Below are 115,343 nucleotides of genomic sequence, written 5' to 3' on the forward strand. Positions count from 1 at the left end.
GCGTTCCAGTCGGCCGACCAGGCGGCGATCTTGGCGGAGAGACCCTTGTTGATCGCGTCGATCGTCAGGTCCCAGGCCTTCTTCACACCGGGGTTGGTCTCGACGACCACGTTCGCGCCGTCGTAGATGCCGACCGGCTGCTGGCCGAGGACGGAGCGGTACATGACCGTCGGGCCGTCCATCCACGAGGAGCCCTTGATGTTGGCGGCCTTGAACTTCACACCCGTGGCGATGTAGTCCTCCCACGTCGGCCACAGCTTCGTCACCGCGTCACGGTCGGTGGGCAGACCCGCCTTCTCGAAGATGTCGCGGCGGTAGCACATCGCCATACCGCCCACGTCGGTGCCCAGGCCGATGACCTCACCCGAAGCGGCCGAACCCTGCTGCCACTTCCACGCCGGCCACTGCGCCTTGATCTCCGCCGCGCCGTAGTCGTTCCAGTTGTAGAACTTGCCCGGGTTCGCGGTGAACTGACCCGCCCAACCCTCCTCGATCGCCTCGATGTCAGCCGCACCCGTGTTGGTGGCGAGGTGAGCGGCGAGGTTCTTGTGGTGATCCTCGGCCTTGGTGATCCGCTCCGTGATCTCCACGTTCGGGTTGAGCTGCTGGTACTCCTTGTACAGGTCCTTGTAACCGAACTCGCCGAACGTGGCGATCGTCAGCTTGACCTTGCCACCCGGCTTGGCCGGGTCGTCGCTACCGCCGCAAGCGGCGGTGGTCAGCGCGAGCGCGGCCGCGAGCAGCGGCGCCGCCACGACGGTGAACCGCCGGCGGGAAAACGCGGAACGCATGGACTGTCCTCCAGGGCAGGGGTACGGACGTTTTACTACAGATGTGCTGGTCACGTTTTGTTGATCTTCCGGAGAGCGCTCCCTGTGAGAGCGCTCTACCGGTGTGGTCTATGACACTCGTCGCCACGTTCCCGTATGTCAAGTCGCCGTTGCTGTCTCGTTACAAATGGCACACCCGACCAACAGCGGACTGGTGCGCTGGCTGGAGCGGTCGAACCGGATTTTCTGGAAGCGCTCCAACCGTTCCGCCGCTGCTAAGTGACCTTGAAGAACCGTTCTTGAGATGGGCCCGGTGACCCTGCGTACCGACCGAAGTCGATCACCAAAAGCCATCTTCGCAGCATGCGCGCGTTAACGCCGGATTTCGTCCCGGTTACCGACGGTCGCGTAGAGCGATCAATTTATACCCACCATTGACAGATTCGCCGCCGAGGACGATCCTTCCTCAGAGAGCGCTCCCTCAGTTCATTTGTCCGACTTGGTGTCCTTTCCGCACTGAGTCGGAGCATGCAGCGACATGTCGCCTAGATGTGGCGCTGCCGCGCCGGCGGCAGCGCCACCCGGCGACAGCCGGAGCCACCGCTCCCCAGCACCGGCTCCGGTCGACGCCGCATGTCGAACTGGCCGCCGCCGTGGCCATCAGCCCGTGGCCACGGCGGCAACACCGGATCCCGCGGGGGCGTGGTCCCCGCGGTTCTCGAGCCATCCGTCAGGAGATGTCATGACATCCGTCCCGACCGCGGCCCCGCCGCGATCGATCGCCGTCAGGCGCCGTTGGGCCCTGGCCCTAGGCATCGTCGGGGCCGTCCTCGCCTCGTACGTCGCGGTGCAGGCGACCTCGGCAAACGCTGCCGACCCGCTCATCTCGCAGGGCAAGACCGCCACCGCCTCGTCGACCGAGAACATCGCGTTCCCGGCCTCCAACGTCGTCGACGGCGACAACGTCACCCGCTGGTCCAGCGCCTTCTCGGACCCGCAGTGGGTCCAGATCGACCTGGGCGCCACCGCCACCATCAGCCAGGTCATCCTGCGCTGGGAGCCCGCGTACGCGACCGCGTACCAGATCCAGGTGTCGAGCTCGGCGACCGGGCCGTGGACCAACATCTACAGCACCACCACCAGCACCGGCGGCGTGCAGACGCTGACCGTGTCCGGCTCCGGCCGCTACGTCCGGATGAACGGCACGGCCCGCGCCACCGCCTACGGCTACTCCCTCTACGAGTTCCAGGTCTACGGCATCATCGGCGGCGGCTCCGGCTGCGGCACGTCCAACGCCGCCCTGGGCAAGCCGTCCTCGGCCTCGTCGGCGGAGGCCGCGTTCGCCGCGGCCAACGCGTTCGACGGCAACACCGGCACCCGCTGGTCCAGCGCCTTCGCCGACCCGCAGTGGATCCAGGTCGACCTGGGCGCCGTCACCACGATCTGCAAGGTCACCCTGAACTGGGAACCCGCGTACGCGACCGCGTACCAGATCCAGGTGTCGAACTCGGCGACCGGGCCGTGGACCAACATCTACAGCACCACCACCAGCACCGGCGGCGTGCAGAACCTCACCGTCAGCGGCTCGGGCCGCTACGTGCGGATGAACGGCACCGCGCGGGCGACCCAGTGGGGCTACTCGCTGTGGGAGTTCCAGGTGTTCACCACCACCGCCCCGCCGAGCAGCCCGCCGCCGACCTCGCCGTCGCCGTCGCCGTCGCCGTCGCCGTCCCCGTCGACCTCGCCCAGCCCGAACCCGGGCGGTGACGTGCTGCTGTCGTACAACAAGCCGGGCTTCGCCTCGACCTCCCAGGACGACGGCGCCTGCTTCCAGTGCACCCCCGCCCGCGCGTTCGACCTCGACCCGGCCTCGCGCTGGGCCACCAGCGCCACCACCGGCTGGGTCGACCCGGGCTGGATCTACGTCGACCTGAGCGCCACCGCCCAGATCCACAAGGTCGTGCTGCAGTGGGACCCGGCCTTCGCGGTCGCCTACCAGCTACAGACCTCCAACGACGCGACCAACTGGACGACGATCTACAGCACCACCACCAACACCGGGTTCAAGCAGACGCTGACCGTCAACGGCACCGGCCGCTACGTGCGGATGTACGGCACGCAGCGCTCCAACGGCTACGGCTACTCGCTCTACGAGTTCCAGGTGTACGGCACCGGCGGCGCGCCCAACACGCCCCCGGCCCAGCCGCCGAACCCGACGTTCCCGGCCACGCACCTGATCTTCGCCGACGAGTTCAACGGCGCCGCGGGCACCAAGCCCGACGCGTCCAAGTGGACCATCGACACCGGCACCGGCCAGAACGCCGAGCAGCAGTACTACACGAACAACAACAACGCGAACATGAACGGCGCCGGCTCGCTGGTGATCGAGGCGCGCCGTGAGGCCGTCGGCGGCATGCAGTACACCAGCCACCGCATGAACACCGGCGGCAAGTTCACGTTCCAGTACGGCCGGGTCGAGGCCCGGGTGAAGGTGCCCAAGGGCAACGGCTTCTGGCCCGCGTTCTGGATGATGGGCGCCGACTTCCTCACCGGGCGGCCGTGGCCGTACAACGGCGAGATCGACATCATGGAGATCCTGGGCAAGGACACCACCCGCAGCTACACCACCCTGCACGCGCCCGCGTACAACGGTGGTGGCGGCTACGGCTTCGAGAAGATCTGGGGCATCGACCTGTCCGCGGACTACCACGTGTACGCCGCGCAGTGGGACAGCAACGGCATCCGGTTCTTCGTCGACAGCACCGAGGTGTTCTACGCCAGCAAGGCGACGGTGGAGTCGACCCGCGGTCCGTGGGTGTACGACCACCCGTTCTACCTGATCGTCAACCTCGCCGTGGGCGGGGACTGGCCGGGCAACCCCGACGCGAGCACCCCGTTCCCGTCGCAGATGCTCATCGACTACGTCCGCGTCTACAACTAGCACCCGAGCTCGGACGGGGTGCGTCGTTGAGCGGACGGCGCACCCCGATCCGCCCGAGTTCGGCCGGCAGGTGGGCCCTGCTGCCCCGCAGGACCCACCTGCCCTCTGCGAGAGCTCGTCCCCAACCTCGCAGGGGGCGTACCCGAAACCGCCTGTCATTCGGTTTCCGGCCGCCGGCACGGCCCGTCCCCGAGGCAGCTGCCTCAACCACGGCCGTGCTCGAAACCTACCGCGCGGGCGCTCGCCCTCGCGGCCACCGGTCGGCTGATCACGCACCACCAAGACGGCACCGTCCGGGGCGGCACCCCTCTCCCGCCCCGGACGGTGCACCAACGCTATGCCGACCCGCGACGGACCAGCCGAGGATGGAAGATCACCGAACGCGCCCGCGACTCAGGCTGGCTGATCCGCGCCAGCAGCAGCCGGGCCATCTCCGCTGCCATCTCCTCCAGCGGCTGGTGCACCGTGGTCAGTTGCGGACGACACTGCAGCGCCGCGACGCTGTTGTCGAAGCCGACCACCGCCACGTCCTCCGGCACGCGTCGCCCCAGGTCGCGCAGCGCCTGCAGCGCCCCCTCGGCCATCAGGTCGTTGGCCACGAACAGGCCGTCGATGTCCGGGTGCGCGGCCAACAGCTCGCGGGTGGCGTTCTCGCCGCTGGCGCGGGTGAAGTCACCGACCGCCGAGGGAACGTACGGGTATCCGTGCACGGCCAGGGCGGCCCGGAAGCCGTTGAGCCGGTCCTGCGCCGAGGGCATGTCCAGCGGGCCGGAGACCGTGCCCAGCCGGTGTCGGCCGATGCCGAGCAGGTGCTCGGCGGCGAGCTTCGCTCCGACCTGCTGCTCCACGTCCACGTAACTCATCGGCAGCGGCTGGCCCGGCCGGGCCGACAGCACCGCCGGGATGTTGAGGTCGCACAGTTGTCGCGGCAGCGGGTCGGCGTTGTGGCTGGAGATCAGCAGCACCCCGTCGACGTGCCCCTGCCGCAGGTAGCGCACCACGTGGGCCTGCGCGGTCCACTCCGCGGGCATGATCACCAGGTGGATGCCCTCCGGGCGCAGCACCTCCAGCGCCCCGGCGGTGATCCGGCCGAGAAACGGGTCGGTGAAGATCCGGTTCAGGAACGGGTCGGCGGTGTCACGGTCGTCCGCTTCGGACACGACGAGGGCGACCGAGTCGGTGCGTCGGGTCACCAGCGAGCGCGCGGCGAGGTTGGGCACGTAGCCGGTCGCCTCTATGGCCTGCTGCACGACCTGGCGCAGCTCGGGATCCACGGTGGCCACGCCGTTGATGACGCGGGAGACCGTGGAGCGGGAGACACCCGCCCGTTCGGCGACCTGCTCCAACGTTGGGGAACGCTGGTCGGCCCGTTTGCTTGTCATGCCGTCATTTATACCAGTCTTTTCGGTGAGCGCTCTCCCATGGTCGTTTCGAAAATCCAAGCAGCTCAACAATGTTGTGGCCGGAAACAAACACCCGTCAACCAAACCAGTTAACCTTGATCCAATACGGATCACCCCCGGCGGTTGGGGTGGTATTGCCCATCGATGGGCGATAGGTCGGGAAACGCAGCTATGGCAGGGGTTTCTCGAGATCGCGGGCACGGCCCGGCACAGCCCGGTAGGCAATGCGCCACCGGGCGGCAGCACCCCAGCTCAGCGCAGCATCAGACGGCGAGGAACAGCCCGTCCAGACTGGCCAGGACATGGCGTCGGGGCGCGGCCGGGATCGGTTGCAGGCACGGGACGCCGACCGTCGTACATCCGGCGGCCTCGGCAGCCGCCAGACCAGCCAGCGAATCCTCCACCGCCACGCACCGCGCCGGGTCGACCCCGAGCAGCCGCGCCGCCGTGAGGTACGGCAACGGGTCCGGCTTGTGCCGGGCCACGTCGTCGGCGGTGACCGTCACCGCGAAGTGCCCGCGTCCCAACACCTCCAGCACCCGCTCCGTGTCCGCCCGGCCCGACGAGGTAACCAGCGCCGTCGGCACGCCCGCGGCCGACAGCAGCTCCAGCAGCCGCCGCGCACCCGGCCGCAGCTCGATGCCCGCCTGCTCGATCCGCCGGGCCACCGTCGCCTCCAGCAGCAGCGCGAGCTCCTCGGGCGGATACCGGTAGGCCACCGCCCCGCCGAGCACCGCCACGATCGTCGCCACCGACCCACCGACGATCCGGTGGTCCGCCACCGCCGCGCCGCCCAGCTCCGCCACCAGCTCGTGGATCGCCAGCACCCACTGCCGCTCGGTGTCGACCAGCGTGCCGTCCATGTCCAGCAGCACCGCGTCGTATGCGCCGAGGTCGAACAGGACGTCCGGGGTGGTCATCGCGCCGCTGCCAGGGCGAACGTGCCGAGCACCGCGCAGTGGTCGGAGGTCCACTCGTTGCCCGCGTGGTCCGGCATCGGCGCGGGCTCGCCGACCAGCACGGTACGCACGTCCAGCGGGCGCAGCGGGCCCGCCGCGTGGATGAAGTCGATCCGGTCCTGTGGCTCCGGCGTGCCGACCTGCCCCTCGTGCCACAGGTTGATCGGCGACCAAGTGTGGCCGGGCTCGGCCACCGGATCGGGATGCACCATCCGGTACGCGTCGTACAGGCCCGCGTCGGTGACCGCGACGCTCACCGGCCACGGCAGCTGCGGCCAGTCCAGATGCGACGGGGTGTTGAAGTCGCCCAGCAGCAGCACCGGCAACCCCGGTTCGGCCAGCGCGGGCGCCAGCTCGGCCAGGATCTGCCGGATCTGCTCCGGTCGCCCCGACTCCGCCTCACGCGCCAGCACCTGCTCGGCCGACATCCCCGCCAGCACGTCGTACGGGCCGTACGGGGTGTAGTTGAGGTGCGCGCTCCAGACCACGACATCGGTCTCGGGCAGCCGCAGTCGGGCGCCCACGCCCCACATCTCGTCGTCGCCGTAGCGCTCCACGATCGGGTGCGGCGAGATGATGCCGCAGCTGCCGCCCTGGTGGTGTTGCCAGCCCAGCTCCTCGGCCAACTCCCGGGCGGCCGAACCGATGGTCTCCTGCAGGCCGACCACGTCGGGCGCCAGCTCGCGCAGGAACCGCAGCTGCTTGGGCCGGGCGTCGTCGACGCAGTTGCCCGCCAGCCACAGATTCCACGTCAGCACTCGCACAGGGTCCTCCACCAGGGGCTCGAATGATCCAGTGCATCATTCAGTAACCGATTACCGAAATCAAGCCACCTACCGCCACCCCCGCCCGGCGTCGGGAGGGTGCAGTTTCGGGGAAATCGCAGGAATCTTGACCCGAATTCGCGCAGTTTCCCCGCACCTGTGCGCTCGGAAAGCGGGCGAGCGCGGTGGCGCGGGCGCCAGCGTGAGGGGCTGGGCCGCGCGGCGTGGCAGGGCGCGTTTGGAAGGGCCCCTTCTTCTACGGAAAGCGATAAGAAGGGGCCCTTCCTTTCGTCGGGTGGGGCGGTGGGGGTGGGGGTCAGGGTTTGGCGAGGCGGGCGAGGAGGCGGGTGATGATGTCCCAGGACTGGTCGTCGTCGGCGTTGCCCGAGTGCGGCCGCCGGAACCGGGCCACGTCCGCCGCCAGGTCGGACACATCCCGGCGGATCCGGTAGAGCTCCAGCATCGCCGGGTCCGGCAATAGGCCCGACCAGCACGGACGCAACCTGATTTCGGCGCGGAAGGTGGCACGGACACTCGGTGGTCGCATCAATACACTGTGGACAGCTCGGATTCATTGGAGGACACGGATGCGCGCAATCACTGCCGTCGTCGCGCTCGTCGCGGTGGTCGCGCTGCCGAGTCCGGCGGCCGCCGCCACGTCGGACGTCACCTGCCACTACACCGTCAACTCGTATCCGTACGGGTTCGTCGCGTCGATCGACATCGTCAACGGCGGGCCGCGCGTCGACGGCTGGGCACTGCGCTGGACCGTGCCCGAGGGCACCGAGTTGGGCAACGTCTGGTCGGCTCGGATGACCCAGCCGACACCGCTGGAGATGACCGCGACCAACCTGGTGTGGAACGGCAGCATCGCCTCCGGCACCCGGGTCTCGTTCGGCTGGACCGCCCGCGCCACGACGGCCACCGTCCCGACCGACATCACCCTCAACGGCACGCCCTGCTGACACCGGCGTTACGCTGCCTCGATGTCCCCATCTCGACCACTGCTCTTCCTTGACGTCGACGGGCCGCTGCTCCCATTCGGAACGCCTCCCGCCGGTGTCCCCGGTGTCGTGGCCCACGGCGGGAACCCGCTGCTGGGCAGGCTCGATCCGGACCACGGCAACCGGCTGCGGGAGCTGCCGTGCGACCTGGTCTGGGCCACCACCTGGGGCGCGGACGCCAACGAGGAGATCGCCCCACGGCTGGGCCTGCCCGCACTGCCCGTCGTCGCGTGGCCGGACTGGGACGAGACCGATCATCGGCTGCACTGGAAGACACGCACGCTGGTCGGCTGGGCCGACGGGCGGCCGTTCGGATGGGTCGACGACGAGATCGGCAACGCCGACCGGCGCTGGGTGGCCACCCACCATCCCGGACCCGCGCTCCTGCGCCGGGTCGACCCGGCGCGCGGCCTGACCGGCGCCGACTTCGCCGCGATCAGGACCTGGCTGGAGAAGACACGTGATGGCGTACCCGGACGGCACGGTGCGCCAGCAGTTCAACCTCTGCCTGCGGGCCCGGCTGCTCGGCGGCGTGATCACGACGTCGGACGAGTCGCCGCAGGTCGCCTGGCTCAGCCGTGCCGAACTGGCGGGACTGCCGGTACACCCCTCGATCAGGCTGCGGCTGGAGCACGGCTACGCCGACCGGGCCGAGCCTTACGTCGGCTGAGCCAGCCGGTCGCGTACCCGGTCGGCTTGGGGCAAGCCCAGGTCGGTGTAGACGGCCAGGGCGCGGGTCCAGTGGTCGTGGGCCGCGGACCGGTCGCCGGACGCGTCCAGGGCCGCGGCCATGCCGTCAAGGGCGCGGGCGTGCTCGCAGCGGTCGCCGGTGCGGGCCGTGACCGCGAGCGCGGCCCGGTGCCGCTCCAACGCGTCGGCGGGGCGGGCCAGGTCGAGCAGCGTCTCGCCGAGCGCGTTCAGGGTCTCGGTCTCCAGGCCGCGATCACCGGTGCGGCGGGCCAGGTCGAGGGCCTGTTCGAGCTGCTGGTGGGCACGGGCCGGGCGGCCGAGCACGCGGTACGCCGCGCCAAGGGTCGCCCGCGCGCTGCCCATACCCGCCGGGTCACCCGCGTCGCGGCAGTGCACCAGCGCCCGCCGCAGCGGCGCCAGGGCCTCCTTGACCCGCCCGAGCTGCAGCAGCGTCGCCCCGAGGTTGCCCAGTGCGTACCCTTCCAGCCGCGCGTCCCCGACCTGTGCGAACAGTCCTGCCGCGCGGCGGTGGTGGGCCAGCGCGCGGACCGGTCGGCCCAGGCGCCGGTACAGCGAGCCCCGGTTGAGCAGCTGCGACGCCTCGCCGTGCCGGTCACCGGTCGTCCGGTACACGGCCAGGGCCTGCCGCAGGCAGTCCAGGGCGGGACCGTAGGCGCCTAGCCGTTCGTGGACCATGGCCAGCCGCGCCAGCGCCCGCCCCTGACCGGAGGCGTCCGCGATGGCCTGGAAGCCGTCGGCAGCAGCCTGGAAGTGGGTACGGGCGTCGGCATAGGAGCCCAGCCACCACTGCACGTTGGCGAGGTTGATCAGCGCGGCCGGGTGCTCCGTGGTCCGTACCGCCGCGGTGTGCACGGCCAGGGCGTCCTGATGATGTCCGCCCACCTCGAAGTATCGCCACAGCAGCGTGGACAGGGCGGCCGCGACGTCGCCGCGCTCGGCTCGGGCGGCGTGCAGCGCCAGCGAGACCAGGTCCGGGCGTTGCCGGTCGAGCCACCGCTGCGCCTGACGTGGCTCGGCCGGCGGCGCGACCCACGTCGACGCGTCCGGCGTCGCCACGCTCTGCCCGCTGTCATGCGGGAACAGCACGTCGCGGGCGGCAGCGGCAGCCGCGACGGTGTGCGCGTAGAGCCGGTCGACGGCCTCGCCCCGTGCCTTGGGGTCGAGCGCGGCGGCCAGGTCGGCCGCGTAGGCGCGCAGCAGGTCGTGCATCCGGTAGCGGCCCGGTCCGACCGCCTCGACCAGGTGCGCGCGGGCCAGGCGGCGCAGCGGGCCGCCTGCGGCGTCGACGTCGACCGCAGCGAGCGCGGCCAGGGTGTACCGGTCGAACTGCGCTCCCGGGTACAGCCCGAGCAGCGTGAACGCCTGTGTCACCGGTTCGGGCAGCTGCCGTAGCGACCACGAGAACACCGCGCGGACCTCGGTACGCGGGTCGCCGGTGGCGTCGAGCAGATCGGGGACGCCCGCCCCGGCGGGCAGCTCAGCGACCAGACCGGCAAGGCTGCGTCCAGGTTGGGCGACGGCTACCTCGGCGGCCACCCGCAGCGCCAGCGGCAGGCGGCCGCAGCGGCGAGCCAGTTCGGCGACCGCGCCCGGCTCGGCGGCGGCCCGCGCGCCCAGCAGCGTGCCGAGCAGTGCGGCGGCCTCCGCGCGGGAGAGGACGTCCAGGTCCACGCGGCGGGCGCCGTCGCGGGCGACCAGACCGGCCAACCCGTCGCGGCTGGTCACCACGACCACCGCCGGTGGGCTGCCGGGCAGCAGCGGACGAACCTGCTCGGCCTCGTACGCGTTGTCGAGCAGCACCAGCATCCGGCGTCCGGCCAACAGGGTGCGGTAGAGGGCGGCTCGACCCGGCAGGTCGGCCGGGATGCCTGTCGTGTCGACACCGAGACCGCGCAGCAGGGTGGCCAGGGCGTCGGCCGGGGAGACCGGCCGGTCCGGGTCGTACCCACGCAGGTCCAGGTAGAGCTGGCCGTCGGGGAAGCGATCCCTGGTGCCGTGTGCCCAGTGGACGGCCAGGGCGGTCTTGCCGATCCCGGCCGTGCCGCAGATCGCCGAGACGGTGACCTGGTGGGTGTCGAGGGCTGCGAGCTGCGCTGTTCGGCCGGTGAACCCGGGCACGTCGGCGGGCAGCTGCCGGGGCACGGACGGGTGATTGTCGACTACCGGCGCGGAAGTCGGTGGGCGGGCGGACTGACGACGTTGTTCCTCGACCCGGTCCCGGGCCGTGGCCAGTGCTCCCTGCTCGGCGGGGGTGGCGCCGAGCAGACGCACCAGGTCGTCGAAGCGGTCGGTCGGCGGCAGCACCCGGCCGGACAGGTACTCGCCGATGATGCCGCGTGACCAGCCGGTGGCGGCGGCCAGCTCGCGATAGGACAGCGGCGGACCGCCGCGCAGGCGGGCGTGGCGGCGGCGCAGCTCGCGCAGCACTCGGGCCAACTCCGCCAGAGTCCGCACCCGGTCAGGGGTGGTCGCGTGCCCGTGTCCGGCGGGGTCCAGCGGACCGGTCGAACGCCCCACCCGCACATCGATGGCCATGATGCGCCCCAGCATGCGGGTCAGCGGTGTTCGTTGTCCATGTCAATCCCGCCGGCCAGCACCAGCAGCCGGCAACAGCGGCGCGACGAGGGACGCGGCGGCGGGGTATGGCGACGATCGCTCGGGCGATGTCGCCGACCGGGCCTGCGCGGGCAAAGCCGCGCCCGTACACTGGGCCGCCCAGCGATCTTCCCCTCAGCAGGAGGTACTCGAGAGATGATCTCCGCGATCGTCGCTGCCGCCGTTGCCCTCGTGTTCACCATGGTCTGCACGCCGGTCGCTGCTCGCGGTCTATCCCGGCTGCGGGCCGGTCAGCCGATCCGTGACATCAATCCGGCCGCGCATCAGGCCAAACGGGGCACTCCGACCATGGGCGGCTTGGTCTTCATCGTCGGCACCGTGCTGGCGTACATGGCGGGCCACCTCGTGATGAACGTGCTGCCGGAGGCACAGATCGTCCCGCCCGCTCCTACGATCACCGGTTTCGTGCTGCTCGGGTTGATGGTGTTCTGCGGCGGCATCGGTTTTCTCGATGACTTCCTGAAGGTCACGAAGAAGAACACGGCGGGTCTGAGCGGGCGCTGGAAGCTGGCGATGCAACTGGTGGTCGGCACGGGATTCGGCCTGGTGGCACTGGGCTTTCCGAGTACGGCCGGTCGGTCGGTGACCAGCCCGCGGCTGTCGTTCGTCCGCGAGATCAGCTGGCTGAACGTCGGCCAGGTCGGTGCGGTGGTCGTCATCATCGCGGTGGTCTTGGCGGCCACGAACGCCGTCAACCTGACTGACGGGCTGGACGGCCTGGCTACCGGAACGTCGATCGTCGTGCTTACCGCGTACGGGCTGATCTCGTTCTGGCAGTACCGGCATTGGTGTGCCGATCCAGCGGCGCAGTCGGCGCTCTGCTACGAGGCCGCGGACCCGTTGGAGACGGCGCTGGTCGCCGGTGGGGCCGTCGGTGCCCTGGTCGGCTTTCTGTGGTGGAACACGTCACCGGCGCGGATCATCATGGGCGACACCGGTTCCATGGCGCTGGGCGGGCTCATCGCCGGGCAGGCGGTGGCCACGCGGACCGTCCTACTGCTACCCGTCCTGGCCGCACTCTTCGTGACCATCACGATGTCGCGGATCATTCAGTACACGTCCTTCAAGACAACCGGCAAGCGAGTGTTCCGGATGTCGCCGCTGCACCACCATTTCGAGCTGGTGGGTTGGCATGAGGTCACCATCGTGACCCGCTTCTGGATCATCGCGGGTGCCGGCGCGGCCATCGGGCTGGGCCTGTTCTACGGCGAGTTCCTCAGTCGCCTGCCCTGACCGGAACACAGCCGGCCGCTCCCTCAGGTCGACTCGTCCCTGGCGTAGGCGACGGCATCGCTTCCGCCAGGGACGGCCGTCACATCAGAATCATCCACGCCGTTCGATCTGTGCTCGACTGCGGACGAACGCCGACTTCGCCTCGCTCGGCGCATAGGCCCACAGGATGACCACGCCGATGCTGCCGCTGTCGGCCCATACGCACATCGACGCGCTGGTGAGGACTCCGTGGTTGCCGCACTTCGCGACACCACCGAAGCTGCCGGTCGAGACGAACGAAGGGTTCTCCAACTCGCCCTCGGTGACGTTGTCCCACAACCACTGCGCCTCCTGCGCCGGTGACCCGAGCTTCGGCGAGGTGGCGGCGAAGAAGGTGAGCTTCCGCGCGGACGGGTCCTCGAAATTGCCGTAGCCCGCGGACACCCACTTCGCCTGGGGGTACCGCTGCCGCATGCCGGGGAGGTCCTCGGGTCGCTTCGGGGACTTGGGCAGACCACCCAAAGTCGACGGCACCCTAAGGATGATCTTAGGAGCTGCCCTGGTGGGCGATGGCTTCACAGACGGTGACGGCTTCGCGGACGGCGCCGCCGGGGCCGTCGCCGACGGCGACTCGGACACAGACGCCGACGCCAGCGGCGTGCCCCACGCCGTCGGCGTGGTGTCCGAGGAGGTCTCGTCGCCGGCTGACAGCGCATAGGCCGCGCCGATACTCCCGACAGCGAGCACGCCGACCATGGCCAGGAGTGGCCACAGCAGTCGCCGCGACTTCACGGTGGGAGTCATCGGCTCGTCGCCGGGTGCAGCCGGATACTCGTTCATGCCTTCTCTTTTCACCGCAGTTCCGGGATACGCGACCAACCGCCCTGTCGCTGCCAGGAGCCGCAGTCTCAGACGGGAGGCCGCGTAGAGGCTATGGGAGATGGCGGCTCTACGTCGACTAGGCTAATTCGGATATAGCGGCGATATCATGATCAGAAAGCCGGCGAACCTGAAGGCATCGATACTGTTAGCGCCCGGTCTCCGCGACGTACTCGGCGAAGATTCCGTTCAGGATGCACCTCACGTTCTCGGCCTGTTCGTCAGTCTCGCCCAGGGTGTCGGCGCAGATGGCGAGCGTCTTCCAGAGCGCCCAACCGCGCCCGCGCGCCCACGTCGGCCCGTCCACGGACAGCCGCTGCCGAAACACCTGCCGCCCCTCGGTGGTCAGCAGCGTCCACGCGATCGCCAGGTCACAGGCCGGATCGCCGACGCCGCACGTGCCGAAGTCGATGACGGCGGCCAGTTTCCCGCCGGCAAGGAGCAGATTGCCCTGGGCGACGTCGCCGTGGAACCAGGTCCGCACGCCGTCCCAGGGGGCGTTCAGCGCGTTCTCCCAGATCTCACGGGCCAGGTCGACGTCGACGTGGCCGTCCAGCTTCGCGAGCGCCCTCTGGGCCAGCCCGTCGTAGGTGCGCAGCGTGCCGCCTCGGAACCAGTTGTGCGTGCCGGGAAGTGGGCCGTCGGTGGGGTCGACGTGCCGCAGTGCGGACAGGAACTCGGCCAGGTCGCTGGCGAACCGGACCGGGTCGGCGATGCGGGCCGCGCTCGCGGGTTCGCCGTCGAGCCAGGCATGGATCGACCACGGGTACGGATAGCCCTCGCCGGGTTCGCCCTTCGCCAACGGGACGGGGATCGGCAGCGGGAGTCGGGAGGCGAACTCCGGCAGCCACCGGTGCTCCTTGTCGACCGCCAGGGCGTACTCGGCCGCGCTGGGCAGCCGTACGGACATCTCCGAGCCCAGGTGGAAGGTCAGGTTGTCCCAGCCTCCGGCGGCCACCGGCCGAACCGGCAGATCGGCCCACTGCGGGAACTGGTCGGCGACCAGCCGACGCACGAGCTGCGCCTCGACGGCGATGCGTTGCGGCGCGGGACCGAGCTGTGGTGTGTCGCTCAACGGAACGTCCTTGTCCGGGTCTTCGATAGGTGGGACCACAGTGCTTCCGAGGGGCTCTTCGCGGGTCACCTGCCGACCGGAAGGACGTCGCAGATGGCGGTCACTTCGCCAGCCTGACAAATCAGTGGCTACCCGAGCCAGCGATTATCGGATGGAGACGCGATCATCTCGATGCGCCCGGCTCGCGACCTACCGCCGTCGCGGGCCAATCGCAGCGCAACGTCTGGATGCCTGCGCCGCTGCCGCTGGTCAACTCACCCTCCTGTCGGAGATGGCTTCGTGCTGTGCGGCGACGACAGCCAGCTCCACCCGCGAGCTGATCTGCAGTTTGGCCAGGATGCTGGAGACGTGCGACTGCACCGTACGCCGGGACAGGAACATCTGCGCCGCGATCTCCGGATTGGACATGCCCTCGGCGACCATCAGCGCCACCCTGTGTTCGGTCTCGGTCAGTGCCGCCCAGCCGTGCTTGGGCCGCCCCCGCCGCCCCTTCACCCCCCGCCGCACCCCGGCTTCCCGCAGCCGCGCCCCGGCCCGCCCCGCGTCCCACTCGGCATCCAGTTGCTCGTAGATCGCCAGCGCCCGGTCGACCTGCTCCCGGGCCGGTCCCGCCTGCCCGGCCCGCGCGAGCAGCACCCCCGCGTTCTCGTACGCGTACCCCTCCCACAGCCGCCACCCGGCCTCGCCGTACGACACCGCCGCCGCCAGCATCAACTCGACATCACCCTCGGCGACCGCCCGGCACAGCTGCAACGTCGCTCGCAGGCTCGGGCAGGGCTCGTCCCCGGCCACCTCCCGCACCTCCTCGACCAGCCGCGCCAGCCGCTCCTGCTCCCCGCAGGCCGCGGCCATCCGGGCCAGGTCGGGGCAGACCCGGTACACCACCCGCTTCGGAAAGATCCCGCCCGTCTGCTCCCACACCGGCAGCAGCAGCCGCAGCGCCTCGGCGGCCCCGACCGTCGCCTCCCGGGTCAGCGCGTACGCCCACCGCGCGAAGCTCTGGTCGCCGCCCGCGTAGGGCGAATCGGCCTGCTCGGACAGGGTTCCGGCCATCTCGGCCCACCTACCCCGGTGCACGTTGATGACTCCGGCCAGCCCGCGCAGCCGTTCCGCCTCGCGTAGCGGGTCGGCGGTCTCCAGTCCGGTCTGGATCTCCATCAGGGCGTCGTCCCAGCGCCCGTCGAAGAAGCGCACGGCGGCGCGCAGCCGGTGGGTGAAGGCCAGGTAGGCGCCGCCGGTGCGCCGGTTGCGCTCGGCGGCCAGGGCCAGCGCTTCGTCTGCCTCGACGAGCCGGTCCAGGCCGATCAGGCAGTACGCCACGGTCGCGTCCGGCTCCACCTGCAGATCCGGCAGCACCCCATGGCCGAGGCGGCGCTGCGCCTGCCGGGCCAGGGCCAGCCCGCCGGGTACGTCCCCGCGCATGGTGGTGACGGCGGCCATGGCGAGCTCACCCAGCCCCAGCGCGTGCTCGTCGCCGGTGGCGGCGCCGACCGCCAAAGCCAGTTGTGCCTGCTCGGCCGCGTCGTCGAGGCGCACCTGGAACATCATGGTCACTGCGGCGATCCCGTGCAGGTGGCCACGTTTGACCTCGCCCACGTCGGGATCGGCCACGGCGGTGTCGACCACGGCGAGCGCGTCGTCGAGGCGCCCCTGCCGGTAGCAGGCCTGCACGAGCAGCCAGTACAGCGCGGCGCGGGCGGTGGCGGGTGCGGTGGTGAGTGCCTGACGCGCGTTCGCCTCGGCGGTTTCCAGCTCCCCGTGCCAGAGCAGGGCCCGGACCAGGTGCAGGCGCAGCTCCTCGGTGCGGGCGGGTTCGGTGACGGTCAGGGCGCGGCGCAGCAACAGCACGGCGAGGCCGGGCGCGCGGGCGATGAGGGTACGGGCGTGTTCGGCCAGCCAGTCCCGCATCGCCGGTTCGACCCTCCCGCCCTGGGCGAGCTGTTCGGCGACCCGGGTCACCGAGGCGCTGCGCCGCGCCAGCACCCGCGCCCCGCGTACGTGCAGCGCGGCCCGTACCGTGGCCGGGACCTGGGCGGCGAGCACCTCGCAGATCAGCGAGTGCCGGAACCGGGGTCGCCGCCCGGCGGTGACCAGCCCGCCGCGTGCGGCGATGCCCATCGCCGCGGCGACGTCCTCAGGCGGACTGTCCAGCACCTCGGCGAGTTCGGCCTCGCTGACCGAGCCGCCGAGCACGGCCGCGGTGCGCAGGGCGTCGCGAATGGACCCGGGCAGGGCGTCCAGGCGGCGTCCGATCACACCGACCAGCGAGCCTGGCAGGTCGCCGGAGTCGCGATCGCCGACTTCGGCGACGCCGTCCACGACGTGGATGGCCTGGTCGTCGCGCAGGGCGGTGACCAGTTCGCGGATGTAGAGCGGGTTACCCGCGGCTCCGTCGAGTAGACCGCGCAGCCGTGGGCCCGGCGGGGCGCCGAGCAGGCCGGTGACCTGGTCGGCGACGGCCTCGGCGGGCAGCGACGCCAGACGCAGTTGGGGTGCGCCCCGGTCGAGCAGGCAGTACCAGAACCCGGCGACCTCGCCGCTGCGGTCGACCGAGCGCTTGGCCAGCACCAGCAGCAACGGCATGGTCGCCACGCCCTCGGCGAGCCGGTCGAGCACGCGCAGGCTGGCGGTGTCCGCCCACTGCAGATCGTCGACGATCAGCGCGAGTGGCCCGGCGGCGGTCCAGTTGTCGGCCAGGGCGAGCACGGCTTCACCGATGGCGTACTCGTGGTTGGCGGCGGCGACGCCGTGGACGAAGACGTCCTCGCCGCGCAGCAGGCCGGACAGCGGGGCCAGGTCGGGGTCGGTGCTGGCGGGTCCGATGCCGAGGCAGGCGGCGAGGGTGGAGAACGGGATCTCCTGTTCGAGTTCCTCGGCGGCGCCTCGGTGCACCCGCAGCCCTAGCTCGCGGCAACGGGCGACGGCCGCGTCGAGCAGGGTGGTCTTGCCGATTCCGCTCTCGCCGACGACGAGGACCGCGCCGCCCTGCCCGGCCGTGGCGGCGCGGGCGGCCGCGTCGAGTTGGGCCAGCTCCGTGCGCCGACCGACGAAAACGGGCGAATCGACCGTCACGCTCCCAGCGTAGACCGGCCGGGCTGCGCGCCGGAGCCATCGCCGATTGCTACGGGGTGACCACTCTGGCACGCTGCTGCCAACCGCGGCACGCGGCCGCGCCGAGGGAGCGACATGACGCAGGCACCGACACCGCAGGCACCGGCGAAGATGAGCCTCGACGCGCGGATCGCCCGAGCGGTCGGGCTGACCGGTCACCTGCTGCTGTGCGGCTGGTACGCCGTCAGCGGCCTGGTCACGCCCGTTTGGGGGGTCGTCGTCCTGATGATCGTCTGGACGGCGCTGCTCGTCGTCTGCGTGCGGTGGATGCGTCCCCATCCCTGGCGGGTGCCGGCCGTGCCGGTGGTCGCCATCGCGTTCTGGTTCGCCTTCGTCAGCGCAGGGGAGGCGTGGCTGGGTTGGACCGCCTGACCGGGCTGCGACGGCATGGCGACAGTCTGCGGCCGTACCCCCGGATGGTTTGCCAGTCTGGTGGGGAACCAGCGGAAAGGGGTGCGCGGTGATCGAGTCGCAGGTGCGCATTCTCGGCCCGATCGAGGCGTCCGGCAGTGACGGCCCGGCCGCGCTGATCGGGGCCCGGCAGCGGGCGCTGCTGGCGGTGCTCGCGATGAACGCGGGCACCGTCGTGCACCAGCCTCGGCTCATCGACGCGCTGTGGGGCTGGGACCCGCCGCGTACGGCGGTCAAGACGCTGCACAGTCACATCGCCCGGGTGCGCCAGGCGCTGGACGCGTGCGGGCTCAACGGCACCCTGCGCACCCAGCACACCGGCTACCGGCTGGACATCCCGGCGCAGGCGGTCGACGCGCACCTGTTCGAGTCCGCCGTCGCCTCGGCCCGCGCCCACCTCGACGCCGACGACCCGGGCCGGGCCGCCGCCGAACTGCGGGACGCGCTACTGCTGTGGCGCGGTGACGCGCTGGCCGACGGCGAGCCGACCGGCTGGGCCGCCGCCGAGGCCGCCCGCCTCAACGAGGTGCGGCTGTGCGCGATCGAGCAGCTGTGGGACGCCGAGCTGCGGCTGGGCCACCATGGGCGGGCCGTCGGAGAGTTGGAGCGGCTGCTCGTCGACCATCCGCACCGCGAACGGGTGGTCGAGCTGTACATGCTGGCGCTGCACCGGTGCAGTCGGCCCGCCGACGCACTGGAGGCATACCGGCGGCTGCGCGAACACCTGGCCGACGAACTCGGCGCCGACCCCGGCCCGGCGCTGCAGCGCCTGAACACGGCGATCCTGCGCGAGGACCCGACGCTGGCTGCCCCGACCGAGGTCGCCGCACCGCGGGTGCCGACGGTCCCCGCCGGGCCCCGCCCGGCGCAGCTGCCCGCCCCGGTCGGCCACTTCACCGGCCGCGACGCACAGCTGTCCGCCCTGGACGCGCTGCTGTCCGGCGAGCGGCGGATCGGCCACGTCGCCGGTCCCGCCGGTATGGGCAAGTCCGCGCTGGCCGTGCAGTGGGCGCACCGGGCCGCGCCGCACTTCCCCGACGGGCAGGTCTTCCTCGACCTCGGCGGCCACGACCCCGACCACGCCCTCGACCCGTCCGAAGCGCTCGCGCATGTGCTGACCAGCCTCGGCGTCGCCGGGAACCGGCTGCCCGCCGCCCCGGCGGCGCGGGCGGCGCTCTACCGCAGCCTGGTGCACGAGCGGCGGGTGCTGATCGTGCTGGACAACGCCGCCGAGGCCGAGCAGGTGCTGCCGCTGGTCCCGGCCGGAGGCGCGAGCCTGCTGCTGGTGACCAGCCGCCACCAGCCGACGGCGCTGGCCACGCGCCACGACGTGCGCGCGGTGGATCTCGGTGCGCTCGACCGGCATGAGGCGGTGGCGCTGCTGACGCGAGTGTTGGGGGACGAGCGGGTGCGGGCCGAACCGGAGGCCGCCGCCGAACTGGCCGAGCTGTGTGACCGGATGCCGCTGGCGCTGCGCATCGCCGCCGCGAAGCTCGCCGCCCGGCCCGGCCGGGCGCTGGCCGACCTGAATACCGAACTGACCGGCGAGGACCGGCTCGACGAGCTGGCCGTGCCCGGTGACGCGCGCAGCGTGCGGGCCGTGTTCGCCGGTGCCTACCGGGCCCTGTCCCCCGCCGCGGCCCGCCTGTTCCGACTGCTCGGACAGCATCCGGGGCCGATGTTCGGGGCCGGGGTGGCGCAGGCGGCGCTGGGCGAGCGCCCCGGACCGGCCCGGCGGGCGCTGGCTGAGCTGCTCGCCGCGCACCTGGTCACCGAGGAGGCGCCGGGTCGGCACCGGTTGCACGACCTGCTGCGGCTGTACGCCCGGGAACGGGCCGAGACCGAGGACGCCGCCGACGAGCGGATGGCCGCGGCAGGCCGGATCGTGGACTGGTACCTGGGGGTGGCCGACGCCGCCAACCACATCGTCGACCCCGGCCGTGACCGGGTGCGGCCGCGGGTGGAGCGGCCGGTGGACTTCGCCGACCACCACGCGGCGCTGGCATTCCTCGACGGGGAACGGCCCAACCTGCTCCCGCTCGTGTCGTACGCCGCCCGCCACGGCCACGCCACCGCCGCGTGGCAGCTCACCTACCTGCTGACCGGCTTCTACGACTCGCGCGGGCACTGGGGTGACCGGGTGCTGCTGTGCCGCCAGGCGGTGCAGGCGGCTCAGGTTGACGGGGACCCGGCTGCCGAGGGGCTGATGCGCAGCGCGTACGGCGTGGCGCTGATCATGACGCACCGGCACGACGAGGCGATCGACGCGCTACAGGGGGCGCTGGCGCTGATGCGCCGCTGCGGCGACCGCCGGGGCGAGGGGCACGTGCACAACAACATCGCGGTGGCGTGCGCCGGACTGCGCCGCTTCGACGAGGCTGTCGAGGCCTACCAGCAGGCGCTCGCCCTGCACACCGGTATCGACAACCGGCTGGGGATCGCGCTGTCGCTCAACAACATCGGCGACGCGTACGTCCGGATGGGCCGCCCGGAACTGTCCGACCCCTACCTGACCCGTGCCCTGACCCTGAGCCGCGAGCTGCCCAACGCCCGCCTGGAGGCGGCCACGCTGAGCAGCCTGGGCCAGTCCCGGCTGGCCCGAGGGGAACTCGGCGACGCCCTGTCCTACCTGCACCAGGCCCTGGCCGTACGCCGACTGAGCGGCGACCGCCGCTACGAGGCCGACACGCGCACCACCATCGGCACCGCGCACCTGCGCGGCGGCGACCACGACGCGGCGCTGGCCGAGTTCGAGCAAGCGCTGGCGCTCAGCCAGGAACTGGCCGACCAGCACCTGGAATCGGTGGCGCTGGCCAACATCGGGCGGGTGCACCTGCACCGGCCCGACCCGGTGGCCGCGCGCGGGTTCCTGCATCTGGCGCTGGCGCTGCGCAACCGGGCGCCCGACCCGTACGAGACCGCCAACATCCTGCGCGACCTGGCCGAGCTGGCCGAGCGCGCCGGTGACCGGGACACGGCGGCCGAGCACCGGCAGCACGCGATCGACCTGTACCGCAAGGCCAACGCGCTGGCCGAGGCCGACGCGCTGGCAGGCCTGCACTGAAAAGGCGGCGAGCCCGGTCGACCCGGACCCGCCGCCACCCCACACCCCCGGTCAGCGCGGTTCGCCGTCCAGGATCGTCACCGTCACCGGGAACGGCTCCCCGACACCGGTCGACAGCCACACCCGCAACGCCTCCTCCGGCTCGACCTTGCCGTCGGCGACCAACTCGATCACGATGCGGCCCTCCGTGTCGCCCTCGGCGAACTTCAGCAGGCCATCCTTGACCGGTCGGTAGTCGTCGGGAGCCACAGCACGCAGATCCTCGGTCCAGAACCGGACCTCGGCACCGCCCTTGGGGAGCTTCCCCGTGATCACCAGCGCGATCGGGCACATCTCGGTCTCCCAGCAGATCGCGTCCTTGGTCGCCATGCGACAGTCCTCGCCGCAGACCGGCCCGCCCACGGCCGCCTGCGCCGGCGCCGGAACCAGCAGGATCGTCGTCACCACGGTCAGGGCCGCGGCACCCAGCCAACGCGCGATACGTCTCATGTGTCCTTCTCCAGAGGTCGGGCACGGTGTGGCCGGGAGGACGACCACGGACAGCACGCTAGGGCGGTGCGGTTGTGGAAAGGTTGTGCGCCTGGCCGACGGCCACGGGACCGTCGACCAGGCACGGACGTTCATCGATCAGTAGAGCAGCGTCCAGCCGAGCAGGCGGCCACTGTCGCCCTTGACCGTGTCCTCGACCACGAGCGTCCACTCGCCGGGCTCCAGCACCTGCCCGAGCCGCACCGGGTACGTCTCGTCCACGTCGACGCCCCGGTCGTCGCGGTTGGCGCTCTTGAGCCGGTAGGACCGGCCACTGGGCGACACCAGGTCGATCTGCAGATCACCGCGGCGCGCGTGGCTGATGTGCACGCCCACCTCGACGACCTCCTGGATGCCCTTCTCCTGGACCTTGGTGACCCACTTCAGCGGGCCCGGGTCCGGGATCGGGTTGCGCGGCCACTCGATCCAGACCAGGTGGAAGATCTTCAGGCAGCTACCCCAGGTCAGTGGCGTGCCGACCTTCACCGCGGCCCAGGCGCGGGCCACCGCGAAGTACGCCGAGCTGCATTTGCCGTACAGCTCCGCGGCCGAGTCGATGGTGTCCTGCCGGGCCTGCGCGAACGTCTCACCGGAGGTGAAGTAGTTGTTCAGCGCGTTGTACCAGATCTTGGCGGCCTTGTCCCGGCCGATGCCGACCACCGACGAGCCGTCACAGGTCGGGCTGGTGCCGTAGGCGGTCTGCCCGCTGCCCTCGGCCAGCAGGAAGTACATGTGGTTGGCCACACCCGAGGAGTAGTGCGGGTCGAGGTTGCCCACGCCGTTGTAGAAGCAGTTCTTCGAGATGCCGTCCTGCGCCGGATCGTACATGTAGCGCAGCGGGTCACCGTTGCCGAAGATGTCGATCTTCTCGCCGAGCAGGTAATCGGGGGTGTCCTGCGGGTTGTTGGCGTAGAACTCGGTCATCGTGCCGAAGATGTCGCTGGTGGACTCGTTGAGGCCACCGGACTCGCCGGAGTAGACCAGGCCGCCGGGCGGCACCGCGCCCTGGGTCACGCCGTGCGACATCTCGTGCCCGGCCACGTCCAGCGACACCAGCGGGTGGACGCCGCCGTCGCCGTCGCCGTACTCCATCACCTTGGCGGTGCTGTTCCAGCGGGCGTTGACCCAGGCCACGCCCCGGTGCACCCGCGAGGTGATGCCGACGCCGTTGTCGAAGACGCCGTTACGGCCCAGCACGTTCTTGTAGTAGTCGAACGCGTTCGCCGCGCCGTACGCCACGTCCACCGCGGCGCTCTGGTCGGTGGCCGGGTCGCCGTCGCCCCAGACGTTGTCGGCGTCGGTGAACGTGGTGCAGGTGCCCGACAGGGCGTGGTTGAGGTTGCAGGTGGTCGCGTTGCCGCGGGTCGGGTCGACCAGCTGGTACTGGCCGCCCGACGCGGTCGTCTGCAGGGTCACCGTGCCGGAGTAGACGCTGTTGCCCGTACCGGCGACCTCCTGCTCCAGGCGCGCCGACCGCACCACGCTGCCGTCGACAGCCGACACGACCGCCTCGGCCGTGCCCTCCTCCAGCGTCACCGGCACGTCCCACGCCAGTACGCCGGTGCCGCCGACCGCGTCGATCGCCAGCTTCGGGGTGCCGACCTCCTTGGCTCGCAGCGCCTCCCCCGCCGCCTTGGCGGCCTCGTCGGCGCCGACCTTCGGCGCCACATCCACGCTGACCGGCTTGGCCAGGGTGAGCGAAGCCCCGTCGAGGCCGCCGTCGGCGGCCAGGTGCACCACGAAGTCACCGCCCAGCACGGGCAGCCCACGAAACTCGCGGGTGAACCGCACGTGCGCGGCCCCGCCCCGGGTCACGTTGGCCCGCCACACCGTGAACGTGTCGCCCTCGGACACCTGGAACAGGTCCGGGTGCGACCGGATCGCCTCGTTGGCCCGCGCGATCGCCGTCTCCTCCGGCGTCGCCGCCGCCTGCGCCGACCCCGCCTGCAGCGCCACCACACTGCCGCCGACCAGCGCGACCGCGAGCGCGGCACTCATCCGCCACCGTCTCATGACGATTCTCCCTTCCGTGTACGCCATGAGCCCAGTGCACGGCCCGCCGGCTGCCGTGAGGCTGCCGAAAGGTTGTGCCACGGTTGTACCGCAGGTAAGGAAGGGCCCCTTCTTATCGCATTACGTAGAGGAAGGGCCCCTTCTTAACGCCGACCCGGCGGTGTCTGGTGGGATGGAGCGGTCATCGACTGAGGGGGCAGGACTGATGGGTATCAGGGCCACGGGGACGTTCAAGGTGAGCTTCGAGCAACTCGACAGTGGCGACCCGGCCATCGGCCGGATGCGGGTCAGCAAGGAGATCAGCGGAGACCTGCAGGCCACCGGCACCGCACAGATGCTGTCGGTCGGCTCGACCGTGCCCGACTCCGCCGGGTACGTCGCCATCGACCAGATCAGCGGCACCCTGCACGGCCGCCAGGGCACGTTCACGCTCCAGCACAACGGTCTGATGACACGCGGCGACGGCACGCTCAGCGTGGTCGTCGTGCCGGACTCCGGCACCGGCGAACTGACCGGCCTGCGCGGCGAGTTCACGATCGACATCGTCGACGGCGAGCACCGGTATGTCTTCGACTACGACCTCGACCCGGCCTGAGCCCGCGACACCCGCGAAGACAAGCACCGCTGGGAGGCGCCAGTCTTGGCACGACCGGCGGCTTGCGAACGACGCCTACTATGCGCCGATGACCCTCGGCGGCATCGAGTCCGATTCGGGCGATTCCTGGCACGAGCGTGACCACCCTGTGCTCGACGTCCTCACCTGGCTCATGGCAGGCCTGGCGGGGATCGCCTGGCTGGTGTTCTCTGCCCTGCTCGTCAGCTATCTGACGACGGACTGGTCCGCGCAGCGCGAGGGCACGCTGCAGATGGCCAATGGAGTGCTGCTGGGCTTGGCTTTCATGGCGTCCCTCCTGCTCAGCGGGCTGGCTTCATTCGCCGCGTTCCTTCGGTATCGGCGGATCGCCTGGCTGGTTCTGGGGCTGCTCCTGCTGACAGCGGTCTGTGCGCTCGGGCGCGCAGGCTCGTGACGCGAACAGGCTGTTCCGCACCGATCCACACGCCCACGTGGCGCGCGCCTATCTCTGATCCCGGACCGCTACGCTGCGGTCCAGCAGCCCGGCCAGGTCCGACGTGACGAAGTCAGGCCAGTCCGCCGTCCGCTGTGACCGGGCGGTGGAGTCCGCGCGGCCGTGGTGGTCGACCCAGATCGTCCGCATGCCCATGGCGTGGGGCACCTCCAGGTTGTGCCGGAGGTCGTCGACCATCACCGCCCGCGCCGGGTCGATCCCGTGCCGGTCGACGAACCGCCGGTACGCGTCCGGGTGCGGTTTCGGCACCAGCTCGGCCGCGAACAGGTCGAACACCGCCTCGAACCGCGACGCGGCACCGATCCGGTCCAGCACGACGCGCGTGTGCCCGGCCACGCTGTTGGTGTGCACGAACGCCCGGCCCGGCAGCGCGGCCAGCGCCGCCGTGAGCCGGGGAGCCGGACGCAGTGCGGCGTAGTCGATGTCGTACTCCCGCGCCATGAAGTCGGCCGGGTCCACGCCGTGCGCAGCCATGAGACCTCGCAGCGTCGTGCCGTGGTCGCGGCACAACTCGGCTTGCCTGGCGCGGGCACCCTGCTCGTCGAGCCCGAAGAACTCGGCGAGGTACTGCCGGATCCGCGCGCCCATCTGATCGGTCAGCCCCACCGAGGGCGGGTACAGCGTGTTGTCGAGGTCGAAGATCCAGGTGTCGACGTGACCCAGACCACGAAGATCAGCTTCTGACATGACGCGACCCTAGCGGCCCCTCCCGACAACCGCGGGACCATACGCTTCACCGAACCGGCGCACGTGCTCACGACGACCGTTCACCGGCACGTACCGGCCAGCTCAGCGGCGCTTGCGGTACACGACGTGGCGAAACACTTCGCCGTCTGGCGTCTCGCGGTGGTCGAAGTCCAGGTCCGCGGCGTGGGTCATGCCGATGCGCCGCATGACCGCCTGCGAGCGCACGTTGCCCGCCAGGGTGATCGCCAGGATCTCGTCGAGCCCCACGGTCTGGAACCCGAACTCCAACACGACCCGAGCGGCCTCGGAGGCGTACCCGTGGCCCCAGGCGGAGCGGGCCAGCCGCCACCCGATCTCGACGCCCTCGAACGGCACCTCCGGCTCGACCGGGTCGATGCCCGCCAGTCCGATCAGCTCGCCGCTGTCGCGCTGTTCCACGGCCCAGAACCCGAACCCGTTGCGCCGGTACGCCTCCTGGTAGTGCGCGATCGACGCCGCCGACCGAGCCTCGTCCCACACCGGTCCGAGATGTTCACGCACCTCGGGGTCGGCGTTGATGGCAGCCCAAGCGGGCAGGTCCGTTTCGCGCCAGTCGCGCAGGATGAGTCGTTCCGTGGCAATCTCGATCACCCGAGGAGACTACTCACCGCACCCTGGGCAGGTAAAACGGATTGTCGCCGGTCAGGCCCCGAAGACGTGCTCGAACGCGGCGTGCACCGGGGTGTACGGCAGGTTGTCGTAGATGGCGAAGATGACGTGATCGAAGCGGTCGACGGCCCGCAGCGCGTCGGCGAAGGCGCCGGCGACCACCGTCGGGTCGTTGCGGAACACCCCACATCCCCACGCCCCCAGCACCAGCGTGCGGTGGCCGTGCGCGGCGGCGACCGACAGCACCCGTTCGGCGCGGCGGCGCAGCACCGCGGGCACGTCGGCGGCGTGCTCGGGCTGGTTGCGCACGATCGCGCCGAGGTTGGGCGCGGCCGCGGTCAGAAACGACGTCCGGTACGCCGCGTCGAGCAGCCCACCCTTGTCGTCACGGAACACGGGCACGCCGGGCGAGTAGACGACTCGGTCGCTGTAGCGCAGGTCGCGCTGTGCTCGGTGGTACGCGTAGAAGTCGGGCGCGGCCAGCAGGGCCGGGTAGAGGGCCGACGCGCGGGCGAGGCTCTCTTCCTGCGCCTTGGCCCCGCCGAGGAACCCACCGCCGGGGTTCTTGGCCGAGGCGAAGACCAGGGTCGCCGCCTGCGGCCCGGCTCGCCTGGCCGCGACCAGGGTCGACTCGCGGGTCACCTCGATCTGCGCGGCACCTCGCGGACCAACCGGCTCGACGGCCTGCTCGGGCACGTAGTGGCGGGTCCCGGCGACGGCCGCCCGCACCTCGGCGCCGATCTCCACGGTCGCCCCGGCGGGGTTGGTGTAGCTGCCGTCTTCCGCGATCTGCACGGTGCGCCGCCCGATCTCGGCCAGCCGGGCGCTCACGGATTGATCCTGTCGAACATGAGCGCAGGTTAGACAGCGCGACCCGGAGCCCTCAACCGGTTTGCCGATCGGTCACGCGGCAGCTGACGGCGGCCGAGGGCCGGTCACCCGGAACGGCGCAGGTCGGCGGCGAGCCGCAGCGCCGCGGCAGCGCAGTGGGCCACCTCGTCCGGGGCGCGGGCCAGGAGCCAGTCCAGCATCCCGAACACGGTCGCGGCGGTGCAGACCGCCAGCACACCCGGCCCGGCGACGGCTTCGGCGGCGTGGCGCAGCCGGGCCAGGGCCTCCGGGTCGGCGCCGTCGACCCAGCCTTGGCGCAGCAGCCCGGCCAGGTCGATGGCGCGGGTGCCGCTGCCCAGCGCCTCCACGTCGACCACGCCGGTGATCACGCCGTCGGCGACGAGCACGTTCTGGGTCCCGAGGTCGCCGTGGACGAGATCACCGGTGGGCAACGGCAGGTCACGGTAGGGCTCGCACAGCTCCAGATAGGTCCGCACCACGCGGGCACCGTCGGGTCCGCTGTCGCGTACGCGATCTCGAAAGCCGTCGTGGCCGTCGAACACCTCCGCCCGCACGTACCACGACCAGTCACGGCCCGGGTCGGGATCGAGCCCGGCATGGCTGTCCACCAGCGCGAGGAGCAATCGGACCTCGGCCGGGCCGAGTCGCCGCACCGGCTCCCCCGCGACGAACTCCTGCACCTGGTAGGGCCATCCCGCGCGGGTGGTGCCCACGGCCAGCCAGGCCGGGGTCGGCCAGCCCCGCTGCCGCATCCGGGCGATCACCGGCGCGGCCCGCAGCACCTGCGGCGCCCACGCCGTCCTGGTGCTCCACTTGAGCACGGCTTGCCCACCCGAGTCATCGCGCACCAGGTGAGCGCCGGACTGCGCGCCGCCGTCGAGCCGCCGCACCAGTGTCCAGCCGGTGCCGTGGGCGGCGTTCACCTCGGCCAGCACCGCCGCCGTCGACCCTGCGTCCACACTCGTCACCCCGATCCCACGGTCGCCGTCATCGCTTCCCCGCAGCATCCGCCCGCGCGGCCTCGGTAGGCCACCGGCTTGGCAGCGTTGCCGCTCCCCAATGGAACGTCACGCGCGCGGCTCACGCGTGTGGGGTTGTACGTACAACCCCACACGCGTGAGCCGCGCGACAGTAATCCTCCGCAACGGCGCGGCGCGCGCCAGACCGCCAAGCGGCGAGGGTACGAAAAGGACGGAAGCGCACTGGCGACCCGCCCGGAAGCGGACCCCGACGTTCTGCACTACACCCAGCACCCCGCCTGGAGGGCAGATCCAATCCGATTTTTGACAACGCCATGGTTGTTTTTTGCGTTCTGTTCGTAAGTATAGGACAGAGACGAGAGGGCGGACATGTCCCGACGGATACTGCTCGGCGCGGCACTGCTGCTGGCACTCAGCGGCTGCACAACCGGTTCTCCCAGCGCGGCACCGTCGCCGACCAGCACTTTGCCCGTGCCGGGCGCGGCCTGCCCGGCGTACTCGGCGGCCGGGAAGGTCATCCGGTTCGGCCACGGGCTCGGCGGCGTCGTGGTCGGCACCGGAACCACCGGGGTGGTGTTGGCGCACGAGGCCGACGCCGACCTGTGCTACTGGGCCGCGGTGGCCTTCGAGCTGAGAGACAAGGGCTACCGGGTGCTGGCGTTCGACTTCAACGGCAACGGCTCCTCGGAGCTGACCGCACGGCCGTACGAGGAAGACGTCGCCGAGGCGGTGCAGCTGCTGCGCGGCGAGGGCGCGGCCACGGTGGCACTGGTCGGCGCATCGATGGGTGGCACCTCGGTGCTGGTCGCGGCCACCCGGCTCACTCCGAAGCCAGTGGCCGTGGTGAGCCTGTCCGCACCGTTCGCGTTCGGGCCGGTCGGGCAGAGCGTGCTGAACGTCGCCGACAAGCTGACCATGCCGGTGCTGTATCTGTGCGGCACCGGCGACGCCCGCTTCGCCGAGGCGGCTCAACAGATGAGCGACGCCACCACGGCCAGCACGGACCGGAAGCTGGCACTGGTCGCCGACAACGCCCACGGCGCCCGCCTGATCAATCCGAACACCAACGCGCTGGCCCGCAAAGCGTTCTTCGAGTTCCTGGCGGCGCACGCGCCCGCCTGACCGAGCCGCCGACCGCGCCCACCGCTCAGGGCCGCGGTCGGTGCACAGTTCGGCCTGCTCGCCGCCCGCCCTCACCGCACGGGCGGCGAGCAGGCCGAACGCCCTGATCAGAGCCCGGCAGGTGCCAGCGACCCGGCCGGGCTGGGCGGCAGCTTGCACAGCAGCTCCCACAGGCGCGGCAGCAGTGGCACGACACCCTCGACGGTGTCATCCGTGGTGGCCAGCATGGCCAGGTGGCGGCAGGCGTGCGCGGCGACCGCGTCGAGATCGACGGTGTGCGGACTGGGTGTCAGCGGGTGCCCACCGCCAGACATCGCATCGACCCGCACCGGACGCGCGTCCACCGCGGGATCACGGTCGGGCAGCGCGGCGTACGTCAGCACCACCGACGCCTGGTCGACGCGCCAGGAGGTGGAGTGCAGCAGCGCACCCGGCACGCACAGGGTCAGCCCGGCCAGGCGCCGGGCCAGGTCGTCGGGGTGAACGCCGTCGACCAGCGGCTCACGTAGGTCGCGGTAGCACAGACGGCCGTTCCGCTCGGACAGCAGGACGACTTCGACGACGACGGTGGGCGACACGAACCGAAGTCTTCACTTGTTGCCAGTGCTTTGCAATAAGCCTCGCCGCCGAACAAAGACGGTGCCCAGGCCGTGAGGGCCTGGACACCGCCGATCAGGTGCGTTCCTGCGTCAGTGGCAGGTGCCGGTGCCGCTGTCGCTGTAGGTCTTGCCCGCCTGCGGCACGAACTGCCAGTCGTAGCCGTTGGCGTGCAGGGTGAACTTCAGCACCCCGAAGGTGTCGCTGTTACGGGCCTGGCTGTTGGCCTGGATGGTGCCGAACCCGTAGAAGTCCGCACCGCCCATGCCCGCCACGAACGAGCGCAGGCCGCGCGCATTGTCGAGGGTGCCCGCCGGGTTCATCGGCGCGAACCGCTCGTACTGGTGGTTGTGGCCGAAGACCACGACGTCGGCGTTGTAGTCGTACAGCGCCTGGTAGAGCGGGCGGGTCGCCGTCTCCGGGGCGTGGTTGGCGCCCGAGGTGAACAGCGGGTGGTGCCAGTACGCCAGGGTGCACGGCTTCGTGCTGGCGGCCAGGTCGCTGCGCAGCCAGGTCTCCTGCGCCGAGCCCGCCGACATGCTGACGTTGGAGTTCAGCGACACGACGTGCCAGTTGCCCAGGTCGTAGGAGTAGTAGCCCACGCCCGAGGTGCCCGCCTGCGTGCCGAAGTAGCCGAAGTAGCCGCTCGCGCCGGAGGTGACGTAGTCGTGGTTGCCCGGCGCCGGGCGGGTACGCGCCTTGTGACGGCCCCAGGTGGGGGCGTAGTACGAGTTGAACTCCGTCGTCGTGCCGCTGTCGTACACGTTGTCGCCGGTGGTGAACACGGTGCCGGAGATGCCGTCGAGCAGCGCTGCGGTGGCGGTGTCGCCCGAGCCGTCACTGGCGATGTCACCGGCACCGACCAGCACCGGGTCACCCGAGGGCGCCGAGGTGGACGGGCTCGGCGACGGCGTGGTGCCGGTGGTGACCACGAGCTGCGGCGAGTCGGCGCCGCTCTCGCGCGAGTCGTAGTACGCCCCGTCGGTGTTGGCCGAGCTGGACCCGAAGCTGAACGTGCCGTTGCCGGTGACCACCGAGGTCACATTGATCTCGTACCACGTGTTTGCGCTCACCGAACCGAGCGTGACGATGGTCACCCCGTCGATGGCGGGCTGGTTGTTCCAGGTCGTTCCGGTCTCCGACCAGGTGGTGTTCGACATGGCCTTGAACACCCCGCCCGCGGCGCTGCCCGCGTCACTGGACGAGGTGGTCTTGATGCGCAGCTTGACGCTGGTGATGGGGCTGCTGATGCCGCTCACCGTGAAGCGCAGGAAGCTGCGACGCACCGGCGAGTTGTCGTTGACGAACTGGGTGGCGGTGCCGTAGTTCGTCGTGGCGGTGTCCTGCTGGACGTAGGTGTCAGCCACGGGGCTGAAGGTGGTGGTAGCGGCGGCGGCCATGTCGGCCGACGCCGTCAGCACAGCCGTCACCGCGGCGACGGTGAGCACGAGCGCCGTGCCCGCCGTACCCGCGACGCGGATGTGTCCCTTACGCATGTCGATCCCTTCGTGGAGGGGCGTGTCACTGGAACGGGTGCCAGCGCGTGGAATGTAGGGACTGAGCGGTAAGACTGGGGCACCATTAAGTGAACATCGTGTATGCCTTGAATGGCCAGGGACGCACGGTCGGCGCACCGTCCACGGTGGACACCGGTTGTTCACCGGATGCACGTCCGCCCGGTGCCTGCTGCCGACCGTGCGTTGCCGTGACCGGCCGAGGATGGTCCCAACACAGCACACGAGGAGAAGCCGCCGGTGTACCTGTCCACCGTCAAGTCCGGGACCGCCACCGGCGCCCCGCCGACCGACAAGCGCCCGGGACTGCGCGGCCGGTTCGCCGCCGTCAGCGCCAACGTCTTCGCCCTCGGCGCGGTCAGCCTGGTCACCGACATCTCGTCCGAGATGGTGACCGCCGTGCTCCCGCTGTACCTCGTGCTCGGCCTACAGCTCAGCCCGCTGGCGTACGGTGCGATCGACGGCGTCTACACCGGTGCCACCGCCCTGCTGCGCCTGGCCGGGGGCTACCTGGCCGACCGGATGCACCGGCGCAAGCTGGTGGCGGGGATCGGCTACGGCATGTCGGCGGTGGCCAAACTGGGGCTGCTCGCCGCCGGACGCGCCACGGGCGCGATCGGGCTGGTCATCGCCGCCGACCGGGCGGGCAAGGGGCTGCGCACCGCACCCCGGGACGCGCTGATCACCCTGTCCACTCCCCCGCACGCGCTGGGCCGGGCCTTCGGCGTGCACCGGACCATGGACAGCATCGGCGCGTTCCTCGGCCCGCTGGTGGCGCTGGGCGTGCTCGCCGCCGCCGCGCAGTCGTACGACGCGGTCTTCGTCACCAGCTTCTGTGTCGCCGCGATCGGGGTGCTGCTGCTGGCCCTGTTCGTACGCGACCACCGGGGCACCCTGCCCGCCAAACCCGGCGCGTCCCCGGTGCGGCTGCGCGACGCCGCGACGCTGCTGGCCGAGGCGCCCGTACGCCGTCTGGTGCTGGCCGCGTGCCTGCTGGGCCTGGCCACCATCGGCGACGGCTTCCTCTACCTGATGCTGCAGCGCCGCGAGGAGGTGAGCACGGTGTGGTTCCCGCTGCTGGCGGCGGGCACCAGCCTCGGCTACCTGCTGGTGGCCACCCCGATGGGCATCCTCGCCGACCGGGTCGGGCGGTTGCCGGTGCTGCTCGGCGGCTATACCGCGCTCGCGGTCACGTACCTGCTGGTGTTCGGGCCGTTCGGTGGCTGGCCGCTGCTCGTGCTGACCCTCGGCCTGTACGGTGTCTTCTACGCCGCGACCGACGGGGTGCTGATGGCGCTGGCCGGACCGGTGCTGCCCGAACGGCTGCGCACCACCGGCATCGCCCTGATCCAGACCGGCCAGGCCCTGTCCTACCTGGTGTCCTCGGTCCTGTTCGGGCTGGCCTGGACGCTGTGGGGGCCGCAGGCCGCCAGCCGGGTCGCCGCGGCCGCCGTGCTGGTCGCCATCGCGGTGACGGTCGCGCTGCTGCGCACCCGCGCCACCACCCGCCCCGCCGTCCCGACCCAGCCCACGGAGTAGACCCGATGAGCACCACCACGACCGACGTGACGACCGCCGACGTTCCCGCGAGCACGCCACCGGGGCGTGGCCGGATCCTGGTCGCGGTCGCCGCGAGCGTGGCGCTGCTGCTGGCCGCCGGGGCGTACATCGTGCTCGCCGGACGGCGTGGCGAGCCCGCCCCGGTCGCCGCGGTGCCGGTGACTCTCGACCCCGGGGCGCGGCTGCTGTTCGTCAGCGACCGGCACCTGGCCGTCTCGGACCGCACCGATCCGGACGGGCCCCGTTCGCCGGCGGCGCTGGAGTGCGTACGGACCTATGCCGCGGCGGGCACCGGCGTGTGCATCCACCCGGTGAACGCGTGGACCTACCAGCTCATGGTGCTCGACGCGAAGCTCGGCACCACCAAGGAGTTCACGGTGCCGGGCCTGCCCAACCGGGCCCGGGTGTCGGCCAGCGGCCGGATGGTGGCGTGGACGACGTTCGTGGGCGGGGACTCCTACAACAGCGGCGGGTTCTCCACCCGTACCGGGATCTACGACACGCGCGGCGGCACGTTGGTGAACTCGCTGGAGGAGTTCGCGGTCACGGTCGAGGGCAAGCGGCACACCGCCGCCGACGTCAACTTCTGGGGCGTCACCTTCACCGCCGACGACAACCGGTTCTACGCCACCATGTCCAGCGGCGGCCGCCGGTACCTGATCGAGGGCGACTTCGCGGCGCGTACGGTGCGGACGCTGGCGCGCAACGTGGAGTGCCCGTCGCTGTCGCCGGACGGCACGCGTATCGCGTTCAAGCAGGCCATCGACGACGATCCGACCAAGGGCTGGCGGTTGTCCCGGCTGGACCTGGCCACCATGCGGGTGACCAACCTGGCCGAGACCCGCAGCGTCGACGACCAGGCCGCCTGGCTGGACGACCGGACGGTGGCGTACACGCTGCGCGCCGCCGACGGCACCCCGTCGATCTGGACGGTGCCCGCCGACGCGTCGGGCGAGCCGTCGCTGCTGGTCGCCAACGCGGAGTCACCCGCCGCGCTGTGACGCCCCGGCCACCTCGCCGCTCAGTGCCACCAGCCGCGACGGCGCCGCTCGGCCATCGCCTCGGCCGGTCCGATCAGGTCCGCGAGGTGCAGTTCCACGTGCCGCAGGTGCTCGGCGACCCAGCGGCGGCGCAGTCGCTGCTGGGGCGTGCCGGGCCGCTCGCCGGTGATCTCGGCCTCGGCCAGGGCGGGTGGCACCCGCGGCGTGGGCGGGCGGCCGTCGGGGCGGCCGAGCTGTGCGGCGATCTGGTCGTAGAAGTCGGCCAGGGCGTGCGCGTGGTCGACGAGGGTGTCGCCGTGCGCGTCGAGCGAGGCGGCACGCGGGACCAGGCCGGACAGCGAGTCGGCGGTCAGCCGTAGCCGCACCCCGGCCATGATCAGCTGCCACAGGTCGCGTCGGGCCATCCGCTTGGAGCCCGGCTCGGCCAGGTAGCCGCGCAGCGCGTCCTCCAACCGCACCATGGACGCCCCGGGCCGCCACGCCGGTGGGGGCGCGTCGGCGGGGCGGCCCAGCGCGCGGCCCACCATCTCGGTCAGGCGCTGCCCACCGTGGCGGTACACGTCGGCGAGGTTGTCGCGCACCACGTCGCCGGCGCCGCGCGGCCACACCAGCACGCCCGCGACCAGGCTGACCAGGCAGCCGAGCGCCACGTCCTGCAGGCGTACCAGGCCCAGGGTCCAGCCGGTGGGGGCGAGGATGTTGTAGAGCACCAGGATGACCACGGTGAACCCGGCCTGGCCGACGACATCGGGCAGGATGCCCGGGGCGTACGCCACGACCAGGATCGACAGCGGCAGCGCCACCCACAGCGCGGGCGTGGACGTGCCCACCACCAGCAGCAGCGCGGCACCGACGGCCACCCCGGCCGCCGTGCCGACGATCGCCTTGACCGCCTGCGTGCCCGTCGAGGCGGCACTGGTACGCAGCACCGACAGCGCCCCCAGCAACACCCAGAACCCACTGCGCACGTCGCTGACCTGCACCAGGATCACCGCCGCGGCCAGCGCCGCCGCCCCGCGCAGCGCGTTGACGAACCACACCGAGCGCAGGCTCGCGTTGCGCAGCACGACTCCGGCGATACCCGCCGGGGTCGTCAGCCGCCACGACGGTGGCACGTCGGCCTGCGGCAGCACCGCCCAGTCACGGCGGCTCTCGCCGACGGTGAGGGGGTCCGCGCCGTGCCGGGCGATCAGCGCGTCGACCGCCGCCGCCCGCACCGCGACCGCCGTGGTCAGCGCGTAGAAGGGCACCACCACCGAGGTGGGCGTGCCGGTTCCACTGTCGTCACACGCCTGGTCGAGCCGGGCCAGGCAGGCCACCCGGTCGCGCTCCAGCCGGTCCAGGTCGGGCTCGCCGGAGCCGCCGCGCAGCAGCACGGCCATCTGCCGCAGCACCCGTGCGCAGCTGTCGAACAGGGCTCGGTCGGTGGCATCGGCGCGGCTCAGGTCACCGGAGCGGGCCAGCCCGTCGGTGACCAGCCCCTTGGCCCACTCCAGCTGGCCGACCACGCCCGCCATCGCCTGGTCGGCGATGACCAGGCCGTTCGGCCGGTACGGCGTGGACACGAACAGCGCGATGAGCCGGTGCAGCGCGTCGACCGCCCGCTCGGACAGCGCCGCGGGGACCGGTCCGCGCAGTCCCGCGTCGAGCTGGTCGGCCAGCACCTCAGACAGCTCGGCCGCGCAGTCGCGCAGCGGCACCCCGGCGGTGCGGGGTGAGGTCAGCACGACGGCGATCCCGCCGACCAGCGACGCCGCGACCCAGCCGCACAGGCGTGGGCCGAGCACCGACGGCGGCGCGGCGGCCGAGGCGGCCAGCATGAACGGCAGCATCGCCGCCGCCGCGCCGGAGGCGTCGTTGGGTCCGATCACCGCCGCGAAGTACGACGTGAACGCCACCACCAGCGTCGCGAGCGCGGCCAGCAGCACGGACGGGCTCGCCAGGGTGCCCACCACGACCAGCACTGCCCCGGCGGCCGTCAGCATCAGGTGGGCGACCGCGCGGTCGCGCCGCGTCCCGCCGAACTGGGCCAGCACCAGGCTGGCGAACCCGCCGAACGCCGCGTAGGTCGCCATCGGGACCGAGCGCAGCGCCAGTAGCGGCACCGCGAACACGACCGGCACCAGCACGGCGGCGCGCACCGCGCGCACGGCCGCGGGAGCAGACCAGACTGAGGACACCCCGAATAGTATGCCCGCTTCATCCGGTTACGCGGATCGCCGCACGCGCACACCGGCGCTGCACCGCCACCAAGATCCGTGATCATGGACGCTGGATGCCGCCCTGGCGACACTCAGCGTCCACCATCACGGATCAAGCCGCCGTTCAGGGGGTCAGGAGGGGCTTGACCTGCTCGGCGGTGAAGCGCATGAAGCCCTCGGGGTCGGGGTCGTCCGGGGTCGGCTGGAGGATCACCGCGTCCGCCCCGGCCCGCGCCCACTGCCCGGCGGCCGCCGCGACCTCGGCCGCGTCGCCCACGGCCGAACGTCCGGCCATGGTGTCGTAGCGCCACTCGAACCGCTCGGTCTCCATCCGCGCCGCCGCGTCCGGGCCGGTCGCGCTGTGCAGGTACACCGTGATCGGGTGCGGGTCGGTGCGCCCGGCCTCGGCCCGGCCCGCGTCGATCTGCGCTCGGGCGGCCCGCAACGTCTCGGTGGTGGTGCCGCCGGTCAGGATGGTGCCGTCGGCGGCCGCGCCGGACAGCCGCAGCGTGCGTGGACCGGTCGCTCCGGCCAGCACCGCGACCGGCTCGGTCGGCGCCCACCGCAGCTTGACCTTGTCGAGCTGGACGTACCGCCCGTGGCAGGTCACCTCTTCACCGCGCAGCAGCGCCCGCAGCGCGTCCAACTGCTCACGCAGCAGCGTCAGCGGCGACTCGACCCGGGCACCGACCTGGCCCATCCAGTCCTGCACGCCGTGACCGACGCCCACCCGCACCCGGCCCGGGAACAGCCGGTGCAGGGTCGCCAGCTCCATCGCGGTGATGGCGACGTTGCGCAGCGGCACCGGCAACAGCCCCACCCCGACGACCAGCCGCTCGCTGTAGGCCAGCGCCGCCGCCGCGGTGGCGATGCCGCTCTCGAAGAAGCAGTCCTCCCACAGCCACAGCTCATCCAGCCCGGCCTCGTCGGCGGCCCGCACGATCGGACGCAGCCGCTCGGGCGGCAACATCGGCACGAACACGGCACCCAGGGCGGTCACAGTAGTCCTCCTCGCGTCTGCGGGCGCCCGGCTGTGGGCGCCACCCGACCATGATGTCGGACCGGCGTGATCGCCGCTCGCTCAGGCAGATGTGCCGGTCTCCGCCTGCGGGACGGTCTCCACCTGGGGCGCGGGGGCCTGGGCGGGCACGTCACGGGCCTGCTCGATGAGCGGGATGCCGCGCTCGCCGGTCTTCACCTCGTACGGCACCGCGAAGCGGCGTTCGCCCTGGGCCACCTGCACGTCGGCCGCCGGGTCGGTGTTGCGGACCCGCAGGTGGGCGCTGATCCTGCCCTCGCCGCCGCCGAGGTGCACCAACCGTCCGGCCGCGACGGTCGCCACCAGCGCGGTCACCTCCAGCTCGGCCGTCGCCACCACGGTCACCGTGGTCAGGGTCCGGCCGTTCACGACGACGTCGAGCTCGGTCTCGTACTCCCAGGGCAGCGCGTAGGTCTTGACGACGACCTGCTCGGTGCTGCCCGGTGCGGCATGGGTGCGGCGGGCGGCGTCCAGCAGCGCCGACCGGGTGCGCCACGCCCCGACCAGGACGTCGCTGACCTCGACGTCGAGCAGCTGCGAGACCCGGGTCAGGAACGCGCGGGCCACGGTCAGCGCCGGGGCCTCACCGTGGGCGGGCAGCGCGCCGACGCCCACCAGCTTCTCGGCTGCCTGCTCGACCTTGTCGGCCGCCGCACCGGCCTTGCCGCCGACGACGTCGCCGAACAGCAGTTCCCGTACTGTCGTCATACGCTCTCCCGGAAGCCGTCCAGCCGGTAGCCGCTGCGGCCGGACCGCACCACGACCTCGACGCTGATACCGGCCGCCGGGTCGGCCCGGTGGCCGCGCAGCACCCGCCACAGGGCCAGCGCCGCCAGCAACAGCAGCAGCAGCGCACCCAGTCCGAGCAGCAGTGGCTTGGTCAGCCCGGTCCGGTGTGGCAGCGTGACGATGGGCCCCTCGGTGGCCGGGACCGGTTCCGCCGCGGCGCGCAGGCACACGGCGCTCAGCCGCACCGTGATCGGGGCGTCGGTGCGGGCATCGCCCCGCACGACCACAGTCCAGCCGCGTCGCGTGAGCGGATCCAGCGGGGTGGCCACCAGCACCGCCGTATCGCCGGGCAGGTCGCCTTCGAGCAGCTGGTAGCCGCCCCCGGTCAAGGTCCGATCGGCCGGGCACAGGGCGCTCGCGGTGCCGGAGCGAGGCACGACGCAGGTCGGCGCGAAGATGTCGCCACCGCCGGTGCACACCGGTTCGGCCTTGTCCAGACCCAGGTCGACGGGCACCGTTTCGGCGGCCGCCTTCGGACCACCCAGGCACACCGCGTACGCGGTGACCGTGGCACGCGCCTTCACGTCCGGGTCGCCGGGCGTCAGCCGCACGTCCAGGGTCCAAACCGAGTCGCCGGACGGGAAGCTGCCGTGCACCGCCGCCCCGCCCAGCTGTGGCGTCCACTCCGGCCGGAAGCCGCCCCCGGTGCGTACGGTGCCGTCGGGGCACGCCACCGCCAACGCGAACACCTGGTCGGCGCGGGTGTCGGTGGCGGCGGCCACCGCGCTGCGCCCGGTGCCGCCGGACAGGCAGGCGGCGGTCACCTGTAGCCGGAGCACCTCCTTGGCGCGGTTCTGCACCGCGACCGTCCAGCCGCGCGGGCGCCCTCCCGCCCGCACCGGCTGGCCCTGCTCGTCGGCGGGGTAACTGCCCAGCACCTCGACGAACGGGCTGAACCCGACCCAGCCGCCGCCGACCAGTTCCTCGCCCTCGGCGCAGGCGGCGGTGAACAGGCGGGGTGCGCGGGTGGGGCCGAACTCGGTGTTGAGAGTGTGCAGCACCGTCGTGCCGAGCCGGTCGGCCGCGGCCGACGCGGCGGTGGCGCCGCCGAGCGCGCACAGCAGCGCCGCGAGCAGGGCGGCGGCGGCTCGGGGAAGGCCGTGGGTACGCATCGCGCTCAGGGTCGCACGCGCAGCCCGGTGGCGCTGTCCCCCGCCCGACACCTGACGTGCCACGGCCGCCCCGGCACGCGGAGGTCGCGCACCGGGGCGGCCGACTCGGGTCAGGACGCGTAGATCTCGTACTCCGACAGCTGTGCGGCGGGCCAGCCGGTGTTGCCGTAGAAGTAGGCGCGCACATACCGGCGGGCACCGGCCGCGAACGTCATGGTCACCTGGTTGCCGGAGGCCGGGTTGAACACGAACCCGGCCTGCGCCACCAGCGTCGTCCAGGTCGTCCCGTCGTTGCTGGCCTGGATCGCGATCGTCTGCGTACGCTGCCCCCACGACGCGGGCGGCGGCACCTTCAGCACGATCCGGCTGATCGACGTGGCCGCCTGCAGGTCCACCTGGATCCACTGCGGGAACGCGTTGTTGACGCTCTCCCAGTAGGTGTTGGCGTCACCGTCGGTGGCGTTCTGCGGCACGTAGTTCTGCGTGTAGCTGCTGGCCGTGGTCGGCTTGCCCTTGGCCAGGTTGCCGCCGGGCGCCGGGCTGGTGGTGGCACTGACCGTGTTGGACTGCCCGGACACGTTGCCCGCGGCGTCCTGCGCGGCCACGGTGTAGCTGTAGGTCGTCGAGGGGCTCAGGCCGGTGACCGTGAACGACGTCGCCGCGGTCGAGGCGACCACGGCTCCGTTCTGGCGGATCTGGTATCCGGTGACGCCCACGTTGTCGGTGGCCGCGTTCCAGGCCAGCGAGACGCTGTTGGCGGTCTGGCCGGTGACGCGCAGGTTGGCCGGGGTGCTGGGCGCCTGGGTGTCGCCCTGCGGGGCGGTGCCGTACACCTCCAGCGTGGACACCTGCGCGGCCGACCAGCCGGTGTTGGCGGTGATGTTGACCCGCACGTACCGGGTGGTGGTCGTCGGGACGGTGATGGTCACCGTGTTGGCCTGGTTGGGGTCGAACGAGTACTGCGCCGAGTTGACCAGCGTGCTGAACGAGCCGCCGTCGCTGCTGCCCTGCACGGACAGGGTCTGGAAGCGCTGGCCCCAGCCGGTGGGCAACTTGAGCACGACCCGGCTGACGGTCGCGGCCGCGCCCAGGTCTACCTGGAGCCACTGCGGGAAGGTGCCGTTGGCGCTCTCCCAGTACGTGCCCTGGTTGCCGTCGACGGCGTTGCCGGTGCCGAAACCACCGTTGCTGCTGCTGGCCGAGGTGGCCTTGCCCCGGGCCAGGTCGGTGTCGACGGGCGGCTGCCCGCCCACGACCGGCTGGGTGGGCCGGGTCGCGGTCAGCGCGAGCTGGCCCTTGAGCATCTTGCCGCCGTCGGCGGTGATGCGCAGGTAGTAGTCCGACGAGCAGACGGTGCCGTCCTCGTCGAGGGTGACGAAGCTGGTCCCGGCCGGGATCATCGAGGCGTTCTCGGCCGTCTTGGCGATCTGGTTGCCCTCGTTGTACTCGTCGAACATCGAGATGTAGATGCCCTGGCAGCCCAGGCGGATCATGTTGTAGAAGTGCCGCCAGTAGAAGTCGCCGTGCGCGCGGGCGTGCGAGGACAGGTCACCGGGCATGACGCAGGGCTGGTAGTCGATGCCGCGGTTGTTGCACTCGGCCTGGTCGGCGAGGTTGACGTTGTTGTAGAACCAGTCCAGGCCCGCGACGTCGCCGGTGCGGCCGACCATCCACGGCGAGATCATGTGGAACGCCGTGTACACGTCGAAGAAGCCCGCGCGGGAGTCGTTGATGCCCTGGCGCCAGTAGGTGGGCACGCCGCCGATGACGTAGCAGCCCTGGGCCTTGAACCAGTTGATGACCTCCAGGCAGGGTGCCGGGGCGAACGGGCGGCCGGGGTCGTTGAAGCCGAAGCCCCAGATGCAGACGACCGGCTTGCCGTTCTGGCGGGCGTACGCGGTGGAGGAGGTGTACGCCGACATCTTGTTGGTCCAGTCGGTCTTGATCTCCGACTGCATGTTGGTCCAGTTGGTGACGTCGTACATGATGTAGAACTTGCGCCCGGTGGCCTCGGCGGCGGTGCGCACCTTGGCCGTCATCGCGTCGCGGATCGGGCCCTCGCCGCCGGTCGGGTTGAACCGCTGCAGCGCGGCGGTGTCACAGCCGTACTGCTGCATCCACTGGAAGTGGATGTTGACGGTCGACTGGTCGAAGTGGGAGAACAGCTTCGCGGGCTGGCCGCTGTTCAGGTTGTTGAAGGCGGTCTGGTACGACGTCGGGTAGTCGCGCATGTCCGGCCAGGACACGATCGAGTTGTTGCTCGGCGACGGCGGCTGGCCCCAGTTGTTGGCCCAGTGCCACCAGCCGTTGAGCGGCGAGCCGTCGCCGATCGCGGCGAACCAGCCCTGATACCCGACGGTGATCTTGCCGACGACGTCGCCGACCGGGCTCGCCGCGGCGGCCGGGGCGGCGGTGGCCGCGAGCAGCTCCCCCGTCGCGGCGGCCGCCAGCGCGGAGCCCGCCGCGGTGGAGGCCATGAGCCTCCGGCGTGAGATTGCCATGCAAGTTCCCTTCCATCACATGCCGGTGTGACGGAGGGCGGGTGCGGCGCGGCGCGGGCATCCAGGCACGACCGTGCCACCGGGACGGAGGCGCACGGGCGGACCCTCGGATGCCCAGGGGTCACCCTCCGTCGCCGGACGGGTGTCCGGCACCGAACGGGCGGCGAGCGGGACCGCGGTCCCCGGGCGGGGATTGGCTAGACCCTATGTCCACGACGGAGGCACGGCAAGATATCGACAGAAACATTTCCTAAATCAACTTGTAACCCCGTCAGATCGTGCAACGGTGATGCAAGTTTGCGGTCAACCGTTGTCGGCACCCCCGATGACGCGCAGCCACAGGCACACCACCTCGGTGTCGTCGTCCACGGTGTACCCCTCGCGCTCCCAGTAGCGGCGGTGCGCCTGCGCCCAGTGCTCGATGCTGGTGAAGCCCTCGCCCTCGGCCTGCGCGAACTCCCAGCTGACCTCGGCGAAGGGCACCAGCTCGATCCGGGTTATCTCGATGATCGCCAGCACCTGGCCGCCGTCGCCGAGCAGCGCCTCCCGCTCGCCGACGTGCTCCAACTGCTCCTGCTGGGCGCGGTACTCGGCCAGCAGGCCCGCGGTGGCGGTCTTCGTGCCCGCCAGCACCAGCGAACTCAGCCGCTCGCGCAGCTGCCCCGGCGTGCCCAGTTCCATCCCGCGCAGTTCGCCAACCCTGGGAAACATGCCTCCTAGCCTAGGGGCGGGCAGGCGTCGCGGCGCGACTAAGCGCGGGCAACAGCTCCTTGTGCGCAACGTCGAGGAAGTCGGCCTGGGTGTCGCCGCCGATCTGGACCACCGCCACGTCGGTGAAGCCCGCGTCGACGAACTTCTGCACCGCGGCGACGTGCCGGTCCAGGTCGGGTCCGCAGGGGATCTGGTCGGCCACCTGCGCCGGGCTGGTCGAGCGGGAGGCGGCGTGGAACGAGCGCGGGTGCGGCAGCTCGGCCATGACGCCCCAGCCCAGGCTGAACCAGCGGAACTGCTCGTGGGCGACACGCGCGCACTCCTGCTCGTCCGGGCCGTAGCACAGCGCCACCTGCCCGTAGCAGGGGCCGCGGCCGCCCGCCTCGCGGTACATCTCGATCAGCTTCGGGTCCGGTGCCACCGCGACCAGGGCGTCGGCGTGCCGCGCGGCCAACTCGCACGAGGAGCGGCCCGACACCGCGATCCCGATCGGCACCGGCTGCTCGGGCAGGTCCCACAGCCTGGCCTCGGGCACCTCGAAGTACTCGCCGCTGTGGTGGACGGTCTTGCCCGCCAGCAGCGGCCGGATGATCCCAAGTGCCTCGTCGAGCATGTGGTGACGCTGCGTCGTGTGCGGCCAGCCGCCCACGACGTGCTCGTTCAGGTTCTCCCCCGCGCCGAGGCCGAGGGTGAACCGGCCGCCGGACATCACCCCGACCGTCGCCGCCTTCTGGGCCACCACCGCCGGGTGGTAGCGCAGGATCGGGCAGGTCACGAAGGACATCAGCCCGATCCGCTCGGTCGCGTACGCGGCCGCGCCCAGCACCGCCCACGCGTACGGGGCGTGCCCCTGTTCGGGCAGCCAGGGATAGTAGTGGTCGGAGCAGACGGCGAAGTCGAAACCGGCCGCTTCGGCCCGTACCGCGTCGTCGACGAGGTCGCGCGGGCCGCGCTGCTCGCACATGAGCGTGTATCCGATGTTGGCCATGGCCTGCTCAGTACCCGGATGGCCGCCAGGGCACACCTGGCCGCCCGCCGCGGGCCATCATGAGTCATGACCTTGGCACCCCCGGATGTGTCCCCCGACGACCTCGACCACTGGTGCCGCCGGTGGCTGTCGGCGGGCGTCGCGGAGCCCCTGTTCACCGCCGGGCACCTGTCCCGCGTGTACGGCCTGCGCCTGACCGACGGCCGGGAGGTGGTGGTGAAGGTCCGGACCGACCAGCCCCGCCTGGCCGGGTGCGCCGACGTGCAGGCGGCGCTGTGGGCCGCCAGGCTGCCCTGCCCCCGGCCGCTGGTCGGCCCGGTCCCGCTCGGGGCGTACGCGGCCGGCGCGGAGACGCACCTGCCCGGTGGCGACCTGCTGGGGCCCGTGGACGGCGCGGCCGAACGCTACGCGGAACTGCTGGCCCGGTTCGTCGCGCTGGCCCCGACGCCGGAAGCGGTCCGGCCGCTGGCACCGAACCCGCCGTGGACCGCGTGGGGTCGCGAGCCCAGCGGTGGGCTGTGGCCACGCCCCGACGACCGCGCCGCCGACCTCAACGCCCACCCCGGTCCGGCCTGGCTGGACGAGGTCGGCGACCGGGTCGTCCGGCGGCTGCGCGAGGCGACCGGCCCCGAGGTGGTCGGACACAGCGACTGGGAGGCGCAGAACCTGCGCTGGCACGGCGACCGGCCGGTGGTGCACGACTGGGACAGCGCGGCCTGCGCACCCGAGGCGGTGCTGGTCGGGATGGCCGCGTCGGTGTGGCCGTGCGGCGCGGTGCCCCGGGCGGCGACCGTGGCCGAATCGTGGGCGTTCCTGACGGCGTACCAGCAGGCGGCCGGGCGGCGGTTCAGCGCGGCGGAGGTCGAGGTGAGCTGGGCCGCGGGGCTGTGGGTGTACGCGTTCAACACGAAGAAGGCCAGCCTCGACGGCCACCCCTGGCTGGATCCCGAGGAGGCCGCCGAACGGCTGGCGCTGGCCGGAGCCTGACCCGTCAGTGCGGGATCAGGCGGCGCGGCCGCGTACGGTCCAGGCCCTCGCGAAACTCCTCGATGGCCAGGGCGACCTCGGTGCGGGAGCGGGTGCGCTCCAGCGCCGGGCCGTAGTGCAGGTGTCGGGCCAGTCCGTCCAGGTCGAACCCGAAGTACATCGCCATCAGCGGATTCACGAACAGCTCCGTGCCCTCGGTACGGCCGGTGGCGTGCGCGTCGCCGAACTCGCCGCGCAGCGCCGCGGCCACCTGCGTGTTGACGATGCTGGCCGTGCGGGGGGCCTCCCGAACCGAGTGCGCGACCGCGTCCAGATACGCCTCGGCCTCCATGCTGCCCGGCGGGATCGTGAACGCGCCCAGGTAGGCGCCCGCCCGGTGCAGCGCGGCGATGTTCTCCAGCACGTGAGCGTGGCAGACGCCGTGGTGGGAGTCGATGCCGAAGCCCAGGCTGACCACGAGTTTGACCGGCACGTCGAGCCCCGACACCGCGATCAGGCTGGTCATGTCCTCCTCGGGTGTGCCCAGCCCGGCCTCGTCGCCGCGCATGAGGATGTCGGTGCCGCCGTCGGCGAGCACGACCGCGTCGACATCGAGCTTCTCGATCAGGGCCCGGTAGGCGGCCCGCAGCGGGCGTACGCCGGTGCGGTCGAACGCGTAGACGACCGGGTCTTGGCCCTGGGCGGCCAGCCAGCGGGACAGGGTCCGCTCCGGGAAGTAGCGGTCGTTGCCGGGGCTGTCCGGGCGGACCTCGGCCAGACCGGTGCGCAGCCACGCGGTGGGCGGGAGGGCGCCCAGCTCGCTGACGGAGTAGCTGGCCAGAGTGACCCGTACGCCGGCGTCGCGCAGGGCCAGGGCCAGCGGAAGTCCGGCATACACGTCGAAGCCGCCGCCTGCACCGGCGATCAGGACATGCTTCGCCGCGCGCAGGCGGCGGGACACCGAAGGCTCGAAGATCGCGGTCACAGGACGCGACGTTAGCGGCGTCGCCGATGGCGTACCACCGAGTTTGCGCAGCCGAGGGCTTCGGCCGGCACCGGCTCATGCAGCAGGGACAGCGCGTACACATTCGACTTGGTAGCGTGCGCGACTGAGACGATCACGGGGAGATTCTCATGTCAGGCGGACTACGACGGTTCTCGACCGCGGCAGCGATTCTGTCGATTCTTGCAGCCCTGTCCGCGGTCACGCCCGCGTATGCCAGGGCTCCGGGGGTGAAAACCGTGGGCAGCCTCACCGCGAAGGCCGTCCAGGACATGATCGGCAATGCCGTCCCTGGCGACACGATCCTGTTCCCGCCCGGCGTCTACGAACTTGATGAGTCCTTCTCACTGGCTTCCGGCGTCAAATACGTCGCGGATCCGGCGGGCGTCGCGACGCTGCGGCACAGCGGCTCGACGACGCTGGCCCTCACCGGCGGCGGCCTGACCGGGATCACCATCCGGGGCCTTCAATTCGACAACGTCCGCCTCGATTTGAGCGGCTCCAGCGACATCACCTTGATGGACTGCCAGTTCGCCAACGGGAAGCCCGATCCGGCGATTCCGGGCCTGTGGGAGACGCCGTATGTGCACCTGCAGCGGACGACCGCCGTGACCATCGACGGCTGCGCCTTCCTGCGGGACAGCACCTCGGGCGGGCGAGGCGTCGACGCGTTCGGCACGACCGAGACGATCATCAAGGACTCCTACTTCGGCACGACTCGCGACCTCGAGCCGGACGTCCGCAACGGCTACTTCAAGACCGCCGTCAACATCAACGGATGGTTGGTCGGCAATCCCGCGGAGTTCCACGACGGCAACGGCGGGCTGGGCAGCCACTCGATTCTCCTCGACGGCAATACCTGGCGCCGCCGTCCCGGCATCGCCCCCTGCCCCAAGCCGGACCACCCCGAGGTCGACCTGTGCGAGGACCACGGCGTCTACGCCTGGGGAGTCCAGGACCTGACCATCCGCGACAACTTCGGCGACGGTTGGACCGACACCTCCAACGGCGGCGCGCTCAAGGTACGCAACAGCTCCGACGTCTTCGTGCTGGACAACCACTTCAAGATGTCGGGTATCCGGACCTACACCCACTTCTGCGGGTCGAAGGTGACCATCACCTGCTACGACCAGCAGGTCCAGAGCCTCAGCCATGTGCGCATCGAGGGCAACCGGGTCGACGTTCCCAGCGCCACCGCCAACAGCGACAGCGGCATCCTCTACCGGCGCGCCGACGACAGCAACGGCGTCACCTCGGGCACGGTGTGCGAGGGGACCAGCGGCGAGAACGGCATCTACATCATCAACAACACCTTCCCCACCGCCGGGGTGGTGGACGTTCAATGCGCCTACGGCCCCCAGCTCTGCGTCTCGGGAAACAAGGGCGGCGGCGGAAACAACCCCCGGACCGGCGCCACCGTCACCGGTCAGATCCCGAACTCGAACTGCGCCGTGCCTGGCAGCTGGGATCAGCCGTTGACGGGTGTGCATCGCGGGTACCTCAACGGCGACGCGGAGCCCGACTTCGCGTACCACCTCCGTACGAGCAGCGGCTTCACCTGGCGAGTGCACCTGAGTGACGGCACGGGCGGCTTCCGGTACGCCGACTGGCACGAGGACGCCAACGTCGCGCCGGACACCGAGCGCTACGGCGTGCTGGTCGCCGACTTCACCGGCGACCGCCTGGACGATCTCGCCTACCACGGCATGTGCGGCTCGCCCTCGGCGCGGTGCTGGCGCGTGCTCGCGAGCACCGGCACGGGCTTCGCCGCGGCACGCAACTACTACACCGACCCGGTGGTCCCGAGCGACGACGCCCTCAACTACGGCATGCGCTCCGCGGACTTCACCAAGGACGGTCGAGCGGACATCGTCATGCGGGCAGACTGCGGCTCGACCACCAACTCCTGCTGGACGGTGCTCGTCAGCCGCCCCGACAGCACGTTACTGGCCGAGAACTGGGGCGACGGGCTCTGGTCGGACCCGTTGACGACGGCCGCCTACGGCTTACTCATCGGGGACTACGACGGGGACGAGCGCGCGGACCTGGCCTATCTGGGGCTGTGTGGCGGAGGGACAAGTTGCCTGCGGGTTCATCGTTCCACCGGGACCGGCTCGTTCAGCGTCGAGGACTGGACCTTCGTCACTCCGGTCTACCTCGACGACAAACCGGTCAACTGGAGTGCCCATTTCGGCATGCGAGTCGGATACAAGCCGAACGACCCCAAGGCATACATCGCCTACTGGGGACGGTGCGGCGAGCCGAGTGCGGCTCAGTGGCGATACCACTTCGGCACTGACACGCGTGTCTTCACCGTGACCTGCTACCTTCCCGGAGACCCGGCCCGCCCGGTCGGGAAGCTCCCGACGCGGAGTCCGGGCAGCCCGGGGTGATGGGCCCAGAGTCGTACTTTGGGCCGATCTGACTGAGCGGACCCGTTCGTACCATGGGGCCGTGCGCCATCTGATTCGCTCGCTCTGGCATGACCCACGTCCCGAGCTGCCCGCACCGCGTCCGCGACGCGACGCGGCGCTGCTCGGGGTGCTGTTGGCAGCCATCGCGCTGGAGGCCGCACTGCGGGCGACCCTGCCCCAGCGGCTGCCCGCGCTGCTGCTCACGGTCGGGCTGCTGCCGGTGCTGCTGTGGCGGCGCAGCCATCCGCTGCTGATGATCGCCGTCGCGTTCACGGTGACCACGGTCGCGCCGCTGCTCGGTGACGGGACCAAGGCCGAGCTGGTCACCACGGTCTACCTGCTGCTGCTGCCGTACTGCCTGTTCCGGTGGGGGTCGGGCCGCGACGGGGTGCTCGGCACGGCGGTCATCGTGGCGAGCGTCACGATCTCGTACGCGCTCGGTGAGATGAGCCTCGGTGACACGATCGGCTGCGCGGCCGTGCTGCTGGCCGCCTTCGCACTGGGCACGGCGCTGCGCTTCCGCGCCCGAGCCCGGCAGCGGGAGCTGGAACAGGTGGGTCTGCGCCAGCGCGAGCAGCTCGCCCGGGACCTGCACGACACCGTGGCCCACCACGTCTCGGCCATGGCGATCCGGGCACAGGCGGGCCTGGCGATGGCCGACACCCGGCCGCAGGCGGCCGTCGAGGCGCTGCACGTGATCGAGGCCGAGGCGACGAAAGCACTGGCCGAGCTGCGTTCGATGGTGCGGGTGCTGCGCCACGACGACCCGGCCGGATTCAGCCCACAGCCGCAGATCCGCGACCTGGCGCGACTGGCCGGACGGAACGGTTCCGGGCCGGTGGTCGACGTGCGGCTCAGCGGCGAACTGACCGGTCTGCCGTCGGCGGTGGACACCGCGGTCTACCGGCTGGCCCAGGAGTCGCTGACCAACGCGCTGCGCCACGCCCGCCACGCCACCCAGGTCACGGTGCGCGTGGCCGCCGACGACAGCGCGGTGCACCTGTCGGTCAGCGACGACGGCCGCCCGCAGGGCCAGCCGGGCGCCGGATACGGCCTGGTGGGGATGTACGAGCGGGCCCGCCTGCTCGGCGGCGTCTGCGCGGCCGGTCCCGGCCCGGATCAGGGCTGGCTCGTGACCGCGCGGCTGCCCCGGAACGCTCCGGCATGACCGACCTCATCCGCGTACTGGTCGCCGACGACCAGGAGATCGTCCGCACCGGGCTGGCGATGATCCTCGGTACGCAGCCCGGCATCGAGGTGGTCGCCGAGGCCGCCGACGGGGCGCAGGCGGTGGAGCTGGCGCTGCGGCTGCGCCCCGACGTGTGCCTGTTGGACATCCGCATGCCCGGCATGGACGGCATCGAGGCCACGCGCCGCATCGTCACGCTGCCGCTGCGGCCCCCGCCCGCCGTCGTGGTGATCACCACGTTCGACCTGGACGAGTACGTCTACGCCGCGCTGCGCGCCGGGGCGCGCGGCTTCCTGCTCAAGGACGCCGGAACGGCGCTGCTGGCCCAGGCCGTCCGGGCGGCCGCGGTCGGCGACGCGCTGATCGCCCCGAACGTCACCACCCGGCTGCTGCGGGCGTTCGCGCAGTCCGCACCGGACGCACCCGTGCGGCAGCCGATCGAACCGCTCACCGACCGGGAGGAGCAGGTCCTGGCGGCGGTGGCCCGGGGCCGGACCAATCAGGAGATCGGCGCGGACCTGTACATCAGCCTGAGCACGGTCAAGACGCACATCGCCAGCCTGATGGCCAAGCTGGGGGTCCGTAACCGGGTGGAGATCGCGATCTGGGCGTACGACACCGGCCGGATCGGACGGCAGCCGCCACCGTAGCCGAAAGTACGCCCGATTCCCTCGTCCCGGCGCACCCCGGTCCGAGCCCGCAGGCCGATGAGCCGCCGGTCCCGGACCGCGACGATCGACCGCATGACGAATTCCCCTCACCACAGGCGACAGGGGCTGGTCCCGGCCGGGCTGGTGCTGCTCACCGTGGTCCCGACGGCGGGCGGCGCGGTCCGGATCGCCGAGCTGTTCGGCGGCGCCGAGGTGACCCAGGAGAACGCGCGGTTCTTCGCCGCGCCCGCCCCCGTGCTGGTGCACATCTTCAGCGCGACCCTGTTCTGTCTGCTCGGCGCCTTCCAGTTCGCGCCCGCGCTGCGGCGGCGCCGCAACGGCTGGCACCGGGCCGCCGGACGGGTCGCGGCGCCGCTGGGCCTGGTCGCCGCCCTGTCGGGCCTGTGGATGTCCGCCCTGTACCCGGACGCGCCCGGTGACGGCCTGCCAGTGCGCCTGCTCCGACTCGGATTCGGCAGCCTGATGGCCGGGTCGATCGTGTTGGGCTTCCTCGCGGCCCGCAACCGCGACTTCCGCACGCACCGGGTATGGATGATGCGCGGTTACGCGATCGGGCAGGGCGCGGGCACACAGGCCTTCACTCACCTGCCGTGGCTGCTGCTGGTGGGCATGCCGACCGGGAACGTGCGCGCCGGGTTGATGGCCGCGGGCTGGGTGATCAACCTGGCCGTGGTCGAGTGGTTCATCCGCCGTCGGCGCGGGGGCGTACGCACCGGCGATGCGGTCCGCCCCGCGGCGCCCGTCACGACTCCAGGAACGATGTCACCGCGCTGACGAAGGCGGCCGGGTCGTCGCGCCACGGCGCGTGCCCGGCCCCGGGCTGCGTCACCAGCCGGGCGCTGGGGAACATCGCGGCGAACTCGGCGCACAGCCGCGCCGACGGCCAGAGATCCACGCCCCCGGCCACCACCAGCACCGGCGCCCCGAAGGCGACGACACCCGCGAGGACCGTCGCGGGGTCGAGGGCGCCGTCGGCGTAGAACTGGCGGGCGGCGTCGCGGTTGCGCAGCGCCTCACCGGCCTCGTCGTAGGCGCGGGCGGCTTCGTCCCAGCGGCCGTGGCTGAACGGGGCGAGCGCGGCCCAGTCGTCGTCGGCGGCGGTGCCCGCGTTGACGCGCTCGAGTGCCGCGTACGCCTCGTCGAACCAGGGCTCGTCGCGCCGCTGCCGCGCGATGCGCAGGCTCTCGGCCGGGTCGGGCTGGGCACCGATCGGGCGCAGACTGGGCGTGACCAGCACCAGGTGCCGGATCCGGCCGGGGTGGGCCAACGCGTACGCCAGGGCGAGGCTGCCTCCGGCCGAGTGCCCGAGCAGGTCGAACCGCGCCAGCCCGAGCTCCTCGCGCAGCGCCTCGACGTCGCCCACCTGCCGGTCGAACCGGTACGTGGCCGGGTAGTCCGGCACCGCCGAGCCGCCGGTGCCGCGCAGGTCCAGCCGCACCAGCCGGCGGTGCGCGTCGAGCCCACCCAGGTCTCCCAGGTACGCCGACGCCTGCATGGGACCGCCGGGCACGCAGACCAGGGGCTCGCCATCGCCGGAGACGTGGTAGGCCAGGCGGAGGTCGTCGAAGCTCGCGAAGGTGTCCACGCACCGATGATCGCCAACGGTGTCGACGACGGCAACCCCGTCGAGATGCCAGGAAGGTGACGGTTCAGCGGTCCAGCAGGGCGATCAGGCCGGTGGGCAGCCCCGCTCGCCAGCAGGCCAGGTCGTGGCCGCCGTGGTATTCGGCGTAGTCGAGCCGGTAGCCCCGGGCGCGCAGCACGTCGCGCAGGTGGCGGTTGGCGACGAGGATGCGGGGCTGCTCGATCAGGCCGACCTCCTGGTAGAACCGGGTCGGCACCGGATCGGCGGTGCCGAATGCCGTGATCAGCGGACGGTCGGTGAAGTCGGTGGTGTCGTCGTCACCGGCTCGCGGCCACCAGAACGAGCCCGACTGGGCCAGCACCGCGCCGAAGCGCCGCGGGGCATGCAGTCCGGCGTACGCGGCCAGCAGCCCGCCGAAGCTCTGCCCGGCCACCACGGTCCGGGCCGGGTCGGCGGTGACCCGCCACTGCCCGTGCACCCACGGCATCAACTCTTCGAGCAGAAACCGCAGGTAGCGCGGATGATCGGTGAGCTCGGCGGTCCGGCTGTCGGGGTCCAGCGCGTCGATCATGATCGCGACCACGGGCGGGACGGCCCGCTCGGCGATCAGGTTGTCCAGCATCGTCGGCAGTCCGCAGTGCGCCCAGTCGTCGCCGTCGAACAGCAGCACCACCGGAAGGTCGTCCAGCTCGGCGTACCCAGGCGGGGTGTACGTCCAGATCCGCCGGGCGGTGCCGAGCACCGTGCTGGTGTGCCGCTGCTCGGCGACTGTGCCGGTCGGCACACCGGCGCGCGGGGCCAGCCACGGCTCGGGTGGGGCGTCGGGCAGCGCGAGCACCGAGCGGAGCGTGTGGTCGTACGGCAACGGGCCGAGGATGTCCGGATGGGACTCATCGGGCAGCGCTGCCGCGTTGAGGTCCCCCCACTCCTGGTCGGTCAGGCGCCGTCCGCCCAGCGGCACCGGCGACGGGCAGAACGCGTACGCGCCCCGGAAGTCGGCGCGCAGGCGCAGCGTCAGCCGCCATACGCCGTCGTCGTGGCGGGTCAGCAGCAGCGGGCTGAGATCGCCCCGGGTGTGGGCCTGGTAGGAGAGGGTGTTCAGGCGCAGCAGCACGTCCGCCGCGCCGTCACCGGACCAGCTGAACGTGACCTGCCGAAACGCGGGATCGGGGTCGGCCTCGACGAGCATGTACGCCTCCCGGGGGTCGACGACGGGTCCCACAGGGTATCGAGCTACGTCACCCTTTGTCCGTCCCGGCCGCCGCCACGATCGCGCTGATGGTCGGGGTGTCGAAGAAGACGTGCAACGGCAGGTCGACGCCGAGCCGCTGGCGCAGCCGGGCGGCGATCTTCGTGACGGTCAGCGAGTGTCCGCCGAGGTCGAACAGGTCGTCGTCGGGGCCGAACTCGCCGTGGCCGAGGACCTCGCGCCAGATCTCGTACACCTGCAGGGACAGGCCGGTGAAGGCGCGCGGGCTGGCCTGCGGGGTGAGCACGGTGCCGGTCAGACCGACCAACGCGGACCGGTCGAGCTTGCCGTTGGCGTTGCGGGGCAGCTCGTCGACGCGTACGAACGACGACGGCACCAGGTGCGCGGGCAGCTGCTCGGCCAGCAGCTCGCGCAGCCGCACCGGCGCCGGATCGCCCACCAGGTACGCCACCAGCGCGTCGCCGTCGACAGCCACCGCCGCGTCGCTCACCGACGGCAGCGTACGCAGGTGCGCCTCGACCTCGCCGGGTTCGATCCGGAAGCCGCGCACCTTCACCTGCTCGTCCACTCGCCGGTGGAACTCCAGGCTGCCGTCGGGCAGGTGCCGGACCCGGTCACCGGTGCGGTAGAGCCGCCCCCACGGGGTGTCCACGAACCTCGCCGCGGTCAGCTCGGGCCGGTCGAGGTAGCCGCGAGCCACCCCGGCGCCGCCCAGGCACAGTTCGCCGATCACGCCTTCGGGCACCGGGCGCAGCCCGCCGTCCAGGACGTACGCGGTGGTGTTGGCCAGGGGGCGGCCGATGGTGACCGGCGCCCCGTCGACGATCTCGGCGGCGGTGGACCAGACCGTGGTCTCGGTGGGGCCGTACAGGTTGACCAGCCGCAGCGACCGTTTGCGCACCTCGGCGGCGACCGGATCGGGCAGCGCCTCCGCGCCGGAGAACGCTGTCACGTGCGGCTCGTCGTAGCCAGCGTCGACCAGCCGCCGCCACGTCGACGGGGTGAGGTGGGCGTGGGTGATCCGGTGCGCGCGCAGCAGCGCCAGCAGCCGCTCGCCGTCGCGGGACTGCTCGGCGGTGGCCAGCACGGTGGTGCCGCCGGTGGCCAGCGGCAGCCACAGCTCCGGCACGGACATGTCGAACGCGGCCGGGGCGACGGCCAGCCACACGTCGCCGGGCCCGGTCGGGGCGACCTCCGGCAGCGCGTGCAGCAGGTTCACCACGTTCGGGTGGGTGATCCGCACGCCCTTGGGCCGTCCGGTGGAGCCGGAGGTGTAGATGACGTAGCACAGGTCGTGCTCGACCTGGCGCGGCTCGGGCTCCAGCCCGGTGATCATCACCGCGCCGTCCGATGCGGACACCAGGGCCGACGGGCGGGCGTCGGCGAGCAGGTCGGCGCGGCGGGCGGCCGGGTGTTCCGGGTCCAGGGGCAGGTAGGCCGCGCCGGTGCGCAGCACGCCGAGTAGCGCGGGCAGCAGGTGCGAGGTGCGCGGCAGGCACACCGCGACCAGGTCGCCGGAGCCGACGCCGCGTCCGGCCAGGTCGGCGGCGATCGTGTCGGCCTCGGCGGCGAGCTGGGCATAGGTGAGGGTGCGGTCGGCGGCGACCACCGCCACCGCGTCCGGCGTGGCCGCGACCTGGGCGCCGACCAGGCCGGTCAGGGTGGCGGCCAGGTCCAGGTCGCGGGCGGTGTCGTTCCAGGTCCGCAGCAGGCGGTCGCGTTCGGCGGCGGCGAGCAGGTCCAGGTCGTGGCGCGGCGCTTCGGGAGTACGGGCGAACCCGTCCAGCAGGGCGCGCAGGTGCCCGGCGACGCGCTCGGCGTCGCGGCGGTCCAACCGGGCCGGGTCGTAGTGCAGCAGCACCGGCAGGGCGGTGGCGGCCGGGTCGTCGAGCAGTTGCAGGTGCAGCGTGTTGCGGGACGCGTGGTGATGCGCGGTCCAGTCCACCCGCACGGCCAGCCCGGCGAAGTCGGGTTCGGGGCGGGTGCGGCGGCGGTAGCTGACCGACACCGGGGTCAGCGCGGCCCGGGGGCTGAGGCCGGACACGGCCCGCGACAGCGGCACGTCCCGCAGCGGGTATGCCGAGCGCAGCAGCCCGCGCACCCGCGTGACCTGGTCGGCGGCCGTGCCATGATCGTCAGGGGCGGTGGCGGGCACGGTCATCGGCAGCTCGTTGACGAACAGGCCGACGGTGCCGTGCGCGTCGCGGGGGCGGGTGCCGAGGTCCACGCCGACCGTGGGCGCCGGGTCGCCGTACCGGTCGAGCAGGGTCAGCAGCCCGGCCAGCACCACCTCGAACACGGTCGCGCCGAGCCGGGCGGCCACGTCTCGCAGCGCCATCGCGTCCAATTCGGACCGCACGGTGGTGCCGGGGGTGGCCGCCGCACCGCCCCGGCCGCGTAGGCCCGGCAGGCTGGGCTCGCCCGCAGGCGCATACGCGGTGGTCCAGTGCGCCGACGCCGCGGGCACGAGCTGCTCGATGCGCGCGGTCTGGGCGTCGGCGAACTCGACGAACGCCGGAGCCGGTGCCGCGGCCCGGCCGGAGTAGGCGGCGGCCAGCTCCGCGAGCAGGATCTCCTTGGACTCGCCGTCGAAGACCAGGTGGTGTGCCACGATCAGCAGCAGGTGCCGGTCGGGTGCCAGCGGCGCGAGGGTGAACCGGACCAGCGGACCGGCGGCCAGGTCGAACGGGGCCAGCGTCGCCTCGCGTACGAACGCCTCGACGTCGGCGGGCGGCGCCACCACCTCCAGCGTGGGCAGGCAGGTCGCGGGAACCAACCTGACCCGGTCGCCGACCTCGGCGAACGCGCTGCCGAGCACCGGCTGCCCGGCCACCACGGCGGCGACGGCCGAGGTCAGCCGGTCGACGTCGAGCGGTCCGTCGAGCCGCACCGGCAGCGGCATGTGGTAGGCGGTGCCGGCCAGGCCCAGGCGTTCGGTCAACCACATGCCGTGCTGTGCGGGGCTGCTCATCGGTGCTCCTTGTGCGTGGGCGACCGCGGATCGAGTTCGGCTACCGCCCGCGTGAGCAGAGCGGTCACCCGGGCGGCCAGCTCGTCCATGGTGGATCTATCGAACGTGTGGTGATTCCACAGCAGATGGGCCACGACCCGACCGTCGGGGTGTTGCACCACGGCCAGTTCCGGAGCCTGCAGGTCGGGCTCGCCGCCGGGCGTGGGCCAGTCGGCGTCCAGGGCCCGGGGCAGCTCGAACGCCTCCGACTCCAGGCCGGGGAAGTGCGCCTGCCCGGACCAGCTCTCCACCCGCAGCCAGGCCGCGCCCGGATGCCTGCGGTAGAACTCGACGAACGGATAGTGCTGGTGGTCCAGTGCCGCGAGCGCCGCCACCCGGGTGCGGCGCAGCAGCTCGCGCGGGCCGGGCGTGCCGGAGGTGTCGACCCGCAACAGCAGCGACTGGCTCAGGCAGCCGATCAGCGCCTCGCTGCCGGGCAGGGTGCGACCGGGCACGGGCGACATCATCACGATGTCGTCGGTGCCGGTGCGCTCGGCCAGCGCCGCCGCCCAGCACGAGGCGATCAGCATGAACGGAGTCGCGCCCTGAGCGGGCGCGGCCCGCCGGAGGCCGTCGACCAGCGCAGGGGCGAGGGTCCATTCCAGTTGGGCGCTGCGCAGCCGGGTCGCGGTCTTGCGTCCGGCGAAGGGCACCAGGTTGGCGGGTGCGCCGTCGAGGACCCGGCGCCAGTGCGGCAGCGTGGTCTGCCAGCGACTTCGGGTGTACGCGACGAAGTCCCGCACCGTCAGCGCGGGCACCGGCGGCAGCCCCGCCCCGGTTCGCAGCCCGGAGTACGCCAGCCCCAGCTCGTGCAGCAGCACCCCCATCGACGCCCCGTCGCACACGAGGTGGTGCACCGCCAGCCCGAGCACGTGATCGTCGTCGGCGACACTGGCGACCATGGCCCGCACCAGCGGCCCGTGCCCGGTGTCGAACCGTCCTTCCCGGTCCTCCCGGCACAGCTGCCCGGCGTGCTCGGCGTCGCGCGCCCGCGCCCGGGTCACCACCGGCGGGCAGCTGTCCAGCACCCGCGCCACGTCCCGGTCGAACACCGTGCGCAGCGACTCGTGCCGTCCGATGACCTCCGTCAACGCCCGTTCCAGCAGGTCGGCATCGAGCTGGTCGCGCACCCGGATGCCGATGCTGATCGGGCCGACGTCGCGGGGCTCGCCGGTCGCCCACATCCACGCCAGCATGCTCTCCTGGGTGGAGCTGAGCGGCACGGCCTCGTCCACGCCGGTCGCCGCGTCCCGGCGCGACGGTGCCAGCTCCGCCAATCGGGCCGCCTGCGTGGCCAGCACGGGTGTCTCGAAGACCAGCGACACCGGTACGTCCACGCCCAGGCGGGCGGTGGCGGCGGCGGCCAGGCGGGTGGCCCGCATCGAGTCGCCGCCGAGGGCGAAGAAGTCGTCGCCGACGCCTACCTCGGTCGCGCCGAGCACGTCGCGCCACAACCCGGCCAGCGCCGACTCGGCCTCGGTGCGCGGGGCGACCCGGGCCGGGCGCTGTGCGAACAGTTCCCGGACGGCACTCTTGAGCACCTTGCCGCTCGCGTTGCGGGGCAGCTCGGACACGGTCAGGATCCGGGTCGGCAGCTCGTACGCGGCGAGGTGGTCGGCGAGGAAGGCGCGCAGGTCCGGGGTGGTGGCCGGGTCGCGCAGGACGACGGCGGCGGCGACGGTGGCGCCCAGGACCGGGTGCGGCAGGCCGAGGGCGGCGGCGGTGACGACCTGTGGATGCTCATGCAGGGCCGCCTCGACGCGCAGCGTGGACACCCGCCACGCCCCGGCGTTGATCAGGTCGGATTCGCGGTCGACCAGGTACAGGTAGCCGTCGGGGTCGAGGTAGCCGAGGTCGCCCATGCGCACCCAGCCGTCGCGGAACGTGGCGGCGGTCGCGGCGGGGTCGCCGTGGTAGGCGCGGACGGTGTCACCGGCGCGCAGCCATACCTCGCCGGTCTCGCCAGTGGCGGCGGGGGTGCCGTCGGCGGTGCGGATGCGCAGGTCGGCGCCGCCCGCCGGACGGCCGACGGAGGCCGGGCGGTCGGGGTCGAAGACCATGCTGGTGTGGGCGGGCGCGGCCTCGGTGGAGGTGTAGTTGTTCACGATCACCGCCTCGGGCAGGGCCGTGGCCAGCGCCTTGGCGACCGTCGGCGGCAGCGCGGCGGCGGTGCACGACACCAGTTCCACGAAGTCCAGGCCGTGGCGGTCGAACACGGCGGATTCGAGCAGCCCGGTGGCCATCGCGGGCACCAGGAACAGCGAACCGGCGCGGTGTGCGGTGACGGCGCGGGCGTAGGCCTCGGCGTCGAAGGCGGGCAGCACGACCATGGTCGGGTGCGCGACCATGGCCATGACCAGCATGGTCTGCGCGGCGTTGGTGCCCAGCGGGAACGCGTGCACCGCGTGGCGCGAGTGCCGCAGCGGCGGCCGGGCCGGATCGAGGCCGAGGGTCAGGTTGCCGTGGCTGGCGGCCACACCCTTGGGCGTGCCGGTGGTGCCGGAGGTGTAGATGATCTGCGCGATCTGTCCGGGCTCGACGATGGCCGTCGGTGGACCCGGGCGCGTGGTGTCCAGATCGGACAGCGTCCAGCCGCCGGTGCCGACGGTCGCGGAGACCCCCGCGTGCTCGTACAGCTCCCGCAGGCGGGAGTCGGGCATCGTCGCCGACAGCGGCACGGCCACCGCGCCGATCCCGGTCACCGCGGCGTACGCGACGGCGTAGTCCAGCCAACCGGACCCGTCGAACACCAGCGCGACCCGGTCGCCGGGCCGGACGCCCCGCGCGAGCAGCCCGTGCCCGGCCGCGTACGACCTGGTGAGCCACTGTGCGGCGGACAGCTCCGCACCCTGCCCGGTGCCGTCGACCAGCCGCAGGGCGGCGTGATCGGGGCGGGCCGCCGCGCGGGCGGCCAGGAGTTCGGGCAGGGTGCGGAGCATGGTCACCTACAGCTGCCAGAGCGGGATGGCCGCGGCGATCGCCGCCGCACCCGCGTCGTTGGGGTGGATGTGGTCGCCGCTGTCGTACGCGGGCAGCAGCTTGGTCGGCGCGGCCGGGTCTCGCACGATCTGGTCGAAGTCGATCAGAGCGTCGAAGTCGTCACTGCCCCGCAGCCACGTGTTGACCGCCTGCCGGGTCGCCTCCTTGTCGACCGTCCACGACGAGTAGCCCTCGAACGGCCCGATCGTGGCCACGATCACCCGCACGCCCCGCGCCTTGGCCTGCAGTGCGAGCTGGCGCAGGCCGTCGGTGATCCGGGCGGCCGGGTCGTTGAAGAAGCTGATGTCGTTGACGCCGAGCTCGACGATGACGCTGCGCACGCCCGGCTGGGCGAGCACGTCGTAGTCGAGGCGGGCCAGCGCGCTCTCGCCCAGGGCGGGCGAGTTGAGCGTGACGCCGTCGCGGGTGACCTCGTTGCCCGCCAGGCTCACGTTGATCACGCCGGGGTCGCCCAGCGCGGGGAAGGTGCTGGTGATGCGGTTGGCGAGCTGGTCGGGCCAGCGCGTGTTGGCGCCGAAGGTGGCGCCGGACCCGTCGCTGACCGAGTCGCCGAGCACGACCACGGTCCCCAGGCCGGTCTTGGTCTGCACCTCGACCCCGGCCAGGTAGAAGAAGTCGTTGTAGGTCGCGGTCGGGGCGGCGCCGGTCTCGTCGGTCGCGTGGTCGCCGGCGTAGACGTAGGACGCCTGCCGGGCGGTCCAGTGCCAGGAGGCCGGGCCGGTGGCGGTGGGCAGATAGATGGTGACGGCGAGCTCGGAGACGGCGTCGACCGGCAGGTCGACCGGATCGCTGAGCACGTCGGCACCCTTGTAGACGGTGGTCGAGGCGGCTCCGCCGAAGGTCACCTCGCGGACGCTGCCCGGCTTGAGCTGGGCCGATCCGGCGGTGGCGGGCAGGCCGACGGTGACGTGGCCGATGGACAGCGGCTGGGTGCCGTACGCGTTGGTGAAGCGCAGCCGCACCTTCTCTCCGCCCAGCGAGATCCGCACGATCTGGCGGATGGACTGGTCGTTGAAGCCCGACAGGGAGCTGCCGGTGTTACCGAGGCTGGCGGCGGTCAGCGCGGTGCCCCAGGTCCCCACCCAGCGTGCGGGCAGTCCGCCCGACGCGGGCCCGGCCGCACCCACCACTGTGGACGCCAGCAGGCCTAAGGTGGCGACGCCGATGACGGCGCGCCGTCGAAAAACGGTGATCACGTTTGGAACCTCCAGAGATTCCATGAGGGGGTGGCGATCTGCCGCCGTGACGCGCTCACGATGCCAGCAAACAGTAAAGTTCCTTACATACAAATCTGTGGTGAAATATGTCGGTTCGGTTGATATAAATTGGCCCATCAATCAATAAGACGAACGGGCCGCCCGGGGGGCATCCGGGCGGCCCGCCGGCCTATCCGCCCCCGGCGCCGTCGGCCGGTAGGCAAGCTTCGATGATGTCGGCGGCGCGCGCCGCTCCCCCGGCCGCCAGCACATGCGCGCGCATCGCGGCGACCCCGGCCGCCACCAGCGGATCCCCGGCGACCCGATCGACCGTGGCGAGCAGCTCGCCCGGCGTGAGCGCGTGTACGTCGAGCACGGCCCCGATGCCGGTGTCGGCGACGCGGGCGGCGTTGACGTCCTGTTCGAGGGTGCGGGCGATGGCCACCTGCGGCACACCCGCCTGCACGCCCTCCATCAGACCCCCCATGCCCGCGTGCGAGACGAACACCTTCGCGTGTTCGAGCACCGCCAGCTGCGGCGCCGACGCCACCACCGACACGTTGGCCGGAGCCGGGCCGAGCTCGGCCGGGTCGAGCCTTCGCCCGATCGGCAGCACGACGTGCCAGGGCGTGTCCGCGAACGCCGCGAAGACCAAGCGGTAGAAGTCGGGCCAGCGGTTGTTGAGGGTGCCCAGCGACACCAGCGCCACCGGCGACCCGTCCGCGGGCGGCTGCCACGGCCGGTCCCCGGCGCGCGGGACAGTGCAGGGGCCGACGAAGCTGTAGGCGTCACCGAACGTCTGCCCGGCGTACTGGAACTCGCGGGGGAAGAAAGCCAGGTGGTGGGCGACCCGCGGGGTGAGGAACAGCTGCGGGCCATGCTCGCTCAGGCCGCGTTCGGCCAGGAACTTGTCCGCGCGTACGGCGAACTCCGCGAGCGTCGGATGGGTGCCGTCGATGTGCACCACCTCGCCGATGGACCACTGCGGCGCCGACACCATCATCGGCCACAGCTGGATCGACGGGACGCCGTGCGCCAGCGCCAGCAGGTGCCCGGCGAACGCGATCCGGTCGAACAGCACGAGGTCCGGCGGGTCCGCGGCGAACGCGGGCTCCAGCTGCGGCAGGGTCGCCTCGGCCTCGGTGAGGAAATTGAGCATGCTGCGCCCGACGTGCTCCTCGCGGGCCGGGGCGCGCAGGTCCGGGTCGGTGTCGCCGGGCCGGGTCGACCGGTACGGCACCACCCGCGCCCCGGCCGCGCGCACATACGCCTCGCGGTCCGGGGTCGCGGTGTAGCTGACCAGGTGCCCGCGCCGGACCAGTTCCCTGACCACCCCAAGCGTCGGGAACAGATGGCCCAGCGCGGGCACGTTGAAGAAGGCGATGTGGCGCCGCCCGCGCAGCGGCCTAGCCACCGGCCACCCCCGTGAACACGGGTTGGTCGGCGTCGGCGGCCATCGCCCGCAGCACCGTGGCGAACTGCTCCGCCATGGCCGCCGCCGTCTCGGGCCGGAACAGTCCGGTGTCGTAGCGAAGCGTGATGTCCAGTCCGGACGGGCCGCGCCAGCTGTCCAGCACGAGGTCGTGCAGGATCTGCGGCGCGCTGGCGCCGAACGGCCGCCAGTCCAGGCCCGGCTCGGCCGGACCGGCGGTCTGCGTGTGCAGCGCGAAGATGACCTGGAAGACCTGGGTACGTGACGGGTCGCTGGGCGGGTCGACCGCGGCCACGACCTGCCCGAACGGCACCGACTGGCGACCCAGCCCGGCGATGGTGACCGCCCGGACCCGAGCCAGCAGCTCGGCATAAGTCGGCGCCCCGGACAGGTCCGCCCGTAGCGCGATCATGTTGCCGAACAGGCCGACCGCGTCCTCGGTCTCCACCAGCAGCCGCCCGGACACGGGCGTGCCGACGCAGATGTCGTCCTGCCCGGACCGCCGCGCCAGCACCGTCAGCAGCGCGGTCAGCAGCACCATGTACGGCGTGGCGCGCCGGGCACGGGCGAGCCGGTCGACGGCGTCGGCGTGCACCGCGTCCAGGTGCAGGTCGACCTGGTCGGCACGGGTGCTCTTGATCGGCGGACGGGGAAAGTCGTAGGGCAGCTCCAGCACCCTCACCCCGGACAGCTGCTCGACCCAGTACGCCAGGTCTTCGCCGCCCGACGCCTCGGCCAGCTGCCAGACGGCGAAGTCGGCGTAGCCGATGGGGGGTTCGGGCAGTACAGCACCGCGATAGTGCGCGGCGACCTCGCGCTCGATCACCAACGCGGACTCGCCGTCGGCGAGCAGGTGGTGCACGGCCGAGCACCAGACGTGGTCATCCTCGGCCAGCCGGATCAGCACCGAGCGGACCAGCTGCCCGCCGTCGAGGTCGAGCAGCGCGCCGGTGAGCTGCCCGACCAGTTCGTGGGCGCGCCGCTCGCCGTCGGGCCCGCCGGCGAAGTCGACCAGTTCGGTCTCGATCCCGCCCGGTGGGGCGATGATCTGCGTCGGGCCGTCCGCACCGATGGCGAAGGTGGTGCGCAGCGCGTCGTGCCGGTCGCACACCGCCGAGACCGCGGCGGTGAAAGCGGGGACGTCCAGCGGCCCGGTGATGCGGTTGACCAGTGCCACGATCGGCGAGGCCGTGCCCGGGTACGCGGTGCACAGGTGCCACATCCGCCGCTGCAGCAGCGACAGGGGCGCGGTGGTGACGGCGTCGGCGCGACGCGGGATGACCTGCATCAGTCGACCTGGATCGGCAGCTGGTCGTGGCCGCGGAACATGAACTGCGTCTGCGGTGTCGGCTGCCCGGCCAGGCGCAGCCCCGGCAGCCGCTCGAACAGGGCCGGGAAGGCGATCGCGCCCTCCATCCGGGTCATGCTCGCGCCGAGGCAGTAGTGCCCGCCGAGGCTGAAGCTCAGGCTCGACCCGCCCGACACCCGGTCGGGGTCGAACGCGTCGGGGTCCGGGAAGTGGCGCGGGTCGCGGTTGGCCGCGCCGAGCAGCACCAGCAGCGTGTCCCCGGCGCGTACGGGGTGGCCACCGACCTCGGTGTCGGCCATGGCGTACCGGATGGTGAACTGCACCGGCGGCTCCAGGCGCAGGATCTCCTCCACGATCGCCGGGACGCTCTCGGGCCGGGTGGTGATCCGCTCGCGCAGGTGCGGGTGCTCCAGCAGCAGCCGCAGGCCGTTGCCGAACATGTGCGTGGTGGTGACGAACCCCGCGTTGTACGTGGTGATCAGGTTCGCGACCAGCTCGTCGAAGCTGAGCCGCCCCGGCGACTCCTCCTGCACCCGGACCAGCTCGCTGGCCAGGTCGTCGCGCGGATCGTCGCGGCGGCGCCGCACCAGCTCGGTGAAGTACTCGGTCAGCTCGGTAGCGGCCACGTCGGCACGGGCCAGGTTGGACCAGGTGTTGCCGTCGAGCTCGAAGATGGCGCCGATCGCGGTGACCCGGGGGCGGCACCAGTCGCGGTCGGCCTCGGGCACGCCGAGCAGGTCACCGACGATGCGGCTGGGCACGTCGTAGGCGAACTCGGTCATGAAGTCGAGCACGGTGCCGTCGGCCCCGACCCGGGCCAGGTGGTCGATGCGATCGTGGATGAGCTTGGTCATCTCCGGCTCGAACGCGGCGACGCGGCGGGCGGTGAAGAACGAGGCGATGACGCGCCGCATCCGGGTGTGCTCCGGGCCGTCGCTGAAGAAAAGCGAGTTGCGCAGCGTACGCAGGCACGCGTGCTCACGCCAGCGGGGGCGGTTGCGGTCGAGGTAGTCGATGTCGATCTGCCGGAAGCCGCTGTCGCGCAGCACGTGGGCGACGGCGTCGTGACCGTGCACGGCAAGCGCGTAGCCGTCACGGCGCGGGTTCATGGGGCTGGCGTCACCGACTTCGTGCAGTTGTGCGTATATCCGGAATGGAGCCAACCGGCCTTCCGGGTTGAGCAGTGCTTGCAACTCCATCGACGACCACCCGTCTCAACGGCTGCAGGGCATCTGTACCTGTACAACTATTAGCATGCTTTACTCGTACTGAAAAGGTTCTTTCCAGAATAGATGTCCGTGCAGCTCAGCATGGTTGAATCCATCGCCAATCGTCTCTTTTAGCAGCGGAGCGAGCAGCCGGTACAAAGCTCCTAATCGATGCATCGGCACGAAACGCCGCAATGCGCCGGGCGCCAGTGTCCGCAACGCGGCGGCGCCGAGAGGCGAGCGGAGCGCGCGGGCCAGTTCACGCGATCCACCGACCACATCGGAGGCGGCCACGCCGTAGCAGAAGGCGGTCAGCCACAGCTGGAACAGCAGCGAGTCGGCCACCACCCGGCGCGCTCGACCCGCCGGATCGTGGCGGTGCGCCTGCTCGGCGTAGCGGTGGAGCAGGTCGGCGACGGTGACGCCGGACGGCGCGAGAAAGTCGTGCGCCCGGACCATACGCCAGCCGGTGTCCTCGCGGACCTGGCACATCGCGATGCCGTCGAACAGCAGCAGGTGCGGCACCATGCGGGCGGCGAGCACCGACTGCGGCCTGAAGGGAATGGCCCCCGGCTCGGCGAACAGGGCGGCGTGGCGCGGGCCGTGCAGGATGTCGTTGCCGACCAGCGACTCCCCCACCTCGTGCTCGGCCAGGTTCGGGCAGCTCACCAGCGGAGTGAGGCCGTGCGCACGGGTGAAGCGCAGCAGCAGCACGTCGTCGGGCTCGGCCGGCTCGGCCGGGAACTCGGCCAGGGCGTGCGCCACGGCCGTGGGCAGCACCACGGCGGTGGTCGGCACGTACGGGTCGAGCAGCGGCGCCCAGCCCACTCCGGCCAGCGCCGCCAGCCGCACCGCCGGCGAGGTACGCGAACCCCACTCGGTGAACAGGCACAGGATCGCCTCCGGCTGGGCGGCCGCGGCCCGGCGCACCAGCGCGGCGAACCCGTCGGCCAGTCGCATGTCGTCCTGCACCAGCACCCGGTGCGTGGCGCCCGGATCGGCACGGGCCCAAGCCAACCGCGCCGTACGCAGGGCGCCGGGCGGGCCGTCCGGGTCTGGGTCCTCGACCACCTCGAACGCGAGCTCCGGCACGCTCGCGGCGAGCGCACGGGCGGCGGCGCGGCGGCGTGGGTGCGCCGTCACGGCGGCCGACAGGGACACGTGCATTTAAGTATCTTAACTGTTAGGTTTCCTGATGGAATCCGCCGTCTGGTGGGCCCAATACGCGACCGTGCCCCCTGGAGGCGTCGTGCGTCGGTGGATCGAGCTGGCGAAACTGCTGCCCCGCGCGGGTGCGCTGCCCGTGACCGCCGCGCTCGCGATCAGTGTCGTGTTCGGACTCGCGCCCATCGCTTTCATCCTCGCGATGAGTGTGCTGCTGTCCCAGGTGCCCGCCGTGGCCAAGGGCGAGGGCACGCTCGGCACCGCCACCGCGCTGACCCTGGCCGCGCTCGCGGTCCAGCAACTGCTCGGCCCGTTCCAGACCGCGCTGGCCGAACTCATTTCACGCCGGGTCGACGCCCACTGCGTACGGCGCGCACTGGTGGCGGCGTACCGACGCGCGCCCGTGGCGACCCTGGAACGGCCGGGCACGCTGGACCTGCTCGCCGACGTACGCGCCGCGATGGACCGGACCACGCCGTCACCGGGCGACGCCGCCGCCGCGCTGCCCGCGCTGCTGGCCCGCTATACGCAGCTCACCGGTGCGGTGGCGCTCATCGCGGTGGTGCTGTCGCCGGTCACCGCCGTCATCGTCGCGGTGACCGCGCTGGTGATCCGATTCGGCCAGCGCGGTTCGCTGGCTCGCTTCGGCGCGCACTGGGACGCCCTGTCGCCGCGACGGCGACGGCTGGCCTACGTACGCGGCCTGGCCACGGGCACCGCGGCGGCCAAGGAGGTGCGCGTGCTCGGCCTGCTGGACTGGATCACCCGGCGGCTGCACCGCGAGCACCGCGGCTACCTCGACCCGCTCTGGGCCATGCGGCGGCGCCTGCTGCTGTGGCCGTTCGTCGGGTTCGCGCTGATCGGGCTGGTCGGTGGCGCGCTCGGGCTGGCGACCATCGCCCAGGCGACCGCGCACGGCGAGTTGTCGCTGCTGGGCTACGGCATCGCCGTGCAGGCCGTGCTGATCCCGGTGCGGTTCGGCGTGTACTTCCCGGAGGCCGACGTGCAGACGCAGTTCGGCGGACGCGCGTACGCCGCGCTGGTCCGCTTCGAACAGGCCTGTGGCGACCCCGCCCCGCCCCCGGGCGAACTGCCCGCGCCGCAGCCCCGCGACGCCGTGCGCTTCGAGGCGGTCGGCTTCGCCTACCCCGGCGGACACCGCGTGTTCGAGGCCCTGGACCTGACCATCCCGGCCGGGCGGTGCACCGCGATCGTCGGGCTCAACGGGGCGGGCAAGACCACCCTGGTGAAGCTGCTGACCCGCTGCTACGACCCCGACTCCGGCGCGATCACCGTCGACGGCACCGATCTGCGCGCGGTCGACCCGGCCGCCTGGCAGCGGCGGCTGGCCGTGGTGTTCCAGGACTTCAACCGGTACGAGCTGAGCGCGGGCGAGAACATCGGCCTGGGCACCGGCGCCCCCGCCGACTGGCACCACGCCGCCACCCGCGCCGGTGCCGACGACCTGCTCGAGGGGCTCGCCGACGGCCTCGACACCACTCTGAGCAGCCGCTACACCGGTGGCCAGGACCTGTCCGGCGGGCAGTGGCAGCGGATCGCACTGGCCCGCGCCCTGCACGCCATGTCACGCGGCGCGGCCCTGCTGGTGCTCGACGAGCCCACCGCCGCCCTCGACGTACGCGCCGAGGTCGAGTTCTTCGAGCGTTTCCTCGTCCAGACGCGGGGCACCACCAGCGTGATCATCTCGCACCGGTTCTCCACCGTCCGGCACGCCGACCGGATCGTGGTGCTGGCCGACGGGGTCGTGGCCGAGCAGGGCAGCCACGACGAGCTGATCGCGACGGGCGGCCGCTACGCGCAGCTGTTCGAGGCCCAGGCCTCGCGGTTCCGCGACCGCGAGGCGGTGGCGGCGTGAAGACCCCCGACTCCTCGCTGGCCACGGCCGTACGCTTCGTGCTCGGGCTGGCCTGGCGCGCCGACCGGCGCAAGCTGACCATCGGCGTCACGCTGCTGCTGGTCGGCTACCTGAGCACCCCGTTCGTCGGGTTTCTGCTGCGCGACTTCACCGACGCCGCGCTGCGCGGCCGGACCGCCACCGCGACCGCGATGGCCGTCGGCGTGGCCGCGCTGCTGGTGTTCGAGCTGATGATGGGTCACTTCGCGCACCTGTACTACTTCGAGGTCGGCGAGCAGGCGGGCACCGAACTGGACCGGCGCCTGGTCGGGCTCGCCGGTGGCGGCAGCGGCATCGCGCACCTCGACGACCCGCGCTTCAACGACACTCTCGCGCTGGCCGCGCAGGACGCCGCCCAGGCCCGGCCCGCCCTGGAGGGCGTGCTGCACCTGGCCGGGTTGGCGTTGCGCGCCGCGGTGACCGTCGTGCTGCTGGCGACAGTCAACCCGTGGCTGGCGCTGCTGCCGCTGGCGGCGGTGCCGCCGGTGCTGATCGCAAGGCGGGCCGCCGAACTGGCCAACCAGGCCCGGGAACGCACCGCCGAGGCGGGGCGGCTCGCCTCGCACCTGCTGTCGCTGGCCGCCGACGCCGACGCGGTCAAGGAGATCCGGCTGTCCGGTGCCGATGCGCACCTGCTCGACCGGCACGGGCGGGCGTGGCGGCAGACCACCGACGCGCTGTGGTCGGCGCAGTGGCGCGCGGCCGCACTGCGCGGCGCGGGGCAGCTGCTGTTCGCCGCCGCGTACGGCGGGGCGATCCTGGCCGTGCTGCACCAGGCCGTCACCGGCACCGCGACCGTGGGCGAGGTAATCCTCGTGGTGACCCTGGCGGTGCAGATCAGCGTCCAGGTCGCCGGGGCGATCGGGCTGCACGCGACCATGGCCTCGGCGGCGCGCACCGCGCAGCGGTTCGACGAACTCGCCGCCGCCGTGCCCGCACCCGGGCCCACCCGGTCGAAGGCGCCCCGGCGGCTGCGCCGAGGCATCCGGCTGCACGGCGTCGGCTTCGCCTACCCGGGCGCGGCCGAGCCCGTGCTGCACGGCGTCGACCTGACCATCCCGGCCGGGGCGACCGTGGCGCTGGTCGGCGAGAACGGCGCGGGCAAGAGCACCCTGGTCAAGCTGCTGTGCGGGCTGTATGAGCCGACCAGCGGGAAGATCACCGCCGACGGCGTCGACCTGCGTGACATCCCGGCCGCGAAGTGGCACGGGCGGATCGCGATGCTGTTCCAGGACTTCGCGAAGCTGAACCTGTCGGTACGTACCAACATCGGCATCGGACACCTGGCCCTGGCCACGGACGACACCGCGCTGCACGCGGCCGCCCGGCTGGCCCGCGCCGACGCGGTGGTGGCCCAGGCGGGCGGCCTGCGCGGCATGCTCGGCCGGGGGTACGCCGACGGCACCGAACTGTCCGGCGGGCAGTGGCAGTCGATCGGCCTGGCCCGCGCCCTGCTGCGCCCGGCGCCGCTGCTGCTGGCCCTGGACGAGCCCGCCGCCGCGTTGGACGCGCACGCCGAGGACGCCCTGTTCGGACGGTTCGCCGCCTCGGCCCGCCGAGCGGCCCGGGGTGCGGGTGCGATCACGCTGTTCACGTCACACCGGTTCTCGACCGTACGCGCCGCCGACCTGATCATCGTGCTGCGCGACGGCACCGTGGCCGACCAGGGGACCCACGACGAGCTGATGTCGCGGCCGGGGCTGTATCGGGAGCTGTACACGTTGCAGGCGCGCGCCTACGCGTGACACGGGACCGTCCACATCGGCTCCCACGAATGGCTGATGCTGTGAAAAATGTCCGGATCTACCTTCAGGCGGCATGAGAACCCGCCTCGCCCTCGCCGCACTGCTGCTGGCCGGTGCCGCACTGGTCGCTCCCGCCCCGGCACAGGCCGTCACCGCACAGGCCACCGCCGCCGGGTACGTCAAGGTCGGCTACTTCGTCCAGTGGGGCATCTACCGGCGCAACTTCCTGGTCCGGAACCTGCACACCTCCGGGATGGCCGCCAAGCTCACCCACATCAACTATGCCTTCGCCAACATCGGGGCCGACGGCCGCTGCTTCGAGGCCAACGAGGCCGGGGTCGGCGACGCCTGGGCCGACTACCAGAAGCGGTTCAAGTCCGGGGAGTCCGTCGACGGGGTCGGCGACGTGGTGACCCAGCCGCTGGCCGGAAACTTCAACCAGCTGCGCAAGCTCAAGGCGATGTACCCGAACCTCAAGGTGCTGCTGTCGATCGGCGGCTGGACCTGGTCGAAGTACTTCTCCGACGCGGCGCTCACCCCAGCCTCGCGGCAGGCCCTGGTCGCCAGCTGCATCGACCTGTTCCTCAAGGGCAACCTGCCCCTGATCGGCACCTCGCCGCACGGCGGCCCCGGCAGCGCCTACGGCGTCTTCGACGGGTTCGACCTGGACTGGGAGTGGCCCGGCTCGGAGGGCAACGCCGGCAACGTGGTGCGCCCCGAGGACAAGCACAACTTCACCCTGCTGGCCGCCGAGTTCCGCAGCCAGCTCGCCGCGTACGGCGCCCAGGTCGGCCGGACCTTCCAGCTGACCGCGTTCCTGCCCGCGGACCCCGCGAAGATCAACGCGGGCATCGAGCCCGCCCTCTTCTCCTACCTCGACTTCGGCACGGTCCAGGGCTACGACCTGGTCGGCGCGTGGGACGCGACCACCGGGCACCAGTCCAACCTCTACTCGACCGCGTCGTCGCCGTTCAGCGTCGACCTGGCCGTGGACACCTACCTCTCCCAGGGCGCGCCCGCGGCCAAGCTGGTGATCGGCATCCCGTACTACGGGCGGGGCTGGACCGGCGTCGGGAGCACCAACAGCGGGCTCTACCAGAGCGCAAGCGGGCCCGCCCGGGGCACGTACGAGGACGGCATCGACGACTACAAGAAGGTGGTGTCCAAGCAGGGCACCGTCTTCTACGACCCGGTCGCCGGGGCGGCGTGGAAGTACGGCTCCAGCGCGTTCTGGTCGTACGACACCCCGCAGGTCATCGCCCAGAAGACGGCGTACGTCAAGGCCAACAGCCTCGGCGGCACGATGGTCTGGTCCCTGGACGGCGACACCGACACCGGCGAGCTCACCAGCGCCGTCCACAACGGCCTGAGCTGACCGCCCCGTCCGGCCGCCGCCGACCTGCGCGGCGGCGGCCGGACTACCTGTACTGAGTGAACAATCAGTCAGTCAGCCGATGCCCGTCGATGCGTTAAAGGTTCAATATCTACGCCCATGAGGCGACGTACTGCGATATGGATCGCATCCTTGGCCGGGGTCCTGGTGGTGGCCACCGCCACCGTCGGCACCCTGGTTTACCTGGAGGAACACGGGCCGCGCCTGCGCGGCGAGCGCGAACTGGTCGGCATGAGCGCCGCCGAGGTGGCCGAGGAAGCCGAGGAGGAGGGCGAAGCCGAGGGCAAGGCCCGCCCCAACGGCATCACCAAGCAGGTCTGGGCGGCCGGGATGCGCGTCGGCGACGTGACCACCGCGGCGGCGCCCGGATGGACCGGGCAGCAGTTGTTCGACCCCACCGCCGACGACTGGGAGCCCGCGGTCGCGTTCGACCCGGCCGGCACGTATGGCTACATCCTCACCACCCGCTACGGCGCGCCCAAGGCCTGCGGCAACTGCCCGGCGCACCAGATCTGGCTCAAGCGCACCGTCGACAACGGCGCGACCTGGAGCGCGGCGACGTACCTGTGTCCGTGCTCGGGCACGAAGGCCCAGAACGATCCGCTCATCGAGGTCGCCAACGACGGCTCCGTGTACGCGGCCTGGATGAACGACTACGCCCCCGGCGTCGTCTTCGCCCGCTCGACCGACCACGGCCTGACCTGGACCGCGCCGAAGGCGGTCAAGAGCAAGGCGATGCACTTCACCGACAAGCCGATCATGGCGATCTCGCCGACCGGCCGGGACGTCTACCTCGCGTTCAACTCCTCCGACAGCTATGTCGCCGCCTCGCACGACTTCGGCGCGACCTGGGGCGCCCCGGTCAAGACCAACAGCGACGGCCGGTACTACTTCGCCGGCGGCGGGGCTGTCCTGCCTAACGGCACCGTGGTGTTCACCTCGTCCAGTTTCACCCAGACCTCGACCGGCGACGTGTTCGTACACGTCATGCGCTCGACCAACGGCGGTGCGAGCTGGACCCAGACTCAGGTCGCCACCACGCCGGAGCAGCCGACCTGCGTGGCGCTGGACTGCCCGGTCGACTACTACGGCACCATCCCGGCGCTGGCCGCCGACGCGGGCGGAAAGCTGGTGCTGACCTACACCGGACCGACGGTGGCGAAGGGCCCGCAGCGGGTGTACGCCATCCGTTCCGCCGACGGCGGCCTCACCTGGAGCGCACCGCAGGACCTCGGCGGCCCGTCCGGCGCCAACGCGAACTTCAGCGCGATCACCGGCCGGGGCACCGGGGACTTCCGGATGTACTTCATGGACAGCCGCAACGGCCCCGACGCCTGGAACACCTGGTACCGGGCGAGCACCGACGGCGGGGTGACGTGGAGCGCCGAGGTGCGGATCTCCGACGCGACGGCCGGTCCGGCGTACGTCACCACCGGCGGCTTCTTCGAGCCGTACGGCGACTATGGCGAGATCGCGACCACCTCGACCGGCAAGACCGTCGCGGTGTGGGGCGAAGGCCCGGACTACCGCGGGCCGGGCGGCGTCTGGATCAACCGGGGCCTGTGAACCGGAGGAGGGTCGGCGGCGCACACCACCACGGTGTGTGCCGCCGACGTCTTGTTAGATGTCGGACCGTCACCGGGCTCATCCGCACCAACGTGTGCGCCGAGCCGGGCGACTCCGGCGGCTCGCTCATCGCGGGCAGCCAGGCGCAGGGCGTCACCTCCGGCGGGTCGGGCAACTGCACCTCCGGCGGCACCACCTACTTCCAGCCGGTCAACGAGATCCTGCAGGCGTTCAGCCTGACACTGATGACCAGCGGCACCACCCCGCCGAGCTCCCCGCCGCCGACCGGCGGCTGCTCGGGCTACGAGTACACCCGCAGCGGTTCGCTCTCCAGCGGCGCCAGCGCCTACCAGCCGGACAACAGCTACTACACCTCGACCGTCTCCGGCACCCACCGCGGCTGCCTGGTCGGTCCGGCGGGCACCGACTTCGACCTGTACCTGCAGAAGTGGAACGGGTCGGCGTGGGTGAACGTGGCCCAGGGGGGACCTCGTCCAGCTCGGAGTCGCTGACCTACCCGGGCACGTCCGGCTCCTACCGCTACCGGGTGCACGCCTACAGCGGCTCGGGCAGCTACACCATGGGCTTCACCAACCCGTGACCCTGCTACCTTCCCACCCGAAGACGCCAGGCAGGGCCCATCGGCCCTGCCTGGCACTTTCCGTGTCCGCCGGTCGTCAGCGCAGCGCCGCGGTGGCGCTGGGCACGGCGGGCGCGGAGACCGGCACCGACGGCAGCGGCGGCGCGGGCGACCAGGGGGCGCTCGGGAACGGCGACGGCTCGACGGGCGTACCGGTCGGGCTCGGGAACGGCGACGGCGTCGCGGGCACGTCGGTAGGCGTCGGCACGGCCGACGGCGGCACCGACGGCGACGGCGGCGGGGCCGGGACGATCCAGGCTATCGCCGGAACCACGGCGCCCACGGCCAGTTCGAGCGGCTCGTAGCCGTGGTAGCGCAGCCCGATCAGGTCGTCCTGCACGATCACGACCTGCCAGCGCGGATCGGCGCCCGGACCGGCGAACCGGGTGTCCGGGGGCAGCTCCATCTGAAACAGCTGCTCCGGCACGATCCGCACGGAGACGCCCAGGTACGGGTCGGTTTCGGTGCCGCTGCCGGTCAGCACCGGGTTGACCAGGTTCAGCTGCCACGGGGCGACCGGATCAGCGGCGGCCAGCGCCACCGACCGCGCCGGGCAGCCGCAGCCGCCGTCGAGCAGGCTGATCTGCGTACCGTTAAGCTTGAGGTCCTTGAACTCGGCGGGCGGCGGGCCGGGCTTCTTCTCCACCTCGGTCGTGTGCGGAGTGAACTTCCCGTCCTTGTACGGCCCGACCTCCTTGGTGATCGTCAGGACGTTCTTGGCCACGTCGTACTCGTAGGTGTACCGGATGACCTCCTTTTCCTTGTCCGGATTGGGGCCCTCGTTGTACCAGACGAACTTGGCGAAATCGAAGGTCCGATCGTCGTAGCTGACCAGGTAGCGGTTGAGGCCGCCCGCGAGCACGCACCCGGCGATCCAGACGCCGTCCTTGGCGGCCTTGCCCTTCGGCACGTACAGCAGGGCGAGGTCGGGTCCGCCGTGGCCGTTGCCCTTCTTGAGGCACCAGAGGAACACCTCGTTGCCGGTGAGGTCCGCGGTGTGCAGGATCGTGTCGCCCTTGTCCTTGCGCCACTTGAGCGCCGCGTCGATGGCGTCGGCGACCGCCTTGGCGTTGTCGGTGAGGTCCTTGGGGGTGAGTGCGCCGACGTCCTTCTTGAGCAGCTTCGCGAGTTCGACCATGGCGTACGCGACGGCGGCGTCGTTGTAACCGGTCTCCCCCTTCTTCGGCTCGTCGACCCGGATCATGCGGTCGGCTTTGCCGTCGGCCTTCAGTTTGGCGTCGATCGCCTCCGCCATCGCGAACGACGCCGCGTTGCAGACGCCCGGGAGGTTGAGGTCTTTGAGGGGACCGGGCGCGGCCTGCGCGGCGGGCACGGTCGTCACCAGGGCCAGGCCCAGCGCGACGAGCGCCGTCACCGCGCCGAGCAGCGTGCGGAGCTTGCGTGTGGTCACCGGGTCGCCTCCCGGCTGAGATTCATTCATGCAGTTCGTTCGATGCCGTATCGGCGGACGGATGGGTCCGTTCACTGTCGGCTGGGCGACAGTTGGCGCTCCCGCACACGTGACAATCCGCGCGACCGCACACGTGTGGGGTTGTGCGCACAACCCCACACGTGTGCGACGCCACGACAACCCGACGCCGAACGCGCAGGGTCGAGCACCCGGCGCCGGACGGCGGCAGTGCATATCATCCGGTCATGCGTCGTCAGCAGCCCCCGAACACTCCCGCCGAGCAGCCCGGCGCCGCGGGCGGCGCGCACGTCGGCCACACCGGCCCGCATCCGCACCCCCACGACCACGGCGCCCACCACGACCACGACCACGACCGGCACGACCACGACGGGCACGACCACGACCGGCACGACCACGACGGGCACGAGCACGACCACGAGCACGACCGGCACGGCCACGAGCACGAGCACGAGCACGAACATGGGCACGAGCACGAACATGGGCACGAGCACCACCACGACCACGGTGGCGGTTCCGGCGGGTGGTGGCACCGGATCAGCCACCTCGTGACCCCGCACTCGCACGACAGCCTCGACAAGGTCGACAGTGCGATGGAGACCTCACGGCAGGGCATCCGGGCGCTGTGGGTGTCGCTGCTGGTCCTGGGCGCCACGGCGGCCCTGCAGGCGGTCGTGGTGCTGTTCTCGGGTTCGGTGGCGCTGCTCGGCGACACGCTGCACAACGTCGCCGACGCGCTGACGGCGGTGCCGCTGGGCATCGCGTTCCTGGTCGGACGACGCCCGGCCGACCGGCGCTACACGTACGGCTACGGACGGGCCGAGGACCTGGCGGGCATCGTCATCGTGCTCACCATCGCCGTGTCGGCGGTGTGGGCCGGATGGGAGGCGGTGTCGCGGCTGCTGCACCCGCAGGAGGTCCGGCACCTGCCGTACGTCGCGGCCGCCGCGATCATCGGGTTCCTCGGCAACGAGATCGTGGCGCGATACCGGATCGTGGTCGGCAGGCGGATCGGCTCGGCCGCGCTGGTCGCCGACGGCCTGCACGCGCGCACTGACGGGTTCACCTCACTGGCGGTGCTGCTGGGCGCGGGTGGGGTGGCGCTTGGCTGGCCTTGGGCCGACCCGGTCGTCGGCCTGCTGATCACGCTGGCGATCGCGGTGGTGCTCAAGGACGCCGCTCGCGAGGTGTACCGACGTCTGATGGACGCCGTCGACCCGGCCCTGATCGACACGGCCGAGCAGACCCTGCGCGACACCCCTGGCGTACGCGACGTCGGCGCGGTGCGGATGCGCTGGATCGGGCACACGCTGCGGGCCGAATGCGAGATCGTGGTCGACCCGCAGGCGCCGGTCCGGGTCGGCCACGCGATCGCGGTCGACGCCGAGCACCGGCTCATCCACGCCGTCCCGCGCCTGTCCGCCGCGACCGTCCACGCCGACCCCGGCGGCCCGGACGCCCACGAAGCCCTCGACCACCACCGGTAGCGCCCGCGTCGGTCAGGGTGACGCCAGCTTCTGGCGGGTCTTCGCCTCGTCGGGATGGCCCAGCTCGGCGAGGATGACCAACGCCGCACGCCAGCTGCCAGCCGCCTGCTCCGCTGCCCCCGCCTCGGCGTGCCCGTCACCGATCCGGTCGAGCATGTACGCCTCCAAATACCGGTCGCCGAGCCGTCGGAACAGCTCCAGCGCCTGCCCGTAGGACGCCACCGCGAGCTCGTGGCGGCCCAGGCGCAACTGGGCGTAGCCCGCGCTGTCCAGCGCCTCGGCCTGCCCGCGCAGGTCGCCGCCGTGACGGTGCAGCGCCAGGGACTGCTCGCAGTAGGACAGCGCCTGCTCATGCTCGCCGAGCACGGTGTGGTACCAGCCCAGGCTGTTGAGCGCGTTGGCCTGTCCGCGCGCATAACCGTCGGCCATGGACAGCGACAGGGCCTGCCGGGCGTGGGCCACGGCCTCGGCGAGCCGGGTCTGCCGTTCGCGCACCCAGCTCATACCCAGGTGGGTGTCGGTCTGGCCGACCGGGTCCGCGAGCTCGACGAACAGGACCAGCGCCGAATCCAGTTGCGCGAGCGCCTCGTCGTGGCGTCCGAGCAGCGCCAACGCGCGGCCGAGGCCACGATGCGTGTCGGCCTGACCGGCCCGGTCCCCCAGGCGCCGCGCCGCGCGCACGGCCGCCTCCTGCGTGGCGGTCCAGTCGCGCCAGTACCCCCGCCGCTGCAGGAACGTCGCCAGCGACCACGCCAGCTGGCGGGCGTGCCGGTCCAACCCCCATGATTCGGCGGCCGACACCGCGCCGACCAGCACGGTGTGTTCTGCGTCGAGCCACGTCTGGGCCTGCTCGATGTCGTCGAACGGGTGCACGGGCACGCCCGGCTCGGGGGACGCGAGCTCGATCGGGCGGCGACCGGCCAGCAGCAGCCGGTCGGCTCCGAACGCCGTGTGCAGGTAGTGATCGAGCAGCCGCCGCTGCGCCGCGTCACGCTGGTCGACCGGCTCCGTCCTCGCCAGCTCGGCCGCGTACGCGCGCAGCAGGTCGTGGCAGGTGTAGCGGCCCGGCTGGTGCTCGGCGACCAGGTGCGCGCCGACCAGCTCGGCCGTCAGCCGCCGCGTCCGATCGACCGGCAGCCCGGCGACAGCGGCCGCCGCGCGCAGTGTCCAGTCCGGACCCGGGTGCAGCCCCAGCAGCCGGAACAGCCGCGCGGCCGGGTCGGTGAGCAGCCGGTACGACCACGACAGCACGCTGCGCGGATCGGTTGCCCAGTCGTCGGCCCCGAGCGCGTCCAGCACCCCGCCGTCGGCCAGGTCAGCGGCGATCCGCCGCAACGGGAAGTCCGGCTGCAGCGCGGCGCGTGCGGCGACGACGCGCAGCGCCAGCGGAAGTCCGGCGCACCGGGCGACGATCTCGTCGACGGCCTCCGGCTCGGCGGCCAGGCGTGGGGAGCCCAGGCGCCTGGCCAGCACCTCCCGGGCCGCTGGCGCGGTCAGCACGCCGAGGGCCAATGGATGCGCGCCTTCGGCGGCGACCAGGCCCGCGAGCCGGTCGCGGCTGGTGACCAGCACCATGCTGCCCGCCGAGCCCGGCAGCAGCGGCCGCACCTGGGCCGCGTCACGGGCGTTGTCGAGCAACACCAGCATCCGCCGACCCGCCAGCAGGCTGCGGTACAGCGCGACCCGGGCCTGCTCGTCGGCCGGAATCCGGTCTGCGGGCACGCCGAGGGCGTCCAGGAAACCGCGCACCGCGTCGGTCGCCGCCAACGCCGTGCCGCTCGGATCGAAGCCGCGCAGGTTCACGTAGAGCTGGCCGTCCGGGAACCGGCCAGCCACCCGGTGTGCCCAGTGCACGGCCAGCGCGGTCTTGCCGACACCGCCGGTTCCGATCACCGCCACCACCGTCGTCGCGGTGTCCGGGTCGTGCGGCAGCAGGGCGTGCAGCCGCGCCAGCTCCGCGCCGCGTCCGGCGAACCCATGCCCGTCCAGCGGCAGCTGCGCGGGGCCGGGGACCGTCGGAGCGGCCGACCGGGGCGGGGCGGGGTCGGTGTGCAGCATCGCCGCGTACCGGTCCTGCAGGCGTGGGCCGGGATCCAGGCCCAGCTCCTCGGACAGGCGCAGCCGCAACCGGTGGTACGCGGCGAGCGCCTCCGGGCGTCGCCCGGCCGCGTCCAGCGCCCGCATCAGCAGGTCCACCAGGGGTTCGCGGAACGGATGCCGCTCGACCAGGGCCGCCAGCTCAGCCGTCACGTCGGGTACGCCCGGCAGCGACAGCTCCGCCCGTAGGCACTCCTCCCACGCCAGCAGCTGCCGCTCCTGCCAGATCCGCCCGGCCCGTTCGAGTTTCGGGCTGCCCAGTCCGGCCAGCGGCTCACCGCGCCACAGGCGCAGCGCCTCGCGGTAGACCTTGGCCGCCGCGAGCGGGTCCGGCTCCTGCCGGGCCTGGGCCAGCAGCTGCTCGAAGCCGTACGCGTCGATCTCGGCCAGCTCGGGCCGCAGCAGATAGCCGGAGCCACGCGTGGTGATCAGGTCGGTCGCGGCGCCCGCGCCGGTCAGGTCCCGGCGCAGCCTGCCGACGAGATCCTGCACCTGGCGGCGGGCGGTGGCCGGCGGGCGTTCCCAGACGGCGTCCACCAGCTCGTCGAAGGTGGCGACGGCGCCCGCGCCGAGCAGCAGGGCGGCCAGGGCCCGCTCCTGGCGGGGTCCGTTCAGACCGATCCGGCTCCCGCCCGCGCGGACCTCCAGCGGGCCCAGCACACCGAACCAGATGGTCGTCAATATGCGTCATCTCCCCTGGCGCCGCACATATCCACATCAGATCACATCGGCGCGGTGGCGGTGCGGTCAGCATGCGCGCGGCGGCGTCGCGGTGAGGACGAAACGAGGACGGGTCGAGGCACGACGATCTTAGGCTTCGTTGATCCAATCCGGATCGACGACAGATCGGATGCTCTGTGAGACAACATCTCGGACGGTTGACCGTGCTCGCCACGGTGGCGGCCGTGTCACTCGTGGCCGCACCGGGCGCCGCCCACGCCGACATCACCACCGCGCAACCGGCGACGAGCACCGCGGTCGCCGTGATCACCACCGACCCCGGCGCCAACGAGTGGGCGGGCACGCCGTACCAGGACGCGTTCGCGACCGCCCTCGCGCGGGCCGAGACCTACCCCGACGAGCTGTCGATGCCCTACATCGCCGACGGCGCGCTCTACTCGACCGTCACCACCGCGGCGACCAGCACCGTTTCGTCGCTGGCCGGCAACTCGATCACCGTGTACAACGCCACCCAGCCGCCGAGTTCGGCCGGTGACGGCGCCGAGGCCATCGACCCGGTCAACGACCCGTACGAGGAGGTCAAGCCGCCGAACGTCGAGTCCGACCCGAACTCCGGCGACGACACCCTGCTCCAGCCGGTCGGCCTGGCGCGGGTCACGCCGCAGGTGGTGGGCGGCACCTCGGTCTACCCGACGAAGAAGACCGTCAAGTACAGCCTGAACGCGCTGATCGGCCCGCGCGACGAGGTGCTGACCCTCACCGACCTGCCCGACGGTGGCCAGCTGCGTACCGCATTCGTCGACGCCGAGACGAACCGGGTGGTGATCAAGGCGGCCGCGGTGACCCAGCCACTGCGCGAGGCGCTGGCCAGCCGCTACGGCGCCGACCGGGTCGCCCTCTGGCTGGTGCCGGGCTTCCCCGCGGCCAGCGTGAAGGCGACCCGCCAGTCCGACACCAGCCCGTTCTACGGTGGCGCCTACTTCTCCACCTCGGTCGGCAGCTGCAGCACCGCCTTCGCCTGGACCCACCAGGGTGCCTCGTACATCCTCACCGCCGGGCACTGCACCAGCCTCAACGGCAGCGCGTACAACCCGACCGTCGGCAAGATGGGCACCGTCACCGCCGACAACTGGAACAACACCACCGGCTCGGTGAAGGTGTACGGGCAGAGCTACTACGCCGGTGACGTGTCCACCATCAAGATGGGCACCAACCTGTTCTCCTGGGGCAACGTCTACCGCGGCGGCACCAACTCGTCGTCCTCGCGCAAGGTGACCTCCAAGTGGACCACCGGGTCGTCGCTCAGCGACCAGTACTGCGTCAGCGGCCAGGTCACCGGTGAGATGTGCGGCTTCCGGGTGATCGCCCGCGGCGTGACCGTGCGCTACACCGACGGGTCCACCCTGCGCAACGCCACCGAGTCGTACCGGCGCGGCACTTGCACCCGGGGCGGCGACTCCGGCGCCCCGATCTACACGATCAAGAGCGACGGCAGCGTCGCGGCCAAGGGCGTGCTCAGCGGCGGCAGCACCAACACCAGCGGTGACTGCTACGACTACTTCTCCGAGATCTACCTGGCGGAGAAGGCACTGCCCGGCATCATCAAGCTCGCCTACTGACCGGCGCCGTACGCCACCGCGGCACCACGGTGGCGTACGGCGATCGGGGGCGTGAAGGGGCTGCTCGGCATGTACGCCGAGCAGCCCTTTCACGTCTGGCGACCGGGACACCGGGATCCTGGTCATGTGTTGGCTGTTCATCATCATCGGCCTCGCGGTCAGCGTGATCGTCGTGCGCGACCTGCTCGCCCGGGTGACCGCCTCGTCAGGTTCCGACGAACCGGTGCCCGACTCGAAGGCACCGCTCTGGGCGATGCCCGGCCCATACCTGGGCACCGCCGCCGAACGCGGCCTCGGCACCCCCGTCACCGCCTACCCGTACCACGCCGCCCCGAAGTTCCTGCTGCTGTACATGCTGTCACTCACCACGGCGTTCCTCGGCGCGTTCCTGATCGCCATGAACCTGGACGGCTCGACCACCTTCCTGGTCTGCGCCTCGGTCGTCACCGGGCTCGCCCTGGTCTCGGTCGCCTTCTGCCTCCGGGTACGCCGCCGGCCGACCCGGCGGGGCTGGGTCGTCTTCGAGGCCGGGCTCGTGGCCGTCGACGACGCGGGTGCCGCCGCGGCCGATCGTGATCCCGCTGACCATCCACCTCACCGGAACCGAGTCGGTGCCGCTCCGGGCACAGGAAGTGGCGGGCATCGCCGAGCTGCGATCGGACCTCATCCAGCGGATCCGCCTCACCAACCCCGAATGTCCGGGTCTACCCGCGCCGACCGCACCCTCTCATACAGATTGACTGTATATACAGATCGTCTATATTGCTGTCATGACGATGCAGGAACCCACGTTCTTCATCCTGACCGCGCTGGTCCGCGATCCTTTACACGGCTACGGCATCATGCAGGCCGTCGAGCAGCTGTCCCGCGGCCAGGTCCGCCTCAAGGCGGGGACTCTCTACGCCGCCCTGGACCGGCTCACCGCCGACGGCCTGATCGTCGTGGAGCGGGAGGAGGCGGTGTCCGGGCGGCTGCGCCGCTACTACGCGCTGTCCGACGACGGCCGGGCCGCGCTCGAGTCCGCGGTGGAGCGCATGCGATCCAACGCCAAGGTCGCCGAGACCCGCCTGCGTGAGGCGTTCGGCTTCGGTTTCGGCGTGCGGTATGCCTGAACAGTCCTCGTTGGAGCATTCGTACCGGCGCCTGCTTCAGGCCTATCCGCGCTTCTACCGCCGCGAACGCGGGTTGGAGCTACTCACCACCCTGCTGGACGCGTCCAGGCCGGGCCAGCTGCGGGCTTCTCGGGACGAGGCGGTCCACCTGCTGCTGTCCGGGCTGAGATACCGGCTCGCGCCGCCCGGACGGGTGGCCAAGGCCGTGGTCGGCGTGGCGGCGCTGTGGGCGGCGGTCGTGCTCAGCGGAGTCGGCGCCTACCTCGCCTGGGGTGCGCCGTCGACCGAACGGCCGGAGCTCACCGAGACCAGGATCGCCGCCCTCGGTGACGCCCTCGCCGGGCAACACGCCTCGTGGGTCGACGTCACCGCCCCGGACCGACTCGATATGGCGTACTCGTACCTGAGCCACGGCGACTTCCAGAACTTCGCCGCGGAGGGCTGGTCCGGAGCGCGACCGGCACCGGCTGCCCACGTGCGCGGGTACCGGTACCCCTCGACGGCGCAAGCCGCCTTCCATGCCGCGTACCTGCGACTGCGTGCCGAGGGATGGCAGACCGGCAGCGTCAGCGCGCTCGACTCCTACACGCGCCCCGTGTTCTGGGCGTCGCGCGACGGGCTCCTGCTGCGGGTGGAGGCGACCGCTCCCAGCGAGTACCAGGCGTCGCTGCTCCTTCGCTTCTACCAGGTCGAACCGAGTGGTGTGCCCGTCGCCGCGCTCGCCGGGTTCCTCCTCGGGCTGGCCGTGAGCTGGCCGGTGCTGACCTGGCTGGCGCATCGCTTCGTCCGCACGCCGCGAGCGGACCGGATCCTGGCCCTCTGCCTCGCCGTACCGGCCCTCTACGCGTGCGCGGCCAACACGGCGGACAGCCTGCTCAGCATGGTGCCGGACCCCGAATCGGGCGGCGTCCTGCTCGCCGCCGACTTCATGTATCCGCTGGCGAACCAGGTGCAGAACCCACTGGCCGCGATCGTCATCGCGGTCGGCCTGGCCACCACCCTCGGCGTCATCGTGTGCACGCCGTTCCGCCGCGTTTTCGCCGGTCCAGCACCGTCGCTCGACACGGTCGCCGAGCGCTGAACCAGCCGTCGCACGGTGGCCGGTCGGCAACGTCCAGGCCGCCCACCGTGCTCCAGGTCCGGACGAGCCGGGGTCGGCTGCCCCACCGGCTCACTCGTCCCGCACTACGCCGGGCTGGACCGCAGCCCGGCGCCGTGAGCCCCGCCCCTACCTCGCGACGGTGATGACGGTGCCGTCGAGGCGGGCCTGTTCGGCGGCGAAGGTCGCCAGGTGCGAGTTCAGCGTCTGGGCGGGGCCGGACAGGATGTGTCCAGGATCGCCGGTGGCCACCGCCGTCACGAAGGCGTCCATCAGGGCCGCGTCGCCGCCGCCGTGGCCGCCCGCGGCGTCGGCGCCGCCGACCGTGCTGGGGTCGTGCCGGGTGGTGGCGCCGGTGACGAAGTCGTGCACGGTGATGTCGTCGCCCTCGCAGACCAGCTCGCCACGGGTGCCGAACAGCCGGGTGCGCCGGTGGCCGCCGGTGTTGAACGCGTTCATGGTGAACACCGCGCTGACGCCGCCGTCGAACTCCATCGCGACGACCTGGTGGTCCACCACGTCGTTGTCGCAGGCGTAGACGCAGCGGCCGTACGGCCCCTCGCGCAGGGCGGCCAGCAGCGCCTCCTCGGTGAAGACCGGCGTGACCACGCTCAGCGGCCAGGAGTGGCGCCCCTGTGCGAGCCGCCCGCCGTAGAGCCGCTTCGCCGAGTATGGGCAGTCGGGTTCGACCGCGCAGTCCAGGCACCGGTCGGCCGCGCCTTCGGGGCGGTGCTCGGGGCGGAAGTGGCGCAGGCCGCCGAAACTGGACACGCGGGCGATGTCGCGGCCGACGATGTGCTGCAGCCAGTCGAGGTCGTGGCAGGACTTGGCCAGCAGCATGAAGCTGGACAGGTCCTGGCGGCGCCAGTTGCCGCGGACGAACGAGTGGGCCTGGTGCCAGAAGCCGACGGGCTCGTGGTGCTGCACCGACACGATCTCGCCGATCGCCCCGGCGTCGACGAGCTGCTTGACCATCCGCGTGTACGGCGCGTACCGCAGCACGTGGCACACCGCGAGCAGCACCCCCGCCTCGCGTACGGCGTCGACCACGCGGACGCAGTCCGCCGGGGTGGGTGCCATCGGCTTCTCCAGCATGATGTGCAGCCCGGCACCGGCGGCGGCCACGGCGGGCTCGACGTGCCCGGAGTCCTGGGTAGCGATAACGGCCGCGTCGATGTCAAGGCCCGCCGCGAGCAGTTCTCGCCAGTCCGGATACCGGTGCTGCTCGGCGATGCCGTGCTCGGCGGCAAGGCGTTCGCGCCGGTCCGGGTCGGGCTCGGCCACGGCGACGACGCGGGCGCGGTCGGGGTTGGCCAGGGCCCAGCGGGCGTAGCCGGTGCCGCGGTCTCCGGCGCCGATCAGCGCGAGGCGTACGGGTTCCATGCTCACTCCTCCAGGTCCTGGCTGCCCCGGGAACACTAGTAAGCGGTTTCCATACGGGCAAGCCTCAGGGCTGGTCTGCGGTCAGATAGCGCTGGATGGTCGGCCCGAGCCAGGCGACCAGGTCCGCTTCGGACAGCGCCGCCGCCGCCGGAATCCGCAGCAGGTAGCGGGCCAGCCCGATGCCGAGCATCTGGGCGCTCACCAGCGCGGCGCGGGCGGGTGCCTCGGTCGGGTCGGCCACGATTCGGGCCACCACCGGACCCAGTTGCCGGGCGAAGATCTCGCGCAGCCGGTCGGCGGCCCCGTCGTTGGTGACGCCGGTGCGCAGCAGCACCTGCAGTGCCTCGTCCTCCTCCCAGCGCCGTAGGAAGTGCCGCACGAACGCCGGGCCCGCCTGCTCACGCGGGACGTCGCCGAGCAGGTCCAGCCGCAGGTCGAAGTCGGCGGCGGCCGCGAACAGCTTCTCCTTGCTGCCGAAGTAGCGCATGACCATGGCCGGGTCGATGTTCGCGTCGGCGGCGACGGCGCGGATCGTGGTGCGCTCGTACCCGTCGGCGGCGAACCGCTCACGGGCCGCCGCCAGGATGATCGACATGGTCTCCGCGGACGATCGCCTCATGTCAACAACCGTAGGCCAACAAGCGTTGACAAATCAAGTCACCCGCGCCTAACGTGAATGTCAACAGGCGTTGGCCAACAGTTGTTGACAGGAGGAGCCATGCTCACCCCCACCGTGGACGTGCTGGTCGTCGGGGCCGGTCCGGCCGGGCTGACCACTGCGGTCGTGCTCGCCCAGCACGGCCGATCGGTCACGCTCGTGGACGCACAGGCCGAGGGCGCCAACACGTCGCGGGCCGCCGTGGTGCACCCGCGCACGCTGGAACTACTGGAGCCCTACGGCGTCGCCGCGCCGCTGGTGGCCAAGGGCGTGCACACCCCGCGCTTCACCATCCGCGACCGCGACCGGGTGCTGCTGTCGGTGCCGTTCGGGCAGCTACCGACGGCGTACCCGTACACCCTGATGATCTCGCAGGCCGACACCGAGGCCGCCTTGCTGGCCCGTTTCCAGCAGCTCGGCGGGATGGTGCTGCGCCCCGCCCGGGTGGCGGCGATCGCGCAGGACGACGCCGGGGTGACCGCGACGCTCGACGACGGCCGCGAGATCCGCGCGGGCTACCTGGTCGGCGCCGACGGCATGCACAGCACCGTGCGCGAGAGCGTCGGCATCGGGTTCGACGGCGCGGCGTACGCGGAGTCGTTCGTGCTGGCCGACGTGCGGCTGAGCGGCGGGGTGCCCCAGGGCGAGGTCATGCTCTACTTCTCGCCCGCCGGACTGGTCGTCCTCGCGCCGCTGCCGGGCGGGTCGTACCGGATCGTCGCGACCGTCGACGAGGCGCCCGCGCAGCCCGACACGGCATTCGTGCAGCGGCTGCTGGACGTTCGCGGGCCGCGGGCCGAGCCCGTGGTGGTGCACGAGGTGCGGTGGGGGTCGCGGTTCCGGGTGCACCACCGCATCGCCGACACGTACCGGCGCGGCCGGGTGCTGCTGGCCGGAGACGCAGCGCACGTGCACTCCCCGGCCGGCGGCCAGGGCATGAACCTCGGCATCGGCGACGCCGTCGCCCTCGGCGAAGCCCTCGACGGGGTGCTGGGCGGTGCCTCGGACGACGAGCTCGACGCGTACGCCGCCCGGCAGCGCGGCTTCGCCGAGCAGGTCGTGTCGATGGCCGACCGGCTCACCACGCTGGCGACGATCGCAGCCGCCCGGCGCCCGCTGCGCAATCTGGCTCTCGGCGTGGTCGGCCGCGTCCCCGCCGTCCGGCACCGCCTGGCCTGGCAGCTGTCCGGCCTCAACCGCCGGTGACCCGCCACCGGACACCGCGCCCGCCACCCCAGCGCGCCACGCCGCCACCCAGCACGCCGCGCCTGTCACCCAGCACGCCGCGCCCGCCTCCGGCGGTTTGGAAGGGCACCTTCTGCATCGGATTCCGATAAGAAGGTGCCCTTCCTTACCTCGCTAGCGGGTGGTGCAGAGGGCGCCGTTGAGGGTGAAGAGTGCCGGTGGGACGTTCGGGCCCGAGTAGCCGCCCACGAAGCCGACGTTGACCGTCGCGCCGGGGGCGATCACCTTGTTGAAGTCGGCGTTGGTGGCCAGGACCGAGTTGCCGGTCGCGCTCCAGGTGCCGTTCCAGCCGCCGGAGAACTGCTGCCAGGCGGTCGGCCAGGAGAAGGCCAGGTTCCAGGTGTCGATCGGGTTGGTGCCGGTGTTGGTGATGTCGATGCTGCCGACGTAGCCGTTGCCCCAGTCGTTGACGTCGGCGAACGTCACGGCGCAGGAGGAGCCGGCCGGGGTGCCGGTCTGGAAGATGACCGGTGCCGAGGCCCACGAGACGCGGCCCGAACCGTCGCGGGCGATCACGTTGACGGTGTAGCGGGTGCCGGGCCGCAGGTTGTGCGCCGTGAAGGTGGTGGCGGTGGTCTCGCCCCACTGCTCGGTGATGGCGCCGTTCTGGCGGTGGATCTCGTACTTGAGGCCGGTGCCTGCCGAGGCGGTCCAGGTGAGGGTCGCGTCGGTGGCGGTGACGGCACTCGCCACGGGACGGCCGGGGCGGGCCGGACCGGCGGTGGAGCCGGTCGGGTGCAGGACCAGGGTGGTCAGCGAGTACGGCGCGAGCGTGACCGAGGTGGCGCTGCCGGTCGTGGTGGTGATGGCGGTGCCGCCGTTGCCGTAGCTGAGCACCTGCGCGCTCGCGGCCGGGGAGTAGCCGGCGTAGCTCAGGGTCACCGGCTTGGCCGCCGCCGGATCCTCGTTGACCAGCAGAACGGCCAGGTCGCCGTTGGCGCGCCGGGCGGCGTGCACCTTGACCAGCGGGTCGGAGGCGGCGGCCCTGAGCAGCTGGTCGCCGGGCCGGGCGAACTTCGACAGCATGGCCAGCGCGTGGTACGGCGCGAACGGCGTGTTCAGCGCGGGTTCGCAAACGCTGCCGTCGCTGTTGCAGCCGCCGCTGGACAGCAGGCCGAAGTCGCCATAGTCGGGCTGGCCCTCGACGGTGGAGGTGGTGCCGATGCCGTTGTGGACGTTCCACCAGTCGACGGTGAAGACACCGGCCGCGACCAGCGAGGCGTACGCGTCGGCGGCGAACAGGGCCCCGGGCTGGGTGTTCTGGCCGTACCCGGCGTTGATCTCGGTGAGGGAGATGCCGAGGTCCTTGTGCGCGTACTTGTCGATCTGCCGACGCACCAGCCAGACCGCGTCGGTGACCTGCGCGGTCTTGGACAGCGCGTCGGCGGCCCCGGAGCCGCCCGGGTACCAGTGCAGGATCACGAAGTCGACCGAGGGACCGGCGATCGACAGCACGACCTGGTTCCAGGTGCCCGCGTCCCCGCCCGCGACGATGCCGTCGGGCCAGTTGCCGGGCGTGGTCAGCACCGCGCCGATCTTGACGGTCGGATCGACGGCCTTCATGGCCTGAGCGAACTGCTTGACGTTCTCCGCGTACGCGGCCGGGCTCTTGTCGGCGTGGTCGTCGGCCTCCCACGCGGAGCCGTAGTGGCCGTTGCCGTAGAGCTCGTTGCCGATCTCCCAGTACTTCACGCCGTAGTGCTTCTCGACGTTGGCATAGCGCACCCAGTCGGCGGCCTCCTGCGGCGTACCGGTGCCGTAGTTGGCGATCACCACCGCCTGCGAGCCCGCGCGCTGGACCCCGGCCATGAAGTGGTCGAAGTCGGTGTTCGGCGCGACGTAGCCGCCGGGGGCGGTGTTGTCGCGCCAGTGGTAGATGTCGGAGTACGACCCGCCGGGGTAGCGCATGGCCTGCACCCCGGCGTTCTTCATCAGGTCGGCGACGGCGTTCGTGCCGAGTTCGGCGTCCCAGACGGCGTGGTTGACGCCGATCGAGGCGTCACCGACGCTCTCCAGCCCGGCGCGGGCGTTGACGGAGACGGAGACGGTGGTGTCGGCCTGCGCCTGGGCGGGCGGGACGGCCAGGGTGGCGGCTACCAGCGCGAACGCGAGCAGCGGTGTCCGTGGTTTCATGCGGTTGCGTCCTTATCGGGAGCGATGAATGGAAGCGCTCCCAAGCGTCGTATGAAGACAACCGGGTGTCAACCACTGTTTTTAAAGGATGACGTCCCGACTAATCGCCTTCGGAAAGCCGCGTCGTGGCGTCACGTCCGGCTGCGTTGGCCCGGTCGAGGAAGTCGGCGATGACGCGCAACTGCGCCTCGTCGTAACCGGCGCAGATCTCGTCGAGGGAGGCGTTCATACCCGCGTACAGGCCGAAGATCTCGGCGCCCCGGTCGGTCACCGCCCGCAGCGTGACCGCGCGCCGGTCGGTGGGGTGCCGGTCGCGGACGATCCAGCCCGCGCGCTCCAGCCGGTCGAGGATGCCGGTGAGCGTGGCCGGGTGCAGGCCCGCCTGCCGGGCCAGGGCGCTGGGGCTCATCGAGCCGTGGCGACTGATCACGTCGAGGCAGTCCAGGTCGATGTCCCTGAGGTCGAGGCGACCGCTGACCTGCCGGTTGAGGATCGACAGCTGATTGCGCAGGTCACGCAGGGTCTGCTTGATGCCCGCCGTCAACCGGCGGCGGTCGCGGGCCTCACCTGTTACGGAAGTCATATTGTATGGACCTCGAACTCAGATAATACGATTCTCATATTGTACGGACCACATCGTCCTGGCGCGGCAACCCGCGCCGGAGAGGAAGCACGATGCGCCTCACCCTATTCGCCGCCACCGGCGGCATCGGCCGTCACATCCTGGCGCAGGCGACCGCCGCGGGTCACCAGGTCACCGCGGTCGTCCGCGACCCGGGAAAGCTGCCCGCGGGCGTACGCGCGGTCCAAGCCGACCTCAGCGCGCCCGACCCGCAGGCACTCGCCGACGCGGTGGCCGGGGCTGACGCGGTGCTGTCCGGGCTCGGGCCGCGCCGCCGCGCCGACTCCGGCGTCACCGCCCCGGGCACCCGCGCCGTCATCGCCGCGATGCAGGCCACCGGCGTACGCCGCATCGTGGTGGTCAGCGCCGCGCCCGTGGGCACCGTCGCCTCGCCCGGCAACCCGAACCCGCCCCGCCACGACCCCGGGGACGGCTTCTTCATCAGGTACGTCGGCGGCCCGCTGATCAAGGCGATCCTGCGCGAGCACTACGCCGACCTGGCCCTGATGGAGGACGCCCTGCGCGCCAGCGGCCTGGACTGGACCTCGTTCCGGCCGCCCCGACTCACCGACAAGCCGCTGACCGGCCGCTATCACACCGCGCTGGGCCGCAACGCCCCCGGCGCGCTCGCGAGCCGGGCCGACGTCGCCCACGCCATGCTCGCCGCGCTCAGCCAGCCCGAGACCATCGGGCAGACCGTGGGCATCGCCAACTGACCCGCGAATGGCGCGCGCCGATCGGGGGTACGTCCCCGGGTGGCCGGTGCCACCACCGGCCCCGACGAAGGGCACCGCCATGAACCCGATCAGAGGGCTGTTCATCGTTGTCGCGGCGGCGGTCGCGGTGGCCACCGCCACGCCCGCCGCCGCCCAGGCCCAGCCGTCCGCGTACGACCAGTCGTACGTGATCTCGGCGCACCAGGCCTACCTGGCCGGTATCGCCGCCGCCGACCTGGCCGCGCAGCGCGGCACCGCGTCGCAGGTCAAGGACCTGGGCACCCGTTTCCACGACGAGTACACCAAGCTCGACGCCGACCTGGTGCCCCTGGCCGAGCGCCTCGGTGTGAAGCTGCCGGGCGAGGTGACCGAGAACCAGCAGGCCGTCACCGACCAGCTGAAACAGGCCACCGCCGGGCAGCCGTTCGACTGGCTGTGGCTGCGCACGCAGCGCGCCGCGACCGGCAACAGCCTGGACAACATCAGCCATGAGCGCAACTACGGCACCGACCTGGCGATCAAAGCACACGCCGAACAGGCGCTGAACACCATCCGCGACCAGTACGTCGCGATCGACGAGGCCGGGGCGCAGCTGGGGACGTGGCCCGGCTGGTAGCCGCGTGTTCACCCGGGGTTAGGCATCCGTCGATACGATCCGCGGCATGCCGTCCCCCCAGTCGCACCATTTCGTGCTCAACGGATCCGACGATCTGACGTACCGCCTGGCGCAGCAGCTGTCCGACCGGTACCGCACCGACGTGGTCGTGCTGATGACCACGTCGCAGCAGGCACCCGGCCGCGACTTCAGCGACCTGCCCCGGGTGCGCCTGATCGTCACCGACGTCGTCGACGAGCGGGCGTTGCAGGAGGCGGGGCTCGCCACGGCGTCCGGCCTGGCGCTGACCGTGCAGGACGACGTGGGCAACCTCTCGCTGGCGCTGCTGGCCCGCGAACTGGCGCCCACGACCCGGCTGGTGGTGCGGATGTACCACACCGCGCTCGGCCACGGCATCGAGGCGCTGCTCGGCAACGCCCGGGTGCTGTCCGACGCCGAGATCGCCGCCCCGGAGCTGGTGGCCACCGCCCTCGGCGAGGTCGCCGCCACGCCGGTGCAGGTCGGGATGCGAACGCTGGTGGTGGCGCCGCGCGAGGCGGTGGCCCCGCAGGACGTCGTGTGCGGGCTGGCCGATCTCGACCCGGCGGGCGGCCCCGACGTGCTGCCCGCCGACGACCGCACCGCCGATCTGGTCCTGGCCGAGCAGCGCGGCCCGGCCTCGCGCTGGGAGACCACCCTGGGTCTGGGCAAGGTCGCCCCGAAGCGGCCGTCCCGGCTGAGCCAGCTCGCCACGTTCCTCGGCGCGCTGGTGTCCCGCAAGACCCGCATCGCGGTGACGCTGGTGCTCGGGCTCATCGTCGTGGCCGGGTACGCCCTCGGGCGCAGCCTCGGCGAGCCCGGCTGGGACGGCTTCTACGCCGCGGCGACCGCCGTGCTCGGCGGCCCGGAACCGACCCCGGCATACCACCGCTCGCAGCAGGCGCTGCAGCTGCTGCTGGGCCTGGCCGGGCTGGCGTTCATCCCGCTGGTGACCGCGCTGGTGGTCGAGGGCACCGTACGGGCCCGGCTGGCCGTGGCGCAGCTGCGGCTCAGCCAGCCCCGCGCCGGGCATGTCGTGGTCGTCGGCCTCGGCGGCGTCGGCACCCGCGTGCTGCGGCTGCTGCACGACCGGAGCATCAGCATGCTGGCCATCGCCCAGAACGAGGACGATCGGGGCGTCGCACTGGCCCGGGAACTGAACATCCCGCTGATCATCGGCGACCCGGCGCGCGAGACCACGATGCGCCAGGCCGGGGTGGACCGGTGCAAGGCGCTGATGGCGGTGGACCGCTCGGACGTGGCCAACCTGCAGACGGCCCTGTACGGCCGCAAGCTGCAGCCGAACCTGCGCGTGGTGCTGCGCCTGTTCAACCCGGACCTGGCCGAACGGGTGCGCACCACGTTCGACCTGCCGCTGTCGCGCAGCGTCTCCAACCTGGCCGTGCCTGCCTTCGCCGAGGCACTGATGGACCGCGAGGTCATCGGCACCATCTCGGTGGACCGGCGGGTGCTGCTCATCGCCGACGTGTACGTCGCGCCCGGCTCGCCGCTGGCCGCCGAGACCACCGTGGCGGTGAACCAGCCGGGCCGGGTCCGGGTGATCGCGGTGACCGAGTTCGGCGAGCCGCGGCCGCTGTGGAAGCCGAGCCCGCTGCGGCGCGTCCGCGAGCGCGACAAGCTCACCGTGGTCGCCTCCCGCGACGGGCTGACCGAGTTGACGGCGCGGGCCGCGCGGGCCTGAACCAGCCGTACCAGCCGTACGGTGGCAGGGAGGAAGAACCAGGCGTCTCCCAGGACACCCGCGGTGGCCGCCGTCGTGGCGCCGATACCGGCTCGCGCCGCCACCCGTCCCGCCCGCAGAATGGTCGGCCTACCCGCCGGAGCGCAACCGGCGCCGACCACGGGGGCGACATGGAGCTGGGCGAACGTCTGAAACGCTGGCTGGGTCTGGACTGGGGCTCCCGTCGAATCCTGGCCGGCGAGCCCGTACCCGTCGTGCCCGCGGTGCCGGAGGAGCCCGCCGACAGCCCCGACAACACCGCGATGGCGCTGCTGAGCCTGCCCCGGACCGACGACCTGCGCTCAGCCGCCCTCGCCGACCTGGACACCCGGGACGCGACCTGGTGGATCCGGTTCGACCAGGCACTGCGCCGCCCCGACTTCGCCACGCTCTGGGTGGGCGGCCCGAATCGGCTGGCCAAGGCCCTGCTCGATGGCACGGCCGACGCCCTTGACCTCGTGACGGCCGGCTGCCACGGCGACGGGCGGCTGCGCGAGGCCGCCGCGATCCGGCTGGCCGCGCATCCCCGCCCCGCCGCCGTGGCTGTGCTCGCGTTGCGTACCTGCGACTGGGCCCACCAGGTGCGCTCGGCCGCGCAGAGCACCTGCCTGACCATGCTCGCGGGGGTCGGCGAAGACGGACCGCTGCTCGTGACCACCGCCGACCTGGCCGTGGCGCTGGGCGGACGCCTGCACGGCGGCTGGCTGCGCCAGTACCTGGCGGACCTGCTACCCGAGCTGACACCGGAGCAGCTGGCGCCGCTGCTGGCGGCCCGTGCCGACCGGGTGCGACGCGTGGCGTACGAGACGGCCGTCGCACACGACCGGCTCGGCCTCGACCGGCTGCTCACCGCCGCCGAGCGCGACCGCGACACGCTGGTCCGCCGCACCTGCGCCCAGGCGGTGCTGGCCCGGTCGGCCACCGACCTGCCGACCCTGCGCCGCCTGCGTGGCAGCCGCACCGCCCTGGTCCGCGCCGAAGCGGTCCGCCTACTGGCGCGGGCGGGCGAGTTCGACGCCGATGCCGCCCTGACCGACCCGTACCCGCTGGTACGCGAAGTGGCGCAGGCCGCGGTCCGCCGCCGCGGCGGTGACCCGGCCGCACACTACCGCCGACTGGCCGTCGAGCAGCCGCTGTCGCTGCCGATCCTGGCCGGTATCGGCGAGACCGGCAGCGCCGCCGATGCCGACCTGCTCAGTGCGGGCCTCGCCCACCCCGCCGCCCGGGGACGGCTGACGACGCTGCGCGCCATGCGGCGGCTCGGTGCCGTCCCAGCCGAGCCGCTGCGGGCGTTGCTGGCCGATCCGTCTCTGGCGGTGCTGCGGCTGGCCGCGCGCACCCTGGCGGAGCACCCGACGGCGGATCCGGCCCTGCTGCGCGAGCTGACCCGACCCGACCAGCCGGCGACAAGTCGGACCATCGCGTTCCGGCTGCTGTCGGCGCTCGACCTGTGGTGGGCCCTGGAGACGGCGCTGAGCTGGCTGGACGACCCCGATCCGGAGATCCGGGACCTGGCCCTGGACGCCGCCCGAAGGTGGCCGTCCGGCGGACGGCTGCGGCAACCGCCCGCGCCGGTGCTCGCGCGCATCCCGGCCGCGATCGACCGGGCCGAGCCCGTCCTCGGTCGGCCGCACGCGGACATGCTGCGCTTCATCGCCCGAGTCGGCGACCACGGGACACGCTGACGGTTGCCGCACCCGTGTGGGGTCGTGCGCACAACCCCACCCGGGTGAGCCACGGGCCTGGGTGGCCCCTCGGACGCGTCAGAAGCCCTTGAACACTCGCCGCAGCAGGTCCAGGTCGGCCGCGCCCTCCGTCTCGACCCCGGCCGGGGTGTACTCCGGCGACAGGCGCCCGACGACCAGGCGCAGCCACGCCTCGGCCGGGATGTGCAGCACACCGTCCGGCTGCTCGGGCACGTCACCGAGCAGCACCGGGTCGGCCAGGTGCAGGCCGAGGACGCGGTGCGGCTCGGTCAGGTCCACCCGCAGCTTCGCCTCGCGCCCCTCCAGCGCGGCGGGCTTGGCCAGCCAGGCGAACATGCCGCCGGTGAAGCCCAGCAGCAGCGGCACCGCCTCGGGGTGCAGGGTCGCCGCCGGGTCGGTGCCGACGCGCACGTCCCACGAGTGGAAGGTGAACTCGCTCAGCCGCAGCCCGGCCGAGGTGGCCACGTCGACCGGGGCGGGCAGGAAGCCCAGGTCGACGCGCAACTCCTTGCGGGTGGCGGGGTCGAGTTCCTCGTACCGGCGCAGCATCTTCTCGTTGGCGGTCACGTACGCGGCGGCGCGCTCCGTGCGCGACATCGCGTCCCAGCGCGCCCACACGCCCCGGTTGAACTCGATCCCCTTGTTGGGCTCGCCCGCCAGAGCCGCCTCCAGCGTGGCCAGGTGGATCTCGGCCCCGCTGCCCAGGTGGCTGAGCACCTGCGACACGTCCCACTCGGCGGCACCGGACGATCCGGCCAGGCCGTCCTCGCCGAGCCCGGCCACGATGGGGGCGAGGTGGTCGTATCCGGACCGCAGCGCGGCGATCGCCGCGTCGGCGTTGCTGGTCATCAGGTCTCCCTCGTTCGATCACGCTTCCGCCAGGCACCAACCCGCGGTCGCGGTGCGGCATTCCGCCCCGGTCGCCGGGTTTGACCGGAGCCACCGGCCGGGTATCCCACCAGCATGAACACCAAACCGACCTGGCGGCCGCACGAGCGCGAGGGCGAGTTGAGCACCGCCGAGCGCAACGATCTGCCCGAGAGCGTGTTCGCGATCCCGGACAAGCGGAAGCTGCCGCTGACCGACGCCGACCACGTCCGCAATGCGCTGGCCCGGTTCGACCAGATGAAAGACGTGAACGACGACGACCGAGACCTCGCGTTCGCCAACATCCGGGCCGCGGCGAAGCACTACGACGTGGACATCGCCGAGACCGGTTGGCGCCAACTCGGCCGCAAGCCGCACACGGCCAACCCGGCGAGCCGCTGACGGCGCGCGGCCCCGCCGACGGCGCTCAGACGTCGGCGCCCTCGACCCTGGACGCGGCCAGTTCGCACACGGCGACCAGGCGCCAGGTGATCTCGTCGGCGTAGCGCCAGAGCACGTCCTCGCAGTCGGGCAGGGTCCAGCCGAGCCCGCTCGCGGCGTCGACGAGGCCGTCGGCGTAGCTGGCGAGTTCGTCGAGGGTGGGTTGGCGGTCGTCGGGGGCGAGCAGGTCCCCGACGCGGGCGGTGAGCTGGTCAAGCAGGGCGCGCAGTCCGGCGTCACGGGCGGCGGCGGCCCGGCCCGCGTCGCCTAGGCGGCGGGCGTAGCGGTCGAGCACGAAACGTGCCAGCTCTGCTTCGGGCAGGTCGCGATCCATGCGGCGAGGCTGGTCCATGCGGGCGAGGCTAGGGGCGACTGGCGCCGGTGCCAACACCGTAGAGCGTTACAGAATGGCGAACCATCCGATCAGCCGGTCCGACCATGGCCGACCGGCTGCCTCGTCCAGACGCGACGGTGGGAGTGCGGGCCGGTCGGAGCCGGGCAAGGAAAAAGCTCGTCGGGCGACCACGGGGGAAGTCGTCCGACGAGCGTGCCTTCACTATACGCCCCGGATGGCGTTGTGGCGCAAGGGGTCCGTTGCGCACGGCTGCGGTTGACGTGAGCTGCCAAATCGACCCGCATCGAGGCACCCGGGACGCCCGGCCGTAATTGGTTTGAAACCTGTCGGGGGGCCATCGCATGCTGGGGCCAGCACAAACTCGGCTGGGGGCCCTTTCATGCGACTTCTTCGTGACCTTTGGGCCACCTCGCCCCGCCGCACCCTGGTGGTGGCGATCCTGATCGTGGCCGGTGCCGCCTGCGCGGCGACCGCCTCGGCCCTGGCCGGACCGGTGCTGGTCGACCGCTCCCCGCTCGCCTTCGCAGCGCTGGCCGTCTCCCTGACCGTCGTCGTGCTCGGCGACCTCGTGGTCGGCCTGATCATGGCCAGACTCACCGCCGACTGGGCCGCCGACGTGCGCCGCCGCCTGTGCCGGGTGGCGTTCGGGCAGAGCCTGCCCACGCTGGAGGTCACCCCGGTCGGCGAACTGCTCGACCGGATCGACGGCGACGTGTACCAGGTCGCCTCCCAGCTGCGCAGCAGCGGCATCCGGATCGCGCAGGCCGCCTCGGTCGGGCTGCTGTCGACGGTGACCGCGCTGTTCGTGTGGTGGCCCGCCGGCGTGGCGATGCTCGTGCTCACCGCGGTGCTCGGCTACTCGCTGCGCGAACCCGCCCAGCGCATCGCCCCGGCCCGGATGGACGAGGAAGAGGCCTGGTCGGATCTGGCGGCGGTGATGGAGGAGTCCGTCCACGGGCAGGACGACGTGCGCACCAGCCTCGGCCGCCCGTACGTGCTGCGCCTCTACGCCCGCCGCGCCGCCGAGGTGCTGACCCGTGGTCGCCGCGTGTGGCGGCTGTCGTCCCGGGTCACCACCATCGCCTCCGGCGCGACCCGCGTCGGCATCGGCGCCGTGGTGCTCGGCGGAGTCTGGGCGCTGACCACCGGGCGCGTCGACACCGCCCAGTTGACCGGCATCTGGCTGCTGGCGCTGGCCTTCGGCGGCACCGTCGAACAGGTCAGCCGCATGCTGCCCGAGCTGCAGTACGCCCTGGGCGCCTGGGCGCGGGTGCAGCTGCTGCGCGACGTGACGCAGGAGCCGACCGGCGGTGCCCCGCCCAGCGCGGGCGACATCGCCGTACGCGGGCTGACCTTCCGGTACGCCGCCGACGCGCATCGGCCCGCGCTGCGTGACGTCGACCTGACGTTCGCACCGGGGCGGTCGTACGCGCTGGTGGGCCGGACCGGATCGGGCAAGTCCACCCTGGCCAAGGTGCTCACCCGGGCCGTCGACGTGCCGCGCGGCACGGTGACCCTCGGCGGCGTCGACCTGCTGGACCTGGACCTGGAGGCGCTGCGCCGCTGGATCGCCGTGGTGCCGCAGCGCACCGAGATCCTGGCCGGCACCCTGGCCGAGAACATCGCCCTGTTCGACCCGGCCCTGACCGGCGCCGCCGAGCGCGCCGTCGAGGAGCTGGGCCTGACCGCCTGGGTGGCGACCCTGCCCGACGGCCTGCAGACCCGCCTCGGCGAGGGCGGCCATGTGCTGTCGGCCGGGCAGGAGCAGCTGGTCGCGTTCGCCCGGGTGCTGGTACGCGACCCGCGCGTGCTCATCCTCGACGAGGCCACCGCCCGGCTCGACCCGGTCACCGAGGGCCAGGTGCAGCGCGCCGCCGAACGGGTGATGCGCGGGCGCATCGGCATCGTCATCGCCCACCGGCTGTCGTCGGTGCGCGCCTGCGACGAGGTCGTGGTGCTGGCCGACGGCGAGGTGGTCGAGTCCGGGCCGCTGCGCGAGTCGCGCCGCTTCGCCCAACTGCTGGCCAGCAGCCGGATCGGCCTGGCCGACCCCGTCGACACCGCCGCCGTCCCCACTCAGGTCGGCGGCGGACTCGTGCTGGCCACCGAGTACGGCCTGGACGGCGCGCGCACCGCGACGGCCGTACTCGACGAGGAGATCGTCGCCCCCGACTCACCCGCGGCCCTGGTCGACGAGCCCGACGCCACCCCGCCGCCGAAGGCCGACCCGCCGCCCCTGCCCCCGGCTCCGCGCGTACGCACGCTGCGCGAGATCTACCGGCTGATGGTCAACGACCCGCGCTTCGGCCTCGGCTCGGTGCTGCTGTTCCTGGTCATGGTCCTGCTCGGCCTCGACGGGGCCGTTCTGCCCTGGTTCTGGGCCGACCTGGTCGACGGCACCGGCAGCCCGTGGTGGCCCGCGCTGGGCATCAGCGCGGCGCTGGTGCTCACCGTCCCGACGACGTACTTCACCGCGATCTGGTTCCCGGAGTGGTGGGTGCGGCAGATGCTGCGCATCAACCTGCGGCTGGTGCACGGCCAGACCGGGCCCCGCCGGGTCAGTACGCACACCCCGGCCGAGGTCGTGGCCCAGGGCGGCGACAACGAGCGGGTGGTGATCCTGGCCGACAACCTGATTGACCAGTTCATCTGCGTGATCGCGATCAGCGCGATGACGCTGGTGTCCGGCTCGTTCGTGCCCGGCCTGTTCTTCGCGGGCACGATGCTGGTGTCGGGGCTGACCGCGGCGCTGTTCGGCCCGGTGCTCAAACGGTCGGCGGCCAAGACCGTCGAGGCGCGGGCCGCCTTCGCCACGTTCCTGGTGTCGTCGCTGTCGTCGGCGCGCACGGTCAAGCTCGCCGGGGCGACCCGGCCGGTGCTGACCCGCCTGGCCGACCTGGACACCGTCCGCAGCGACAGGCAGCGCCGCGAGATCGCCACGCAGGTGTGGTCACGCTCGACCCCGGCGATCCTCAGCGGCCTGCTGCCGATCGGCGCCTGGGCGCTGTACATGGCCGGGCAGCTTCCGGCCGCCACCACGCTGATCGTGGTGTCGACGCTGGGCGCGGCGCGCTGGTTCGCCTGGACCACCGCTTCGCTGCTGTCGCAGCTGCCCTCGGCCCGGGTGTGGACTGGACGGACCGTCGCCATGGCGGGCACCGACGCGTACTCCGCGTCCGTGCCCGGCGTCGACATCTCGGCGGGCACCGCCCCCGGCCCGCAGGCCGCGCCCCGGCATCCGCTGCGGCGACTGGACCTGACCGGGTTCACCGCCGTACACGAGGACGGCACCGTCGGGGTGAGCGACATCGACCTGACCGTGGGCCGCGGCGAGCTGGTGCTGGTCGTGGGTCCGGTCGGCTCGGGCAAGTCGTCGCTGCTGCGGGCGCTGGCCGGGATCGTGCACCATCGCGGGGCGCTGTCCTGGAACGGCGACCAGGTCACCGAGCCGGAGCTGTTCCTGCGCCCCAACCAGGTCGGCTACGTGGCGCAGCTGCCCCGGGTGCTGTCCGGCACGGTCAGCGACAACATCCGGCTGGGCCACGACGTCAACGCGGCCGCGGCCGTCGCCACGGCGCAGCTCGAACACGACCTGGCGGCGGCGGGCAGCGGCCTGGAGCTGCTGATCGGGCACAAGGGCACCCGGCTGTCCGGCGGGCAGCTGCAGCGCCTCGCGCTGGCCCGCGCGTTGGCGCCGGGCACCGAGCTGCTGCTGGCCGACGACGTCTCCTCGGCGCTGGACGTCACCACCGAGCTGGCGCTGTGGGACGCGCTGCGCGGCTCGGGCGTGACCGTGGTCGGTTCGACGTCCAAGCGCGCCGCGCTGGCCCAGGCCGACCGGGTGCTGGTGCTGAGCGGCGGTCGCCCGATGGCACAGGGCACCTGGGCCGAGCTTGAGGACCGCTGGGGCCACCTGGCGGGCTGACGTCGACGAGGTTTCGAAAATACATCGATGGACGTCAGCATTCACGGCCGATAGCCTGCTGCGAGCAGCGTCCCACGCCGACTGATCCGCCGCGCTTCACCACGGCGTCACATCACTGTCCCCGCCCGGACAGCGAGTGCCTCCACGCTGCTGTCGATCCTGCCAGGAGGCGTGATGCAGACAGCGAATCTCATCGTCAACCCCGGTGCCGACGCGACCAGCGGCGGCACCGGGACCCCCAGCCCGGTCAGCGGGTGGACCACGGTGGAGGGTGTCGCCGCGATCGTCGCGTACGGCACCAGCGGTTATCCGACCTCGACCAGCCCCGGACCGGCCGACCGGGGCGCGAACTTCCTCAGCGGCGGCGACTCCGCCCGCACCCGGCTCAGCCAGACGATCACGCTGCCGCTGACGGCGCAGATCGACGCGGGCACGGTGCGGTTCGACACCGGCGGCTGGCTGGGCGGCTACGCCGCTCAGGACGACGGCGTACGGCTGTCGGTGGAGTTCCTCTCCGCCGCCGGGCAGCCGCTCGCGCTGGTCGTGCTCGGCCCGGTCACCGCCACCGAGCGGGGCGGCGCCACCGGCCTGCTGCAGCGGCGCCAAACCGGCTCCGTGCCGCCGGGCAGCCGTACCGCGCGGGTGCTGCTGCTGTTCACCCGCGACGGCGGCACCGCCAACGACGGCTACGCCGACAGCCTCTGGCTCACGCTGTCGACGGTGTCGCAGACCAGCGCCAACCTGATCACCAACCCGGGCGGCGACACCGGCCCCGGCGGCACCGGCTCGCCCACCACCAGCATCCCCGGCTGGACCCACGTCGAAGGCGGCACGGCCGTCATCTCGTACGCCACCGGCGGCGGCTACCCCACCAGCGGCACCCCCGGCCCGAGCGACCGGGGCGCGAACTTCTTCGGCGGCGGCACCGCCGCCCGCAGCCGACTCGGCCAGACCGTGACCCTGCCCGACCCCGCCGCCATCGACGCGGGCACCACCCGCTACGACGTCGCCGCCTGGCTCGGCGGGTACGCCGACCAGACCGACACGGCACAGCTGTCCGTCGCGTTCCGCAACGCGGCCGGGACGACCCTGGCGACGGTCGTGCTCGGCCCGGTCACCGCCACCCAGCGCGGCAACGCCACCGCGCTGCTGCAGCGCACCGCCACCGGCACCGTGCCCGTGGGCAGCCGCACCGCCCAGGTGGAGCTGCTGTTCACCCGCTCCGGCGGCACCTCCAACGACGGCTACGCCGACTCACTGTCCCTGACCGTCACCCCCGGAGGTGCCTGATGCCCACCCTCGACCGCCGCACCCTGCTGCAGGCCGCGCTGGGCGCGGGCGCGCTCACCACCGCCTGGCCGCTGTTTCGCGAACTCGGACCGCAGGCCGCGTACGCCGCCGCGGCGGCGCTCGGGGCCAGCTGGGACGCCGCCCCGTTCACCGTCGGCGTCGGCTCAGGCGACCCGCTGCCGACCAGCGTCGTGCTGTGGACCCGGCTCGCGCCCGACCCGCTCGCCGACGTGCAGCCGCTGCCCGACATCGTGCAGGTCGACTGGCAGGTCGCCACGGACTCGGCCATGTCGGCGATCGTCGCGTCCGGCTCGGTTCCGGCGTCGGTGACGTTGGGCCACAGTGTGCACGTGGTGGTCGACGGGCTCACCCCTGGTCGGCGGTACTGGTACCGGTTCCGGGCGCTGGGGCAGTACAGCCGGATCGGCCGCACCAAGACCGCCCCGACCGGCTCGGTCGCCTCGGTCCGATTCGCGTCCCTGAACTGCCAGAACTACCAGTCCGGCGAATACCCGGGCATGCGCGACCTGGCCGCCGACACCAACCTCGAATTCGTCGTCCACCTCGGCGACTACGTGTACGAGGGCTCCGAACTCGGCACCGCCTACACCCTGACCGACTACCGCAAACTGCACGCCCTCTACAAGGGCGACCCGCTGCTGCGCGACCTGCACGCCGCGCACCCGTTCTACCTGACCTGGGACGACCATGAGGTCGTCAACGACTACTCCGGCTCACGCGGCGCCGCCACTTTCGTGGCCCGCCGGGCCGCCGCCTACCAGGGCTGGTACGAGCACCTGCCGCTGCGCATCGAGGGCGCCGACTCGGCCCTGCCCGACCCGCAGCTCTACCGGTACCGCCAGTGGGGCGACCTGCTGGAGTTGGTGATCCTGGACCTGCGGCAGTACCGGTCGGAGCAGAACGTCACCGGGGGCAGCATCCTCGGCGCCGCACAGAAGCAGTGGCTCAAGAGCCGGGTCAGCGGCCGCAGCGGCGGCTGGCACTGCTGGGTCAACTCGATCTTCCTGAGCCAGCAGAAGAACCCCGACGGTGGCTATATGTTCACCGACCAGTGGGACGGATTCCGGACCGAACGCACCGAGGTGCTGACGTACGCCCAGCAGGCGGGCATCGCCGACTTCGTCACCATCACCGGCGACTGGCACAGCGCGTTCATCCAGGACGTACGCCCCGACTTCGACAACCTGTCCGCGCCGGTGATCGGCACTGAGTTCGTGGCGCACTCGACCACGTCCGGTGGCTACTCGTCGAGCTGGAATGCCACCAACGGCCCGCGCCTGGGCCAGGTCAACCCGCACCTGCAGTACTTCGAGGGCAACCGCTACGGCTACGACCTGTACGAGGTGACCCCGCAGCGCTGGACCACCCGCCTGCGCGTGGTCGCCGACCGCGCCGACCCCAACGCCACCGTCAGCACCCTGAGCAGCTGGTACGTCGACCGAGGCCGGGCGGGGGCATACGAGGATCCAGCCACGAAGGGTTCGGCGGCGCAGTACCGCCGCAACCCGTAGCGGCACTGATGACGAGAGGTCCCGGTCGTTCCGGCCGGGACCCTCGACCCAGGCGGACCACATGGCACTCTTCCTACCGGGCAAGACCCGTTGCGCTGTATGCGACGAGGCCGTCCATTCCGACCAGGAGCCGGTGATGTTCCCGCAGGGCCTGTTCGACACCCGATCGCCACTGGCCGGCTTCGACGACGCGGTGGCCCACTACCGCTGCCTGAGCACGACCGAGACCGGCCGCCGCGCCGTCCACGAACTCCGCGAGTTCCTCGACGACCGGGTGGCGTACGTCCGCAGCAGGAACAAACTCTGATTTCAGCCACACCGCATACGGTGTGATCACACCGTATGCGGTGTAGGTCGTGGACCGATGTTGTCGGGTGGCGACGTCGGCACGGGGCCCGCCGTCATTCGGCCAGTGCGAACTCGAGCTGCTCGACGGCCATCCGCACGGCCGCGCCGACGGCGAACTCGTACTGGAGGTCTACCGAGCGCGGGTGGATGTCGCCGCTGGCGTGGCCGAGCAGTTTGACGTGGAGCGGGCCGACCCTGGCCTCGTGCTCGTCGAGCGCCTTGTGCGCGGCGGCGAGCGTGATCCCCGCGATGGCGGCTGACTCGGCCGTGGACAGCCGGGGCGCCGGTGTGGCGTTCGCGAAGTCGTCGGCCAGCGTCACGCGACGCGCGGCGGCGGGCGCGACCTCGATGCTCACCGCCGCCTCCGACCAGCCGTCGTCGGACACCGGGTTCGTCAGCCGCACCACCGGCCCGGTCTCGGTGAAGGTCACCCACTCGGTGACCATGCGATGCGGAAGCCGTCCGATCGCCTCGCGGATCGCCCGGCTGGTCGCCGCCTGCATCGCTCCCCAACCCGAATCGACGACGTGCAGGTAGTGCTTGACCAGCACCACGCGCAACGGTCCGGTGCGGTACTCCTCATGGGCAAGGGTGTGTCGGGCGCCCTTGAGTGCTCCGGCGGTCAACTCGGCCACCCACTCCTGGTTGGCGAGGTCCTCCCGCAGGAACTCGACGTGGGGGCCGCGCGCATCGATGAAGTCGTCGGCGACGGCGAGGCTGCTCTCAGCTGCGGGCTCGACGTCGACCGTGACCCTGACGCCCTGGTAGCAACCGATCATCGGCCGGTTCGTGACCCTCACCATCGCCGCAGCGTAGCGAACGCTTGGCGTTAAGAAGGGCCCCTTCTACCACGCATTGCGATAAGAAGGGGCCCTTCCTTACCTGGGGTCAGGCGAAGGAGTAGCGGAGGAGGACGTAGACGTCGGCGGTGGGGTCGCGGCGGACCACGTCGTCGTCGGCGGGCAGGGTGATGGTGGCGGTGGCGGGGTCGTCGGCGAGGCCGTCGGTGAGGGCGGTGGCCAGGGCGGGCGGGGCCTGGGCGGCCAGCAGGTCGGTGCCGTCGACGGCGTACAGGTCGACCTTGTCGATCTGGACCGTCTCGTCCTTGGCGAAGTAGGGCAGGTGGACCGGGGTCAGCTCGGCGGTGAAGTCGGCCTCGCCGGTGGTGAAGGCGTGCCACTGGGCCGGGAAGTCCTGGCGCAGGCTCAGCAGGCGGACCAGGCCCGAGGTCGACGCCTCGGTGACCAGTTCCTCGACCCGGTCGACGGCCTTGCCGCGCAGCTGGGCGCCGCCCTCGCGGGCGGTGTAGCGGATGGTCAGTACGACGTCGGAGACGGTGCCGTAGTCGAACTGCCGGTACTTCGCGGGCAGTTCCAGGCGCCAGGTGCCGACCGCGCCGCAGCCCTCGAACGGCAGGAACCGCTCGTCGCGCAGGTTGGTCTCGAACAGGCCACTGTCGGCGCTCGCGCCACTGGTCACCACCGACTGGACGGTGCCCTCATAGTCCAGGAACCGGCCGTCCTCACCGGACTGGCGGGTGTACTCGCCCTCGCTCAGCAGCGCCGAGGTGCGCACCGAGCTGCGCAGCAGCGACGCGGTGGCGTGCACGCTGGTGTAGGGCCCGGTCACCGCCGGGATCGTCACGCCCACGCTCTTGATGCGGCGCAGGTAGTGGCCGGGGGTGTCCAGGTCGTACAGCCATTCGGGGACGGAGAACTCGCAGGTGCCGGTGGCCCGCAGGCGCAGCAGCGCCACCGGGTCGAGCTGGGCCAGCGAGACGTGCTTGGTCAGCTCGTACTCGCGCTTGTTGTGCTCGTGGTAGGCCAGCTCCATCCGCTTGACGTCGAGGTAGAGCGCCTCACCGGACAGCAGGCCCTTGCGGCCGCCGTCCCAGTAGTCGAACCGGACGAACGACTGGCCGTCCAGCTCGGGGCGCATCAGCTCGCGCTTCATCGTCTGCTCGGCCTTGCGGGCCAGGTCCGAGGCCATCCGGTACGCGTCGAAGTAGCGGCGCGACAGTTCGCCCTGCATCCAGTGGTACAGGTCGGTGCCGGTGAACTTCTCCGCCAGGTACGCGTCGACCGCCTTGGCGTTTTCGATCTGCGCCTTGTGCGTCTCGTACTCGTGCCGGGTGATCTGCTCGCGCAGCAGCGCGCCGACGATCTGGCGGCCGTTCTGCATCAGCTCGTGCGCGGCGGCGTTGCTCTGCTGGATCCAGTCGCCCACCCGCCGCTCGTACCCGGCGATGCGGGCGACCCGGTTGCCCTGGTAGGTCTCGGCGTCGCCCTCGGCGCGGTCCTTGCCGGCCAGGATACGGCCGACGGCGGACAGGGCCGGGCCGCCGAACTCCAGGTGCCCGCCCATGCCCCAGAACGCGAAGTCGACACCGAGGTTGGGCAGCATGCCCAGGACTCCGAACAGCTCGTCCTTGTCCGTGGCGCTCTTCTGCTTGGACCGCGCGGCGGGCTGGTGCACGTTGAGTTCGGTGTGCTCGTTGGCGATCAGGCGCAGCCGTCCGGCGCCGGCCGCGCCGCTGTCGGACTTGGGGTCGGCGTTGCCGAACAGCGGCGGCGGGTTGTCGTCCTCCAGCGCCACGTCCTTGCCGTAGCTCTCGACCAGGTTGCCGTACACCTCGTCGAAGTTCTCCTCGGTCAGCTCGGCCCGGGTCAGCGTGACCGTGCGCAGCTGCTCCAGCGCCTGGGCGTTGCCGCCCAGCAGCAGCTGGAAGTGCCGGTACCGGTCGAAGATCGCCGCCCGGGTGCGCAGCAGCCCGGCGGCGGGCTCCTCGGCGTCCTTCCACTGCAGGAACTTGACGTCGCGCAGCCGCTCCTGCACGGCGATGTCCTGGGTCTGACGCAGCCGGGCCAGCGCCTCGGCGTCCTTCTTCTCCAGCGCCGACAGCAGCGTGCCGCCCAGCGAGCGCACCTCGCTCGCCAGTTCGAGCGACTTGCTCAGCATCAGCGAGGCGCGCACCGGCGACAGCGGCTGGTGCAGGCCCGCGACCAGCGAGCCGATGTCGATGCCCGCGGCGGCGGCCTTGACCAGCATGCCGGGGTCCAGCGGCGGGTCGAACAGGGCGAGCTGGCGCACCACCCCGGCGATGTTCATACAGTTGCGGATCTTGAACAGCCGGTCGGCGACGGTGTCCCAGTACGTCATCAACTTGTCGTTGTGCGGCACGCAGAAGTACGGCGTGGTGCCCAACCCGAACAGCGGCCCGGACGACTCGCCCCCGCCGGTGCCCGACGGCAGCACCAGGTTGAACGGGAACGTGCCTTCGAGGGTCACCTGCGCGTTGCTGAACGGGTCCAGCTTGGCGGCCTTGAGCTGCCGGTAGTTGCGCGGCCGGACCACCCCGCGCGGCGGCACCTGCTGCGGGCGCGGGCCGAGGATGTTGGCGGCCAGGACATACAGCTGCGTGGCCTCGTTGATGGTCTCGATGGTGTCCTGCTGGAACAGGCTGTCGCCCCAGGCGATCAGGTTGTCCAGGTAGCGCATGACGACCCAGTACTCGTAGGCCATCGGGCGGGTGCGGGCGACCGCGTGCGGCTGGAACGGGTTCTTGCGCACCGCCTCGTACCCGGCGAGGATCAGCTCCTTCTCGGCCTTCTCCGCCGCGGTGCACTGGTCGGCGGGCTTGCCCAGCAGGTTGAGCAGCTCCTCGATCTGCTTTCCGCCCACGCCCTGCCGGAACCGCAGGAACCGCCAGTAGCGCTCCGGCGCGGGCTTGGACACGTCGTCGGTGGTCGGGTCGAACACGAAGTGGAACCAGCGCTGCGCCTCCGGGTACCGGCCGACCGACGACAGGTGCGCGGCGACCAGCGTCGGCACGTGGAAGAACAGCTCCCAGTTGTAGTTGGCGTACGATCCGCTCTCGGCCACGTCGAGGTTCTTGTCGTGGTACGACACCCGCACCGTGTTGTCGGCCACCACCGGCGAGTAGTTGGCGGAGAAGAACGCCTCGTGCATCGCCTCGTGCGCCTTGACGTCGAGCATCCCGGCGGTGGACCCCTGGTTCAGCAGCTCCACCAGCTTGTCGACGTACGGGTGGAAGTGGTTGTCGAAGTCGTAGGAGATCCGCATCTCTTGCGCCAGCAGCACCTCCGTCGCCTTTACGTGCTTGGTCACCTGGTAGTCGTGGAAGCCGACGTCGGTGTACTTGGCCATTGCCCGCTCCTCAGCGCAGCCCGGGCGCCTGCTGGGCGCCGATGGAGTTGGCGGCGCCGACGGCGCGGCCGTTGAACATGACGGTGGACTTGTCCAGCAGGCCGGTGCGGATGGTGTGCTCCTGCAGCACGTCCGTGCGCAGCTTCAGTGGCCCCTCCAGCGGTTCCGGCGGCCGGGGCAGGGTGAACTCCGGGATCACCTCGTAGCGCGGGTCGGGCTTGAGCTTCAGGTTCGGGATCTCGTAGAGCCGGTCGGGGCGCCCGAACCGGACGTGCGGCGGCTTCTGCTCGATCGGCACCCACGACTCGGCCGGGGTGACGTAGAACGCGTGCTGCCGGTCCTGCACGAAGAACGGCGCCTGGAACGGCTCCGCCATGCCGTACTGCATCGGCTGGACCACGCCCGCCAGCGGCGCGCGGTCCAGCACCGTGTGCGCGTCGAGGTCCTTGCCCTTCAACGCCGAAGTCGGGTCCCAGTACGACGCCTTCAGCTTGCCGGACACGACCGTGACGTCCCGGTGGCGCAGCATGAACGCGCTCAACAGCTCCGCGGTGGTAAGCGGCTGCGGGTCCTCGGTGCTGCGGACGGGCATGCTGCGCGGCTGGTACAGCTTGAAGTAGCCACCCGAGCCGCCCGCGTAGTGCACCCGCACCAGCAGCGCGCTGCCCTTCTCCCAGGAGCTGAGCGACAGCTTGGCCCGGTCGAACGTGCCGACGGTGTGGGTGCCCAGCGACAGCGGCTCTTCCGGGTTGGAGGTGCGCGGCGCCTGCCACTTGCCGCCCCAGTACTCGCTCCAGTAGAGCTGGGCGCCCACGGGCGTGGTGGCCGGAGCCGTGGCCAGCGAGCTGATCGGCAGGTTGGCCAGGGTGGTGGTGCCGTCGCCGGAGGCCAGCTTCGGCTGCGTCGCCTGCTGCTGGGCGACCGAGGTCCAGAACAGCAGCAGGCGGCCCTGCCAGATCACCGGCAGCACCGGGGCGTCCTCGATGTCCAGGTTGATGCGCTCCCACGCCGACCAGCTGAGATTGGCCTGGCGGCGGTAGAAGTACTTGCGCCGGGCCCCGGCGGTGCGGCCGATGACGTGCACGACGTCGTCGGCGCGGGTGCCTGACTCGTGCTCCTCGACGTACATGCCGACGATCTCCAGTCGGGCGACCTCGCCGAGCTTCTCCAGGTAGTGGTGCAGCGACTCGGCGGCGGTCTCCTCGGTCAGGTCGGACTGCAGCAGCTCGCTCTCCAGCTCCTTGAAGAACGGCGACTTGTCGTCGCGCAGCACCGGGTCGAGCCAGTTCTCCGGCCACAGGTAGACCTTGCGGTTGGCCTCCCAGACCCGGTATCGCTTCATCCAGTCCCAGCGCTTGGCCTTGATCGAGGAGGCGGCGACCCGGTCCTCCAGGTTCAGCAGGCAGCGCTGCACGAACAGCTGCACCGCCGACAGCGCCAGCCGGATCCGCGAGGTCTGCATGCACGGTTCCATCTCGACGTCGAGCAGGAAGAACTCGAACAGCCGGTCCGGGGTGTCGATGTGGTCGGTCAGCGAAGACTTGCGCATCCGGTCAAGGATCACCGCCACCAGCGCGTCGCGCTGCTGGTCGCGCAGGTCGTCGTTGACGGGGCGCAACACCTCGAACCAGGCGGCGTCGTCGTACTGGGCGCGCAGCGCGCCCTGCAGGTCGCGGACGTTCTGGCCGGTCGGCTCGTTGGTGATCGCGGCCAGCAGCGGCTGGGGCGGTAGCCGCAGCGCCGCGGCGGTCGCGAACACCTCCCGCACCCGCGCGAACGCGGTGACGTCCGACAGCGATGCCGTGGTCAGGCCGAGGTGTGTCAGCACCGCCGCCAGCGCCGTCTCGTCCCAGTGGGTCACCCGGGTGCGCAGCAGCGTGCCGTCGGCCGCCGGCACGCCGGGGTCGGCGAGCACCGCGACCAGGGAGTCGTCGCGCACCTTGAGCTCGGTACGCAGCCGCCCGAACACCAGCACCCGCCGCACGGCCGTGAACAGGGCCTGCGCGGCGGTCAGCCCGGCCGGGCCCGGCTGGGCGACCACCGGCACGTCCGGCAGCCAGCTCGCTCCGCCCGCCAGGGCGAAGTACCGCAGCTCGGCGGTGCTCAGCTGCAGCAGCTCGGCCAGCCCGAACACCTTCAGCAGCCGTAGGTAGGTGCGGGAGAACCGGTCCAGCTGCGCGGCCGGGAACAGGGCGGCGCCAGGGACGACGTCGCGGGCCAGGCCGGGGCTCTCCCAGCGGACGGTGGCCCGTACCGTCGGGTCGGCCGAGGCGACGGTGAGCGCGACCTCGGTGAGCAGCCCCGCGGTCAGCTCGATCGGCTGGGTGTTGCGCCACACTCCGGCGGTCTGGGTGACCGCGACCGGTGCCCCGGCGACGGTCAGCGTGACCGTGCCGGTGGTCTGCACCAGCAGGTGGTAGAAGCCGGACGCGGGCGGGTCCAGGTGCCAGCGGTGCGTGCCGGGCGGCAGCGCGGCCGCCACACCTGGCTGCTCGACACCGAGCAGGTCGTCCACGGCCGGGCCGGTGCCGGTGGCGCCGTGCAGCAGTACCTGGTCCTCCAACAGCGCGCGGGCAGCGGCTGGGGTGGTCTCGGCCAGCGTGGCTATGGTCTGGCGGACCAGGCGCAGTTTCAGCTCGCGGCGCAGCGTCGGCAGGAACGACGCGGTCAGTGCCGCGAACCGGTCGGGCAGCGGGGTGGTCGCGTCGGCGAACGTGTCGTAGAGCGGCCGCAGGTCCGGGTAGCGGGCGAAGAAGGTCGCGTACCCGGCGCGGGTGGCGTCGCGCAGGGCGGTGACGGCCGGGTCGAACCCGGCGGGCATGCCCGGTGCGGCCTGCAGCGCGGTGTGGGCGGCGTCGGTCATGAGGCCGCGGTAGGTCAGCGTCTTGGCGAAGTCGTCATAGGACAGCGCGGACGCCAGCGCGGCCGTGGCGGCTGGCAGGTCGCCGCCGTTGTCGTAGGCCACCGACACGGCCGCCGCGCCGGTGAGCAGCCCGAAGAACGTGTCGGCGGTCGGGGCGCCGTACACCAGGGCGAACTTGGACTTGGCGACCTCGCCGGTCGGGTCCTCGCCGACGGCGTTGTCCCGCTCGATCTGGCCCAGGTCGGCGCGCAGCTGGCGGGCGAAGGCGAGCACGTCGGCCGGGGTGGGCGAAGACTTGCCGGTCGGGTCCTCGTGCCGCAGGAAGTACGCCAGCCGGGGCAGCTTCACGCCTGCCTCGGCGACCAGCCGGGCCAGGGCGACGAACCTCGGCAGCGGCGGGTCGACGGCGGTCAGCGGCCCGAACGGGTCGATGCCGGACAGGTCCCGCAGCGTGACCAGCTCGGCGATGCTCAGCTTGAGCTTGCGGGCCAGATAGGCGTACCGGTAAACCGCCGACACCGTGTCCAGCGTCAGCGGGGTGGCGGCGGTGTAGCCGAGCGCGGCCGCGATCGCGGCGTACTCCCCCGGTGTCACGCCGACGGCGGCGGTGACGCCGACGGTGTGGTCGGCCAGCTTCGCGGTCGCGTCGGTGAGCACCGCGCCGGTCGGGCCGGGCTTGAACGCCGGGTCGAGGTTGAGCACGCCGGGGCTGAGGAACAGCTGGCGGTACAGCGAGTCGGCGCCCCGGGTGCCGATCGGCGCGACGCAGGCCAGCAGCTTGGTCAGCTCCTTCTTCGGCGCGGCGGGCAGCTCGACTGACAGCGCGACCACGTGCGCGAGGCGTTCGGTCAGCGTGGTCCAGCCCTGGTCCAGCTTGGTCAGCGCGGCGGCCGGAGCGTCGGCGGGCTGGGGCAGCTGCGCGGCCGGGTACAGCGCCGCGTACGCCTTGTCGGTCTGGGCGATGGTCCAGCCCAGGGCCCGCTGCAGCCGCACGAACCGGTGCAGCCGGTGCAGGTCCAGCTCGGTCATCCGGTTGGCGGTCATGTCGGCCGGGGCGTGGCGCACCTCGAGCTGGTCGAAGGCGCACAGGTCGGTGCCGCCGTCGGGGTCGACCAGCACCAGCAGCGACATGATCTCGGCGTAGTGCGCCTGCACCCAGCCGGGCACATCGCCGCCGTAGCTCGCGGTGTCCAGGTCGTCGGGCAGCAGCGCGGTGAACGCCGCCGGGGTCAGCGTGCCGCCGTGCAGCGCCTCGATCGCCCCGAAGCCGACGTGCAGTGCCTCGACGTAGGGCAGCAGCCGGGCGGCCGGGTTGACCGCGTCGGTGCGCAGCAGGTCGATGAGCTCCTGGTAGGTCAGGCCGAGCCGCCGGGACAGGGCCTTGGCGTTGCTCAGCTCGGCGATCAGCGCGGCGCCGGTGGCGGTCGAGCCGTACAGGTCGGACAGGCTCAGCGACCCGTCGGTGAGCACCTGGTACGCCTTGCGGGTCAGCCCCAGCCGCTCGATGAGGATGTCGCGCCACGCGTAGGCGCTCGCCGGGCTGCCGCCGGGCGAGGTCAGCGCCTCCGACCGCCGCAACGACGCCATCGCCTGGTGCAGCGGCGTCTCGAACGCGGTCAGGTGCCGCCGCAGCGCCGCCAGCGGTCGGTGGAACGGCAGCGCCACCGGGAACACCGCGTCCTTGAGCGGGGCGTACGCGGCCTCGTTCAGGTGCTGCGGCGCGGCCAGCAGCTGCGGGGTGGTGGTGTCGGCGTCGATGTTGAACCCGGTGAACCCGGTCAGCGACCCGGCCACCGTGTAGTGCTCCAGCACCTCGTTCACCAGATCGATGTACGGCAGCGCGGTGTTGGTGTTCTCACAGGTCAGATCGATCTCGGCGAGATCGGGGCGGCGCGAGAGCAGCACGTCGAGCGGGTTGTCCTTGGTGTAGTTCTTCGGCAGCTCGACCCCGGCCGCGTTGTAGCGACGCAGGTCCAGGAACTGCAGCAGGTCCACCAGGTACGCCGCCGGGCTGAGCACCGAGCGGCAGTGGTCGCAGGAGCAGAAGTCCATCTCCCCGAACAGCTGCTCCAGCGTGGGGTGCACGATCAGGTCGCCGGCGTTCGGGTCGGCCGGGGCGGCGGCCACGGCCGCGAACGCGGTGACGGCGGTCTCCGGCTCGGCCGAGGTCGGCAGCACGGTCAGCGCGGCGCTGCTCTGCCAGGACAGGTACTGCGTGGTCACGTTCAGCACCGCGTGGCGGACCTGCTGCGCCTTGGCGTAGACCAGCTTCGCGGCCTCGGTGCCGCCGACGCCGTCGGCGAACGCGCCGACGAACTCGTCCTCGTCGTACTGGGTGACCGTGTAGGCGGCGTCGATGTCGTTGCGCAGCAGGTGCGCCATGGCCGCGTCCGACGGGCTGATCTGGTAGACGCGCTGCAGGGTGCGCAGCCCGTGCAGCACCGGCTCCTCGACCCGGATGCCGGTGCGGGACAGCCAGCCGTCGACCGGGTGCACGCCGATCTCGAAGTCGCCCGCGTTGGCGGCCAGGAACTCCTGCACGCCCCCGCGCGCCTCGGCCGAGACCGGGATCTCCTCGCGCCGGACCAGGTCGGCCACGACCGCGGTGGGGTGGCTCAGCCGCACCTGGTCGGCGAGCAGGTCCAGGTAGTTGGCGCGCTTGGTGGCGGCGTCGTCGCCCGGGATCCCCTCGGGCACGACCAGTTCCCGCCCGGCAACCTTGTCCCACCCCTCACGCCGGTAGAGCCCCGCCCGGACCAGGTCGGTCGTGGACGACGGGTCGACGGACTCGCGGACCCGGGCGACCAGGGCGGCGTTGTTGACGGTCAGGTCGGCGAGCTGGCTGTCCACCCGCAGCCGGGCGGCGGTGTCCTCGCCGAACACCTCGGCCGCCTGCTTCCAGAACGCCTTCGGCGACGACTGGTGCTCCTGCAGCAGCCGGGCGTAGCGGACCTGCGCCTCACCCTCCAGCCCGGACACCCGCAGCAGTTCGGCCAGCGTGGACGGGCCGGGGTAGGAGTCGTCGTCCAGCAGCTCCTGAGCGCCCAGTTCCCGGACCCGGCCCACCGCGTCGGGGATCATCCGGGCCAGTTCCGGCTCGATCACTCCGGTCTTGGCGGCCTGCTCCCATACCCCGGTCAGCTGCCGCTCGGACAGCCGCCCGACGGCCGAGCCGCTGGTGGGCACCCCGGCCCGGAACAGCGCGTAGTACAGCGGGGCGGGCACCTCGGTGCCGCGGCTGAGCCGCTGCGCGGTCGAGGCCATCGCGACCAGGCGCGCGTCCCACCCGGTCTTGTTCGCCAGGTACGTCAGGTCGGTGCGCTCGTCGTCCTCGCGCAGCTCGGACAGGTCCAGGCCGTCCAGGTGCGTCCGCAGCGCGCCGGTCAGGCGGCCGTGCTCGTCGGCGCGGCCCAGGGTCGCGACCGCGACGGTGACGTCGACGCGCAGCTCCGCGGCGATGTTGTAGCGCACCTCCGAGGCGGCCAGCACCGTCTCGCCCTTGGCGGGCAGCACCCGGACCAGCACGTCCGGGGCGTCACCGGCGCGCAGCGCCTGCTCGAATACGGCGGCGTAGTCGCCCCGGCGGTCGGTGACCGTCTCGGCCAGGACGGTGTCACGGCCGACGGCGACGCCGTACACCAGCACGCGTACGCCGGGCAGCGCCCGCTGCTCGTCGGTGGTGACCGTGCCGTACACCCGGTACGAGCCGGACTCGCCGCCGCCGACCGGCTGCGCGGGCACCTTCGGCGGCGACTGCCCGTCCTCGCGCGCGGGCGGCACCCGCACCTCGGCCGCCGGTGGCACCCTCGTGGTCGGCACCGCCCCGGGCTGCAGGGGCAGCATCAGGGTCGGCTCCTCACCGAGGACGACGGTGGGTTCGTGGTCGGGACCGAGCCGTCTGGCCCGCGCCTGCGCCGCCTGGTCGTCGGGAACCATGCCCGGCTGGTGGTCCATTGAAGCTCCTGTGGTCATAGACGGTTGCTCGGTCAGAACGTGCCGATGGTGACCATCGGGGTCGGGGTGACCCTGCGGTCGTCGTCGTCCGGGGTGACGACCCCGGCCGCGCCGCCGAGACCGCCCATGGGCGGGGCGATCGGCGTGGGCCAGATCCGGAAGATGTAGTCGCCGGTCGGCCCGGGTCCGAAGAACGGGTCGAGCAGGCCCGCCTTGGGGATCGTGCCGGGGCCGCTACCGATGAACGCCTCGGTGGCGCCGTGGCCGATGCCGGTGACACCCTCGGGCACCCGGCCGGGGTTGATGTCGCGGAAGAAGTCGAACCCGGGGCCGCCGTGCTTGGTCAACTGGTCCAGCTCGGTGGTGACGTAGAGGTCGACGTCGCTGGTGCCGGGGCCGGAACCCTCCGGCCACGCCCCGGTCGCCTGGGCCTCGGCGCGGCTGCCGACCACGTCCAGCGCCTCGGGCCGCTGGCCGAAATGCTGCCGGAACTGCTCGGCCACCTCGGCGCCCTGGCCCAGGTTCACGCCCGGCACCTGCGGTCGGGGCAGGACGAACCGCCCCAGCGCGGTGCCCTCGATCCGGCGGGCCAGGGCGCTGCCCGCGCGCTCCCCCGCCTCGTGCAGGTTGCGCAGGCCCCCGCCGATGCCCTCGGCCCCGGCCGCCACGGCCTGCCCGACCCGGGAGGCGGCCACCCGGCCCGCCGCGCCGCGCACCGCCTGACCCGCGCCCGAGGACGCGATCCGGGTGGCGAGGCTGCGCGCGGCCGTGCCCGCCGCGGAGCTGGCTATCGCCTGGCCGACCGCACGCCCGGCCGCCGACCGGGCCACGGCGGAGGCGGCCGCGCCCGCACCGGCGAAGACGCCGCCGACAACCGCGCCGACCAGCGCGGCGCGGCCGACGTTCGCCGCGGTGATGGGCCTGTCGTCCACGGCCGCCTCGACGACCTCGCCGATCGCGCCACCGGCCGCGCCGCCGACGATGCCGCCGATGATGCCCGCCGCGACCGTGCCCACCACCGGACCGGCCAGACCGGCCGTGCCGACGGTGATCACTGTGCCGACCACCACGGCCGCGGCGATGCCCGCCCACTGGCCCCAGCTCAGGTGGCCGGTCGGGTCGGAGTTGACGATCGGGTTGCCGCGGGCGTAGGCGTACACGTTGACGCCGTCGGCGAGCCCGGCCGGGTCCGCGCTGAGCCAGCGCCCCAGCCAGGGCGCGTAGTAGCGGGCGCCGTGGTAGGCGAACCCGGTCTCCTCGTCGCGCTCCTTGCCGGTGTACCGGTACCGCTTCGGCGCCTCCAGCCCGCTGCGCACCCCCTGGTACGACGTGGAGCCGTACGGATGGAACTCCTCGTAGGAGATGACCCGGGCGCGGTCGTCGAGTTCGACGCAGCCGCTGCCGAGGTGGTTGTCGAACTGGTAGCGGATCAGCCGCTCAGGCTCGCCGCCGCCCGCGCCCGCGGTGCGGGTCTCGACCATCGCCACCCGGCGCCGGTCGTCCATGACCTGCAACGTCTGCCGCTCCAGCGCGACGGCACCGGACGCGGCGGCGTACTCGCGATACACGTCGAGCACGCCCGCGTAGACGCGCTCGGACGCCTTGCTGCCGTCGGGGCGCTCGACCACCTTGCGCACGCGCTGGCCGTTGCCGTCGTAGCAGTACCAGATGGTGTCGCCGCCGTCGCGGACCACCCGGCGCAGCCGGTCGGCGTGGTCCCAGCCCAGTGTCGGCAGGCCCAGCAGCGCCAGCAGGTTGCCGTGCGGGTCGTAGCCGTACGTATCGGCGGGTTGGGCGCCGGTGACGGTCCGCGACAGCCGGTTGCCGGTGGCCGCCGGGTCGAGCAGGCTCGGCGCGGTGTACTCGAAGGTGCGGGTCCAGTCGCCGCCGGTGGCCCGGTGCGTGATCGAGGTCAGGTTCCCGACCTGGTCGTAGGCGTAGGTCTCGGTGTAGGGCCGCATCGCCTGGCCGTCGTGCGGATGGGCCAGCCCGGTGCGGGGCGCGTCGGTGCGGCTGCTCCACGGGGCGTCGGCCTGGCCGACGTGTTCCCGTCCCGACGCCCGCACCAGCCGGTACGCCGCGTCGAAGACGTAACCGGTGTGCGGGTCGCTGACGGTGCCGCTGTAGAAGACGCGCTGCTGGGCGTCGTCGCGCACGTCGGTGATGTTGCCGGAAGGGTCGTGCGTGTAGCTGAGGTTCTGCAGCCCGCCGGGCGGGGCCGGCGGTGCGGTCCAGTCGCCTGGGTAGGCGCCCGCGGGCCGGGTGGTGACCAGTTCGGACAGCAGGAACGTGGCGGGGTCGTACCGGTAGTCGGTGCGGGCGCCGTTGCCGTAGGCGATGCGGGTGCGGTGGCCCTTGGCGTCGTACTCGATGTCGGTGACGAACGGGGTCCACACCGGCCCGTCGCCACCGGTCTCGCCGCGCAGCCGGACGTCGACGCGGTCGAGCAGGTTCGCCGCGTTGTAGCGCAGCCGCACCACGTCGGCGGTGGCAGGCACGTCCACGGCGGTGGCGGCGGTGAACGAGGTGATGACGGTCGGTCGGTCCAGGGCGTCATACGCGGTGACGGTGGTGAACCGGTCGGCGGTGAGCGCCAGCGCCGCCTCGGCCTGCTCGGCGGTGGACAGGCCCAGCGCGGCCGCCCAGTCCGGTTCGGCGCGGTGGTCTGCGGCCAGGCGCCGCGTCACCCGCAGCGCGGCACCGCCGAGGTCGTTGCGTTCGGACACCACCATCCCGGCCTGGTCCAGGTGCAGGTGATACCGGGTACGCAGGTTGCGCTCGCGGCCCTGCGGGTGGCTCTCGCCGTAGACGGTCAGCTCGGTCAGCGTCTCCGGCGCGGCACCGGTGCGCACGTACGCCGCGAGCGGGCGGCGCAGCGGGTCGTAGGTCTTGCGGACCGCGTGGTCGCGACCGTCCCAGGCGCGCAGCGTCTTGCCGTCGCAGGACAGCACGGTCAGCGTCTCCCCCGCCTCCGCGCTGGCCACCCGCAGCACGCTGGCGACCAGGTCGAAGCGGCGGCGCACCACGGTCCGGCCGAGGGCGTCGACGACCGCGCGCTGGTTGCCCTCGGCGTCGAACACGGTGCGCACCGGGTACAGCTCCTCGGCGACCGACGCGTCGGGCCGGGTGTACCGGTTGTGCACCACCGACAGCACGGTGCGGGCCAGCGAGTCCAGGTGCGACACCCCGGGCGTGGCCGCGTGCTGCTCGGTCTGGATCGCGGCGGTCCTGGCCCGGGTGCCCAGGGCGCCCGTGGCGCGGCGGGCGTGCCAGGTCTGCCAACCCGGCACGGCCGCCAGGTACGGCCCGAGCAGCCCGGCGGTGTCGGGGTCCGTGCGCGGGTCGAGCAGCACGGTGTCGTTGGCGTCCCAGGCGGCGGTGCGCCACGGGTCGAAGACCACCTTCTCGTACGACGCGTTCGGGTGCAGCCGGGCCACCACCCGGCCGACCGGGTCGTGGCACAGCACGTGGCTGACCCCGGTCACCGGGGCGAACTCGAACCGGTGATGGGTGCTGAAGAACGGTTCGTACTCGCGTACGGCCAGACCCTTCTGGTTGAGCACGGCCCAGCCGGTACCGGTCCACCGCCGGGACGAGTAGACCGCGTCCGGGCCCACCGGCCCCGCCTCGGCCTGGCTCTTGCCCTGGATCTGGCGGCCGAGCCCGTCGGTGTAGGCCAGGCTCTGCCGCACCGGGCTCTGCTGCCCGGCGGGCAGGTCGGCGGTGTGCACCTCCCGGGCGATGGTGCAGGCCACGGCCGGCTGCGGCTGCG

At 72.2% G+C, this 115,343-nt stretch carries 81 protein-coding genes and 2 pseudogenes (1 of these 83 running past the window's edge); 37 read left to right on the forward strand and 46 right to left on the reverse strand.

The features are described from left to right. A partial coding sequence (locus KUA19_RS32030; protein ID WP_217402071.1) for an ABC transporter substrate-binding protein occupies positions 1–791 on the reverse strand: 791 nt, incomplete at its 3' end. Between the two features lie 721 nt (positions 792–1,512). On the opposite strand from KUA19_RS32030, the gene KUA19_RS32035 reads away from it, so the two are divergent. Beyond that, a complete protein-coding gene (locus KUA19_RS32035; RefSeq protein WP_217402073.1) occupies positions 1,513–3,711 on the forward strand; it encodes a discoidin domain-containing protein in 2,199 nt (732 codons plus the stop codon). Between the two features lie 335 nt (positions 3,712–4,046). On the opposite strand, the gene KUA19_RS32040 is transcribed toward KUA19_RS32035, so the two are convergent. From KUA19_RS32040 to KUA19_RS32055, 4 genes are all read right to left on the reverse strand, one after another. Then, positions 4,047–5,093, reverse strand: a complete 1,047-nt coding sequence (locus KUA19_RS32040) for a LacI family DNA-binding transcriptional regulator (protein WP_217402075.1) — start codon at positions 5,091–5,093, stop codon at positions 4,047–4,049. Between the two features lie 284 nt (positions 5,094–5,377). Then, positions 5,378–6,034, reverse strand: a complete 657-nt coding sequence (locus KUA19_RS32045; RefSeq protein WP_217402076.1) for an HAD family hydrolase — start codon at positions 6,032–6,034, stop codon at positions 5,378–5,380. Beyond that, positions 6,031–6,831 (reverse strand): endonuclease/exonuclease/phosphatase family protein, encoded by an 801-nt coding sequence (locus KUA19_RS32050; RefSeq protein WP_217402078.1) that lies wholly within the window; start codon positions 6,829–6,831, stop codon positions 6,031–6,033. Before KUA19_RS32050 ends, KUA19_RS32045 begins: the two co-directional genes overlap by 4 nt. Positions 6,832–7,153: 322 nt before the next feature. Continuing rightward, a complete protein-coding gene (locus KUA19_RS32055; RefSeq protein WP_217402080.1) occupies positions 7,154–7,384 on the reverse strand; it encodes a hypothetical protein in 231 nt (76 codons plus the stop codon). Between the two features lie 40 nt (positions 7,385–7,424). Between KUA19_RS32055 and KUA19_RS32060 the strand changes: the two genes are divergently transcribed. The 3 genes and pseudogenes from KUA19_RS32060 (at position 7,425) to KUA19_RS32070 (ending at position 8,511) form a co-directional block, all read left to right on the forward strand. Further along, positions 7,425–7,802 (forward strand): cellulose binding domain-containing protein, encoded by a 378-nt coding sequence (locus KUA19_RS32060; protein WP_217402081.1) that lies wholly within the window; start codon positions 7,425–7,427, stop codon positions 7,800–7,802. A 21-nt stretch (positions 7,803–7,823) separates the two neighbouring features. Further along, positions 7,824–8,297, forward strand: a pseudogene (locus KUA19_RS32065) (HAD domain-containing protein); the annotation flags it as partial. Positions 8,298–8,304: 7 nt separating this feature from the next. Then, the gene (locus KUA19_RS32070; RefSeq protein ID WP_217402083.1) at positions 8,305–8,511 is read left to right on the forward strand and encodes a hypothetical protein; all 207 of its coding nucleotides are present in this window, start codon (positions 8,305–8,307) and stop codon (positions 8,509–8,511) included. Here KUA19_RS32070 and KUA19_RS32075 read toward each other — a convergent pair. Further along, positions 8,499–11,087, reverse strand: coding sequence for an ATP-binding protein (locus KUA19_RS32075; protein WP_217402085.1), 2,589 nt, complete (start codon positions 11,085–11,087; stop codon positions 8,499–8,501). The genes KUA19_RS32070 and KUA19_RS32075 overlap by 13 nt on opposite strands. A 216-nt stretch (positions 11,088–11,303) precedes the next feature. On the opposite strand from KUA19_RS32075, the gene mraY reads away from it, so the two are divergent. Beyond that, complete coding sequence (gene mraY / locus KUA19_RS32080; protein ID WP_217402291.1) at positions 11,304–12,401, forward strand: phospho-N-acetylmuramoyl-pentapeptide-transferase; 1,098 nt, start codon at positions 11,304–11,306, stop codon at positions 12,399–12,401. Between the two features lie 90 nt (positions 12,402–12,491). On the opposite strand, the gene KUA19_RS32085 is transcribed toward mraY, so the two are convergent. Continuing rightward, positions 12,492–12,854: a hypothetical protein gene (locus tag KUA19_RS32085; protein WP_217402087.1), complete on the reverse strand. Its 363-nt coding sequence runs from the start codon at positions 12,852–12,854 to the stop codon at positions 12,492–12,494. 88 nt (positions 12,855–12,942) lie between these two features. On the opposite strand from KUA19_RS32085, the gene KUA19_RS32090 reads away from it, so the two are divergent. Continuing rightward, entirely contained in the window at positions 12,943–13,098 is a 156-nt protein-coding gene (locus KUA19_RS32090) for a hypothetical protein (protein WP_217402089.1), read from the forward strand. A gap of 309 nt (positions 13,099–13,407) precedes the next feature. On the opposite strand, the gene KUA19_RS32095 is transcribed toward KUA19_RS32090, so the two are convergent. Both KUA19_RS32095 and KUA19_RS32100 read right to left on the reverse strand, forming a co-directional pair. Beyond that, positions 13,408–14,334, reverse strand: coding sequence for an aminoglycoside phosphotransferase family protein (locus KUA19_RS32095; protein WP_217402091.1), 927 nt, complete (start codon positions 14,332–14,334; stop codon positions 13,408–13,410). 249 nt (positions 14,335–14,583) lie between these two features. Continuing rightward, the gene (locus KUA19_RS32100; RefSeq protein ID WP_217402093.1) at positions 14,584–17,406 is read right to left on the reverse strand and encodes a helix-turn-helix transcriptional regulator; all 2,823 of its coding nucleotides are present in this window, start codon (positions 17,404–17,406) and stop codon (positions 14,584–14,586) included. Positions 17,407–17,520: 114 nt separating this feature from the next. On the opposite strand from KUA19_RS32100, the gene KUA19_RS32105 reads away from it, so the two are divergent. Next, on the forward strand, positions 17,521–17,817 hold the full coding sequence (locus KUA19_RS32105) for a hypothetical protein (protein ID WP_217402095.1): 297 nt from the start codon (positions 17,521–17,523) through the stop codon (positions 17,815–17,817). A gap of 88 nt (positions 17,818–17,905) precedes the next feature. Then, a complete protein-coding gene (locus tag KUA19_RS44180; RefSeq protein ID WP_217402097.1) occupies positions 17,906–20,920 on the forward strand; it encodes an AfsR/SARP family transcriptional regulator in 3,015 nt (1,004 codons plus the stop codon). A 51-nt stretch (positions 20,921–20,971) separates the two neighbouring features. Here the strand turns inward: KUA19_RS44180 and KUA19_RS32115 are convergent, their stop codons facing one another. Then, positions 20,972–21,409 (reverse strand): Calx-beta domain-containing protein, encoded by a 438-nt coding sequence (locus KUA19_RS32115; protein WP_217402099.1) that lies wholly within the window; start codon positions 21,407–21,409, stop codon positions 20,972–20,974. Between the two features lie 138 nt (positions 21,410–21,547). Beyond that, complete coding sequence (locus tag KUA19_RS32120) at positions 21,548–23,461, reverse strand: M4 family metallopeptidase (RefSeq protein ID WP_217402101.1); 1,914 nt, start codon at positions 23,459–23,461, stop codon at positions 21,548–21,550. A 205-nt stretch (positions 23,462–23,666) separates the two neighbouring features. Here KUA19_RS32120 and KUA19_RS32125 point away from each other — a divergent pair, with 205 nt between their 5' ends. Continuing rightward, positions 23,667–24,056 (forward strand): DUF3224 domain-containing protein, encoded by a 390-nt coding sequence (locus KUA19_RS32125; protein WP_217402103.1) that lies wholly within the window; start codon positions 23,667–23,669, stop codon positions 24,054–24,056. Positions 24,057–24,144: 88 nt separating this feature from the next. Continuing rightward, on the forward strand, positions 24,145–24,489 hold the full coding sequence (locus tag KUA19_RS32130) for a hypothetical protein (protein ID WP_217402105.1): 345 nt from the start codon (positions 24,145–24,147) through the stop codon (positions 24,487–24,489). A gap of 48 nt (positions 24,490–24,537) precedes the next feature. Here the strand turns inward: KUA19_RS32130 and KUA19_RS32135 are convergent, their stop codons facing one another. The 4 genes from KUA19_RS32135 to KUA19_RS32150 form a co-directional block, all read right to left on the reverse strand. Further along, positions 24,538–25,236: a pyrimidine 5'-nucleotidase gene (locus KUA19_RS32135; protein ID WP_217402107.1), complete on the reverse strand. Its 699-nt coding sequence runs from the start codon at positions 25,234–25,236 to the stop codon at positions 24,538–24,540. 102 nt (positions 25,237–25,338) lie between these two features. Next, positions 25,339–25,866 (reverse strand): GNAT family N-acetyltransferase, encoded by a 528-nt coding sequence (locus tag KUA19_RS32140; RefSeq protein ID WP_217402109.1) that lies wholly within the window; start codon positions 25,864–25,866, stop codon positions 25,339–25,341. A gap of 51 nt (positions 25,867–25,917) precedes the next feature. Next, entirely contained in the window at positions 25,918–26,715 is a 798-nt protein-coding gene (locus tag KUA19_RS32145) for a TIGR02452 family protein (protein ID WP_217402111.1), read from the reverse strand. A 104-nt stretch (positions 26,716–26,819) separates the two neighbouring features. Further along, positions 26,820–27,695, reverse strand: a complete 876-nt coding sequence (locus KUA19_RS32150) for an aminoglycoside phosphotransferase family protein (protein ID WP_217402113.1) — start codon at positions 27,693–27,695, stop codon at positions 26,820–26,822. Between the two features lie 390 nt (positions 27,696–28,085). On the opposite strand from KUA19_RS32150, the gene KUA19_RS32155 reads away from it, so the two are divergent. Further along, a complete protein-coding gene (locus KUA19_RS32155) occupies positions 28,086–28,838 on the forward strand; it encodes an alpha/beta hydrolase family protein (RefSeq protein WP_217402114.1) in 753 nt (250 codons plus the stop codon). 107 nt (positions 28,839–28,945) lie between these two features. Here KUA19_RS32155 and KUA19_RS32160 read toward each other — a convergent pair whose 3' ends face one another. After that, on the reverse strand, positions 28,946–29,416 hold the full coding sequence (locus KUA19_RS32160; RefSeq protein WP_217402116.1) for a hypothetical protein: 471 nt from the start codon (positions 29,414–29,416) through the stop codon (positions 28,946–28,948). A 111-nt stretch (positions 29,417–29,527) separates the two neighbouring features. After that, complete coding sequence (locus KUA19_RS32165; RefSeq protein ID WP_217402118.1) at positions 29,528–30,931, reverse strand: CBM96 family carbohydrate-binding protein; 1,404 nt, start codon at positions 30,929–30,931, stop codon at positions 29,528–29,530. A 258-nt stretch (positions 30,932–31,189) separates the two neighbouring features. On the opposite strand from KUA19_RS32165, the gene KUA19_RS32170 reads away from it, so the two are divergent. Both KUA19_RS32170 and KUA19_RS32175 read left to right on the forward strand, forming a co-directional pair. After that, complete coding sequence (locus KUA19_RS32170; protein ID WP_308167767.1) at positions 31,190–32,488, forward strand: MFS transporter; 1,299 nt, start codon at positions 31,190–31,192, stop codon at positions 32,486–32,488. Positions 32,489–32,493: 5 nt separating this feature from the next. Next, positions 32,494–33,510 carry a TolB family protein gene (locus tag KUA19_RS32175; protein ID WP_217402120.1) on the forward strand — a complete coding sequence of 339 codons (1,017 nt, stop codon included), beginning with the start codon at positions 32,494–32,496 and terminating at the stop codon, positions 33,508–33,510. Positions 33,511–33,530: 20 nt separating this feature from the next. Here KUA19_RS32175 and KUA19_RS44750 read toward each other — a convergent pair whose 3' ends face one another. The 7 genes from KUA19_RS44750 to KUA19_RS32210 form a co-directional block, all read right to left on the reverse strand. Continuing rightward, entirely contained in the window at positions 33,531–35,690 is a 2,160-nt protein-coding gene (locus tag KUA19_RS44750; protein ID WP_217402122.1) for an FUSC family protein, read from the reverse strand. A 145-nt stretch (positions 35,691–35,835) separates the two neighbouring features. After that, the gene (locus tag KUA19_RS32185) at positions 35,836–36,711 is read right to left on the reverse strand and encodes an LLM class flavin-dependent oxidoreductase (RefSeq protein WP_308167768.1); all 876 of its coding nucleotides are present in this window, start codon (positions 36,709–36,711) and stop codon (positions 35,836–35,838) included. 81 nt (positions 36,712–36,792) lie between these two features. Next, positions 36,793–37,458 carry a hypothetical protein gene (locus tag KUA19_RS32190; protein WP_217402124.1) on the reverse strand — a complete coding sequence of 222 codons (666 nt, stop codon included), beginning with the start codon at positions 37,456–37,458 and terminating at the stop codon, positions 36,793–36,795. Continuing rightward, complete coding sequence (locus KUA19_RS32195; protein ID WP_217402126.1) at positions 37,455–38,651, reverse strand: hypothetical protein; 1,197 nt, start codon at positions 38,649–38,651, stop codon at positions 37,455–37,457. Before KUA19_RS32195 ends, KUA19_RS32190 begins: the two co-directional genes overlap by 4 nt. A gap of 110 nt (positions 38,652–38,761) precedes the next feature. Continuing rightward, positions 38,762–41,152, reverse strand: a complete 2,391-nt coding sequence (locus tag KUA19_RS32200; protein ID WP_217402128.1) for a galactose-binding domain-containing protein — start codon at positions 41,150–41,152, stop codon at positions 38,762–38,764. A 303-nt stretch (positions 41,153–41,455) separates the two neighbouring features. Then, the gene (locus KUA19_RS32205; RefSeq protein ID WP_217402130.1) at positions 41,456–41,863 is read right to left on the reverse strand and encodes an ASCH domain-containing protein; all 408 of its coding nucleotides are present in this window, start codon (positions 41,861–41,863) and stop codon (positions 41,456–41,458) included. A 10-nt stretch (positions 41,864–41,873) separates the two neighbouring features. Next, complete coding sequence (locus KUA19_RS32210) at positions 41,874–42,851, reverse strand: TIGR03557 family F420-dependent LLM class oxidoreductase (RefSeq protein WP_217402132.1); 978 nt, start codon at positions 42,849–42,851, stop codon at positions 41,874–41,876. 66 nt (positions 42,852–42,917) lie between these two features. Here KUA19_RS32210 and KUA19_RS32215 point away from each other — a divergent pair, with 66 nt between their 5' ends. After that, complete coding sequence (locus tag KUA19_RS32215; RefSeq protein ID WP_217402134.1) at positions 42,918–43,838, forward strand: aminoglycoside phosphotransferase/kinase family protein; 921 nt, start codon at positions 42,918–42,920, stop codon at positions 43,836–43,838. A gap of 4 nt (positions 43,839–43,842) precedes the next feature. Here KUA19_RS32215 and KUA19_RS32220 read toward each other — a convergent pair whose 3' ends face one another. Further along, positions 43,843–44,802, reverse strand: a complete 960-nt coding sequence (locus KUA19_RS32220) for a DUF1152 domain-containing protein (protein ID WP_217402136.1) — start codon at positions 44,800–44,802, stop codon at positions 43,843–43,845. 257 nt (positions 44,803–45,059) lie between these two features. Here KUA19_RS32220 and KUA19_RS32225 point away from each other — a divergent pair, with 257 nt between their 5' ends. The 4 genes from KUA19_RS32225 (at position 45,060) to KUA19_RS32240 (ending at position 49,868) form a co-directional block, all read left to right on the forward strand. Next, on the forward strand, positions 45,060–47,213 hold the full coding sequence (locus tag KUA19_RS32225) for a right-handed parallel beta-helix repeat-containing protein (RefSeq protein ID WP_217402138.1): 2,154 nt from the start codon (positions 45,060–45,062) through the stop codon (positions 47,211–47,213). Between the two features lie 61 nt (positions 47,214–47,274). After that, positions 47,275–48,402 carry a sensor histidine kinase gene (locus KUA19_RS32230; protein WP_308167769.1) on the forward strand — a complete coding sequence of 376 codons (1,128 nt, stop codon included), beginning with the start codon at positions 47,275–47,277 and terminating at the stop codon, positions 48,400–48,402. Continuing rightward, positions 48,399–49,073 carry a response regulator gene (locus KUA19_RS32235; RefSeq protein ID WP_217402140.1) on the forward strand — a complete coding sequence of 225 codons (675 nt, stop codon included), beginning with the start codon at positions 48,399–48,401 and terminating at the stop codon, positions 49,071–49,073. The genes KUA19_RS32230 and KUA19_RS32235 overlap by 4 nt, the downstream gene beginning before the upstream one ends. Positions 49,074–49,166: 93 nt before the next feature. Beyond that, a complete protein-coding gene (locus KUA19_RS32240) occupies positions 49,167–49,868 on the forward strand; it encodes a DUF2306 domain-containing protein (protein WP_254550438.1) in 702 nt (233 codons plus the stop codon). Here the strand turns inward: KUA19_RS32240 and KUA19_RS32245 are convergent. From KUA19_RS32245 to KUA19_RS32285, 9 genes are all read right to left on the reverse strand, one after another. After that, positions 49,837–50,679, reverse strand: a complete 843-nt coding sequence (locus tag KUA19_RS32245; protein ID WP_217402144.1) for an alpha/beta fold hydrolase — start codon at positions 50,677–50,679, stop codon at positions 49,837–49,839. The two genes, KUA19_RS32240 and KUA19_RS32245, sit on opposite strands and share 32 nt — an antisense overlap. Positions 50,680–50,743: 64 nt before the next feature. Continuing rightward, positions 50,744–51,901 carry an enterochelin esterase gene (gene fes / locus KUA19_RS32250; protein ID WP_217402153.1) on the reverse strand — a complete coding sequence of 386 codons (1,158 nt, stop codon included), beginning with the start codon at positions 51,899–51,901 and terminating at the stop codon, positions 50,744–50,746. A gap of 16 nt (positions 51,902–51,917) precedes the next feature. Further along, the gene (locus KUA19_RS32255; RefSeq protein WP_217402155.1) at positions 51,918–54,860 is read right to left on the reverse strand and encodes a non-ribosomal peptide synthetase; all 2,943 of its coding nucleotides are present in this window, start codon (positions 54,858–54,860) and stop codon (positions 51,918–51,920) included. Beyond that, positions 54,857–57,838, reverse strand: a complete 2,982-nt coding sequence (locus tag KUA19_RS32260) for an AMP-binding protein (RefSeq protein WP_254550455.1) — start codon at positions 57,836–57,838, stop codon at positions 54,857–54,859. Before KUA19_RS32260 ends, KUA19_RS32255 begins: the two co-directional genes overlap by 4 nt. A gap of 6 nt (positions 57,839–57,844) precedes the next feature. Continuing rightward, entirely contained in the window at positions 57,845–59,095 is a 1,251-nt protein-coding gene (locus KUA19_RS32265) for an SGNH/GDSL hydrolase family protein (protein WP_217402159.1), read from the reverse strand. 190 nt (positions 59,096–59,285) lie between these two features. Continuing rightward, positions 59,286–60,509: a macrolide family glycosyltransferase gene (locus KUA19_RS32270; RefSeq protein WP_217402161.1), complete on the reverse strand. Its 1,224-nt coding sequence runs from the start codon at positions 60,507–60,509 to the stop codon at positions 59,286–59,288. Then, positions 60,502–61,815 (reverse strand): condensation domain-containing protein, encoded by a 1,314-nt coding sequence (locus tag KUA19_RS32275; protein WP_217402163.1) that lies wholly within the window; start codon positions 61,813–61,815, stop codon positions 60,502–60,504. Before KUA19_RS32275 ends, KUA19_RS32270 begins: the two co-directional genes overlap by 8 nt. Continuing rightward, positions 61,815–63,035, reverse strand: coding sequence for a cytochrome P450 (locus KUA19_RS32280; RefSeq protein WP_217402165.1), 1,221 nt, complete (start codon positions 63,033–63,035; stop codon positions 61,815–61,817). The genes KUA19_RS32275 and KUA19_RS32280 overlap by 1 nt, the downstream gene beginning before the upstream one ends. A 60-nt stretch (positions 63,036–63,095) precedes the next feature. Continuing rightward, positions 63,096–64,211 (reverse strand): hypothetical protein, encoded by a 1,116-nt coding sequence (locus KUA19_RS32285; RefSeq protein WP_217402167.1) that lies wholly within the window; start codon positions 64,209–64,211, stop codon positions 63,096–63,098. Positions 64,212–64,293: 82 nt separating this feature from the next. On the opposite strand from KUA19_RS32285, the gene KUA19_RS44755 reads away from it, so the two are divergent. From KUA19_RS44755 to KUA19_RS32310, 5 genes and pseudogenes are all read left to right on the forward strand, one after another. Beyond that, positions 64,294–66,084, forward strand: coding sequence for an ABC transporter ATP-binding protein (locus tag KUA19_RS44755; RefSeq protein ID WP_217402169.1), 1,791 nt, complete (start codon positions 64,294–64,296; stop codon positions 66,082–66,084). Continuing rightward, positions 66,081–67,868, forward strand: coding sequence for an ABC transporter ATP-binding protein (locus tag KUA19_RS44760; protein ID WP_217402171.1), 1,788 nt, complete (start codon positions 66,081–66,083; stop codon positions 67,866–67,868). The genes KUA19_RS44755 and KUA19_RS44760 overlap by 4 nt, the downstream gene beginning before the upstream one ends. A 73-nt stretch (positions 67,869–67,941) precedes the next feature. Next, positions 67,942–69,243, forward strand: a complete 1,302-nt coding sequence (locus tag KUA19_RS32300; protein ID WP_217402173.1) for a glycoside hydrolase family 18 protein — start codon at positions 67,942–67,944, stop codon at positions 69,241–69,243. A gap of 150 nt (positions 69,244–69,393) precedes the next feature. Continuing rightward, on the forward strand, positions 69,394–70,827 hold the full coding sequence (locus tag KUA19_RS32305) for a sialidase family protein (RefSeq protein ID WP_217402175.1): 1,434 nt from the start codon (positions 69,394–69,396) through the stop codon (positions 70,825–70,827). 68 nt (positions 70,828–70,895) lie between these two features. Then, positions 70,896–71,428, forward strand: a pseudogene (locus KUA19_RS32310) (trypsin-like serine protease); the annotation flags it as partial. A gap of 76 nt (positions 71,429–71,504) precedes the next feature. On the opposite strand, the gene KUA19_RS32315 reads toward KUA19_RS32310, so the two are convergent. Next, positions 71,505–72,878, reverse strand: coding sequence for a hypothetical protein (locus KUA19_RS32315; RefSeq protein WP_217402177.1), 1,374 nt, complete (start codon positions 72,876–72,878; stop codon positions 71,505–71,507). Between the two features lie 245 nt (positions 72,879–73,123). Between KUA19_RS32315 and KUA19_RS32320 the strand changes: the two genes are divergently transcribed. Beyond that, complete coding sequence (locus tag KUA19_RS32320) at positions 73,124–74,383, forward strand: cation diffusion facilitator family transporter (protein ID WP_254550440.1); 1,260 nt, start codon at positions 73,124–73,126, stop codon at positions 74,381–74,383. A 12-nt stretch (positions 74,384–74,395) separates the two neighbouring features. Here the strand turns inward: KUA19_RS32320 and KUA19_RS32325 are convergent, their stop codons facing one another. Further along, the gene (locus tag KUA19_RS32325; protein ID WP_254550441.1) at positions 74,396–77,161 is read right to left on the reverse strand and encodes an AfsR/SARP family transcriptional regulator; all 2,766 of its coding nucleotides are present in this window, start codon (positions 77,159–77,161) and stop codon (positions 74,396–74,398) included. A 176-nt stretch (positions 77,162–77,337) separates the two neighbouring features. On the opposite strand from KUA19_RS32325, the gene KUA19_RS32330 reads away from it, so the two are divergent. The 3 genes from KUA19_RS32330 (at position 77,338) to KUA19_RS32340 (ending at position 80,973) form a co-directional block, all read left to right on the forward strand. Further along, on the forward strand, positions 77,338–78,780 hold the full coding sequence (locus tag KUA19_RS32330; protein WP_217402179.1) for a S1 family peptidase: 1,443 nt from the start codon (positions 77,338–77,340) through the stop codon (positions 78,778–78,780). A gap of 770 nt (positions 78,781–79,550) precedes the next feature. Beyond that, the gene (locus KUA19_RS32335) at positions 79,551–79,892 is read left to right on the forward strand and encodes a PadR family transcriptional regulator (protein ID WP_308167772.1); all 342 of its coding nucleotides are present in this window, start codon (positions 79,551–79,553) and stop codon (positions 79,890–79,892) included. Further along, positions 79,885–80,973, forward strand: coding sequence for a hypothetical protein (locus KUA19_RS32340; protein WP_217402181.1), 1,089 nt, complete (start codon positions 79,885–79,887; stop codon positions 80,971–80,973). The genes KUA19_RS32335 and KUA19_RS32340 overlap by 8 nt, the downstream gene beginning before the upstream one ends. A 147-nt stretch (positions 80,974–81,120) precedes the next feature. Here the strand turns inward: KUA19_RS32340 and KUA19_RS32345 are convergent, their stop codons facing one another. After that, the gene (locus KUA19_RS32345) at positions 81,121–82,374 is read right to left on the reverse strand and encodes a Gfo/Idh/MocA family protein (RefSeq protein ID WP_217402183.1); all 1,254 of its coding nucleotides are present in this window, start codon (positions 82,372–82,374) and stop codon (positions 81,121–81,123) included. A gap of 64 nt (positions 82,375–82,438) precedes the next feature. Continuing rightward, positions 82,439–82,993: a TetR/AcrR family transcriptional regulator gene (locus KUA19_RS32350; RefSeq protein WP_217402185.1), complete on the reverse strand. Its 555-nt coding sequence runs from the start codon at positions 82,991–82,993 to the stop codon at positions 82,439–82,441. 99 nt (positions 82,994–83,092) lie between these two features. Here KUA19_RS32350 and KUA19_RS32355 point away from each other — a divergent pair, with 99 nt between their 5' ends. Next, positions 83,093–84,238, forward strand: a complete 1,146-nt coding sequence (locus KUA19_RS32355; RefSeq protein ID WP_217402187.1) for an FAD-dependent oxidoreductase — start codon at positions 83,093–83,095, stop codon at positions 84,236–84,238. Between the two features lie 153 nt (positions 84,239–84,391). Here KUA19_RS32355 and KUA19_RS32360 read toward each other — a convergent pair whose 3' ends face one another. Both KUA19_RS32360 and KUA19_RS32365 read right to left on the reverse strand, forming a co-directional pair. Continuing rightward, positions 84,392–86,410 (reverse strand): cellulose binding domain-containing protein, encoded by a 2,019-nt coding sequence (locus KUA19_RS32360; protein WP_217402189.1) that lies wholly within the window; start codon positions 86,408–86,410, stop codon positions 84,392–84,394. Between the two features lie 100 nt (positions 86,411–86,510). After that, positions 86,511–86,993, reverse strand: coding sequence for a MarR family transcriptional regulator (locus tag KUA19_RS32365; protein ID WP_217402191.1), 483 nt, complete (start codon positions 86,991–86,993; stop codon positions 86,511–86,513). 92 nt (positions 86,994–87,085) lie between these two features. Between KUA19_RS32365 and KUA19_RS32370 the strand changes: the two genes are divergently transcribed. The 4 genes from KUA19_RS32370 to KUA19_RS32385 all read left to right on the forward strand — a co-directional run bounded on the left by KUA19_RS32370 (position 87,086) and on the right by KUA19_RS32385 (position 91,808). Beyond that, a complete protein-coding gene (locus KUA19_RS32370) occupies positions 87,086–87,748 on the forward strand; it encodes an NAD(P)-dependent oxidoreductase (RefSeq protein ID WP_217402193.1) in 663 nt (220 codons plus the stop codon). Between the two features lie 79 nt (positions 87,749–87,827). After that, positions 87,828–88,364, forward strand: a complete 537-nt coding sequence (locus tag KUA19_RS32375) for a DUF4142 domain-containing protein (protein ID WP_217402195.1) — start codon at positions 87,828–87,830, stop codon at positions 88,362–88,364. Between the two features lie 46 nt (positions 88,365–88,410). Beyond that, on the forward strand, positions 88,411–90,084 hold the full coding sequence (locus KUA19_RS32380) for an NAD-binding protein (protein WP_217402196.1): 1,674 nt from the start codon (positions 88,411–88,413) through the stop codon (positions 90,082–90,084). 170 nt (positions 90,085–90,254) lie between these two features. Next, a complete protein-coding gene (locus KUA19_RS32385; RefSeq protein WP_217402198.1) occupies positions 90,255–91,808 on the forward strand; it encodes a hypothetical protein in 1,554 nt (517 codons plus the stop codon). A gap of 78 nt (positions 91,809–91,886) precedes the next feature. Here the strand turns inward: KUA19_RS32385 and KUA19_RS32390 are convergent, their stop codons facing one another. After that, positions 91,887–92,678 (reverse strand): maleylpyruvate isomerase family mycothiol-dependent enzyme, encoded by a 792-nt coding sequence (locus KUA19_RS32390; RefSeq protein WP_217402200.1) that lies wholly within the window; start codon positions 92,676–92,678, stop codon positions 91,887–91,889. Positions 92,679–92,792: 114 nt separating this feature from the next. Here KUA19_RS32390 and KUA19_RS32395 point away from each other — a divergent pair, with 114 nt between their 5' ends. Next, complete coding sequence (locus KUA19_RS32395) at positions 92,793–93,098, forward strand: DUF6582 domain-containing protein (protein ID WP_217402202.1); 306 nt, start codon at positions 92,793–92,795, stop codon at positions 93,096–93,098. 25 nt (positions 93,099–93,123) lie between these two features. Here KUA19_RS32395 and KUA19_RS32400 read toward each other — a convergent pair whose 3' ends face one another. Then, positions 93,124–93,489: a DUF6401 family natural product biosynthesis protein gene (locus KUA19_RS32400; protein WP_217402203.1), complete on the reverse strand. Its 366-nt coding sequence runs from the start codon at positions 93,487–93,489 to the stop codon at positions 93,124–93,126. Between the two features lie 382 nt (positions 93,490–93,871). On the opposite strand from KUA19_RS32400, the gene KUA19_RS32405 reads away from it, so the two are divergent. The 4 genes from KUA19_RS32405 to KUA19_RS32420 all read left to right on the forward strand — a co-directional run bounded on the left by KUA19_RS32405 (position 93,872) and on the right by KUA19_RS32420 (position 100,546). After that, positions 93,872–97,417, forward strand: coding sequence for an ABC transporter ATP-binding protein/permease (locus KUA19_RS32405; protein ID WP_217402205.1), 3,546 nt, complete (start codon positions 93,872–93,874; stop codon positions 97,415–97,417). A 174-nt stretch (positions 97,418–97,591) separates the two neighbouring features. Beyond that, positions 97,592–98,707: a hypothetical protein gene (locus tag KUA19_RS32410; RefSeq protein ID WP_254550442.1), complete on the forward strand. Its 1,116-nt coding sequence runs from the start codon at positions 97,592–97,594 to the stop codon at positions 98,705–98,707. Beyond that, on the forward strand, positions 98,707–100,239 hold the full coding sequence (locus KUA19_RS32415; protein ID WP_217402207.1) for an alkaline phosphatase D family protein: 1,533 nt from the start codon (positions 98,707–98,709) through the stop codon (positions 100,237–100,239). Before KUA19_RS32410 ends, KUA19_RS32415 begins: the two co-directional genes overlap by 1 nt. A gap of 136 nt (positions 100,240–100,375) precedes the next feature. Further along, a complete protein-coding gene (locus KUA19_RS32420) occupies positions 100,376–100,546 on the forward strand; it encodes a hypothetical protein (protein ID WP_217402209.1) in 171 nt (56 codons plus the stop codon). A gap of 94 nt (positions 100,547–100,640) precedes the next feature. On the opposite strand, the gene KUA19_RS32425 is transcribed toward KUA19_RS32420, so the two are convergent. The 4 genes from KUA19_RS32425 to KUA19_RS32440 all read right to left on the reverse strand — a co-directional run. Continuing rightward, entirely contained in the window at positions 100,641–101,390 is a 750-nt protein-coding gene (locus KUA19_RS32425; RefSeq protein WP_217402211.1) for a hypothetical protein, read from the reverse strand. A gap of 85 nt (positions 101,391–101,475) precedes the next feature. After that, a complete protein-coding gene (locus KUA19_RS32430) occupies positions 101,476–104,754 on the reverse strand; it encodes a Tc toxin subunit A-related protein (protein ID WP_217402213.1) in 3,279 nt (1,092 codons plus the stop codon). 10 nt (positions 104,755–104,764) lie between these two features. After that, a complete protein-coding gene (locus tag KUA19_RS32435; RefSeq protein ID WP_217402215.1) occupies positions 104,765–111,571 on the reverse strand; it encodes a neuraminidase-like domain-containing protein in 6,807 nt (2,268 codons plus the stop codon). A 32-nt stretch (positions 111,572–111,603) separates the two neighbouring features. Beyond that, a protein-coding gene (locus KUA19_RS32440; RefSeq protein ID WP_217402217.1) for a SpvB/TcaC N-terminal domain-containing protein crosses the window boundary here: on the reverse strand, positions 111,604–115,343 show its end. 4,240 nt of this gene lie beyond the right edge of the window; 3,740 of the gene's 7,980 nt are visible here — the last part of the coding sequence; its start codon lies off the right edge, out of view; the stop codon is at positions 111,604–111,606.

The sequence above is a fragment of the Catellatospora tritici genome, assembly GCF_019083965.1.
GTDB lineage: Bacteria > Actinomycetota > Actinomycetes > Mycobacteriales > Micromonosporaceae > Catellatospora > Catellatospora tritici.

What these genes read in the sequence shown, in the direction of transcription:
- KUA19_RS32235 (WP_217402140.1), top strand. Translation starts at nt 48,399, where the DNA reads ATGACCGACCTCATCCGCGTACTGGTCGCCGACGACCAGGAGATCGTC.
- KUA19_RS32365 (WP_217402191.1), bottom strand. Translation starts at nt 86,993, where the DNA reads ATGACTTCCGTAACAGGTGAGGCCCGCGACCGCCGCCGGTTGACGGCG.
- KUA19_RS32240 (WP_254550438.1), top strand. Translation starts at nt 49,167, where the DNA reads ATGACGAATTCCCCTCACCACAGGCGACAGGGGCTGGTCCCGGCCGGG.
- KUA19_RS32430 (WP_217402213.1), bottom strand. Translation starts at nt 104,754, where the DNA reads ATGGCCAAGTACACCGACGTCGGCTTCCACGACTACCAGGTGACCAAG.
- KUA19_RS32410 (WP_254550442.1), top strand. Translation starts at nt 97,592, where the DNA reads ATGCAGACAGCGAATCTCATCGTCAACCCCGGTGCCGACGCGACCAGC.
- KUA19_RS32405 (WP_217402205.1), top strand. Translation starts at nt 93,872, where the DNA reads ATGCGACTTCTTCGTGACCTTTGGGCCACCTCGCCCCGCCGCACCCTG.
- KUA19_RS32425 (WP_217402211.1), bottom strand. Translation starts at nt 101,390, where the DNA reads ATGGTGAGGGTCACGAACCGGCCGATGATCGGTTGCTACCAGGGCGTC.
- KUA19_RS32435 (WP_217402215.1), bottom strand. Translation starts at nt 111,571, where the DNA reads ATGGACCACCAGCCGGGCATGGTTCCCGACGACCAGGCGGCGCAGGCG.
- KUA19_RS32045 (WP_217402076.1), bottom strand. Translation starts at nt 6,034, where the DNA reads ATGACCACCCCGGACGTCCTGTTCGACCTCGGCGCATACGACGCGGTG.
- KUA19_RS32390 (WP_217402200.1), bottom strand. Translation starts at nt 92,678, where the DNA reads ATGACCAGCAACGCCGACGCGGCGATCGCCGCGCTGCGGTCCGGATAC.
- KUA19_RS32115 (WP_217402099.1), bottom strand. Translation starts at nt 21,409, where the DNA reads ATGAGACGTATCGCGCGTTGGCTGGGTGCCGCGGCCCTGACCGTGGTG.
- KUA19_RS32355 (WP_217402187.1), top strand. Translation starts at nt 83,093, where the DNA reads ATGCTCACCCCCACCGTGGACGTGCTGGTCGTCGGGGCCGGTCCGGCC.
- KUA19_RS32375 (WP_217402195.1), top strand. Translation starts at nt 87,828, where the DNA reads ATGAACCCGATCAGAGGGCTGTTCATCGTTGTCGCGGCGGCGGTCGCG.
- KUA19_RS32340 (WP_217402181.1), top strand. Translation starts at nt 79,885, where the DNA reads ATGCCTGAACAGTCCTCGTTGGAGCATTCGTACCGGCGCCTGCTTCAG.
- KUA19_RS32215 (WP_217402134.1), top strand. Translation starts at nt 42,918, where the DNA reads ATGACCTTGGCACCCCCGGATGTGTCCCCCGACGACCTCGACCACTGG.
- KUA19_RS32415 (WP_217402207.1), top strand. Translation starts at nt 98,707, where the DNA reads ATGCCCACCCTCGACCGCCGCACCCTGCTGCAGGCCGCGCTGGGCGCG.
- KUA19_RS32360 (WP_217402189.1), bottom strand. Translation starts at nt 86,410, where the DNA reads ATGAAACCACGGACACCGCTGCTCGCGTTCGCGCTGGTAGCCGCCACC.
- KUA19_RS32395 (WP_217402202.1), top strand. Translation starts at nt 92,793, where the DNA reads ATGAACACCAAACCGACCTGGCGGCCGCACGAGCGCGAGGGCGAGTTG.
- KUA19_RS32285 (WP_217402167.1), bottom strand. Translation starts at nt 64,211, where the DNA reads ATGCACGTGTCCCTGTCGGCCGCCGTGACGGCGCACCCACGCCGCCGC.
- KUA19_RS32055 (WP_217402080.1), bottom strand. Translation starts at nt 7,384, where the DNA reads ATGCGACCACCGAGTGTCCGTGCCACCTTCCGCGCCGAAATCAGGTTG.
- KUA19_RS32260 (WP_254550455.1), bottom strand. Translation starts at nt 57,838, where the DNA reads ATGCTCCGCACCCTGCCCGAACTCCTGGCCGCCCGCGCGGCGGCCCGC.
- KUA19_RS32255 (WP_217402155.1), bottom strand. Translation starts at nt 54,860, where the DNA reads ATGAGCAGCCCCGCACAGCACGGCATGTGGTTGACCGAACGCCTGGGC.
- KUA19_RS32105 (WP_217402095.1), top strand. Translation starts at nt 17,521, where the DNA reads ATGACGCAGGCACCGACACCGCAGGCACCGGCGAAGATGAGCCTCGAC.
- KUA19_RS32385 (WP_217402198.1), top strand. Translation starts at nt 90,255, where the DNA reads ATGGAGCTGGGCGAACGTCTGAAACGCTGGCTGGGTCTGGACTGGGGC.
- KUA19_RS32400 (WP_217402203.1), bottom strand. Translation starts at nt 93,489, where the DNA reads ATGGACCAGCCTCGCCGCATGGATCGCGACCTGCCCGAAGCAGAGCTG.
- KUA19_RS32200 (WP_217402128.1), bottom strand. Translation starts at nt 41,152, where the DNA reads ATGGCAATCTCACGCCGGAGGCTCATGGCCTCCACCGCGGCGGGCTCC.
- KUA19_RS32155 (WP_217402114.1), top strand. Translation starts at nt 28,086, where the DNA reads ATGTCCCGACGGATACTGCTCGGCGCGGCACTGCTGCTGGCACTCAGC.
- KUA19_RS32280 (WP_217402165.1), bottom strand. Translation starts at nt 63,035, where the DNA reads ATGGAGTTGCAAGCACTGCTCAACCCGGAAGGCCGGTTGGCTCCATTC.
- KUA19_RS32345 (WP_217402183.1), bottom strand. Translation starts at nt 82,374, where the DNA reads ATGGAACCCGTACGCCTCGCGCTGATCGGCGCCGGAGACCGCGGCACC.
- KUA19_RS32380 (WP_217402196.1), top strand. Translation starts at nt 88,411, where the DNA reads ATGCCGTCCCCCCAGTCGCACCATTTCGTGCTCAACGGATCCGACGAT.
- KUA19_RS32060 (WP_217402081.1), top strand. Translation starts at nt 7,425, where the DNA reads ATGCGCGCAATCACTGCCGTCGTCGCGCTCGTCGCGGTGGTCGCGCTG.
- KUA19_RS32350 (WP_217402185.1), bottom strand. Translation starts at nt 82,993, where the DNA reads ATGAGGCGATCGTCCGCGGAGACCATGTCGATCATCCTGGCGGCGGCC.
- KUA19_RS32195 (WP_217402126.1), bottom strand. Translation starts at nt 38,651, where the DNA reads ATGCGTACCCACGGCCTTCCCCGAGCCGCCGCCGCCCTGCTCGCGGCG.
- KUA19_RS32130 (WP_217402105.1), top strand. Translation starts at nt 24,145, where the DNA reads ATGACCCTCGGCGGCATCGAGTCCGATTCGGGCGATTCCTGGCACGAG.
- KUA19_RS32275 (WP_217402163.1), bottom strand. Translation starts at nt 61,815, where the DNA reads ATGCAGGTCATCCCGCGTCGCGCCGACGCCGTCACCACCGCGCCCCTG.
- KUA19_RS32125 (WP_217402103.1), top strand. Translation starts at nt 23,667, where the DNA reads ATGGGTATCAGGGCCACGGGGACGTTCAAGGTGAGCTTCGAGCAACTC.
- KUA19_RS32190 (WP_217402124.1), bottom strand. Translation starts at nt 37,458, where the DNA reads ATGACGACAGTACGGGAACTGCTGTTCGGCGACGTCGTCGGCGGCAAG.
- KUA19_RS32210 (WP_217402132.1), bottom strand. Translation starts at nt 42,851, where the DNA reads ATGGCCAACATCGGATACACGCTCATGTGCGAGCAGCGCGGCCCGCGC.
- KUA19_RS32035 (WP_217402073.1), top strand. Translation starts at nt 1,513, where the DNA reads ATGACATCCGTCCCGACCGCGGCCCCGCCGCGATCGATCGCCGTCAGG.
- KUA19_RS32320 (WP_254550440.1), top strand. Translation starts at nt 73,124, where the DNA reads ATGCGTCGTCAGCAGCCCCCGAACACTCCCGCCGAGCAGCCCGGCGCC.
- KUA19_RS32075 (WP_217402085.1), bottom strand. Translation starts at nt 11,087, where the DNA reads ATGGCCATCGATGTGCGGGTGGGGCGTTCGACCGGTCCGCTGGACCCC.
- KUA19_RS32175 (WP_217402120.1), top strand. Translation starts at nt 32,494, where the DNA reads ATGAGCACCACCACGACCGACGTGACGACCGCCGACGTTCCCGCGAGC.
- KUA19_RS32205 (WP_217402130.1), bottom strand. Translation starts at nt 41,863, where the DNA reads ATGTTTCCCAGGGTTGGCGAACTGCGCGGGATGGAACTGGGCACGCCG.
- KUA19_RS32085 (WP_217402087.1), bottom strand. Translation starts at nt 12,854, where the DNA reads ATGCGGCAGCGGTACCCCCAGGCGAAGTGGGTGTCCGCGGGCTACGGC.
- KUA19_RS32135 (WP_217402107.1), bottom strand. Translation starts at nt 25,236, where the DNA reads ATGTCAGAAGCTGATCTTCGTGGTCTGGGTCACGTCGACACCTGGATC.
- KUA19_RS32165 (WP_217402118.1), bottom strand. Translation starts at nt 30,931, where the DNA reads ATGCGTAAGGGACACATCCGCGTCGCGGGTACGGCGGGCACGGCGCTC.
- mraY (WP_217402291.1), top strand. Translation starts at nt 11,304, where the DNA reads ATGATCTCCGCGATCGTCGCTGCCGCCGTTGCCCTCGTGTTCACCATG.
- KUA19_RS32070 (WP_217402083.1), top strand. Translation starts at nt 8,305, where the DNA reads ATGGCGTACCCGGACGGCACGGTGCGCCAGCAGTTCAACCTCTGCCTG.
- KUA19_RS32300 (WP_217402173.1), top strand. Translation starts at nt 67,942, where the DNA reads ATGAGAACCCGCCTCGCCCTCGCCGCACTGCTGCTGGCCGGTGCCGCA.
- KUA19_RS32370 (WP_217402193.1), top strand. Translation starts at nt 87,086, where the DNA reads ATGCGCCTCACCCTATTCGCCGCCACCGGCGGCATCGGCCGTCACATC.
- KUA19_RS32040 (WP_217402075.1), bottom strand. Translation starts at nt 5,093, where the DNA reads ATGACAAGCAAACGGGCCGACCAGCGTTCCCCAACGTTGGAGCAGGTC.
- KUA19_RS32420 (WP_217402209.1), top strand. Translation starts at nt 100,376, where the DNA reads ATGTTCCCGCAGGGCCTGTTCGACACCCGATCGCCACTGGCCGGCTTC.
- KUA19_RS32335 (WP_308167772.1), top strand. Translation starts at nt 79,551, where the DNA reads ATGACGATGCAGGAACCCACGTTCTTCATCCTGACCGCGCTGGTCCGC.
- KUA19_RS32120 (WP_217402101.1), bottom strand. Translation starts at nt 23,461, where the DNA reads ATGAGACGGTGGCGGATGAGTGCCGCGCTCGCGGTCGCGCTGGTCGGC.